The organism is Flavobacterium sp. HJSW_4, assembly GCF_042436695.1.
Lineage (GTDB): Bacteria > Bacteroidota > Bacteroidia > Flavobacteriales > Flavobacteriaceae > Flavobacterium.
In genome coordinates this window covers 1-115,343 of the sequence record NZ_JBHNPP010000013.1, presented here as the reverse complement: position 1 = coordinate 115,343, position 115,343 = coordinate 1, and the positions used below count along the sequence as shown (strand labels likewise).

At 34.5% G+C, this 115,343-nt stretch carries 67 protein-coding genes (1 of these 67 running past the window's edge); 18 read left to right on the top strand and 49 right to left on the bottom strand.

The features are described 5' to 3' along the window. Both ACE01P_RS13910 and ACE01P_RS13905 read right to left on the bottom strand, forming a co-directional pair. A protein-coding gene (locus ACE01P_RS13910) for a LamG-like jellyroll fold domain-containing protein (RefSeq protein ID WP_379698816.1) crosses the window boundary here: on the bottom strand, positions 1-4,304 show its 5' portion. 4,240 nt of this gene lie to the left of the window's left edge; 4,304 of the gene's 8,544 nt are visible here — the first part of the coding sequence; it begins with the start codon at positions 4,302-4,304; the stop codon falls past the left edge of the window. 10 nt (positions 4,305-4,314) lie between these two features. Continuing rightward, the gene (locus ACE01P_RS13905) at positions 4,315-5,190 is read right to left on the bottom strand and encodes a tail fiber protein (protein WP_379698814.1); all 876 of its coding nucleotides are present in this window, start codon (positions 5,188-5,190) and stop codon (positions 4,315-4,317) included. 427 nt (positions 5,191-5,617) lie between these two features. Between ACE01P_RS13905 and ACE01P_RS13900 the strand changes: the two genes are divergently transcribed. Next, the gene (locus ACE01P_RS13900) at positions 5,618-7,324 is read left to right on the top strand and encodes a tetratricopeptide repeat protein (RefSeq protein ID WP_379698812.1); all 1,707 of its coding nucleotides are present in this window, start codon (positions 5,618-5,620) and stop codon (positions 7,322-7,324) included. A gap of 53 nt (positions 7,325-7,377) precedes the next feature. On the opposite strand, the gene ACE01P_RS13895 is transcribed toward ACE01P_RS13900, so the two are convergent. Next, on the bottom strand, positions 7,378-9,390 hold the full coding sequence (locus ACE01P_RS13895) for a BCCT family transporter (protein ID WP_379698810.1): 2,013 nt from the start codon (positions 9,388-9,390) through the stop codon (positions 7,378-7,380). Positions 9,391-9,689: 299 nt separating this feature from the next. On the opposite strand from ACE01P_RS13895, the gene ACE01P_RS13890 reads away from it, so the two are divergent. Continuing rightward, positions 9,690-12,020, top strand: a complete 2,331-nt coding sequence (locus tag ACE01P_RS13890) for a DUF2264 domain-containing protein (RefSeq protein ID WP_379698809.1) — start codon at positions 9,690-9,692, stop codon at positions 12,018-12,020. Positions 12,021-12,228: 208 nt separating this feature from the next. Here the strand turns inward: ACE01P_RS13890 and ACE01P_RS13885 are convergent, their stop codons facing one another. From ACE01P_RS13885 to ACE01P_RS13875, 3 genes are all read right to left on the bottom strand, one after another. After that, the gene (locus ACE01P_RS13885; protein ID WP_379698807.1) at positions 12,229-13,050 is read right to left on the bottom strand and encodes a T9SS sorting signal type C domain-containing protein; all 822 of its coding nucleotides are present in this window, start codon (positions 13,048-13,050) and stop codon (positions 12,229-12,231) included. 700 nt (positions 13,051-13,750) lie between these two features. Continuing rightward, a complete protein-coding gene (locus tag ACE01P_RS13880; protein ID WP_379698805.1) occupies positions 13,751-15,244 on the bottom strand; it encodes a RagB/SusD family nutrient uptake outer membrane protein in 1,494 nt (497 codons plus the stop codon). A 12-nt stretch (positions 15,245-15,256) separates the two neighbouring features. After that, the gene (locus ACE01P_RS13875) at positions 15,257-18,265 is read right to left on the bottom strand and encodes a SusC/RagA family TonB-linked outer membrane protein (protein WP_379698803.1); all 3,009 of its coding nucleotides are present in this window, start codon (positions 18,263-18,265) and stop codon (positions 15,257-15,259) included. Between the two features lie 685 nt (positions 18,266-18,950). On the opposite strand from ACE01P_RS13875, the gene ACE01P_RS13870 reads away from it, so the two are divergent. After that, positions 18,951-19,094 carry a hypothetical protein gene (locus ACE01P_RS13870; protein WP_379698801.1) on the top strand — a complete coding sequence of 48 codons (144 nt, stop codon included), beginning with the start codon at positions 18,951-18,953 and terminating at the stop codon, positions 19,092-19,094. An 11-nt stretch (positions 19,095-19,105) separates the two neighbouring features. Beyond that, on the top strand, positions 19,106-19,408 hold the full coding sequence (locus ACE01P_RS13865) for a hypothetical protein (protein ID WP_379698799.1): 303 nt from the start codon (positions 19,106-19,108) through the stop codon (positions 19,406-19,408). Here ACE01P_RS13865 and ACE01P_RS13860 read toward each other — a convergent pair. The 6 genes from ACE01P_RS13860 to mnmE form a co-directional block, all read right to left on the bottom strand. Beyond that, positions 19,356-20,831 (bottom strand): NAD(P)/FAD-dependent oxidoreductase, encoded by a 1,476-nt coding sequence (locus ACE01P_RS13860; protein ID WP_379698797.1) that lies wholly within the window; start codon positions 20,829-20,831, stop codon positions 19,356-19,358. The genes ACE01P_RS13865 and ACE01P_RS13860 overlap by 53 nt on opposite strands. 6 nt (positions 20,832-20,837) lie before the next feature. Next, positions 20,838-22,223, bottom strand: a complete 1,386-nt coding sequence (locus tag ACE01P_RS13855; RefSeq protein ID WP_379698795.1) for a radical SAM protein — start codon at positions 22,221-22,223, stop codon at positions 20,838-20,840. Next, positions 22,220-24,532 carry a hypothetical protein gene (locus tag ACE01P_RS13850; RefSeq protein WP_379698793.1) on the bottom strand — a complete coding sequence of 771 codons (2,313 nt, stop codon included), beginning with the start codon at positions 24,530-24,532 and terminating at the stop codon, positions 22,220-22,222. The genes ACE01P_RS13855 and ACE01P_RS13850 overlap by 4 nt, the downstream gene beginning before the upstream one ends. A 44-nt stretch (positions 24,533-24,576) precedes the next feature. Continuing rightward, positions 24,577-26,067 (bottom strand): ferritin-like protein, encoded by a 1,491-nt coding sequence (locus ACE01P_RS13845; protein WP_379698791.1) that lies wholly within the window; start codon positions 26,065-26,067, stop codon positions 24,577-24,579. An 83-nt stretch (positions 26,068-26,150) separates the two neighbouring features. Beyond that, a complete protein-coding gene (locus tag ACE01P_RS13840; RefSeq protein ID WP_379698789.1) occupies positions 26,151-27,686 on the bottom strand; it encodes a peroxidase, FMP-type in 1,536 nt (511 codons plus the stop codon). A 696-nt stretch (positions 27,687-28,382) separates the two neighbouring features. Next, complete coding sequence (gene mnmE / locus ACE01P_RS13835; RefSeq protein WP_379698787.1) at positions 28,383-29,783, bottom strand: tRNA uridine-5-carboxymethylaminomethyl(34) synthesis GTPase MnmE; 1,401 nt, start codon at positions 29,781-29,783, stop codon at positions 28,383-28,385. Positions 29,784-29,965: 182 nt separating this feature from the next. Between mnmE and ACE01P_RS13830 the strand changes: the two genes are divergently transcribed. Together ACE01P_RS13830 and ACE01P_RS13825 are read left to right on the top strand one after the other, a co-directional pair. Continuing rightward, positions 29,966-30,799, top strand: a complete 834-nt coding sequence (locus ACE01P_RS13830) for a universal stress protein (protein ID WP_379698785.1) — start codon at positions 29,966-29,968, stop codon at positions 30,797-30,799. Positions 30,800-30,861: 62 nt separating this feature from the next. Further along, positions 30,862-32,634, top strand: coding sequence for a DNA mismatch repair protein (locus ACE01P_RS13825; RefSeq protein WP_379698783.1), 1,773 nt, complete (start codon positions 30,862-30,864; stop codon positions 32,632-32,634). 140 nt (positions 32,635-32,774) lie between these two features. Here the strand turns inward: ACE01P_RS13825 and ACE01P_RS13820 are convergent, their stop codons facing one another. Next, positions 32,775-34,379 (bottom strand): Na+/H+ antiporter, encoded by a 1,605-nt coding sequence (locus tag ACE01P_RS13820; protein WP_379698781.1) that lies wholly within the window; start codon positions 34,377-34,379, stop codon positions 32,775-32,777. A gap of 177 nt (positions 34,380-34,556) precedes the next feature. Between ACE01P_RS13820 and ribB the strand changes: the two genes are divergently transcribed. The 3 genes from ribB (at position 34,557) to ACE01P_RS13805 (ending at position 36,831) form a co-directional block, all read left to right on the top strand. Continuing rightward, on the top strand, positions 34,557-35,219 hold the full coding sequence (gene ribB / locus ACE01P_RS13815; RefSeq protein WP_379698779.1) for a 3,4-dihydroxy-2-butanone-4-phosphate synthase: 663 nt from the start codon (positions 34,557-34,559) through the stop codon (positions 35,217-35,219). Continuing rightward, positions 35,220-35,792, top strand: coding sequence for a Crp/Fnr family transcriptional regulator (locus tag ACE01P_RS13810; protein ID WP_379698777.1), 573 nt, complete (start codon positions 35,220-35,222; stop codon positions 35,790-35,792). A 70-nt stretch (positions 35,793-35,862) separates the two neighbouring features. Further along, positions 35,863-36,831: an acyltransferase family protein gene (locus ACE01P_RS13805; RefSeq protein ID WP_379698775.1), complete on the top strand. Its 969-nt coding sequence runs from the start codon at positions 35,863-35,865 to the stop codon at positions 36,829-36,831. A gap of 58 nt (positions 36,832-36,889) precedes the next feature. Here the strand turns inward: ACE01P_RS13805 and ACE01P_RS13800 are convergent, their stop codons facing one another. Then, positions 36,890-38,587, bottom strand: coding sequence for a ribonucleoside-diphosphate reductase subunit alpha (locus ACE01P_RS13800; protein WP_198857323.1), 1,698 nt, complete (start codon positions 38,585-38,587; stop codon positions 36,890-36,892). Between the two features lie 18 nt (positions 38,588-38,605). After that, on the bottom strand, positions 38,606-39,580 hold the full coding sequence (locus ACE01P_RS13795; protein ID WP_198857324.1) for a ribonucleotide-diphosphate reductase subunit beta: 975 nt from the start codon (positions 39,578-39,580) through the stop codon (positions 38,606-38,608). A 790-nt stretch (positions 39,581-40,370) separates the two neighbouring features. On the opposite strand from ACE01P_RS13795, the gene ACE01P_RS13790 reads away from it, so the two are divergent. From ACE01P_RS13790 to ACE01P_RS13765, 6 genes are all read left to right on the top strand, one after another. Continuing rightward, complete coding sequence (locus tag ACE01P_RS13790) at positions 40,371-41,861, top strand: ankyrin repeat domain-containing protein (protein ID WP_379698772.1); 1,491 nt, start codon at positions 40,371-40,373, stop codon at positions 41,859-41,861. Between the two features lie 107 nt (positions 41,862-41,968). Next, a complete protein-coding gene (locus ACE01P_RS13785; protein ID WP_379698770.1) occupies positions 41,969-42,451 on the top strand; it encodes a DUF2271 domain-containing protein in 483 nt (160 codons plus the stop codon). Between the two features lie 27 nt (positions 42,452-42,478). Then, positions 42,479-44,662 carry a PepSY domain-containing protein gene (locus ACE01P_RS13780; RefSeq protein ID WP_379698768.1) on the top strand — a complete coding sequence of 728 codons (2,184 nt, stop codon included), beginning with the start codon at positions 42,479-42,481 and terminating at the stop codon, positions 44,660-44,662. 7 nt (positions 44,663-44,669) lie between these two features. After that, positions 44,670-45,665, top strand: a complete 996-nt coding sequence (locus ACE01P_RS13775) for an FAD:protein FMN transferase (RefSeq protein WP_379698766.1) — start codon at positions 44,670-44,672, stop codon at positions 45,663-45,665. A gap of 474 nt (positions 45,666-46,139) precedes the next feature. Then, positions 46,140-48,536 (top strand): TonB-dependent receptor, encoded by a 2,397-nt coding sequence (locus ACE01P_RS13770; protein ID WP_379698764.1) that lies wholly within the window; start codon positions 46,140-46,142, stop codon positions 48,534-48,536. A 37-nt stretch (positions 48,537-48,573) separates the two neighbouring features. Beyond that, positions 48,574-49,905: a hypothetical protein gene (locus ACE01P_RS13765; RefSeq protein WP_379698763.1), complete on the top strand. Its 1,332-nt coding sequence runs from the start codon at positions 48,574-48,576 to the stop codon at positions 49,903-49,905. 293 nt (positions 49,906-50,198) lie between these two features. Here ACE01P_RS13765 and ACE01P_RS13760 read toward each other — a convergent pair whose 3' ends face one another. Continuing rightward, positions 50,199-51,074 (bottom strand): NAD(P)H-binding protein, encoded by an 876-nt coding sequence (locus ACE01P_RS13760; protein ID WP_379698762.1) that lies wholly within the window; start codon positions 51,072-51,074, stop codon positions 50,199-50,201. Positions 51,075-51,155: 81 nt separating this feature from the next. On the opposite strand from ACE01P_RS13760, the gene ACE01P_RS13755 reads away from it, so the two are divergent. Next, on the top strand, positions 51,156-51,521 hold the full coding sequence (locus ACE01P_RS13755) for a winged helix-turn-helix transcriptional regulator (RefSeq protein WP_379698761.1): 366 nt from the start codon (positions 51,156-51,158) through the stop codon (positions 51,519-51,521). Positions 51,522-51,638: 117 nt separating this feature from the next. Here the strand turns inward: ACE01P_RS13755 and ACE01P_RS13750 are convergent, their stop codons facing one another. From ACE01P_RS13750 to ACE01P_RS13680, 15 genes are all read right to left on the bottom strand, one after another. Further along, positions 51,639-52,532: a M20/M25/M40 family metallo-hydrolase gene (locus ACE01P_RS13750; protein WP_379698760.1), complete on the bottom strand. Its 894-nt coding sequence runs from the start codon at positions 52,530-52,532 to the stop codon at positions 51,639-51,641. An 89-nt stretch (positions 52,533-52,621) separates the two neighbouring features. Next, on the bottom strand, positions 52,622-53,659 hold the full coding sequence (locus ACE01P_RS13745; RefSeq protein WP_379698758.1) for an exo-alpha-sialidase: 1,038 nt from the start codon (positions 53,657-53,659) through the stop codon (positions 52,622-52,624). A 264-nt stretch (positions 53,660-53,923) separates the two neighbouring features. Further along, a complete protein-coding gene (locus ACE01P_RS13740; protein ID WP_379698756.1) occupies positions 53,924-55,510 on the bottom strand; it encodes a SusD/RagB family nutrient-binding outer membrane lipoprotein in 1,587 nt (528 codons plus the stop codon). A 16-nt stretch (positions 55,511-55,526) separates the two neighbouring features. Next, a complete protein-coding gene (locus tag ACE01P_RS13735) occupies positions 55,527-58,613 on the bottom strand; it encodes a SusC/RagA family TonB-linked outer membrane protein (RefSeq protein ID WP_379698754.1) in 3,087 nt (1,028 codons plus the stop codon). A gap of 262 nt (positions 58,614-58,875) precedes the next feature. Continuing rightward, positions 58,876-61,536 (bottom strand): glycoside hydrolase family 3 N-terminal domain-containing protein, encoded by a 2,661-nt coding sequence (locus tag ACE01P_RS13730; protein WP_379698752.1) that lies wholly within the window; start codon positions 61,534-61,536, stop codon positions 58,876-58,878. 12 nt (positions 61,537-61,548) lie between these two features. Beyond that, the gene (locus ACE01P_RS13725; RefSeq protein WP_379698750.1) at positions 61,549-63,792 is read right to left on the bottom strand and encodes a GH92 family glycosyl hydrolase; all 2,244 of its coding nucleotides are present in this window, start codon (positions 63,790-63,792) and stop codon (positions 61,549-61,551) included. 11 nt (positions 63,793-63,803) lie between these two features. After that, positions 63,804-65,288 carry an alpha-L-fucosidase gene (locus tag ACE01P_RS13720; protein ID WP_379698748.1) on the bottom strand — a complete coding sequence of 495 codons (1,485 nt, stop codon included), beginning with the start codon at positions 65,286-65,288 and terminating at the stop codon, positions 63,804-63,806. Between the two features lie 57 nt (positions 65,289-65,345). Then, positions 65,346-67,196, bottom strand: coding sequence for a beta-galactosidase family protein (locus ACE01P_RS13715; RefSeq protein ID WP_379698746.1), 1,851 nt, complete (start codon positions 67,194-67,196; stop codon positions 65,346-65,348). A 12-nt stretch (positions 67,197-67,208) separates the two neighbouring features. Continuing rightward, positions 67,209-69,521 carry a beta-N-acetylhexosaminidase gene (locus tag ACE01P_RS13710; protein ID WP_379698744.1) on the bottom strand — a complete coding sequence of 771 codons (2,313 nt, stop codon included), beginning with the start codon at positions 69,519-69,521 and terminating at the stop codon, positions 67,209-67,211. 232 nt (positions 69,522-69,753) lie between these two features. Further along, positions 69,754-70,779, bottom strand: a complete 1,026-nt coding sequence (locus ACE01P_RS13705; RefSeq protein WP_379698742.1) for an isoaspartyl peptidase/L-asparaginase family protein — start codon at positions 70,777-70,779, stop codon at positions 69,754-69,756. An 88-nt stretch (positions 70,780-70,867) separates the two neighbouring features. Next, positions 70,868-71,986 carry a putative glycoside hydrolase gene (locus ACE01P_RS13700; RefSeq protein ID WP_379698740.1) on the bottom strand — a complete coding sequence of 373 codons (1,119 nt, stop codon included), beginning with the start codon at positions 71,984-71,986 and terminating at the stop codon, positions 70,868-70,870. Then, positions 71,961-73,034, bottom strand: a complete 1,074-nt coding sequence (locus ACE01P_RS13695; RefSeq protein ID WP_379698738.1) for a carbohydrate-binding family 9-like protein — start codon at positions 73,032-73,034, stop codon at positions 71,961-71,963. Before ACE01P_RS13695 ends, ACE01P_RS13700 begins: the two co-directional genes overlap by 26 nt. Positions 73,035-73,041: 7 nt before the next feature. Continuing rightward, the gene (locus ACE01P_RS13690; RefSeq protein WP_379698736.1) at positions 73,042-74,007 is read right to left on the bottom strand and encodes a glycosidase; all 966 of its coding nucleotides are present in this window, start codon (positions 74,005-74,007) and stop codon (positions 73,042-73,044) included. A 309-nt stretch (positions 74,008-74,316) separates the two neighbouring features. Beyond that, complete coding sequence (locus ACE01P_RS13685; protein WP_379698734.1) at positions 74,317-76,194, bottom strand: sodium:solute symporter family protein; 1,878 nt, start codon at positions 76,192-76,194, stop codon at positions 74,317-74,319. Positions 76,195-76,216: 22 nt separating this feature from the next. Then, entirely contained in the window at positions 76,217-78,457 is a 2,241-nt protein-coding gene (locus ACE01P_RS13680) for a GH92 family glycosyl hydrolase (RefSeq protein WP_379698732.1), read from the bottom strand. A gap of 130 nt (positions 78,458-78,587) precedes the next feature. On the opposite strand from ACE01P_RS13680, the gene ACE01P_RS13675 reads away from it, so the two are divergent. Both ACE01P_RS13675 and ACE01P_RS13670 read left to right on the top strand, forming a co-directional pair. Then, complete coding sequence (locus tag ACE01P_RS13675; protein WP_379698730.1) at positions 78,588-79,646, top strand: sensor histidine kinase; 1,059 nt, start codon at positions 78,588-78,590, stop codon at positions 79,644-79,646. A 70-nt stretch (positions 79,647-79,716) separates the two neighbouring features. Then, complete coding sequence (locus ACE01P_RS13670) at positions 79,717-80,430, top strand: LytR/AlgR family response regulator transcription factor (RefSeq protein ID WP_379698728.1); 714 nt, start codon at positions 79,717-79,719, stop codon at positions 80,428-80,430. Between the two features lie 251 nt (positions 80,431-80,681). On the opposite strand, the gene nagB is transcribed toward ACE01P_RS13670, so the two are convergent. From nagB to ACE01P_RS13580, 18 genes are all read right to left on the bottom strand, one after another. After that, positions 80,682-82,595, bottom strand: a complete 1,914-nt coding sequence (gene nagB, locus ACE01P_RS13665; protein ID WP_379698726.1) for a glucosamine-6-phosphate deaminase — start codon at positions 82,593-82,595, stop codon at positions 80,682-80,684. 138 nt (positions 82,596-82,733) lie between these two features. Further along, entirely contained in the window at positions 82,734-84,827 is a 2,094-nt protein-coding gene (locus tag ACE01P_RS13660) for an alpha-L-fucosidase (protein WP_379698724.1), read from the bottom strand. An 86-nt stretch (positions 84,828-84,913) separates the two neighbouring features. After that, complete coding sequence (locus ACE01P_RS13655) at positions 84,914-85,558, bottom strand: Pr6Pr family membrane protein (protein ID WP_379698722.1); 645 nt, start codon at positions 85,556-85,558, stop codon at positions 84,914-84,916. Positions 85,559-85,608: 50 nt separating this feature from the next. Beyond that, complete coding sequence (locus ACE01P_RS13650) at positions 85,609-86,166, bottom strand: YdeI family protein (RefSeq protein WP_379698720.1); 558 nt, start codon at positions 86,164-86,166, stop codon at positions 85,609-85,611. A gap of 356 nt (positions 86,167-86,522) precedes the next feature. Beyond that, positions 86,523-87,389, bottom strand: coding sequence for a hypothetical protein (locus tag ACE01P_RS13645; RefSeq protein WP_379698718.1), 867 nt, complete (start codon positions 87,387-87,389; stop codon positions 86,523-86,525). Between the two features lie 235 nt (positions 87,390-87,624). Then, positions 87,625-88,836 (bottom strand): DUF4272 domain-containing protein, encoded by a 1,212-nt coding sequence (locus ACE01P_RS13640; RefSeq protein ID WP_379698716.1) that lies wholly within the window; start codon positions 88,834-88,836, stop codon positions 87,625-87,627. Positions 88,837-89,035: 199 nt separating this feature from the next. Next, entirely contained in the window at positions 89,036-91,435 is a 2,400-nt protein-coding gene (locus ACE01P_RS13635) for a sugar-binding domain-containing protein (protein ID WP_379698714.1), read from the bottom strand. 262 nt (positions 91,436-91,697) lie between these two features. After that, positions 91,698-95,219 (bottom strand): malectin domain-containing carbohydrate-binding protein, encoded by a 3,522-nt coding sequence (locus ACE01P_RS13630; RefSeq protein WP_379698712.1) that lies wholly within the window; start codon positions 95,217-95,219, stop codon positions 91,698-91,700. Between the two features lie 338 nt (positions 95,220-95,557). After that, positions 95,558-98,287: a glycoside hydrolase family 20 zincin-like fold domain-containing protein gene (locus ACE01P_RS13625; RefSeq protein WP_379698710.1), complete on the bottom strand. Its 2,730-nt coding sequence runs from the start codon at positions 98,285-98,287 to the stop codon at positions 95,558-95,560. Positions 98,288-98,522: 235 nt separating this feature from the next. After that, a complete protein-coding gene (locus tag ACE01P_RS13620) occupies positions 98,523-99,404 on the bottom strand; it encodes a sugar phosphate isomerase/epimerase family protein (protein WP_379698708.1) in 882 nt (293 codons plus the stop codon). Positions 99,405-99,569: 165 nt separating this feature from the next. Next, positions 99,570-100,715, bottom strand: coding sequence for an exo-alpha-sialidase (locus ACE01P_RS13615; protein WP_379698706.1), 1,146 nt, complete (start codon positions 100,713-100,715; stop codon positions 99,570-99,572). 143 nt (positions 100,716-100,858) lie between these two features. After that, on the bottom strand, positions 100,859-103,609 hold the full coding sequence (locus ACE01P_RS13610) for a glycoside hydrolase family 78 protein (RefSeq protein WP_379698704.1): 2,751 nt from the start codon (positions 103,607-103,609) through the stop codon (positions 100,859-100,861). Between the two features lie 154 nt (positions 103,610-103,763). Continuing rightward, the gene (locus tag ACE01P_RS13605; protein WP_379698702.1) at positions 103,764-104,852 is read right to left on the bottom strand and encodes a hypothetical protein; all 1,089 of its coding nucleotides are present in this window, start codon (positions 104,850-104,852) and stop codon (positions 103,764-103,766) included. A 14-nt stretch (positions 104,853-104,866) separates the two neighbouring features. Then, positions 104,867-106,435, bottom strand: a complete 1,569-nt coding sequence (locus ACE01P_RS13600; protein WP_379698700.1) for a glycosyl hydrolase family 65 protein — start codon at positions 106,433-106,435, stop codon at positions 104,867-104,869. Between the two features lie 101 nt (positions 106,436-106,536). Next, positions 106,537-108,987, bottom strand: coding sequence for a glycoside hydrolase N-terminal domain-containing protein (locus tag ACE01P_RS13595; protein ID WP_379698698.1), 2,451 nt, complete (start codon positions 108,985-108,987; stop codon positions 106,537-106,539). A 196-nt stretch (positions 108,988-109,183) separates the two neighbouring features. Next, positions 109,184-110,602 (bottom strand): acetylxylan esterase, encoded by a 1,419-nt coding sequence (locus ACE01P_RS13590; protein ID WP_379698696.1) that lies wholly within the window; start codon positions 110,600-110,602, stop codon positions 109,184-109,186. Between the two features lie 89 nt (positions 110,603-110,691). Next, positions 110,692-113,472 (bottom strand): glycoside hydrolase family 78 protein, encoded by a 2,781-nt coding sequence (locus ACE01P_RS13585; RefSeq protein ID WP_379698694.1) that lies wholly within the window; start codon positions 113,470-113,472, stop codon positions 110,692-110,694. 150 nt (positions 113,473-113,622) lie between these two features. Continuing rightward, the coding region (locus ACE01P_RS13580) for a six-hairpin glycosidase (protein ID WP_379698692.1) at positions 113,623-115,343 on the bottom strand (1,721 nt) is incomplete at its 5' end.

Sequence of the window (115,343 nt, the reverse complement as noted above, 5' to 3'; positions counted from 1 at the left end):
TCGTTAATTGCTGTCGCTGTATCGCTGTACAAACTTTTATTGTAGAAATGAGTCTGTTCTGCGTCTTCATACGGGCAAGAAGTTCTTCCTCCTTGTGTGATGAAAATTGGTCCGTTACCATCAAAAGAGTTTACAACGTCAACACTTAAAAAGTTCGCTTTATCATTGTCTTTAAAAGTATAACTTATGTTGGTTGTTGATGCTTCTTCTTCAGATAAAGATGAATTGATGTCTTGTTGGAAAAATGCTTTTGTGTTAGACTCCATACCCACTTTGTTTATTGAAAAACCAATTATTGCAGCTACTGACTCATCAATAACTAAATTGTATGAAGTTGTTGTAGCAGAAACTATGCTTGTTTCTACACTACGCGAATACGATCCTAAACCTGCATCAAAAGATACATTTTTCTCAAATTCAGATCCAATCAAACTTTTAAGCTTATCTGAATCATTAAGCTTATTGGTTAATCTTGCTTTAGCCGCAGGATCACTGTATTCATTAAGTGCTTTCTTAACTTCATTATTGAAGTTTGTCACCACTCCAGATAAACCATTTTTGTAAGCGGCACGATCATTTTTAGCTGCATATTTTACTTTTTCGTTATCCAAAATGACTTTTCTCCACAATCTGATCTTCTCTTGATATTCTTCTCGTTTTTGCACATTAGCAGCAGAGTTTGGATCTGGTCCATTTAAATTGTTTGAAATGAACGATTCATACTCTGGAATCAAAGTTGTCAAAATATGTTTTTGCGAATAAATAAAGAAGGTTTCAGTTGGTTTATCTACAAAACTCAATGCCTTTTGCTTGCTTATATATACCGGAGCACTTGATGTACCTAAGTTTATATATTCGCTTGCAGCTAAAGGTACAGATTGACCATTTACAAATTTTTGAGGTATTGTTTTAGACGTTTCAACATTATCGTACGAACCATAAAATATGTTTTTCGAATTTCCGATATATAAATCTCCGTCTGAACCTACATAATCTGTAGCATCACTTGTTGAAATTGTTTTATTAAAGGTATAAGTAGTCGTTACCGTTTTACCATCTTGAGAAGTATTAGAAAGATTAACACCTGTAACGGCTGAATTTTCTTGTTCTATTGATACTTTCGGCGTTGGAACTAAACCTCCTTGAAGCTCAAAATACATTCCGCCTGCGATTGTAAGTTCTTGTTCTACACCTTCCTGATGTGCCAAAGAAGATTCTGCAGTAAACGAAATGCTCTGACCCGCTTCAAGCGAAGCAGAACTATTAGAACCAGGAGGGTCTCTTAAAATAATTGCAGGAACATCTGGTGCTGCAGTTACAAAAGTCTGGCTTCCATCAGCCTTTCCTCCTAAGACAATTCCAGTATCGTTGAAATTTTCAACTGGATAATCCACTTCGTTCAATCGGTATTTTAAAGTACTTTTTATTTCAAATGGAGGCGTAATCGAAGGAATTCCTCCTTTAAAAGAATACGTTAAAGTGCTTCCATCCGCTGTAATTGTTTCTGAACCTGGTAAAGCTAAATTGTTTGTTTTTACCAATTCACCATCTGTTACAGGTACTTTTACTTCTACAGGAGTCCCAGAATCATTATTGGTATAACGTTCGAAACGATCCATTACAATTTTGTATGGAAAAAACTGCGTGTAAACTGGCTTTGCAAAGTTTACTGTAGAAACCTGTGTTCCTCCAACAGAAATAGCCGCATCAGAAGTTTGCTGCGTCACTTGCAATACAGGAGTAGATCTGTACGTAAAACTCTTCTCGTAATGATACGGAGTGCCTGATAAGGTTTTCTCTACATTGTTTTCTTTATACTTAAATTCGGGTGTTTTAGTAACCTGAATTTCAGAAAAATCAAATGTTTCAGTAGTTCCTACTTTTAGTAATTTAATGTTGGTATTGGATTTAATTTCCAAATCACTTGCTTCTAAATTATATTTTAAAGGCATTACTGTAACTCTATATTCTCCAGAAGCTGGATTGGTTTTATAGGTATACTTAGTGTAATTAGTAACACTCGCTCCAACTGGTGCATAACCTAAAGTAAAATTAGCTTGTCCAATATTATTTTTGGCGCTGACTTCAAGGTTTTTAGTAACTCCAGCATCGATAATAGTTTTTGTTACTACATCTGAACCTCCAAAACCAATAACCTTTTCAGCTTCTACAGCACCTCCAACTACTTTACCTACAACGGTAACTCTAGTTGTATCTATAAAATAAACTGGATCATTAGAATCTTCAAAAAATTCTTTAAACTCACTTGTAGCGGCTGGAAAACGTCCATTATAAACAAATTGATGTCCGTCTTTTTTTATTGTAATGTAATGTTTTCCAATAGGCACACTTATATCAAAGTAACCATTATCATCAGTAACTACAGGAATATTATTCGCGTCAAGCACAATATTTCCATCAATATACACATTGGCTCCTACTGTAAATATTTTGGCATAAATATCTAAATAATCATCTGATTTATCTAAAGGAGTTCCTGCATCATTTTTCCAATATTCCCCTTTTGAATATTTTGTACCATTAATTTCATAATAATTATATCCTTCATCTAGAATATTTGCACCTCCCGCAATCCATGTACCGGCCTTATCGTTATCTGCTTTTTTGTAAGATGGAAAAACTTCGCGAGTATCATACGCAACTACACCTTTAAAACTAAACGAAGACTGATCGACAAAGTCAATTTTATTAACTACTTCAGAACCTAGCCCTAAATAAACTAACTGCTGGTTTGGTTCAAATTTATGCTGACCATACATTGGAGTAATGTTATAAGATTCTCCTGTACCAGAATACTGAATCGCACTGATTTGGTAATTTCCATTGCTGTCTGTTACTCCTAAAATACCCAATTGAGAGGTTGTAGGATAATTATTAGCTTCTGAAGCCCATAAAACTTTATTGCTTTCCGCTGTATTCGCGTCCCAAAGTTTACCGTGGTTTTCGTTATAATTAAAACCGTTGCGAGATAAATCGTAAGCATAACTTCCTGCTTTTTCATTAGCTCTCAGGTACGTTACCATTCTCGAATCATTTCCGCTGATAAATCTTGAATAATCTGTTCTAATTACAGACGATTCTAATGCTGCTTTCCAGATTCTTATTTCATCAACATAACTTGATTTTGATCCTCCAACTTTAGCGTTATCCCAAGTTATACCTGAAAGTCTTGTTTTACCAGTAGGGATTACTGCACTAAAATCAATATCCTTATAAGAGGCATCAACCGTTTTTAGCTTGTTTATTTCTTTAATGTAATCTTCTGAAATCTGTCTTCCGTTAACATATAATAATGGAATCTGATTGTCATTTACAACCACTGTAAAATGCACAAAAGAGTTGTTGAACTCCGAAACAGGCACAAGCACGTCATTTCCTCTCGAATTTAAATTACCTGACGGGAAATAATTGTTCAATGAATATTTGCTTCCGCCAATATTAACATCTAGTGATTTAGCCACTGGATTTAATTTTACCGTAACATCAAGATTATCTGCGCTTGTTGAACTCGAAAGATTAAACAATCGAATAGCCGCTTCTGAATCGTTTGCATAAGCACCATTTGGTTTTACCCAAGCTTGCAAAGTTGCTGCATTTGAAATAGTCGTGCTTAACTCTTTAAGATCAACAAACCCCGAAGCAGGAATATTCAACGCACTTCCTTTAGCCACAGCACTTCCACTTGGAGTTGCTGTAACTACAACATCTTTAACTGGGTTTCCACCTTTATAACTAATATTACCCGTTACAACTGCCGTAGGATTTCTGTAACCAATACCAGTAATATAAGTACTGTACAATATCGGAGTTGTACTAATTCCTTGGGCTTCTAACATATATTCGTATAAAACTCCCCCTTCTACATATTTATCTTCATAGGTAGTTTCTGTTGGAGAAAGTCCAACTACTAAGTTATAAGGCAGATTTCCTGCCTCGGTATAAACCCTTCTATAGATTTTAATACTTTTTACTAAGTTTTCATTGGCTCTTAAATTCCAAGTAATTAAAACTTTATCTCCATAAAATCCTTTTGAAACAGCAAAAGATTCCTCTGCAAATGTGTTATATAAATACAACGTATTCCATGGAAAACGAATATCTGCAGGATTTGTACGTCTTGGTCCGGTTTTATTCTGTCCTAAAAATGGAAGTCCAACCTGTATGTTGAAACCATTTTTTTGAATGGCCTGCGAAACGGGTGTAATTTTAGCTCCATTATTATTTTGAGCATAAAGTCCCGCTCCCAGAACAAACATTCCGAGAACTGCAATTATTTTCTTCATAATTACAGCTTTATAATTTGATGATGTAGTTTACACCATAGTTAACGGGACGAGTCTCATTTCCGCCTGTAGCAGCCGTATCTCCAGTAATTGTGTGCGTGTGATCTCCAGCATCAAGCATATCTTTTCCTCCAGTCACATCAATCTCATTAGAAGAATTATCTAATGCATCAGGAGTTCCAGTTCCAGAAATAGACATCAGTTTCGTATTATTACCATTGTTATGGTTATGATTACCAGCATTTGCTGTAGCTAAAGTACCTTTAGCGTGTGTGTGGCTTTTTAAACTTTCATCTTGTGTTGCTTTCAAAGCTGGACCTGCCTGATTGTTTACAGTATTATTTCCTGTACCTCTTAAAAACATACCTTGCAAGTTAGGCGCATTATTTCCAACCATAGCAATTAATGCTTTAGCCGTTGTTGGTAGCGCTGCCCCGTTACAAAGTGCCCAACCTTCTGGAGCTACAGTTCCAATAAAAGGCATAATAGAACCAGTTGGAACTCCGTTATTAGCAGAAATAGCATATGGCACATGGCGAAGTTTCTCATCTGAAATTACTTCTGAACCTTTTTCAATTCTAAGGTAAGCAGCATTATTTGCAAACAAACTGTTGTTTACTGCTGTTGGATCGATTACATCTGAAAATACTCCAAACGCATCAGTGGTTACATTTCTAGTAACTCTATTAATAGTCTGTTCGATACTAGAAGCATCCAAATAATATAGCGTAAACGTAAGATTAATAGATTGATTTGTCAAAGCAGTGTTGTTAGCATCTCTTGCGATACCCTGCACCGCTATTCCCGATTGAGAAGCTGAACTTTGGGCATAATTTGAAATCGCTGCGCAAAAAAAGCAAAGCATTAAAAGTAATTTTGTTTTCATAGACATCATTTAAAAAATTAATTGTTTACAGTAATTAAAGGCCATTTTCTAGGACCTTAAAATAAGCGCGAAAATTACTTTAAAATAAATAGTTAGCGAAAGAACAAGTAGAGACAAAACAGGGACAAATCAACACTAACAAAAACACAAAATATTGAATTACAATAAATTAAATCTTAAAATTTATAATTACACTAATTAAGACCGTACTAAATCAGAAAAATCAAGGCTTTTGAGGCAGTTTGGTAAAATCTATTTTATTCTGGATTTTTTAATTTCCAAATCAATTTTATTAGCTATCAGAATTTTTTTATAATTACGATTTTTAACGTTTTTTGAGGAAATAATTTGCTTATATCTTCGAGTTTTTTTTAGTAAAACATTTTAATTCTTTAGTTTAGCACTTTCTAAAAGCCCATCTTCCAAAATGATTTTCTCTACAAAAAAAATTAGATTATTTTTTGTGTTAACTGCCTTTGTTTTTTTTAAACAATCGTACTCCCAAGAAGCATCTTTTGATGATTCGGTAAGCAGTATTGAAGCTATAATTACGAGAGAAAATAAATTTGAAAAAGATACTGTAGAACTAAAAAAACGTCTCTTTTTTTTAAAAAAATCTTCGAATAAAAAATCACAAATCTTATATGATGCCTTACTGGCAAACGGCTATTCTGCTTATTTCGATAAGATAAATAACCGAAGTGAGTTTTATTATTTAAAGTCAATTGAGGAATCCAAAAAACTAAATGATAAAAGTTTTGCTATTTGGGTTCAATTGAATTACGCTAAGTATTTATATTTCTATTGTCAGATTGATAAACTGATTCCGATTGCGCTCAAAACAATGGAAGAAAGCAATCAGATTGATCCTTCAGAAATGATTTTACCCGAAGAAACCTTTAAATTCTTTGGTTGGATAATGTCAACTGTAGAAGATGACTCTGCCATTGGCTATTATAAAAAATCAATGCAGTATATGGACAAAAAATCTTCTGAAACTGCAGGCGTTTTAAATGCTATCGGGAATTGTTATTTAAGAACTAATGATTTGTCGAATGCAATGCGTTATTTTAATAAATCAGAAACCATAGCATTAACAGCTGGCGACAGCATTAGATATGCAAAAATATTAGGCGATAAAGCAATTGTTTACGAGAAAAAAGGAAATTTAAAAGAAGCCATAAGTCTTTTAAAAAAGGATATTTTTTATTCTCAGAAATTTAAAATTGATAAGAATGAAATGTATGCTTCAATATTATTGGCAAAAATTCTTTTAAAGCTAAATAATACAACAGAAGCCGAAAAAATTTTACAAAAAGCGGGACAAATTGCAAGTTCAAAATCCTATTATAGAAGTTCATTAAAAGAAGTAATTGAATTAAAAATCAGTATTTTAAACGGAAAAGATCCTGAAAAAGAACTCTTGTTAAGACGTCAGCTGAAACAAATTGAGGAATATCTTCTTAACACAAACGGCAATACCGTATTGCAGAAATCTCATTGGCTTATTCAGAAAAAGAAATACGAAAATGATACTAATAAAATTCGACAGCAATTAGAAGAAGGCGAAAAAACAAAAAAGGTCTATATGCTGATTTTAGTTTTAACCATTTCATTAAGTTTAATTCTTTATCGTTCTTTAAATAAAAAATTAAAAACAAAGAAAATAAAGCTGGAAAATGACAGATTGTTTTTTGAACAAAAACTCAATGATGCCAGTTCTAACATAAGTACTTACGCCGAATATCTTAAAAATAAAAACAAGCAAATATCTATTTTAGAAACTGAACTTGAAGAAATTAGAAACTCTGTTTCGGTACAATCTGAAGAAGAAAAAGCAAAGCTAGACGAAATATTAAACTCTCATTTGATGACAGATGAAAATTGGAATGCCTTCAAAAGAGAGTTTATCAAACAGCACGGTGAGTTTTACAACTATGTAGTGGAAAATTTTCCAGAATTGAAAGAATCTAATCTTAAGATAATAATGCTTCAAAAATTAGATTTTAATAACTACGAAATGTCTAATTTATTGGGCGTTACAATTGATGCCATCAAAAAAAGTAAACAACGATTAAAGAAAAAATTAGGAGAAAGATATGATTTGCTATTTGAAGTCATAGAATACAAATAGGCACAAAATTATTACACTTTTTAAAGTTGCTTATAAATAAATAAAAAGCTTACTTACTTTATCTTCTGATTTGCATCACTGCTGATAAATATTGCATTTTTATGCTCCGAAATAATTTCGATGAATCTTTCGTAATGTTTTAGCACATCACTTATAAGTTCGTTTTTAGTAAACAATCTCACATCATAGCCTTCACGGGCATCTCCAAAATAAGATTCTGGATAAAAGGTATTTTTATTTTCATAATCCGGAAGATTCTCCTCGGTTAATAAATAATCTGAAACTGACCTTGACTGCGTTTTAACTCCATATATAAAATTATTTACAACATCATATTGGATTTCGATTTCTATCCTTTTAGGATTTTCTAAATAATTGACTTTAACTTCAATACCGTTTGCTCCAAACTCTTCTTTAAGATCTTCAAAAGCAGATTTTACTGTATTATCAATAAAATGATCGACAGAAGTTTTATCATTAAAAGAAACAATTCTTCGCAACCTTTCTTTCCAAAATTCACCTGACCACGGCACTGTAGAGGCAGAAAATTCACGATCATAATAATCCATATCAATTACCAGAGCTTTTACCAGACTTACAATAAAGAGAAGAATAATTATTGAAAAAGGAAGCGCCGTAATCAAAGTCATACTTTGCAGAGCATTTAATCCGCCCGCATTTAAAACCAATAGCGCTAATGCAGCCAAAAGCACTCCCCATGCTACAGTTTGCCATTTTGGAGAATTCTTTGCGTTTCTTGTCGCTATGCCATTCATTACATAAATTCCTGAATCGGCAGAAGTGACGAAGAAAATGATAATAATTATGATAACCATCACAGATACAAAACCTGATAATGGAAGATTATCCAAAAAACGAAACATTAAAATATCAGGATTTCCTGCAAGCGCGCTCAAAGCACCTCCTACACTATTTTTATCAAACCATATTGCACTGCTGCCAAAAACAGACATCCATATAAAATTAAAGATTGTCGGCAGGATAAGAACTGCTGCAATAAATTCGCGAATTGTACGTCCTTTCGAAATTTTAGCAATAAAAAGTCCGACGTAAGGTGACCATGAAATCCACCAAGCCCAATACAATATCGTCCATTTATAAAACCACGGAAGAGTTTCTTCTTCGTAAACGTGGGTACTGAATGTCAAATTAAAAAAGTTATTAAAGTAGTTTCCTAGACCTTCTGTAAAACTTCCAATTATATAAACTGTAGGTCCTAAGAATAAAACGAAAAGCATTAATGCTATCGCCGTAAGGATATTAATATTGCTCAGAATACGAACTCCTTTGTCGACTCCGCTGACAGCAGAAAGAATAGAAATTGTAACCAAAACACATACAATTGCAATCTGATAACCAAAACTAGTTTCTGGGATTAAATGGAGTATTTTAAGACCTGAATTAATTTGTACAACGCCAAATCCCAATGTTGTGGTGATTCCAAAAAAGGTACTACAAAGTGCAAAAACATCAATAGCATTTCCCCACTTACCGTTAATTTTATTTTTTAATAAAGGATATAAACAGCTTCTGAGTGATAAAGGAAGTCTATATCGATAAGAAAAATAAGAAAGTGACAAACCAACGATTCCGTAAATTGCCCATGCATGTATACCCCAATGAAAAAAAGTATAAAGCTGTGCATTTTTTGCACGATTTATATGATGCCCACCTTGAAAAATTTCATTTGAATAATGTTGTATAGGTTCTGCAACACTAAAATACATCAGTCCAATCCCCATCCCTGCAGCAAAAAGCATTGAAATCCATGAAAAAAAAGAATACTCAGGTTTGCTATCATTTTTTCCCAATCTAATCTTACCGTATTTACTGAACATCAAGTAAATCAGAAAAATAACGAAGATTGTAACCGACCAAACATAAATCCAATTAAGATTAACAAAAATGAAGCCTTTAACAGAATCTAGCAAATTTTCAGTTAATTGAGGAAAAGCAGCGGAAAGCACGCAAACTCCAATTATAAAAATTAAACTTGGTATTGTAACTCCTGTGCTAAACGTGTGTTTTATATTTTTTTTGATCATACAGAATTGATTAAACTAACCTATAAATTCTTTAGTAGAAAAATGCCGAATATTGAGGAAAGGAAAGAACGCATGTATAAAATTGCATTACTTAATACCAGCAGGCGAAGGTTTTTCACAAAGATACAAACAATTTTTAATTCGCATTCCAAACATCATTTTACTCTAATATACAAGGTGTTACACATAACAAAGATAACTTAATGTCTTTTTGACTATATGTTGTGATATTTTACTAACTTACACTCTTTTTGTCTCTTACTTTAATAACTTTCTATACCACCACCAAAAACAAAACCATGACTCTAACCTCTCGTTTATTTAAATTCATATTTCAAATATTCTTTATTTTATTTTTCAGTAGCACTTTCGCACAATCCGAAAAACCCGAACAGGTAAGGAAAATTATCGATAAAGTTAATACCTATTGGCAGACAAGAAATACTGCTCAGACGAATTCTTTTTGGGATAATGCCGCCTATCATACCGGAAATATCGAAGCCTATCTTCTTACAGGAAATGAAAAATACCGTGAATATTCTGAAACTTGGGCCAACCATAACCAATGGATAGGCGCAAAAAATAAAGACAGCAAACAATGGAAATATTCTTATGGAGAAACGGATGAATATGTTCTTTTTGGTGATTACCAAATCTGCTTTCAGACTTATGCAGATCTTTACAATCTAATGCCTGAACCCCATAAAATTGCAAGAGCCAAGGAAGTAATGGAATATCAAATGTCTACTGCTCAAAATGATTATTGGTGGTGGAGTGATGGACTTTATATGGTAATGCCAGTAATGACCAAAATGTACAAAATAACCAATAACAGACAGTACTTGGACAAGCTGTACGAATATCTTTCCTACTCAGATAGTATTATGTTTGATACCGAAGAGAATCTGTATTATCGCGACGCAAAATATGTCTATCCAAATCATAAAAGTTTAAACAATAAAAAAGATTTTTGGTCCCGCGGCGATGGATGGGTTTTGGCGGGACTTGCCAAAGTACTGAAAGATCTGCCTGCCGATTATAAACATCGAGATTTTTTTGTACAAAAGTTTAAAAAAATGGCTTCAGCTGTAGCCAAAATACAACAACCAGAAGGATATTGGACAAGAAGCATGAAGGATCCTGAACATGCTCCAGGCCCAGAAACCAGCGGAACAGCATTTTTTACGTATGCCATTCTTTGGGGAATTAATAACAATTACTTGGACAGAAAAGAATTTGTTCCTGTAATTAATAAATCTTGGAATTATCTCAAAAATACTGCTTTGCAAAAAGATGGCAAAATAGGATATGTCCAGCCAATAGGAGAAAAAGCAATACCAGGACAAGTTGTAAATGCCGATTCTTCTTCAAACTTTGGTGTAGGAGCTTTTCTTTTGGCTGCTTGTGAGTATGTAAGATATCTTGAAGCTAATCAAGAAAGTAATAAAGACAGAATCTACTGGACAGAACTTGCCTATAAAATTGCTGCTCCAGTTTTAAGCAATATGGCAGAAGGCAAATTGCGTGAAAATATGTTAGTAGAGGTCAGCGCTTCATATGATGGTAGAGATAACAGAGTGATTTACATGGAGGCTTTTGGACGATTAATGGCAGGAATAGCACCATGGCTTACACTTCCAGACGATGATTCAAAGGAGGGAAAAATGCGCAGGCAATTACGTGAATGGGCTTTAAAAAGTTACGCCAACGCCGTTGACCCACAGAGTAAAGATTATCTTTTATGGCGAGGTCACGGGCAAGCACTTGTTGATGCCGCCTATATTGCTGAAAGTTTTCTCCGCGGATATGAAACTCTTTGGCTCCCCTTAAATGAAGAAACCAAAAAACGTTATATAGCAGAATTTCAGCAATTAAGACGTATTGATCCTCCATATACCAATTGGTTGCTCTTTTCTTCAACTATCGAATCTTTTTTGGCAAAGGCTGGTGCAGAATACGATCAATATCGCATTAATTCTGCCATACGTAAAATTGAAGAGTGGTATGTTGGGGATGGATGGTACTCTGACGGGCCTTCTTTTTCATTTGATTATTACAGCAGTTATGTTTTCCATCCCATGTATCTTGAAACCTGCCAAGCAATGAAAGATGCAGGTGCTACAGGTACGCGCATTGATTACGATAAATATTATGATCGTGAACTTAAGCGCGCGCAAAAATATGCTCTTATACTAGAACGCTTTATATCTCCTGAAGGTACTTTTCCAGTTTTCGGCAGATCAATTCCCTATCGTATGGCCGCTATGCAACCGCTTTCGCTTATGGCGCAATATCAGCAACTACCCGAAGGGCTTTCTAATGGTCAAGTAAGATCTGCTCTAACAGCAGTTATGAAAAGAATGTTTAACAGTGGTCAGGATAATTTTAATGCAAAAGGATTTCTCACAATTGGGTTTGTAGGAAGCCAGCGCAATATTGCCGATTGGTACACTAATAATGGAAGCTTGTACATGACCTCTCTTTCTTTCATGCCACTTGGGTTACCATCTTCACATCCGTTTTGGACAGATGCTCCAAAGGATTGGACCAGTAAAAATGCTTGGAGTGGAAAGCCGTTTCCAAAAGATCATCACTGGAAAGATGAAATAAAGACCACAGACAAGTATTAGAAGCAAAAGAAATATAACAGTGGAACTTTGGCGAAACACTACCAATATTTCAAAATAAAATGCAAAAAAAACAACTAAAACATTAATTATCAAAACCTTACACCTTGATTTATTGTCGTTTTATACCTGCTATTTTCCTTTAAAAATATTAAAAAAAGCGGCAGAATTTAAAAAACTGCCGCTGTATAGATATAATTATGATGCGAAATTAAAATATTATTTTTTTTGATGTCTTACTACCATCCTCAAAAAATACCTTGATTAGTAATACTTGACTTCCGGATTTGATGTCATCAATTTCTAAATCAAATGCATTTATCTCCGGAATATGGTAAATAAGCCTCCCTGCTGTATCATAAATTGAAACTTGCTCCACAGCGCTACTGTAAGATTTTAATAGGATAACTTTATTTTTTGAAACAACTATTAGATTTTCAGGATTATTATCAAATTGAGCGTTTCCTAAATTTATCTTTGGATTATAGCGAATTATAAAACGATCTAAGAAAGCCCCTTTTTCTGTTGAAAATGTATAATTGCTTTTTTTTAAATTATGTATGATACCTGTCTTTTTATCTTCTAAATAAATATCCTGATCAGCTAAATCACCATCTGCGTGATCAATTGAAATACTTAAATCTCCGACAATTTCAGACCTGTAACCAAGAGGAACTGTATCGGTAAGAAGAAAGGGAAGGCCGCGTGCTTGAATCACCAGTTTCTTTCCTTCATTAATGCTGTAAAAATCTGCATATCTATTGGCATCCAAGGATACAGCATCATAATTATAATCATATCCATTAGTTGCTCCTTCCATATAGCCAATTAAAAGTTGCTTAAAAAGCCCCTGATTATTAGTCAGATTAAGCCATACTCGGTGTCTTTCGGCTTCAGGAATATATTTGCGATACAATATTGAGTGATTACTGTTTTGAAATAAAGGCCTGACAAAAATGGCATGGGCATTTAGAGAACTTAATAACACAAAAGAAATTAAAAGTATAAAAATTAATGAGTATTTTTTTTTCATATCATAGAATTTAAATAAGTACTAGTAGCAAATAAATTTGATGATTGTCACTCTAAAATAATCTTAACCGATTGCTTAGATTTTTGCTAAAATTAGTAGCGTAAATTATACTAAACATCACCAAGGGAGACAAGTGATAAAAACATGATTTCAGAGGACGAGCTAAGCATCAGTAAATTATCTATAGTTTCAATCACTGGCATGCAAGCCAGTAATTGAATTTCTATATCTGTTAAAACCGTTAATTTTTATTATACTAACGGTTTTTAGATTACCGATATTTGATTCAATTTAATCTTAGAAGATTAAGTAAAAGAATCATAAACTTCCCCCCAAAAGCCTATCAACATCTTAAACAGAAGCGTTTTTATAACGATTGCAAATTTGATTGATTTACTTGTATAATTCCAAGACAGTAAAGGAGTAAAATATTCTTAAAGGTTATAATATTTAACTTTAAAGACCTTTTTATGGTACAATTGAAAATATATGACAGTAGTAACGATATGTATTGTATGATTGGCGGAAAGATGAATATATTTTCAGCCCGTATCCTAGAAAATATAATTATGCCATTAAAACTTCAATGAATTCTGTTTTTTCTGCTGTGTATTGCTATAAATAATAAACAGCGCAAAAATGCGCTGTTTACAAAAAACTAACTTAAATTAACCTAACTTAAACTAACCGAAATTTAGCCTTAATAACCAGGATTATTATCACTAGGCTTTATTTTAGGATTAGAAGATGTTTCTCTGTTTGGTATGGGCCATAAATCGCTTTTGCCAGCAGTAAAGCCTGTACCTTGCAATACAGTCCCTGCTATTCCCCATCTTATAAGATCATCAAAACGAGATTGTTCCCCGGCAAATTCTACTTGGCGTTCGTGAACAATTGCAGCAAAAACTGCTTCTTTTGTTGGTGCAATGGTAGTTGTCAAGTTTGCTCTGTCACGAACTTCTTTAATGTATGCTATTGCTGCTGTTTGCGAACCGCCATCTCTTTGGTTTTCACATTCGGCTTTCATAAGCAATACATCAGCATAACGCATTACTTTAAAGTTAATACTTGATCGCGTTGCCTCATCTTCTCTATTATAGTAGTTTTGATATTTTTTCCAGCCCGCTCTCCTAATTCCAGCAGACGTGGTAAAATTGGCTGCAACCATTACCTTAGCTCCTTTTAAGTAAGGAGAACCTGGTACATAAAAAGTATCTCCGAAACGATTATCGCCTAACTCATAAGAATCTAGAAGATCATCTGATGGATAAACATTATACCAGCTCAGATTTCCATACTCCTGCCCTCTGAGCGTTGACTCCTCAAAACCAGTTCCTTGACTATCACCAACAGCTCCCCATTGATCTCCTGTTCCATTTTTTTCGTCAAACTCTATTTCAAAAATCGACTCTTTACCATGTTCAGTTTCTTCCATGAAGTTGTTGTAAAAATTACCTTTATCCTCAAGGCTGTAGCTTGTCACATTATTAAAAGCAACTAAGGCTTCGTCGTATTTCTTTTGGTACAACAATACTTTCCCAAGTTGCGCATAAGCCGCTTCTTTATTTGCTCTTCCTGATGATTCTGATCCTTTAGACAAAAGATTTTGTGATGCAAATACAAGATCCTCTTCAATTAAGGCATAAACCTCCGCTTTAGGACTTCTTGCATTTCCGACTATAGTAGCTGTTTTATAAATTGGCAAATCGCCAAAACGTCTTACTAGCAAAAAATAATAGTAGGCTCTTAAAAAATGAGCTTCTCCTAAATATTTATTCTTTTTTTCCTGAGATAAAATATTATTAGGCAGAGCATTTATTTTAGGCTCGTTATTCAGGACAAAATTTGCTCTGGAAATTCCTATATAACAAGATTCCCAGTAATACTGAATAATATCATTTCCTGCATTAAAAGAAAAATCCTGAAAAGGTTTCTTATTCCCTTCTAACTGTGGATTACCTAATGCATCATGCCCCATAAGATCCATGGCAAAGAAAAGATTTCTACCATAGAGTCCTCTTGTCTGAAGATTTGCATATGAAGCGTTTACAGCAGACTGAACCTGTGTCTCCGTTTTAAAGAAAGTATCAGGGGATAAAGTATTAGGGTTAGTCAATTCTAATTCACTGCTGTCACATGAAGTTAGAGTTAAAACTCCCGACAGTACTATAAGTATATATTTAATTTTTTTCATCGTCTTTAAATATTAAAATGTAACATCAATTCCAAAAATAATCGATTTTGGCTGCGGGTATCTTCCTAAATCAATACCTGCTGAATTTGCATTAGCATCTGCACGTGCAATTTCAGGATCTAAACCAGAGTATTTTGTAATTGTAACAAGATTCTGTCCACTTAAGTAGAATCTTGCTTTTGAGAAATAACTCTTAAAAGCATCTCCAGTTAATGTATATCCTACTGCGATGTTTTTTAATCTTGTGAAAGAACCATCTTCAATATAGCGTTGGTTTGCAGAAGACCAGTTGATATCTGCGCCTTGAGCTCTTGGCAATGTAGCTGAAGGGTTTGTTACAACTCCATTTACAACATTTGCTCTGTCTAAAACATCTGTGCTGGCATTAAACAAACGGTTCATTCCTTTTAAGTCAAAAGTATTTGCATTATAAATATCATTACCTGCAACTCCTGTGATAAAACAGTTGAAATCAAAATTTTTATATGCTGCGCTTATATTTAAACCGTAAGTAAAATCAGGATACGGATTTCCTATGTTTGTTTTATCATCTGCATTTATTACTTTATTGCCATCGCGATCTAAAATTTTAATATCACCAGGTTTAATAGTAGTTTGACCTGGTCCAAAAACAGCATCAACTTCTGCCTGATTTTGATAAATTCCATTAGTCTGATATCCATAAAAATAGAATAACGGTTGACCTACTTCTAATCTAGAAAAATTTTCAAGACCTGCTCTTGGTGAAGGACCACCTAAAACACTGGTCACTCCAGGCGCTAAGCCAACTACCTCATTTTTGCTAGTTCCTAGATTTGCTACTGCAGACCAAGTAAAATCTCCTTTTCTGTCATTGTAACCAATAGAAACTTCAAAACCGCTTACTTTTACGTCTGCAATATTTTGAATCTGAGTTCCACCGCCTGCAGATCCAACAGAAGCAGCAAGAGGAACTGCAAAAAGAATGTCGCTACTTTTATTATTGAAATATTCAAACGAACCTGTTAGGGCATCATCAAATAGACCAAAATCAACACCTATATTTCTGTCTAGTTTTGACTCCCACTTTAAATCTGGATTAGCGGCAACACCAAGAGAAACACCTGGCGCATTTTCTCCTCCAATTGGATAGTTGTAATTTGCCAATAAAGTAGCACTATATTGGTAATTATCTATTCTATCGTTTCCTGTTGTTCCTGTACTGGCTCTAAGTTTTAAAGTGCTAAAAATAGAACTTTGCATAAAATTTTCTTTCGCAAGATTCCAACCTAGTGCAACAGAATAGAAATTTCCCCAACGGTTATTTGCTCCAAAACGAGAAGATGCATCTCTACGTCCTGAAACCGCTAAAAGATATTTTCCGTCATAATCATAGTTGATACGCGCAATATAGCCTAAGTTTTTTTCTTCATAATTAGAAGATCCCAAACTTCCCTCATTGTATCTTAACTGATCAATTTCGTTTGAAATATAATAACGGCTTCCAGCAGCTAAACTTTGTCCTTTACCATCAATTTTAGTTATAACTCCCAACACTTCAAGGTTGTGCTTTTGAGCAATAGTTGTTTTATAAGTTAAACTATTATCAAAAACGATGGTTTGTGCTTGCGAATTTGTCTCGTTTGTTGAAGAAAATGCTTGCTTATGATAAGAACCATCCTGATAGCTTGGAATAAAAGTATGGTCTTTACTTGTAAAGTAATCTAAAGAAACTTGTGATCTAAATTTCAATCCTTTGTAAATTTCTAGTTCAGCATAGATATTTCCGATAATAGATAGATTATTAATTTTTTGATACCCTAAATTAGCCACACGCACTGGGTTTTCAGCATCATTCCCATCAATTGCACTAGGCCCTTGATATCCTCCTAAGCTATTTTCATTATAGATTGGCAAATACGGAGCCATTTTTATTGCATGTTCTAATAACGTTCTTCCTCCCGAACTACGCTCCGGATTAATTGTACTAAAAGATACACCGATGTTACTTCCTACTTTCAGCTTTCCAATATCTTGTGTATTATTAGCTCTAAAAGAATAACGTTCGAAACCAGTATTTACAATAGCTCCATCCTGTTTCATGTATTCTGCAGAATAGCGTCCTGTTGACGTCTCTGTACCATTTGAAAAACTCAGGTTATAATCCTGCATAACCCCTGTTTGAAAAATCTGATCTTGCCAGTTAGTATTGATATTTCCAAACTCAGCGGCTCTAGCTGTTAAATCGCTTCCTAAATCTTTAGCATATTGAAGGTATTGCTGTGTGTTTAAAACACTGTATCTTTTTGTTACTTCCTGTCCGCCAACATAAGTACTAAAACTTAACTGACCTGGGCCTTTTTTACCTTTTTTCGTGGTAACCATAACAACACCGTTAAAAGCTTTAGAACCATATAAAGCTGTTGTAGAAGCGTCTTTCAAAACAGAGATACTCTCAATGTCATTAGGACTTAAACCAGAAAGATTACTAGTCAAAACTCCGTCAATTACATACAAAGGGGCACTGTTTCCCATTGTAGCCAATCCACGAATGCTAACTGTTGGATTTGAACCTGGCGCTCCATTTACCACTGTAACTCCTGCAGCTCGTCCTTGTAAAGCAGATTCAGCATTGGTAATAGGTACTGCAGCAATATCTTTTGAGCTTACGGTTGAAACTGCTCCTGTAATTTTGGTTCTCTTTTGCGTACCATAGGCGACTACAACTTCATTTAAATTTTGTGTGTTTTGTACAAGCATTACATTAATTGAACTTCTTTCACCTACAGTAATAGTCTGTGAAACTAATCCAACATAAGAATATGTTATTTTATCAGTAGGATTTACCCCTTTTAAAGAGTATTTACCGTCAAAATCTGTAGATGCGCTATTCTGCGTACCTTCTACATTAATACTGGCACCTGGCAACGGAAATCCTGAAGGATCTGTAATTACGCCATGAATGGTCTTCGATTGTGCCATTATACTGTGACTGCTAATTATCAGCAGTCCAATTAGTGCAATTTTAAGTTTTAAGTTCATAGTGGTTTTTTGTTTGGTTTAATAGTTAATGTGGTTTGTTTCTAATTTTTAAAGTGGTTCATAAGTGGCATTCTTTTATGTGTTAATATTGAAATTTGATGAAGTAAGAGTCTAAACGAAGGGTAGTTATCGTAATCAGATTCCGAGCAAATATATAAAAACAACAAATAAAACAATCGGTTGCTTAATAATTTCATTAAAAAATAACCAATAATTAAACAAAATAAAAACATATAAAATAATTTTATAAGCAAAAAAGTAACAATAAAACATTATTGAAAATAATTTTAAAACAAAAATTAATCATTATATAGGAAAATAGCTATTTTTATAAAAAAAATATAATTTTAAAAAATAGCATAAAATTCTTAAAAATCTACATTTTTTATAAGTTAAATATTATTAAATAATACAAACAAGCTTGAAAACAACTTCATTTATCAGAAAAATAATACCTTATAAATTCTAAAAAAAGCATAAATAACAATCGGTTGCTAAAATTATTATGAAATACCCGATGTTGATCATAAACCGTTTCAAACGGAAAAATAAGTTGTAAAAGTGAACTACATAATAGTATACGACGAACCATTAGGATAAAAAAAGTAGATTTAATTTTTCCTGATATCCAGATGCTGGGGTGAATGGGATTGAATTTGCCAAAACTATTGCTAAAGAAACTCTAGTGGTATTAACAACCGCTTTTCATGAATTTGCTTCTGATAGCTATGAAGTGGATGCTATCGATTATTTGATCAAACCTGTAAAATTAGAACGTTTCCAGAAAGCAGTCGAAAAGGCGCAAACCTATCACAAACTGCAATATTGAAAACGTTCAAGATGACTACATTTTTTGTACGAGCTGATCGAAAAATGTTTAAAGTATATTTTAGTAATATTCTTTATATTGAAGATTTAAAAGACGATGTAGTGATCTATGTAGAAAATAAAAAAGTGATTAATTTGATGAATATCAAAATAATTCATAATTGTGAGGGGCAACAAATCATCAAAATGGCAACATCAAAAATTCAAACTCAAATTATGGATGAATGGTGCCTGCCGAATTTTAAAGTAAAGTTTGTAAACTCTAAGCAAAAGCAATTAATTGATTTGAAAAAAGAAAAACCACTATTTTCTTAGATTTTTCGATTGTCATAAATTTATTCAGATAAGCAACAATATCCGAAATGACTTTACCATTTATGCTTTTAAGAATTGGAAATAATTCTACCTGATCCAAATAAACTAGAGGCCGTTCCAAATTAGGGTGAATTAAAGCCTGCTTTATAACTACGCAATCATTATCGATAGCGTAAACAGATTTAAATGTAATATTTGAAGAAACTACTATTTCTTCATTCCAAAGTCGTTGTAAGATATAATCAACGGGAATTGGTGCTGTCTGTTTATGCTCAAATATTGATTGTTCAGCATTAAATTCTTTTTCTAGTTTGGTTGTAAATGCTGTTTTATGGTTCCAGATATCCAATTGGAAATTGATTCTTTTTATCCAAAATTCAGTTTTATCATTGCAAGCCCATGAATTCTGATAATAATCAGCAGTCCAATGCGCATGATTTACAACCGATTCTATTAATTTTTCTTCATAAAAATTCTTTGGATCCTCCGAATCCTGGTCTTTCAGATATGTATTTATTGCAATTGCAACCTGCAAAGAAAAACGCATTGCTTTTTCAACTCCAGTAGATGAAAGCGGATCTAATGTAAAAGCCGCTTCACCGATTTTTATAAACTGGTTATTCCATGGAGTCTGACTGACAAAAGACGTTACCGAACATGTCTCGATGAGACTATCTTTTAGCTGGTTTGTCAATGGAGCAAAAAGTTTTGTTTTATGCATTAAATCCAAAAGATGCAATTCGCTATTTTTTTTGAATTTAACCGTATCCGTGAAAGCCATAATGCGATAGCGATTTCCGCAAACCGGAGATCCCCATAACCAGCCATCGTCTACAGCTTCAACAAATGCTTCATTAAATACTGCCTTGTTATCTATATGTGTCCAGACTGCAATAGCGGGAGGAGCAACAGGAACTCTTTCATTCAAAAGTGTTCCTTTACGTCCTCTTCCATCTAAAACTATTTTTGAGTTAATTTTAATTTCAGATGAATTGTGTGTTATCTCTAAATTCCATCCATTTCCAGAATTAATGGCTTTTTTTAATTTTCCCGGCTGTATTAAATACAATCCTTTTGAAACAGTGAACTTTATTAATTCTTGATCAAGTTTACTTCTGTCAACAATTATTCCTCCATTATTTTGTCCTGAACGTTCGTATATATGCTCTTTATTTTCCCAAATAACCTTGGCAGAAATCTTATTCAAATACATGGAATCATCTAATAAATTACCTGCATTTAAATATTCAAAAATGTTTCGAATTCCAGGCGAAAGCGACTCTCCTATTTGTGCTCTGGGAAATTCTTCCTGTTCAAGCAATCCAACAGTATAGCCCAGATCCAATAAACGTATCGCGGCACACAATCCTGCGGGACCTGCACCAAGAATGAAAACGTCAAAAGTTTCAGGAAATATTTTCATTAGCAATTAATTGTTCCAATTGGGTTTTAATCTCGATAATCGTTCATTTGCTTGAATGGTATAGAACAGCCATGATCTGATGTAATCGCAGGCTGGTCTTCCTTTATCGATTACTTCATGATGGCAGCCTCCTCCGCATAAATAACGAGCCCAGCATTGCGTGCATGGATCTTGTGTATTCACATGCCGGCTTGCAAGCCAATTGTTTTGCAAATCAGCACTTACACCTTCCGTTAAATCTCCCATTTTGCCCGCATCTTCATTTACAAAACGATGGCAGGCAAATAGTTCTTCATCAGCAGATACGCCCATATAACCAGCACCGGCACCGCAAGGATAAGGTCTGTGCGTCCCTTTTGAAATTTCTTTTAATGCATTTACCATATTCAAAAAAGGATACCTTTTTCCTGCTAATACATTTTTTTCAAAATTAAGTCCGCAGGCAATCATATTTTCCAACATAACAGATAACTGCTCTTTGTTCATTTCATTCTGTCCGTTACTGGATTTTAGCAAGGGAGAAAAACCCACACCATGAAATCCCATACGAACAAATTCATCTAAGACCTCCGGAAGATTAGTATTTTCAGGTGTTACAGTTACTCTTGCCGAGACTTGCATTTTTTTCTGCATGGCTAATAAAGGCTGAATGTTTTTTATGATTCTATCATAACTTCCACTTCCTCCCTTCATTGGTCGGTTTAAATCGTGATCTTTGCCGATTCCGTCTAAACTAATAGTTACCGAAAAACCGTATTCTTCAAAAAATTCCGCATCGCTTTCTGTTACCAAAGTACCATTTGTAGTAATCGAGTAACTCATCTGAATATGTTTTTTCTTTGCAACTGCTTCCGCATAGAGTGTTGCTTCTCTAATCGCTTTTCTGTTAATCAGAGGTTCACCGCCCAAAAAGGTAAGCTGCGCTTTTCCTCCTTCTGAACAATCTTTTAACAACAGATCTATAGCTTTAAAAGCAGTTTCTAAAGACATATTTTTTGTAGGTCCTCCAAAATCCCCCTGATCTGCATAACAATAGGTACATCCCATATTACACTTTTGCGCTATTGCCAATGACAAAGCGTGCAAAGGCGGACTTTGCAATGGCTCATCTGTAATATATTCAGGAGCATCAATACCTAAAAGTGCCAGCTCATTTTGCAGGGCATTTTCATCTTTTTCATTCATTAAAAAAGCTATTTTTTGCTCTATTTCAGGAGAAATAGTATAAAGTCTGCTTCCGTTTGGAATAAAAATCTGAGTTACTTGCCCACCTTTTACCAAATGTGCTTTGGCGGAACGCGGTCTGGATTGCGGAACAATTATCTCTGCAAGCTTTGTTGCAATGGAGCTATTTTGCTTCTCTTCGGAAAATCTTTCCTTAGCCGCTATCATTTTTTGCCTTTCGGTTTAGGTTTTACTATGCTGCTTTCTATAGCGTCTTTCCCTTCAATTATAAAATTAAGTTCGCCCTGCCAGTTTACAAAAAGATCCTGATAGGAGATTAATCTCGAATTTTTCCAATCATCTGGAATATAAGATCCAGTTCGTTTTTTTGACATCCATAAATCACCTGTGCTCAAACCATTTTCATCTGGAACGATATTTACAAAATCTGGTCTGCTTGCTGCCCAATAATAACAAGAACATTCACGATAGTCATTTTGCCATGGAGCACAAAGACCTTGCGTTAATTCTCCAGGTTTTAAGATTGTATCTGAAAATGCTGCACTGTTACCATCAAATATTTTATTCACAACTAATTTTACGGCAATATATTTTTTAGGATCATTTAGCTGACTTAAATCTACAACTACTTCTTCTACTGAAGGTTCTGCTGTAAAGTGACAAGTAACTTCTTCACCTTGCTTTTGTAAAACTTCCACCATAGAATTTGACCATTCCATAAACGAAACCCCATTTGGATTAGCATTTGTTTTTAAAGGGACAGAATCGCCATCTGGAAATACAGGGCCAAAAGTTTGTACCATTGTTGGTTTTCCTTCTATGGCTACCAAACGATGACCAACTAAATTTGAGTCGGTTGCTTCAAGTACATAATTGTTATTTTCAATTAGAACAATTCCAACAAAAGCTCTTCTCCATAAGTTTCTAAAATCGAATTCAAGTCCCGGAAAACAATTTGAAATTGCTGTTCTTGGTAAAACTGCAATAGGATTTCCTGTTCCTCTGTAATGCAATTGTGCGGTTAAATTTGAAGCTTTTAATGGATCGCCATAAACTACAGGCAAAGTGTCGGGATTACTGTCCTTAAACATCGATTTTGTTGCAGCTTTTATAATCGTGTTAATCTGACGATAGGTAAAAGTAAGCGATCTTCCGTCGGCACCACGCATTAAGGCTGGCATTTTTCGAAGTGCTTTACTAGATAAATCTCCAATTTCTGTAGGTTTACGCAATAAATCTCCAAACCACGGAGACGCACCAGAACTTAATCCGTTAAACACTCTTTCGTGCAAAAGTTGTAAAGCAAGATTGTCCACAAGTGACGTTGCCATAATAGGTTCAAAAAGACGTCCAAAATCATTTGTATTCTGGCGAACCATTGTACTGGCAACATTTTGTTTCCCCTCGTAACTATTACCATTCATAATCGCTGTGTTCATCAAACGAATGGTTTCAAAAGCTCTTCGAATAATTTCTTCTGCTTCTTCTATGCTAACTTCTCCTTCAATATCAGTTCCTTCGATAATTTGTTCCAACTCGTCTGAAACTACTCGAATTGGCAAAGTATCTGGAGCAAAAGCAGGAGGTCCAGCACTAATATGCGCTTTGGCTTTAAGAAACTTTTCTTCTGAAACTTTTAGCTTAACCGTCACAAAACCATCACATTCGTCATCGATATATCCCCAGCTTACCTGCCAAGTTTCATTTTGATCATCGGTATATGAATATCCGGCAAAAATTTGTGCAGGATTCGTATAATGAACATTAGTGTTACTTCCTTCTTTGTAACCACGCCACTTACCTTTTCCTTTACTGATATCATACAATATTCTATCTTTGTCTCCTTCCCCATTTTCCTTTTTAAAAGTAGGGTCTATTTTTGTATCATCAACACCAGACGCTGTGTTTTTATATAAACTAGAACCGTAAACTTTTCCTCCGGCTGGCGTATAACGCAGTCTTAACCCAGGAAAATCTTTTGTTGGTTTCACATACTGAACAGATCCTAATGGCAGTTTTTTGTTTGGTAGAAAGTTGTTACAATCTGCTAATAATGGTTTTAATTCGTGCGAATTAATATCACTTAATTTTGCAGTCATCTTATCATCTACATCACCTGTTCTTCTGAATATTTTGATATTTGCGACATTTACGTCCCAGCTAATATCTTTCAGACTTAATCCTGCCTGTTTAAGCAACTCTTCGGTAAGAGGCACTAACTCATCTGGTTTTTGATCGGTTATGGCAAAAACTTCCAGAAAAGGAGATACTGGATGTATTTTTCCATCTCTGTCTTCCAGATTTGCTACTTCTTTAAACTTTATATTCTGAGGTTTGTGAGCCGTAATTTCTCCTGAAACAGGATCTACAGTTAATGTTGTTTTTGGAATAATTTCTCTATAATCAAGTGGTTTTTCTTTTGATAATTCAAGATCATAAGCCGCCATTGGTTTCTTTGATTCTCCTAATCTGCCAATTGCAATGGGCGGAAGAATTCTTAGTTCAATAATTTTCATATCGTGGTATTTTAATAGTTAAATGAAGTCAAAATGCTCTGGAATTATACCAGATTTTCTTCGGTTAAACTTGCCATTGCTTGCAACAGTTTTTGATCTGCCTCCTGCAATCCGTTCAAATATTGAATATGCGGCTGATTTTCAAAATTTTTCAACTGTACAATGATGTTATTTGAAGCTTCAAGAAGATCTCTGTGCAATCTCCATCGATTGTGTTCTCCAAATGGCAAATCAAATGTATAAGGCAATGTAAATGGAGGTCCTGCTACTTTTGTACTATTTTTTGAAATAGGCGTCTGAACCAAAATTGTAGCCAGACTACGTAAATTATACATTTCTCCAAATGCCGAATTGATAATCATTCCGCGCGGAGCAGTACTTCCCGAATTATTAAATCCATTATCCAATAAAAAACTATGGTTTAAGAAATTAAGCAGTAATCTATATCGAATATCGCATAAGTTGGCCCAAAGTATTGCTTCTGGACTTTTAATTTCATCACTTTCTTTTTCCTCTTTTGAAGTGTTTGCATCTAAGGCTTCTTTTAAATTAGATCCTGAACCTACATAAGGATTTGTAGCTACATTTCTAGAAGGATCAAAAGTATTATTGGTTTCTTCCAATATTGCTTTGTATTCTTTATAGATATGCAAAAAACGTTCAAAATGGGATGGTAAACTTTCATCTGTCTCTAAACCTTCTCCTTGTTCTGCTATTTCAGACAATGCATTGTAAGCATCATCGCGGGATAACAGCGGAGCCACCAATACATCAGGACTTTTGGTATAAATACTTTGTCCGTCACCTCCTCTACTTCCACCTTTATATCCACGTCCCCATTCATCAAATTTTGCCTGATAATTGTAAGTCGCAGCTTGGAAGGTCTCATCTGAGATTACTTTAGGATCTTTAATTAACTGAAGTAATACAATAAATAAAGCTCCAACTGTATGAGGATCTGAGACAGTTGAATCTACAGATTCTCTGATTTCGATTGCTAAAGGGTCATTTCCTGCAAGCCACTCGCAAGGAGCTTCGGCATAAACGTATTTAGCAAGCGATTTAAGAGAAAATTTTTCTAAAGTAAAAGGAAAAGGGTAAAAAGGGCTGTCCCAAGGATAACTTTCTCTTCCAAAATTTAAGGGCGCTCCTATTACTTTTAATACATTTTGAACTGAAATGAAATGTCCCATTTCTTCCTTGGCTATGCCCAGAATAATATTTTGCCAGGTATGTACTTTTTCCTGATATTTTTCTGGAACTTTTGCTCCTCCCATACTATACGCAGAGTACAAATATTGCAACATAAGTCCCTGTTCTATTTCAGCATCAATCTGAAGCAGCATTGTAATATAATCTTTTCCGTTAAACTGAGATGGCACTTCAAAAGGTTTTGCACCTTTTAAACGCTCGCAATTGCTTATGGCATCACCAACCATCAACATTCCTTTTGCAGTATTTTGCTGAGGGGCATTGGATTTTGCCCATTCTAATATTGGTGAGATAAAATGGTCTCTTTTTTCGTTGTAATTCATGATGTCTTTAGTTTGTTTATCTTTGTTTTTGATAAAAAAACCACGGTATTTCAATACAAAAAATACAGTGATTTTCTCTGATTTTATGATTTATGATACGGACATTCTGAAGCTGAAGCAGTAGAAGTAATAATATGTGAACTTGGAAATTGTTCTTCGATTAATTTTCTTTGCTCTGGCGAAACATCATCGATTTTACGAAGTGTATTTACTTGTATATGAGGCCAGCTGGTAGTTCCTCCGTTATCTCCAAAATCAAATTCAAAAAAGATAATCTGTTCGTATTGCAACTGAAGAATTTCTTTTCCGTTTTCTACAACAGTTTCAATCCACATTCTCATATTCATTTCAACGGTTGGAACAAAACGATCAACAAATGGAACATTTAATATACCACCTTGTGCCCCAGTTTTATTTTTGGATGACATTTCGATACGCACATGATTTTTAATTTCTTTTCCTTTGTTATTATCACGTAAGCGCAAATCTGGTCGTACAGAGTAAGGATATAAATGATGCGCAAGTATACGCTGAGTATATATTTTGTTTTCTTCAGGATCATTTATATTATTAAGTGTTTCAAATACCCAAGCAGGTGCAGGTTTGTCCAGATTTATAGGATCGGTTTCGCTTGCTCCAGCACCTCCCATTGTTTTAGAAATAGAAAGATGATCATACTTCCATGCTGCATCACCACTCGGAAATGCAGGAGCGCCTGGCATTAAATAACCATCCTTGTTTGGTTTTAAATCTCCTAATAAAGTTATTGTACTTCCGTGCGGAATAACACCGCTTCTAGAAATAGAGTAATCTGGTATAAAATAAGTTCCTGTCTGGCCAGCACCTGGTTTAAGTTCTTTCGCTGCTATAATGGCAAAATATTCACGGCCGTTTAGATTTTCCAGTGTAACGTATTCTTCTTCCCCTTTATCATTTTTAATCAGAAAAAGTGTTTCGTCCTGATAGCCGCTTTTATATAAATGTTTATTAGGATCAGTTGGCGCTACAGCATGAATACCTCTGTCTTCTTTGATCGTTTCTGCAGTGGCGGCATAATTAAATATATCGCTAAGCCATAGATACATACCATTTTCCTCATGAATTGGGGTATATTGTAAAGACTGCTGGCCAGGTATTCTATTTACACTTTTGATACTTTGATCGTATTTAACGGCTCCACAAAATTGCTCATTTGCACCACCACGATTACGAACTCCACCGGGAACTAAATTAAATGTTAGTTTTTCGATATATTCCTCACAATCAAAACTAAATTTTCCCGGAATTGTACCTGCATTTGTACCGGGCGACGGCATAATTGTAGTATGTACACCGCTTCCTGTAAGATTATTTTGATTATCAACATAGCTCACCCACGTGCCCTCTAACACGCTTAAAATTCCATAATCTACCTGACTTAAAATTTTATTCAGATTCTTTTCATGAAAAGGCCTGATAGGAGTTTCAATTTGGACTGGTGCATATTTTGACATCAATTTATGCAATATTCCCTTATCTTCCTGAGCTGCTTTCAATGAGAATCCATTTCCCTTTTCATTTAGGTCTGCAGCAAACTGAGATTCATTTAATTCATCTGCGAGGTTTTTACGTTGTAACATAACATTTGTTTTTTTAAGGTTAATAATTTATGTGTTTAATATGGTTTCATGATTATAATGTCAATCGAAATCTGAACTTCATTAACGAACAAATTATTCTTACAATAGGTTTAGGGCTGTGATAGTTTTTATAACTGTTTTAAATTCTTTTCATTCTTTTTTATTTATTTAAAATGAGCCTCTTCATCTTGATACGCTTTTTCTTAACAAAAACATAAAAGTCTAAAAAACAAACAATAACAAATAAAAATTAATGCTAAAAAACAAAACTCATTACTTTTAAAAAAGGCATGTTTATTTTTTGTCGGCTTAAATCCATATATGAAAGCATCAGGAGCTTTCAAAATTTATTCTTACAATATTAAAGCAAAATTCCAAAAACAAACCAAGTGTTTTTACTTGTTTTTTCTTACAATATAAATTGATTTGTCGGTTCTTATTTTTAATGTTATTTACAATCTTTACTATTTAAACTTTGAGTACTATAAATAAAAAATGCCTTATAAATTAAATAAGGCATTTTTGTTTAAATTTTAGCAAAGCGGATATGTCCCATCATTTTCGAAATCATAAAAATATCTGGACAAAAAAACGCTCAAATATTGCCAAACAGGACGCAATAAAAAAAAGAGCCAAAATGTTATTTACTAACATTTTAGCTCTTTTATATTTTTATTTTGTTTCTCTTTTTGCCTTTTACTTCCCGATGCAGAAGTTAGCAAAGATATTCCCTAGTAATTCGTCGTTTGAGACCTGACCTGTAATCAACCCGAATTGATATAAAGCTTCGCGTATGTCAAGTGCCATTAAATCACTTGAAAGTCCTGACTCTAAACCGAATTTCACTTTCTGAATTTCATCAAGCGCTTTAAGTAAAGAATCATAATGTCTTGTATTGGTTACAATTGTTTCATTGTTACGAAGTGCTCCCGTATTTACAAATGATAGTAATTCATTTTTTAAATCCTCGACTCCTATTTTTTCTTTCGCAGAAATCAATAAAAGTTTTGCATTTAAATTTTCTAACTGATTGGTAATATTTGCTACTTCATCAGCAGATAAAATATCTTTTTTATTAACCACAATCAGTAAAGGTTTCAACGGATATTTATTCTTAATCTGCTCAATTTCATTTACAAATTCAGAACTTGAAGTTTGAAATTTCAATCCGTCAAATAAATAAATCACCACTTGCGCTTGATCGATTTTTTCGAAAGTTTTCTTAATTCCGATGCTTTCTACAACATCTTTTGTATCACGAATTCCAGCAGTATCAATAAATCTAAATCCAATGCCGCCAATGACCAATTCGTCTTCAATGGTATCACGAGTCGTTCCAGCAATGTCAGAAACAATCGCACGTTCTTCATTTAATAAAGCATTCAATAAAGTCGATTTTCCAACATTTGGTTCACCGACAATTGCAACCGGAATTCCGTTTTTAATTACATTTCCAACCGCAAAAGAATCAATTAAACGTTTTAAAACAAATTCAATTCTATTTAATAATTCATGAAATTGCGTTCTATCGGCAAACTCCACATCTTCTTCTGCAAAATCCAATTCTAATTCAATTAATGAAGCAAAATTTAGAAGTTCTTCACGAAGTTTTGCAATTTCATTACTGAAACCACCGCGCATTTGCTGCATCGCAATTTGATGAGAAGCTTCGTTATCAGACGAAATCAAATCGGCAACTGCTTCTGCTTGCGATAAATCTAATTTTCCATTTAAGAAAGCTCTCAATGTAAATTCACCCGCATCTGCCATTCTACAACCATTTCTAAGCAATAACTGAATAATTTGCTGCTGAATATAAGTAGATCCGTGACACGAAATTTCAATAGTATCTTCACCCGTATAAGAGTTTGGACCTTTAAAAACCGAAACTAAAACTTCGTCTAAGGTTTTACTTCCATCTACAATATGTCCTAAATGCAGTGTATGCGTTTTCTGTTTCGTTAAATCTTTATTCCTAATAGATTTAAAAACCGAGTTGCCAATTGTAATGGCTTCAGCTCCAGAAATACGAATTATGGCGATAGCTCCAGCTCCCGAAGGTGTAGCCAAAGCAACTATAGAATCTTGATTTATCATGCTGCAAAGGTATAAAAAAAGGCTCAATTTATCTCGAGCACTAACTTGTCTTAGATTCTGATGCGAAATCTTCAAATTATTAGAGATTAACAAATCTTTAAGTGTTAAAATACTGATAATTATCAGGTTGTTTTCTTCGCAGAATGAGTAAATTTGAGAGACAAACCTTAATTCTAAATACGATGAAAAAGATATTATTCCCTACCGATTTCTCTGATGCAGCTACCAATGCATTTGTCCATGCTTTAGAATTTGCTAAAGTTGTAAAAGCCGAATTGATCTTGCTTCATACTTTTGAGATTCCGGTTTACGACAGCCAATTCTTTCCAGAGAATTATGCTTCTATATACAGTTCGATTGAGTTAGCAAAATTTGAAATGTTTAAGGATGAAATTCCTAAACTAAGAACCATTGCTATGGAACGCAATTTAGAAGATATTGTGATCAAACACCGTTTAATGGATGGTGATCTTATTTACAACCTTAAAAACGCAGTCGAAGAAGACAATGTCGATTTTGTTATTATGGGTACAAATAGCGTTTCTGACTGGACGAAGTTCTTTACAGGTTCTAACACTGAATCCGTGATTTCGGGAGTTGAAGTTCCCGTTTTATGCGTTCCTGTAGATGCCAAATACAAAAAAGTTAAAACAATTGGATTTACAACGCGCTATCGCGAAAAAGATAAAAAAGAACTGAAAAAAATCCTGAAAATCGCCAAAAAAACCGATGCTAAGGTGAAAAGTTTGTATGTAAAAACATCTAATTCTGATGTTACAGATGAAATCAGAAAAGAATTTGAAAAGGAATTTGCTTCAGAAAATGTCGAGTTTTTGGTTCTGCCAAGTGACAATGTAAAAGAAACTATCCTAGATTTTGTGCTTTACAAAGACATTGATATTCTAACGACGATTACGCACAAACGTTCATTCTTCGAAAGCCTTTTTGATTCAAGTTTTACTAAAAAAATATCAAAAGAGGTTCCGATTCCGATTTTGGTTATGCATGAAGATTAGACTTAATACATGATGTTTTTGTAACTTAAAAGCTATATTTGTATTTCAAGCAAATTAATAGAATGAAAGCATATCCAGACAACGTTACAAAATACTCAGAACTCTATAATAAAACCAACAAAAAATACAACAGCATAAGCCTTTTGAGGTTGTTAAGTATTTTTCTTTTCTTGTTTTTTATGTTTTATTACATCAAAACAAACGAAATACTTTATGTCACTCTAGCTGTTTTATCTTTTGCTGGTTTTATTTTTTTAATGAAAATACATTCTCGCGTTTCGTTTCAAAGGTTGCTTGCTGAGACACTCTTAAAAATCAATCTGAATGAAATTGCGTTTCTAAAAAGAGAAAAAACTCCTTTTGAAAATGGAGCTGAATTTATCGATTTCCATCATCCGTATGCATACGATTTGGATATTTTTGGAGAACATTCTTTATTCCAAAATCTAAACAGAACCGCTTCTTTTATCGGAAAAAAAACACTTGCAGAACTATTGCTTCATACACTTCCTAAATCTGAAATTTTAGAAAATCAGGAAGCTGTAAACGAATTAAAAAGTAAAAGCGATTGGCGACAAGAATTTCAAGCTCTTGCTATTATCAGCAAAGATTCAAAAGAATCATACGAAGCTATAAAGCATTGGACTTCATTTAAAAACAACTCATTATCTAAAGTTTTAGTTGTACTTTCAATTATTCTCCCAGTCACATTTTTTGGGTTTTTAGCCGCTTATTTTATTACTTCAAAAGCTATTATACTTTCTTATCTGACTTACATTTTCATTGCCAATTTAATTGTTTTAGGAAGGGCTGTAAAGAGAATTCAATCGGAAATAGCAAAAGCAGATAATGTCGACAACATTATAAAACAATACAGTTTATTGATTGAAAAAATTGAAAAAGAGTCTTTCCAATCTAAAAAACTAATTCGTTTACAAGAACAGCTTAATTTTAAGAATGCAAAAGCAAGTCAGCATTTAAAACAACTTTCTGAGCTGTTCTCACGAATGGATACGATAAATAATTTTGTAACAGCAACTTTATTCAACGGAACATTCTTATTTAATCTCCATGTTTTAAGAGCGCTTTTAAAATGGAAAGAAGATTATGCTTCTGAAATGAATCATTGGATTTCTATAATTGGAGAAATTGAAGCTTTAAATAGTTTGGCAAATTTAGCCTACAATAATGAAGATTTTGTCTTCCCTGAAATCAATTCTGAATATAAAATTGAGTTTAAAAATCTAAGTCACCCATTACTGAATCCTGCAACAAGAATTGGAAATGATACTCAATTTCACCCACAATCTTTCGTGATTTTGACTGGATCGAACATGTCAGGAAAAAGTACGTTTTTAAGAAGTTTAGGAATCAATATGGCACTTAGTGGAGTTGGTTCAGTTATTTGTGCATCAGAAGCTAAAGTTCATCCACTTCCAGTATTAGTTTCAATGAGATTATCTGATTCTCTATCCGATTCTGAATCTTACTTTTTTGCTGAAATTAAACGTTTAAAACAGATCATGGATACACTTGATAATCAGCCTGCTTTCGTTTTATTAGATGAGATTTTAAGAGGTACAAATTCAGATGATAAAAGAAATGGAACAATTGAAGTCGTAAAGAAAATAATTTCTAAAAAAGCAATCGGAGCAATTGCCACGCACGACATTGAAGTTTGTCTGACAACAAACGAATATCCAGAAATTTTAACCAATCAATGTTTCGAAGTTGAGATTCAAAATAACGATTTACACTTCGATTACAAACTCCGAAATGGAATCTGTAAAAACAAAAGCGCAACGTTTTTAATGCAGAAAATGGGAGTTATTTGATAGTTGATCGTTGATAGTTTTTTGTTGATGGTTGATTATGAAAAGTGAAATATGAAATGTAAAAAAAAAGCTTTGTCAAAGTTTAAAACTTTGACAAAGCAGAATAACTTCTGGTTTTTGGAATTTGGATTTTAGAAAAATTAATTCTCCTCGTACATTTCCATCCATAAACGAGTTTCTTCCAAGTCTAACTCTTTTTCGATTTTACGAAAGATTTCTTCATTTACAGAACCTAATTTATGCATCGATTCTAATTTTGCTCTTTCTACATTCAATAAATCGATTTGAATTTTAGTAAAATCATTAAAAATTTCACCTCCAAGAAGTTTCCCGTTTCCGAAGAAATTAGCTGGAAGTTCAGTCTTTTGCAGACGGTTAAATTTTACTTCGTATTTGCTTTTTATATTGTGAAGCAATTCATCATTCAGTAATGAAAAATTATCTTCTATGTGTGCGATAGTTTCTGAAACAATTACATTTCTAACATCATATTCCTCTGCAAGTATCGAATAACGCTCGATTTTCAGCTTTTTGATAAGCCATGGAAGCGTAAGGCCTTGGATAACTAAAGTGGAAAGAATAACGCAGAAAACTAAGTAGATAATTAAATTTCGAAGCGGAAATTCTTCTGTTTTATTCAACATTAGCGGAAGCGCCAAAGCTGCAGCCATAGAAACCACACCACGCATTCCAGACCATCCGAAAATGATCATATTTCGATAATCAAAATCTTCTTTTTCACGAATCTTTTTACTGATCATTCTCGGGAGCATTGTAGCTGGAATAACCCATAAAAAACGAACTAAAATAACCACAACACTTATGACGGCTCCCCAAATAAATAAAGAATTTCCAGAGTAATTACTGATTCCTTCTATAATCTGTCTCAACTGTAATCCGATTAAAATAAAGATCAATCCGTTTAGAATGTTATTTAAAACGTCCCAAATCGTATTGGTCATGATTCGGCTTTCATGAGAAAAAATCGTTCCTGATCTTGCTGCTAGAAAAAGACCAGTCGTTACTACAGCCAAAACTCCCGAACCTTCAAAATGTTCGGCAAGAAGATAAGAAGCAAATGGCGTTAATAATGTAAGTGTCACTTCGATAATATCATCGCAAACAAATCTTTTATGGATATAAAACATGATATAACCAACAGCTAAACCTATTGCGATACCTAAAACAGACATTAAAACAAAATTTAATCCAGCTTGCCACAAAACAAAATTTCCTGCTGTAATCGCCGTAAGAGCATATTTGTACGCCACAAGACCACTTGCATCATTTACTAAACTTTCTCCTTCTAGAATCGCAATTAAACGCGGATTAAGCCCTAAACCTTTTGTAATCGCTGTTGCAGAAACTGCATCTGGAGGCGAAACAATTGCACCGAGTAAAAAAGCTAACGGCCAAGACATATCATCTATCAGCCAATGTGCAAAAACGGCAACCAATCCAGTCGTGAAAAAGACCAGACCAACAGCAGCAAAAGTTATCGGTCGAATAGATTGCTTAAAATCTGACCAGCTGGTGTGCCACGCAGCATGATACAAAAGTGGCGGCAGGAATATAATGAACACGATTTCTGGACTCAAAGCAATTACAGGAAGTCCCGGAACAACACTAATCACAACACCACATAAAACCAAAACAATTGGAATTGGGAAATTATATCTTTTACTAACAAGGCTAAGAAACGCAACGCCAAAAAGCAGCATTATAATTACGGTAATATTCTCCATTTGAATGGTGGTATTTATTGGTTTTGGATTATAATTTCTGGGTACTAAATTAAGATTTTATGACAACTAAATTAGATTAACATTAAAAAAATAGAATTCTGATTTATTGACTTATGTCAAACTTTTTGGTTTCAAACAATTTTAGATTTGCTACTTATTATTTTAAAAAAAGCTTTTATGATAAGTACAGAATTAAGTCCGTTGGTTCAATTTGGAGTTTCGAGTAAAGAACGTGTTGAAAATGCTTTAGAACAGCTTAAAAATGGAAAAGGTGTTTTAGTTACTGATGACGAAAACCGAGAAAACGAAGGTGATCTTATATTTTCTGCTCATCATATGAACGTTCAGGATATGGCTTTAATGATTCGCGAATGCAGCGGAATTGTCTGCCTTTGTTTGACTAATGAAAAAGCTGACGAATTGAAACTTCCATACATGGTAAAAGAAAATACAAGTAGTTTTCAAACACCGTTTACCATTACAATTGAAGCTAAAAACGGAGTTACAACTGGCGTTTCTGCAAAAGACAGAATTACAACTATAAAAACAGCGATTACAACAAATGCAAAACCAGAAGATTTAGCAAAACCTGGACATATTTTTCCACTTAGAGCGAATGATAATGGTGTTTTAGGAAGAAATGGCCACACAGAAGGAAGTGTAGATTTAATGAAATTGGCTGGTTTACAACCTGAAGCCGTTCTTTGCGAATTGATGAACGAAGACGGAAGCATGGCAAAACTAGACAAAATTATTAGCTTTGCACAAGAACACGATTTGGTAGTTTTATCTATTGAGGATATTATATACTACCGCAAATTCGTTAGAGATTATAATTAAATGATATACGAACAACTCGGCAATTCCATTCGAAAAAGCATCGACGTTTCTGATGAAGATTTAGAAACCATTCTTTCCTATTTTAAACTTGTAAAAAAGGAAAAAAATGAGATTTTGTTAGCGCAAGGGCAAATTAGTCAAGAGACTTTTTTTGTTGCGAAAGGTTGTTTGAGAATCTTTTTTATTAATGAAGAAGGAAAAGATGCAACTCGATATATTGCTTTTGAAAATCAGTTTGCAACGGCTTTAGTTAGTTTTATTACTAAAATGCCAGCCGCTGAAAACATTCAAGTTGTCGAAAAATCGGAATTACTGACTATTTCTCACGAAGATTTTAATCATTTAATGAAAATTATTCCGGAATGGAGAACGTTTTACAGCAATTATTTAGAGAAAGCTTATGTGAATAATGCCAACAGATTAATGTCTTTTACAACGATGGATGCTTTGGAAAGATACAATCAGCTTTTGAAAATAAATCCAGCGATTGTTAAAAGATTGCCTAATAAAATTGTGGCTTCTTATATTAATATTTCTCAGGAAACTTTGAGTAGGTTGAAGTCGAAAGTTTAGATAAAATACTCTTTATTTGCAGTACAAATTTGATTTATCTTATCTAAAGTTTTAGGACCTACTACAAAATATGAACAGAAAAAACGGAATTGATTTCTTCAGACTAATTGGAGCACTAGCTGTTATGTGTATTCATGCTTCTTATGGAAGCTTAAATCAAGAATATGTTGTTAATTTAAAATTATTTTCACGATGGGCCGTTCCATTTTTTTTCCTAACCTCTGGTTTTTTCCTGGGACCTAAAATTGAAGAAAACACCCTTGATTTTAAACGCATACAAAAAAATATAAGCCAGCTAATTTCTATTATACTGGTTTCTTCAATAGTTTACCTGCCTATATGCTTTAAAACTAAAAGCATGCCTAAAAATATTGTTGATTTTATTGTCGGCATTCAGCCTCATCTTTGGTTTGTGGGATCATTATTAACGGGCTATATTGTAATTTGGTATTTATACTTTATCAAAAAGAAATTTATACTTCCTTACATTTCCATTTGTATAATAATCGTTGCATTGTTCCTCGATTCTTATGACCAGTTCCTTCATAAAAATTTGGGCTTTTTTTCAGCTAGATTTCTAATATCCATTCCGTTCATGTATGTGGGAATTATTGCTTCAAAAAAAGACAATTATGTAGTAAGTAAAAAAACATTAATCGCCCTAGCTTTAATTGGTTTTGCCATCCAATATTTTGAAACAGAACTCTTTTTAAAGCTTTTTAATTATCCAAAAATCAAGCACCAATTTTTAATTGGAACAATAATTAGTTCAATTCCTTTGTTTCTTTTTGCTTCTAAAATAAATCTACCCGAAAATAGATTTTCAGAATGGGGAAGAAAATATTCGCTTTTTATCTATTTATATCATCCAGCAATCTACTTCCTTATGTCACAAAACCTAAATAAAGTAGTTCCTCTCTATTCTGATTGTATAATGATGTTTTCTCCAATTATTGGCTTTATCATTCTAATAGCTCTTGCAATATTTTTAGAAAAATATTTACCTAAACTTTCTAACATCTTAAACGGAAATCTATAAATCGATAGATTTTTAACTATAAAAAAAGCCGAATCTCAATTGATTCGGCTTTTGATTTTTATGATTCACAGCTGCTGCAAGAAACAAGGCTTGTTACTAATTCTTTAGAAACACTTTGGCTTCTTTGGTAGTATAAACTTTTCACTCCTTGTTGCCAAGCTTCGATCATTAGGCGGTTTACATCTTTAATTGCCAATTCTGCTGGAATATTAAGATTTAAACTTTGTCCTTGATCTACAAATTTCTGACGAATTCCCGCTTGCTGTACAATTTCTAACTGACTGATTTCTTTAAATGTTTTGAAAACATCTTTTTCTTGCTGAGTCAACTGTTCCATATGCTGAACGCTTCCTCCGTTTAACATAATTCCTCTCCAAACTTCTTCGTTATCCAGACCTTTTTCTTCAAGTAATTTTTTAAGGTATTTGTTTTTACGCATGAAATTACCTTTGCTCAATCCAGCTTTGTAATAATTACTGCTGAAAGGCTCAATTCCTGGCGAAGTTTGTCCTAAAATTGCAGAAGAAGATGTTGTTGGAGCAATTGCCATTGTTGTCGTATTACGTCTTCCGTAACCTTTCAACAATTCTGGTTCACCATAAATTCTCGCCAATTCCTGACTTGCTTTATCAGCTTTATCGCTAATATGTTTGAAAATTTCTGTCGTTTTCATTTTAGCCTCCATTCCTTCAAACGGAATCATGTTTTTCTGCAAATAAGAATGCCATCCTAAAACACCTAAACCAAGCGCACGGTGTCTTTTAGCAAATTTATTCGCTGCAGAAAGATAATAGTTACCTTCTGTTTTTTCGATGAATTCTTGCAAAACAGCGTCTAAGAAAAAGATAGCCAATTTAACCGCTTCAGTATCTTTCCATTCTTCGTATAATTCTAAATTCATAGAAGACAAACAGCAGATAAATGATTCATCATGAGTTGACGGAAGCATAATCTCACTGCACAAATTACTTGCATTGATTCTTAAATTCTGATCTTTATAAACTTGCGGTTTATTTTTATTTACGTTATCACTAAAGAAAATATAAGGCAAACCTTTTTGCTGACGGCTTTCTAAAACTTTAGCCCAAACTTGTCTTTTTTCTGCATCACCATCAATCATTTCCTGCATCCAATAATCTGGCACACAAATTCCGGTAAACAAATTCTGAATTGGGTTTCCAATGCTTTTAATTTTCAAGAACTCTTCAATATCTGGGTGATCCACATCCAAATAAGCTGCAAATGCACCACGACGAACTCCACCTTGAGAAATCGTATCCATAGCAGTATCAAAAAGTTTCATAAAACTTACCGCTCCACTACTCTTTCCGTTGTCTGTCACAGCACTTCCGCGCTCGCGCAATTCACCAAAATAACCAGAAGTTCCACCACCGATTTTAGTTTGCATGATTACCTCTCCAAGCTTATGTGTAATTCCTTCAATTTTATCTGGAACGTGCACATTAAAACAAGAAATTGGCAATCCTCTTTCTGTTCCCATATTTGCCCAAACTGGCGAACTGATACTCATCCAGCCTCTTTCGATCATTTCCATGAAAGATTCTTTCAATTCTGGTTTGTACAACCTTTTCGCTGCGGCAGTACAAATTCTATCGATTGCTCCTTCTACAGTTTCTCCTTTTAAAAGATAACCGCGGTTTAAAATCTGTTCACTTTCAGAATTTTTCCACCACATTTTGCTGTCGTTTTGTGGCTCAAAATTATTATTTGCTGGGTTTGTGTCTATCGTATTCATATGTATTATGGGCTTGTATTAGAAAAGATCGTTTGCTGTGATACTCTTATCGTGTTTTGTATATTCTACAGGACGTTTCGCAAAGAAATCATCTAAACTGTTTGCAAAAACTTCTTCTTCAAACCAAGTCATTTTTGAATACTCTTCTGGAGAAACATTAAAAATCGTTTCGATATTGATTTGTTTCAAACTTTCATCAATTCTAAATTTCATGAAGTTGACCAAATCTTCTTTGTTTATCGTTTCAATCGCTCCGTTTTCAAAAATCCAATCTAAAATATCTGCTTCAACAGTGATTGATTCTCTAACCGTTTCTCTAATTAATTCTAAAGTTTCTGCATCGAAATACTCAGGAAACTCTTCACGGATTTTATTGATGATATAAATTCCGCCATTTGCGTGAATCTGCTCATCGATTGAAGTCCAAGCAATAATATTGCTCACATTCTTCATATATCCTTTAAATCTTGTGAATGACAATAAAATGGCAAATTGACTGAAAAGAGAAACGTTTTCAATCAAAATACTGAACAAAATCAGCGAAACCATGTATTTTCTATTGTCCTGAGATTTTGTGTCTTTCAATACATTCGAAAGATAATCTACACGTCTGCGAATTACAGGAACGTCTAATAATCTTTCAAATTCATCATTATATCCTAAAACTTCCAACAAACGAGAATACGCTTCAGAATGTCTAAATTCACATTCTGCAAAAGTAGTTCCCAATCCGTTGAATTCTGGTTTTGGAAAATGCTCATATATATTACCCCAAAAACTTTTTACAGCTACCTCAATCTGCGCAATTGCCAATAAACTATTTTTAATTGCTGTCTTTTCTGCCAAGTCCAAATGCGCATGAAAATCTTGCGTATCGGCAGTAAAATCTACTTCAGTGTGTACCCAATAAGCTTTATTAATAGCTTCGGTAAATTGCAGAACCTCAGGATATTCAAAAGGTTTATAATTGATTCTTTTATCAAAAATTGACATATATATAGAGTTTTAAGTGACTATTTTGAAATAAAAATCCGAGCGCTTGTTTTGGGGAGGTGTTAGCGTGATTTCTATTAATACAAATTTAACCCACAGTTCTTCTTTTGTCGACTTTTTGATGTTAAAAATCTGCCCAATTATCAACAGTTTTCAAACCTCAAAAAAACGTGATTTGGCAAATTTTATCAACATGAAAATAATACGATGTAATTTACAATGAACTAGCAGTTTCACTAAAATTAATCTCAAGTTATCAACATGAAAAAAAGGGTCTTTTTGGGTCGAAAACGAAAACAGTTATCAACAGTCATTTTCAAGAAAGAGAAATTTTAAAACGAATTTCAAAGCAAAAAAACGTTAGTTATTTTTAATAATTCTAAATAATTAACATTTGTTTAAAATTCATAACCAATTACACTTCAAATATTTACATTTTAAAAATTACTAAAAAATCAAGGAATCTTAGTAAAATCAGCACTTCAGAAACGAAGCGTTGCAACATTTTCTAGCTTTTACTCTTATTAGATCTATAAAAGAGAAAAAACATTCTAAAATCATTTTTTTGCTTTGAAAAAGAGATCGAATTAAAACAAAATTAAAATTGGCTTAAGGGATTCTTAATTTTTAGCAAAATACCGTCAAAATCCCTTTTTACAGCAAATTATTCTTGGTTTAAGAATATTAATTTTTACATTTGTCTTTATTTTTATTTATTCTAAATAGAATAAAATATTCCCAAAAAATAAATTTAATCTTGTACAATTCAATAACCATAAATTATCGAAATATGAAAAAGAATCTTTTTGTTTCTTTTGCATTTGCTGCGACTTTATTTGTAAATGCTCAGCAAAAAAACGCATTGCTAGATGCTGCTTTCTGGAAAACTTCTCCAACTGTTGAAACGGTTCAGGCTGAAATCTCGAAAGGAAATAATCCAGCTGAAGCTAATGCAAACGCATTTGATGTTACAACTTTAGCTATTAATAATGACGCTCCTTTTGCAACAATCAAATTTTTAGTTGAGCAACCTGGAAATTCAATCACAAAATTAACTCACGATAATCGTATTTATTTGCACTGGGCTGCCTATAGAGGAAATACAGAATTAGTACAATATTTAATTGGTAAAGGTTCTGATGTAAATTTTGAAGACAGCCACGGAACAGCTCCTGCTGATTTCGCTGCTTCAAACGGTCAATCAGCTCCAGCGATGTATGATGCTTTTTTCAAAGCTGGACTTAATCCGACAAAAAAATATGCGAATGGTGCTAACCTTTTACTTTTAGCAATTGCTTCTGATAAAGATTTAAAAGCTGCAGAATATTTTTCTACTAAAGGAATGTCTTTAAAAGATATGGACAATGATGGAAACACTGCTTTTACTTACGCAGCAAGATCTGGAAATATTGCTCTTTTGAAAAAACTTTTAGAAAAAGGGATTAAGCCTACAGATAATGCACTTTTATTTGCTGCACAAGGAAGCCGTAGAGAAACGAACACTTTAGAAACTTATAAATATTTGGTTGAAGAAGTGAAAATTAAAGCTACTGCTCAAAACAAAGCGGGACAAAATGTATTTCACTTTTTGGCTAATAAACCAAATCAGACAGAAATCATTAAATATTTCTTAGGAAAAGGTGTTGATGCCAACAAAGCTGATAAAGAAGGAAATACGCCAGTTATGGTAGCGGCCGGAGCTAGAGAAACTGCTGTTTTAGAATTGTTTCTTCCTTCTGTAAAAAACATAAATGCTCAAAATTTAAAAGGAGAATCTGCTTTGACTTTTGCTGTTAGAAACGGAACGCCAGATGCTGTAAATTTACTTTTAGCTAAAGGAGCAGATGTAAACGTAAAAGATAAAGACGGAAATAATTTAGGTGTTTATTTAGTTCAATCGTATCGTCCTGCAGGAAGAGAAAAAGCGGCAATAGATCCTTTTGATGCTAAAGCAAAATCACTTCAAGATAAAGGATTAAACCTTGCAACTCCTCAAAAAGATGGAAACACTTTGTATCATTTAGCGATTACTAAAAATGACGTTTCTCTTCTTAAAAAAATCACTGATTTGAAAGTAGACATCAACGTTAAAAATAAAGATGGTTTAACGGCTTTGCACAGAGCAGCAATGACTTCTAAAGATGATGCTATTTTAAAATATTTAGTTTCTGCTGGAGCTAAAAAAGACATCAGTACAGAATTTGACGAAACGGCTTACGCTTTAGCGAAAGAAAATGAACTTCTAACGAAAAACAACGTTTCTGTTGAATTTTTAAAATAAACAATTAATTAATAATCAATATTTGAAATTCCAAATTCCAAACTCTATTTTTGGGATTTGGAATTTGAATTTTAGCATTCAAATTACCAATCAATACAAATAAATTTATGAAATCAATATTAAAAATTGCTCTTACAAGCGCTTTTATCTTCTTAGTTTCTTTCCAATCTCAAGCGCAATCAAGCAAATACAAGATTATGCTTCAAATGAATAACTATATGGGAGAAGGTGCTTACATCGTTGTTTCTTTAGTGAATTCCGCTAACGAATACGAAAAAACGCTTTACGTAATGGGCGATGACAAAAAATGGTACAAGTCTTTAAAAGAATGGAATAAATTTCACACTGCAAAATCAGAAGATATTAGTGCAAAAACTGGAGCTTCTGTAACGGGCGGTGATCGTAGTGTAACTACTATCGAAATCGAAAATTCTAAAATTAATAAAGGTTACAAATTGCGTTTTGAGTCTGCTGTAGAAGATCAGAAATACTATGTAAGCGATCTTGAAATTCCGCTTACAACTGAAGGTCTTGCAGATAAAACTGATGGTAAAGGTTACATCAAATACGTAAGATTAAGCAAAATATAATCCGATTACATTTCTAGAATACACTCAATGACTCTTTCTTTTTGGCGTTACGTACACTTGGCTTTGGCCTTATTTTCTTCTATTTTTTTGCTTTTGGCTTCGGTAACAGGAATCATTCTGGCGGTCGATGCAGTTCAGGAAAAAACACTTCCGTACAAAGCAGAAGATTTTAATAAAATAACTTTAGGCGAAACCCTGCCAATTTTAAAGAAAGAGTATTCTGAAATTACAGAATTGAGTGTAGATTACAATCAGTTTGTAACGCTTCAAGCTATTGATGCTGATGGAAATGACGTTAAAGCATATATTAATCCAAAAACTGGAAAAGCATTAGGAACTCCTGCAAAAAAAAACGAATTCATCAATTGGGTTACGAGTTTGCACCGTTCGCTGTTTCTTCATGAAGCAGGACGTTTTTTTGTGGGTGTTATTTCTTTTTGCTTGTTATTAATATCAATTTCGGGTTTCGTGCTGGTTTTAAAAAGACAGCGCGGCATCCGAAATTTCTTTTCTAAAATAATCAAAGAATACTTTGCACAATATTACCATGTGCTTTTAGGAAGATTGGCTTTAATTCCAATTTTGATTATTTCGCTTACAGGAACTTATTTATCGCTAGAAAGATTCAACTTTTTTATGGGCGAAGAAAAAGTAAAACCTGTAAAAACAGAACTTTCAGAGAAAGCGCAATCAACTTCAATTTTCAATACTACTTTATTATCTGATGTAAAGAAAATCGAATTTCCTTTTACGGATGATCCAGAGGAATATTACATCATCGAATTGAAAGACCGTGAAGTTGAAGTCAATCAGGTTACAGGAGCTGTAATTTCTGAAAAGCTTTCGCCAATGAGAACTCAATTTGCGGCATTAAGCTTGGATCTTCATACAGGAAGAATCAACGGAATCTGGGCGGTTATTTTAGCGATTGCCTGCATCAATATTTTATTCTTCGTTTATTCTGGTTTTGCGATTACTTTAAAAAGAAGATCGAGCAGAATTAAAAATAAATTTAAAGCTAGCGAAAGTACTTTTATTCTTTTAGTTGGTTCAGAAAACGGAAGTTCGTTCCGTTTTGCTAATTCGATTCAGAAACAATTAATTAATCACGGACAAAAAATTTTTGTTAGCGAATTAAATAAATATGCTGCTTATCCGAAAGCAGAGCATATTATTGTTTTTACGTCAACTCATGGTTTGGGAGATGCGCCTTCTAACGGAACACAATTCAAAACTTTATTAGAAAGACAAAATCAAAATCAGAATATTAAATTCTCTGTGGTTGGTTTTGGTTCTAAATCGTATCCTGATTTCTGCCAATTTGCTATTGAAATTGATCAGCTTTTAGAAAAACAAAAATGGGCAGATCGTTATTTAGATTTACAGACTGTAAATGATAAATCGGCTGTTGAGTTTGTAGAATGGGCAAAATTATGGAGTGAAAAAACGGGAATTCCGTTGGCAACAACTCCATCATTATACAATCATGTTCCGAAAGGTTTGCAAAAATTAATGGTTTTGGATAAAACGCCAATTTCTGAAACTGAACATACTTTTATTCTGACTTTAAGAGCCAATTCAAGAGCTAAATTTAGTTCTGGAGATTTATTAGCAATTTATCCTGCTAACGATCCTAGAGAGCGCCTCTACTCGATCGGAAATCATTCTGGAAATATTCAGTTAGTTGTAAAACTTCATCCAAACGGATTGGGTTCTGGCTTTTTGAATGCTTTAGAACCTGGAAATGTCATAAAAGCTCAAATTGTAAAAAATCCTGCTTTCCACCTTCCAAAAAAAGCAGAAAAAGTAGCTTTTATTTCTAACGGAACAGGAATTGCTCCTTTCTTAGGAATGATCGAACAAAACAAAGCAAAACAAGAACTTCATCTCTATAGTGGATTTAGAATGGAAACGCCAACTTTGATGGCTTATAAAAAGTTTGCTGCCATAATGATGCAAAAAGAATATCTCGATAATTTTCATGTAGCGCTTTCGCGTGAAGCAGAACATATTTATGTGATGGATTTGATTAAAAGAGATTCTTCTTTCTTTACAAATTTATTTAAAAAAGGCGGTGTTGTTATGATTTGCGGTTCGCTTGCGATGCAGAAAGATGTCGAAGCTATTTTAAGTGAATTATGTCTTTCAAAAGGATTAAAAACACTCGAAGAATACAAAGCCAATAAACAATTTTTAACGGACTGTTATTAAAAAAAATATGTCAATCAGGTCTTGCTATTATAAAATTTTATTCCTTTTTGCAATTACTTGCTGTTTATCAGCGCATTCGCAAGTATTACGAAAAAGAACGACTTTGCTTATGGGTGGACGTTTTGATATTAGCATTGTCGGTAAAGATTCGCTTTCGGCAGAACAAAATATTGATATCGTAATTGGAGAAATTACTCGAATTGAAAACTTAATCTCCGATTGGAAATCAGATTCTCAAGTTTCTGAAGTCAATCAGAATGCTGGAATAAAACCCATAAAAGTAGATCGAGAAGTTTTCGAATTGGCACAAAGAGCGATTAAACTTTCTGAAATTACGAATGGTGGATTTGACGTTAGTTTCGCAGCTTTAGATCGTATTTGGAAATTTGACGGCTCGATGACCGTAATGCCTTCGGCGGAAGCCATAAAAAAATCGGTGGAGAAAGTTGGTTATAAAAACATTATTCTAGACAGCACAGCATCGACTATTTTCTTGAAATTAAAAGGAATGAAAATTGGTTTTGGCGCTTTAGGCGAAGGTTATGCAACCGATAAATGCCGCGCCATGATGATTGCAAAAGGTGTTCAAGCCGGAATTATAAATGGTTCTGGAGACATGAGCACTTGGGGAAAACAACCCACCGGAAAAGATTGGAAAATCGGAATTACAAATCCGTTTATGCCTGAAAAGATTTTGGCTGCCGTTCCGCTAAAAGAAGGTGCTGTTACTACTTCTGGCAGTTATGAAAAGTTTGTTGTTTTTAACGGAAAACGTTATTCGCATATTATAAATCCTGCAACTGGCTATCCTGCAACTGGTTTATGCAGTGTAACCGTTTTTGGTCCGAACGCTGAAACCGCCAACGGATTAAGTACTTCTATGATGGTTTTAGGTCAGAAAGAAGGCTTGCTTTTACTTCAAAAATTCCCTGATTACAGTTGTGTAATGATTACTGATAAAGGAAAAATTGTTAAGTCTCAGAACTTTGCTTATAAATTATGAGTTATAAGTTATGAGCTATGAGTTTTACTTTTTGTCTTTTTGAATGAAGCTACTAATACGTAGAGCTTTTATCTAAAAAAACTTCAATTTTCAACACATAGCCCAATATTTAAACCTTGGGAGACATTTTTTGGACAACACAGCAATAATTCCTTTGCGTTCCCAAGGTTGAAACCTTGGGCTATGTTTAATATTGTAAATGCTTCAGCTAAAGCTGGAGACAACTCATAAATAAACTTTGCGACCTTGCGTCTTTGCGAGATTATTCCATATTCATTGGCAATAAAATGCTTTGTGCATAACCTTCTCCCGTCCCGAAGCTTCGGGACACTCAGGAAGAAAACACTAATTCATAATTTACATTAAAATAACATTAGAACCCTCATTGCAATTCTAATAATCTTCTAATTGCTTTATTTAGATTAAATTTAAATTATCATATAAGTTTGCAGCACTTTTACACGCAGACTCAATATGAGAACAACTTTACTACTATTTTTATTTACCATTTCAGCTTGGTCACAGACTGGAAAAATTACAGGAAAAGTCTATTTTACAAATAACGAAACTGCTTTTGGAGCATCTGTTCAAATTTCAGGAACAAAGAAATATGTTGTAGTCGATAATGACGGCCAATTTGAAATAAAAGGTTTGGCTTACGGAAGCTACAACTTGGAAATTTCTTCTATGGAGGCTAAACCAAAAACAATAAATATTTCTGTTAATCGTCCGTTGCATCAGATCAATATTGCATTAGAAAAAATAACAGATCCGAAGGCGCTTAAAGAAGTGAAAATCGAGAAAAGAACCTTCAAAAAAGACATTATAGAAAAAGGTTTTGCAGTTAATGTGATTGAAACGCAAGAAGCTGCAAAAAGAAACTTGCAAACCAATGATTTATTAGACCGTTCTGGCGGTGTTAGAATTAGGCAAAATGGAGGTTTGGGTTCTGCTGTAACTTACAACATCAATGGAATGTCTGGAAATGCGATTCGAATTTTTATCGATGGTGTTCCAATTCAAACTTATGGTGCTTCTTTTAGTTTGAATAGCATTCCGCCAGCTTTAATTGAAAGAATTGAAGTTTTTAAAGGAGTGGTTCCTGCTTACTTAGCTGATGATTCACTTGGTGGTGCCATTAATGTCGTTTTGAAAAAAGGTGCTAAAAACAGTTTAAATGCTTCTGTTTCTTATGGTTCATTCAATACTGTACAATCGAATGTTAATGCTTCTTTTAGAGATAAAAATGGATTTACAGTAAAGGCAAATGCCTTTCAGAATTACTCAGATAATGATTATGAAGTTTGGGGAAAATGGGTTTACAATATCGCACCAAACGGACGTTACGAATACATTCGCGCTAAGCGATTTGAAAGCATGTACCGATCTTTCGGAGGAAGATTAGAAGCTGGTTTTACCAACGTAGATTGGGCTGACAATCTTCTTATCAGTTACAATGGTTCGCAAGATTACAATCAGATTCAGCACGGGCAATACATGACTAAACCTTATAAAGGACGTTTTAGCGAATCTGCTGCGAATGTTTTTAGTGTGACTTACAACAAAAAGGACTTTTTAATTAAGAACCTTGATTTCTCTCTTATCTCTGTTTACAGCCATAGAAATGACGTAATTAACGATACTGTAAAATGGAATTACAATTGGAATGGCGAAAAAGCGCTTGGCCTTTACGGTCAGCCTATTTTAACGAATACTGGAGCACAACAGGGCGCACCAACTATCAATCATATGAAATCGAATATTTTTAATACTCGAGCGGGTTTAAGTTATTCGATTACCGAAAATCATAAAGTGCTTGTCAATGTTATGACTTACATTCTTGACAGAAATGATCTTGATGAAATGCAACCAGAAATTACACGAAATTTTATCGTTACTAGAGATTTAGCCAAAACGGTTTCTTCATTCGCATACGAAATGACAGCATTTGAATCTCGACTGAGAGCGAATCTTTTTTTCAAAAATTATAACTTGAAAAATGAACAGAGAGATCCACAAGTTGTAACTGAAAATGGCCAAAGTGTGGTAAGAGAAGTTGTTACTTCTAAAAGAACAAATTATAATGGTTACGGAATTGCCGCTTCTTACTCTATTCTACCAAAAGTAATGGCTATGGCTTCTGCTGAAAAAGCAATTAGACTTCCTTCAGAAAATGAAATATTTGGTAATCCTGGAGAAAATATCATTAGTAATTCTGGATTGAAACCAGAACAGAGCAATAACTTCAATGCAGGTTTGCGTTTTGGTCCGTATGAAATGAATAATCACAAACTTACGGTTTCAGGAAATGCTTTTTGGAGAAATACGGAAGATAAAATTGTTCGCCAAATTAGTGATCGTGTAAATGAGGCTATTCAAGCTTCTCCGTTTGTGAATTTAGGAAAAGCACAATCTGTTGGTTTTGAAACTTCTTTCCAATATTCTTATAATAATCGCTTTTTTGCAGGGATGAATCTTTCCAAATTCAATGCGCTGTTTAAAGATAAATACGATAAAAACGGAAATATTCTACCGAATTATAACAAACAACTTCCGAACGAACCTTTCTTTAATTTAAACGCCAATCTTCAGTACAACTTTAGAAATGTAGTTCAAAGCAAATCAGAATTGAATCTGTATTACTACTGTGGTTATGTAGCACCATTTTATACTTCGTGGTTAGAAACTGATAGAACTACAGCACAATTTCCTCAAGATTTAGGTTTAAGCTATGTTTTTCCAAACAAACAATTCACAGTAAGTTTTGATGCCCGAAATGTTTTTGATGAACAGGTTTATGACAATTTTGCGGCCCAAAAACCAGGAAGAGCCTTTTATCTAAAACTCAACTATACCTTAAATAAATTTTAATCATTCAATAAATAACTAATTTTTAAATGCTATAAAAATGAAAAAAAACACATTTAAATTATTTACATCTAGCCTACTTCTTGGTGCACTTGCATTGACTACGGCTTGCAGCAGCGACGATAATAAAAATTCAGAGCCTGTTAACCCAGTAACAGACGGTCGTTGGATTACAGTAGCAGGAGCAGTTATGCAGACAAATCCAGGTGATGGAAATGGCGGTACAAAAGTTTTCTCTATCAGTAAAGAAAATGCTATTGACCCTAACTTTTCTGTAAACGTTTACGATAATGGTTCTCCTGTACAATCTAGTAGAACAGCCCGTTTGCAATCTTCTGTAGACGGAAGCACTCTTTTCAATATCACTTATACAGGTGCTAATGGAGGTGAATTCATGACGTACAAAGTAAACGGTGGAAGTAATTTTGCAGAATCTCAGGCAAAAGTTAATATTTCGCAATATGCTGGTACTTCTCCAAGATGGGTAAAACTTTTTGATGGTGATAAAACCGGTGTTGCTGTAAATGTTGCTGCTCCAATTGTCAATACAAACGAAGACAAGACATACAAAAACACAAGAGGAAAAGCTACTGTATTGTCTTTAGATATGCAGAATACTTTAATTTCTGCTTACAAACAATACGATATTCCATTAACTGCTGAAGAAGAAGCACAAGGACACCATATTTACCGTTTAGATGCTCCAACATTAAACAAAGCAGGAAACAAGTTAATTATTGGAACATGGATGCGTAAAACAGATATAACTAACCCAAAAGAAAACGAAAGTTCATTTACACGTTTAGGTTCTAAATCTGTTGTTGTTGATTATCCTTCTTTAGAAAATCCAGTTGTAATTACTTCAAAAGTTGGTTTTGGAGATACTAGCGGATACAGAAGTTTTAACAGTTTTGTGGCTACTGATGGAAATATTTACCAAGCTACACAAAGAGATACTGAAAAAGGTTCTTACATTTTGAAAATTAATCAAAGTAACCAATATGACGATAATTATGTATTTAGTTTAGATACTGCTTTAGGAGTTAAAGGAAGTTATATTGATGCTTGGAGATATGCTGGAAACGGAATCGCTTATGCTGTTTACACTTTTGAAGGTACAGAACAAGGTTTCTTAGCAAGACTTGATTTAAACGCAAGAACAGCAACAAAAGTTGAAGGTATCGATTATGATGCGGACTTAGATTTCGGTCAATACCAAGGTTTTGTTGTTGATGGAAACAACTTCTACATTGCTGTTACTCCAGTTGGAAAAGATGGTAACATTTATGTAATTGATATTCCTTCTGGAAAAGTTACTAAAGGTGCTAAATTGGTAAACAAACCAGGAAACCACTACATTGGGGTATTCTAAAAAATACGGACTGTGAAAACAGTCTGTGAACAATTCTCATTTTGAGATTTTTTTTTAAAATTGGAACATTCCGCTTCTATTCGTAGTAAGCGGAATGTTTGTTTATATACTGTATCAAATCCTATCGGGTTCAATTTAAACACAAAGAAACATAGCTTTACAAACTTTAAAAAGGCGTTTCACTTGTTTAAAAGCACATAGGTAACTATGTGCTTTATTTTTTCCTTCAAGATATTTCTGACGTGCAAAAACTATGTTTCTATGTGTTTAAAATAATTATCAACACGTTAGAATTAGAATTTTGAAGCAAATTCTTTAGCAAAATCTTCCAATTTGATTTTACCATCAACTTTTCCATCATGGTTTAAGAAATCGGCAGCGATAGTTTCGTTTCTCAATCCTGTTCCCATTTCTGTGTATAAACCAGCCATTTCTTCTGGAACTCCTGCTTGAGTCATTCCTCCAAAATATTGCTCGTCTGTAAATTCAATCCAAGGAAGTTCTGGTTTGTCAATTGCAACTCCGAAAGCTTTTACAATTTCTGAAGGTGTTTTTACATCACTAATGATATAACGAATGTTTTTACCTTCCTGAGTTTTCTGCAATTCTTCAGCTGCAGCTTTTGCAATATCTTCTGGATGCACTAACGGAATACGGTTTGATGCTGGAAAATTAGCTCCCATTATCCCCGCTCCTTTTATCATCGGAATATCATTGAAGAAATTAAAATAGAAATATCCTGCTCTTAAAAACGTGATAGAAGTATCCAATTTCTCGTAAATCTTCTCAATATTATACAAACCTGCAATTGGCCCGTTTCCTGTTGGCAAATCGGCTCCAATACTGCTTAGCATTACTACTCTTTTAATGTTAGTCGTTTGAATTGCTTTCGCGAAAGCGTCACCAGCATCGGTAGTGTTTTTAATGATATTTACTCCACCCATATTTGGAGGTGTCATCGCAAAAAGAGCATCTGCATTTGCAAAAGTTTTAGAAAGAAAATCAGCATCGCTAACTGATCCGATTGCGGCTTTTGCTCCTAAATTTTCGATTGCGTTTTTACGATCCGCATTACTGCTGACAACTGTTACATCGTGACCTGATTGTACTAATTGTGCCGTTAATGGCTTTCCTATGTTTCCTAATGAACCTGTAATTATAATTTTCATCTTAAAATGTTTTTTTATTTAACAAGACAAAGGTATCTTTGCACTTACTTTTATACAAGTACTTACCCTAAAGTATGTATTATGACAGCAATTAAAGAATCATCTACTATTCAGGAAAACAAGCAGTATGCGTTGGAAAAATGTCCTGTAACTTTTGTTATGGAGAAAATTGGAGGCTACTGGAAACCTATTATTTTATATCATTTATCGACTGGAGATAAACGTTACAGCGAATTGAAAAGAGCAATTCCGGCTGTGACAGAAAAAATGCTTATTCAGCATTTAAAACAATTAGAAGCAGACGGATTGGTTATTCGCGAAGCAAAACCTGTTGTACCGCCATTTGTAACTTACAAATTAAGTAATGCAGGAACTGGTTTAATGCCTGTTATTGATGCCATGGCTTCATGGGCTTTTAAAATGAAAGACGGCATCTACAACATCTAATAGACACCGCCTTTTCAAACAAAACAAAAACTAATTAACTTAACTTTTTTGGTGAAATTGAACAGGCATTAATTTCACTAGTCGACTTAATTTTATTTATATGGAATAACGCTTGGTTTAATTCTGTTTAATGAAAACCAAAGCTTCTTCATAATTGGCAATTTGTGTGAGGGCATTAAAAATATACTTCGCAACCAAAGCTCCTCCTTCTGAATTAATCAATTCAATGTCATCGTCTGGCGTGTGGTATTGCGGATGTCCGCCTGTATGAAAACCAACTGCAGAAATTGATTCTTTGTAAAAAGAAACATGATCAGAACCTCCTACATCTCCTGCAAATACAATCGGATTTAATCCGCTGTTTTCCTGGAGTTTTTTCATTAATTCTACTCCGTTTGGAAAAGTTCCTGCTCCGCCCATATATAGTTCTTTTTTATCATTTAATCTTCCGACCATATCCATATTCAGCATAACTTTTACAGCTTCTTTTGGAACTGGAAGATGATTAATGAAATACTTTGAACCCAGCAATCCTTCTTCTTCTCCGCTAAACGAAATAAAAATGATGCTTCTTTTGGGTTTAATTTTCATCTTTGAAACTTCTTCTAAAATACATAGCAAAGCTGATACGCCAGAAGCATTATCATCTGCACCATTATGAATGGCAAATGCATCTTTCTTTTTACTTCCAGAACCTTGTCCGCCCCAACCCCAGTGATCGTAATGCGCTCCGATTACAATGTATTCGTTCTTCAAATTAGGATCTGAACCTTCGATATAACCTACAACATTCTGCGTTGCAACAGAATCTGATTTCATTTTATTGATTCCTTCTTTCACAAAAAGTTTAAATGGCTGATAGTAAGATTTACCAAATCCTTTTAAACCATATTTTTTAAAATACTTCTGAATATATGCTGCGGCTTCATTATTTCCTTTGGTTCCAGGAAAACGACCTTCTAATTTATCTGACGAAAGATATTTATCGTGTTTGTAGAAAGTCTTAGACATATTGTTATTTTGAGCATTCAACTGAATGCTAAAGAATAAAATGCTTATAAAAAAGTGTTTTAGCGTTTGCATAGTATTGTTATCGAAAATTAAAGGCTAAGTTCAAAAGAGGTATGTTTGATATATTTTCGATCGTAAGTATACAATACGTGTATTTTCTTGTCTGTTGTTTGAATTATGGCTGGATAACTGAATTCTCCTTTTTCTTGTTTTTCTAAATCGAATAATTTAGTCCATTTTAGACCATCTTTTGAATATTCTACATCTAAAATATTTCTTCCATTGAACCAGTCTTTTCCGATTGGCAATGGATTATTTACTAATAAAAAAAGATTTTTATTTACAGTTAAAGCGTCAATACCAGAATTCGAATTGATGACATTTATAGTATTGGTTCTAATCCAGCTTTTTCCGTTGTCTCCTGACCAGCTCGAAACCACTTTATTGTGTTTGCTTCGAGACAACATCTGAATATCACTTTTGCTATGAATTAAAAATGTAGGCTGAATTACATCAAAATTCTGATTGTTTTCTACCGCTATTTTCTTCCAAGAATCTGTTGCTTCCGTATATTCTTCAACATGCACGCGCCATTCGTCTGTGCCTACACTTTCTGTACTGCTTCCGCATAAAATTACGCCAGGAGTAGTTTCGATTGGTTTGTTTCGAATTGGACCTAAAATTCCGTCTGGAAGATATTTCGGTTCTCCCCAGGTTGTTCCGTTATCTTTCGAAACAATCATAGCGCCAAACCATTCTCTCGGATTTTTTCCAATTTTATAAAACAAATACAAATTCTCGCTTTTGCTTTTAAACAAAACCGGATTCCAACAAGGAAGTGTGTCCCCATTTTTAATTAAGGGCTGAATTAATTCTTTAGGCGAAGACCATTTTTTGTCTTTATAAGCCGAAATATAAATTCCGACATCTTTTGCACCTTCATATTTTCCGCCAAACCAAGCTGCTAGAATCTCGTTTGGTTTGTATTCAACCAAAGTCGATGCGTGACTGTTTGTTGTAACAGGCGGATCTGCAATATAACTGCTTTCTATATTTACTGCTTTTTGGGCTTTTATTGTATTCGAAAAAAGAAAAACCACTAGTAATGCGGCTGTAGTATATTTCATTTTTAAAATCATTTTATTCTGATAAAAATTAATATTATTTCCCTTTGTTTGAAATTATTAAACACATAGAAACATAGTTTTAATAAATAGAACCATGCTCTATGTGTTATAATTAATTTGTACAATTTCACCCGAGGGATGTTATTTTGTAAATGAATTCAAGTTGGGGCAAAAATTCAGTGACAATTGTATAAAACAAAAGGAGAGTTACCTCTCCTTCCGCTCAAGTAACAAATCGATTGATCTTTTACTTTACCAAATTAATTATTTTGTGTCCCACCAAAGTCTTGTACCTCCTGAATCTGGACCTCCTAATTTAGAAACTCCATCTTCTACAGCAGCTTTGTTTGATGAGTACTCATTTGTAGTGTAAATAATTCTTTTCATTAAAGATTTACCAACTCCAGCATCTGGGTTATCAGTATTTAAAACTGGATAGATTACTTTAGCATCACTTCTACGTAAATCTGCCCAAGCTTCCCAAGATTCTGGGAAAATTGCTAAGTATTTTTGAACTGCAATTTGAGTTCTTTGATCAGCAGTAGATGCAGACCAAGCAACTGGCAATTTAACTGGAATATCTTGTAAATCTAAAGTTGGGAACAAAGTCAAAATGTTTGGCAATGTTGGCAATGTTGTTCCAGCTAGGTAAGCGTTAATTTCAGCTGGTTCAGTAACTCCCCATTGTGCAAGAGATAATCTAATACCTGTTTCATACAAAGTTTTAGCATCTGCACCCATGTTCCATCCATTTAAAGCTCCTTCTGCTCTACTCAAGTAGTTTTCAGAAGCCATAAAGATTTCAATGTTTTTAGTTTCACTAAGTGTGTTATTAGGACCATTTCCTAAAACATTATTGTTGAATTTCGAGAATTCTGTAGCTCCAAATTGATCTTCTAAACCTCCAACTGGATTTCCTCTGTATGCTCCTGTAGCAACTGGTGCAAACCATCTTTCCAAACGTGGATCGTTGTAACCAACTAAGATACTTTCCATAGAAGCCGACATTACATAACCCCAGCTGTTTACAATCATGTTTAAATTGTTTGGAGTAATGTTACTAGCTTTAAAGTAAGCGCTTTGAGCATTTGTCTCCATAACACCAGCAGCTACCGCAGCTTCTGCTTGAGTTTTTGCTGTTGCAGGTTCTTTATCAGAAATTCTTAATGCTAAACGTAATCTTAAACTGTTTCCAAAGACTCTCCATCTGTCAACATTTCCTGCATAAACTCTATCATTTGGGGCAAGAGAAGCAACCGAAGTTGCAGAAGTAGAAGTTAATGTTGCATTTGCTTCGTCTAATAATTTAAAGAAATCTGTGTAGATAGACTCAACACTGTCGTAAGGAACTTTTTCTTTTCCGTTACCAGCTTCAGTGTAAGGAATTGGTCCGTAAGCATCAACCATTTGGTTGTACATGTAAACTTTCCAGATTTTTAAAACTGCAGTAGCTTCTGCGTTTCCTTCAGATGCTTTTAAGGCATTTGTTAAAGCTGGAGCAGCAACTGTGTAAAATCTTGTCCATCCTCTACCTTCGTACCCATTAACGAAAGCATTTCTTTCAGTTCCATATCCACAGTTTAAGTAGTGGATAAAAGTTGAAGATAAAATACCTGTTGCAATACCCCAAGTACCTTGATCATCTACACCTGGAGATGAATAAGAACCATTGTGGATACCTGCATATAGTGCAGATGCAAATGCAGGACCTGCTAAAGTAGCATCTAACTGATCTTCTGTCAATGAATTAGGATCTTTGTTTATTTCGTCGAAATCCTTTGTACAGCTAGAGAAAGTAGACAGCATTGCTATCGCCAGTCCTAGTGTTTTTATTTTAAAACTATATTTCATGATGTCTCTTTTTTAATTAAAATCCGAATTTAACATTAACTCCGTATTCTCTCGTTGAAGGAATGTTGAAAGATTCAATCCCTTGTAAGTTTCCTGTACCTGCACCAGCTTCTGGATCAAAGTATTTAGCTTCGTTTAAGAAGAAGAACAAGTTTCTACCTACTAATGAGAAATCGATGCTTGAAAATCCTGAGTTACCTAATAAACGTTTTGGCATTGAGTAACCAAAAACAAGTTCTCTTAATCTGATGTTTGTAGCATCATAAACAAATGGCTCTGCAATTGGAGTTCTTTGACCGATTGCTGTCCAGTATTGTTCAGCGTTGATGCTTGCTGTGTTTTGAGTGTAAGTTCCGTTTCCGTTATCTACAACACCATCAACAACTATTCCACCATTTCTTCCTGCTAAAGTAATATCACTTACCCCTAAACCTGCTTGTCTAGCTTGAGTGTATGAAATAACTTCACCACCGATTCTGAAATCAACTAAGAAGCTTAAAGAGAAATCTTTGTATTTGAAATTATTTTTGAAACCTGCAGTCCAATCTGGGTTAAAGTTACCAGCACGAACATCAAAACCATTTGTTGCTAATGGGATACCTGCACTATTTACTAAAATTTGTCCAGCTTCATTTCTTTGGAAACCTTTGATGTATAAATCACCATATTCTCCACCTTGAACAACTTTACTTCTAACTAAACGTCCTTCACCAATTACTAATTCATCACGTCCTTCAAAGATAGATTTTACTTTTGACTTATAAGAAGCGTAGTTCGCTGTAATATCCCAAGTAAAGTTTTCTGTTTGAATTGGAGTTGCAGTAAGCGTGAACTCAATACCTTTATTTTCAATATCTCCACCGTTTACGATTGCTCTAGAATATCCAGAAGGCTCAGGAGTGTTGATGTAGAAAATTTGGTTGTTAGTTAATGTTTTAAAGTATGTGAAATCTAAACCTAAACGGTTGTTGAAAAATCTAACATCAGCACCAAACTCATTAGAAGAAGAAATTTCAGGCTTCAAGTTTGGATTTGCTTTTGTGTTTTGTCCGTATAACATACCACCGTTACCTCCGATGTATGAAAATCTTTGTTGTGTTTGATAAGGATCTGTATCGTTACCAACTTGTGCGTAAGAAGCTCTTACTTTTGCAAAACTGATTACTTCTGGTAATGTAAACATATCAGAAAGAACAGCAGAAAGTCCGAAAGATGGGTAGAAATAATCTTGTGGTAAAGTAGAAGACCAGTCATTTCTAGCTGTTAAATCTAAGAATAAATAGTTTCTGAAACCAACTTGACCAAATCCGTAAACAGAGTTAATTCTTTTTTCTGAAGCTGTAGAAGTAGATTGAATTGTTTGCACGTTTGATAATGCAAAGAAGTTTCTTTTACTTAACACACCACCAGATCCTAAAGATGAACTGTTTTGTTGCAATGAACTCGTACCAGCGTTAAGACCGATAGAGAAATCACCGAATTTTTCATTGTAAGATAATAATGCATCAATGTTTAATTCGCTCACTGTTTCATAAGATTCGCTGTATGAACCCATGTTGCTATTGAAAGCTGCAGTTGCATATCTATTTCTTACGTTTCTGTTTGTCATTTGGTCTAAACCAGCTCTACCTTGTAAGCTTAAAGTTTTTGTAAGCTCATATTTAAGAGAAGCTAAACCAATAAATCTATTTCTTTTATCTGTACGAGCATCATCTCTTAAAGCAGACCAGTATGGGTTTCCACCTGGAGCTCCAGTTTCGTCAAGGAAATAGTTTACTTGTCTTTGTCCTGCAGCATCAAAATATTCGAAATCTTTGTAATCGTTGTAAGCAATACTACGAGGCAATAAGTAAGCAGATGTACCGATAGATTCTTCACCAGTTCTCAATAAGTTATCGATATCCTGAACGATGTAGTTTGTTTTTACATCTAATGATAATTTATCAGTGATTTTGCTTGTCAATCTTAAGTTAAGATTGTGTCTGTCCATTTGGTTTCCTCCAACAATACCTTCAGCACGTGTGTTAGTATAAGAGAAATAACCTTGCGCTTTTTCGTTACCAGCTGTAACTGTTAAAGTGTTTGCTAAGTTATAACCAGTTTTGTAGAAATCAATAACGTTATTTGGCTGTGGAGAATAGCTTTGTGTAGCTGGTCCAGCATAATTTGGATTACGAACCAACTGCCAAGCAGATACCTGACGTCCGTCTAAAGGTGCACCCCAGCTTGAGCTTGAGTTAGAAATATAATTTCCGTTTGTACCTTGTCCGTATTCGTTTTGTAAATTCATCAAGTTATAAGCAGAAGAAGCCATAAAGTTAGATGATAACGAAACTGAAGTTTTTCCAGATTTACCAGATTTAGTTGTAATTACGATTACACCATTTGATGCTCTAGATCCGTAAAGAGCTGCTGCAGATGGTCCTTTCAAAACAGTCATCGAAGCAATATCTTCTGGGTTAATGTTAGAGATACCATCTGGCTGTGTCGTTCCTCCAGTATCAATATCAGGGTTTGTATTCGTTGTACCATTACTAATTGGCACACCATCTACAACATAAAGAGGCTGGTTGTTTCCGTTAAGAGATCTGTTACCTCTTAAAGTAATTCTAGAAGAAGAACCAACACCATTAGAAGTTGTAGAGAAGTTAAGACCGGCAACTTTACCAGAAAGTGAGTTAGCAACGTTTAATGATCTAGCTTCAGACAATTCGTCTACTGAAACGTTTTGTGCAGAATACGTAATTGCTTTTTTCTCTCTTTTAATACCAAGAGCTGTAACAACTACTTCTCCTAACTGCTGCGTATCTGGGCCTAACGATACGTTAATTGTAGTTTGTGTTCCAACAGCAACTTCTTTAGTAGAAGATCCTACGTAAGTAAAAACTAAAACTGCTGATTGATTAGGAACATTAATACTGTACTTTCCATCAAAATCTGTAGAAGCACTTGTTTTAGTTCCTTTAACAATAATATTTGCTCCAGGAATTGGAATTCCGCTTTGAGCATCTGTTATCGTTCCTTTTACTGTAGTCTGCGCTTCTAGGTTTTGGAAACCAAAAAGGCATATGACCAACAGTAATTTTAGTACGCTTTTAATCATATTAGTTGTTTTTTTAGAGTTAATAACATGTTAAATTTAAGAATACCTTTTGTTAACAATACATAATTTCGACAAATAACAATTTTGCAAAGGTGTTGGTGAAAGTTTACCATAAAAATGAAAGAAAACGTTTTCATTTGTAATCCAACTCTTCCTTATTTTAAAGGCCAAAATCTATTAATCTAATAGATTTTGGCCTTTTTTAATTGTATTCACTTTTTTAACTAAAAATCGTTTAAAAATATTCGGTATTTAACACTTTTTAGTTCGAAACCTTGAATTTGGTTTTTAGGACATCTGTCGAGTTTCCACCAACCATTACTTCGAAATCACCTGGCTCCACAATAAACTGTAACTGTCTGTTATACAGACCTAATTCGTCTTTAGTAAGTGTAAATTCTACATTTTTAGTTTCTCCTTTTTTAACATTTAATCTCTTAAAACCTCTTAAAGTTTTCTCTGGAGTCGTCACAGAACTGTACACATCATTTACATATAATTGAACAACTTCATCTCCATCCAAATTTCCAACGTTTTTCACATCAACTGAAACTTTTACTTCGCCGTTTGGCTTAATTTCGTTTGAACTAATTTTTAAATTCGAATACTCAAACTTCGTATAACTTAATCCGTAACCGAAAGTATACAAAGGATTTTCGCTTTCGCTAACGTATTTATGAATCGCTGACGGTTTTTGGTTATAATATATAGGTAACTGTCCTACTGATTTCGGAACTGTAATTGGTAATCTTCCACCTGGGTTGTAATCTCCAAATAAAACATCGGCAACAGCTCTACCACCAAATTCTCCTGGGAACCATCCTTCTAAAACTGCTGGAATGTTATCTGCAATCCAATTTGTAGAAAGCGGACGGCCGTTTAACAACACACAAACTACTGGAGTTCCTGTTTTTTGAATAGCTTCGATCAATTCTTGCTGTATTCCGTGTAAATTCAAATCAGCAACGTCTCTGTTTTCTTCAACCAATTCGTTTGATTCTCCTAAAACTACAATCGCAACATCTGCTTTTTTAGCGGCTTCGATTGCTGGTTGCATGTCAACTTTTTCTAAATTCCAACGCAAGTGAGCTCTGGCTCCCCAGCCTCCTTCCCACATTTCAATGCGGACTTTATATTTTTTACCTGCTTCAATTTTTTTAGGAGTTGTAACAATACTTGTCGCTCCTTTTGTCCAGTTGTCGATAACCAATTGATCATCAACCCACATCCTGATTCCGTCATCTGAACTCAAACCTAACCAACCATCAAATGATTTGTCTGATTGGATATAACCTGTCCAACGGATAGAGAAATCATCAACATTTACTCCATCTCCAGGAGCCCAAGGCCAGTCAAATTCTAATTGGTTGTCAATACGAGTTAAAGCTGGAGTTCCCTCTAAATTTCTGTTATTGAAATATTCTCCTTTTAATCCGTTTTGAGATCCGTCAGAAGTGAATAAATATTTAGATGGAATAGCTTGACCTTTTACAATAAGCGGCACACCTTCTTCATAAACAACATTCGCTGTTTTTCCCATTACTTGCTGAACACCTTCAAAAACGGTTACTCCAACACTATTTTTAGGAGAGTAACCTCCAAGTCTTGAAGCATTTGCGTTTGGCCCGATAACAGCAATGTTTTTAATATTTTTGCTTAATGGCAAAATATTATTTTCATTTTTCAATAAAACCATTGATTTATGAGCCGCTTCTAAAGCAACTGCCTGGTTTTCTTTTGTATGAAAACGCTCTTTAATCAAGTTTTTATCTGTGTACGGATTTTCAAATAATCCTAATAAGAATTTCAAACGTAAAACTGCTCCCGCTGCACGGTCGATGTTTTCCATTGTCAATTTCTTTTCATTTACTAATTCAATGATTGTGTTTTGCCAAAATTCGTTAGAGAAATCGTAAAACTGCATATCAACACCCGCAGAAACCGCTTCTCTAATACTTTCTTTTGGAGAATCAGAAACTTTATGAGTTGTTTGAATGTATTTAATAGCTCCTAAATCTGAAACTACAAGTCCTTTGAAACCCCATTCTTTTCTCAAAACATCAGTCAATAACCAATGATTTGCAGCACAAGGAATTCCGTCTAACTCAGAATATGCACACATTGTTCCTAAAGCACCACCTTTTGTAAATGCTTTTTGGAAAGATGGCAAGTGATCTTCTCTAGCAGAACGCTCTCCAACCAAAATCGGCGAAGAGTTTCCTCCTGCTTGTGGAATACCGTGAACTGCAAAGTGTTTAGGCTCAGCAATAATAGAACGATCTGATTTTAAATCATCTCCTTGCAATCCTTTGATGAATGCTAAACCAATTTCACTATTTAAAAAAGCATCTTCTCCAAAAGTTTCAGCAACTCTCCCCCATCTTGGTTCGCGTCCTAAATCTAAGTTTGGCCCAAAGCCAAAATGAACTCCATGAGCTCTAGCTTCCATACCGATTACTTTTCCAACTTTATCTAAAACAGAAGTATCCCAAGTTGCACCAAGTCCGATATTCATTGGAAAAGTTGTACTTCCTTCGTCTAAATATCCGTGAAGCATTTCACACATAATTAAAGCTGGAATTCCCCAACGGTTTCCTTTAATTACGTTGGTTTGAAGATCGTTGATCATTTTCGCTGAACGCGGATAAAGGTCATGAATCGCTCCAATTCCTAATTTTCCAATTTTTTCAGCTGATTTTCCTTTAGCGAAATCTTCTTTATCTTTAAAAAAATCTCCTCTATACATATCCATCTGACGCACTTTTTCTTCAAGCGTCATCTGGCTTAACAAGTCTTTTACTCTGTCTTCAACAGGTGCTTTCGCATCTTGATACAGATACTTTTTCTGGGCGTGGGTCTGGTTTAAAAAACCAACAGCCATTACAAAAATAATGGCCGTTTTCCTCATTCTTAATTGTAACATAGTTGTGTGTGTTTAATTTTGGATCACTTTAAGCTTTGTTCCATTCACAAAATCATTATGCGAAATAAAAAAAGTATTAAGTGATTTTCCGTTTAGCTCAATCGAGTTGATTTTTCCATCATTATTGAGTTGTCTTTCAATTACAATGCTTTCTTTTTTATAATATGTTGGATCTAATTTGATCGTAATTCTATGAAACATTGGCGCTGTAATGGTGTAAATTGGGTCTCCCGGAGAAATTGGGTAAATTCCCATCATCGAATACACCAACCAAGCCGACATCGTTCCTGTATCATCATTTCCTGGCAATCCTTTTGGCTCATTTTTGAAATGCTCTCTAACCAATCGTTTCACATGATCTTGCGCTTTATATTCTTCGCCTTTCACATAATTGAACAAATACGGATTGGCGATATCTGGCTCATTTGCCATATCAAATTGTTTGGTATCGAAGATTTTCTGCAATTGTGCTGAAAAAACTTTTTCACCGCCCATTAATTTCATTAATCCCTTAATGTCATGCGGAACCATAAAATTATACTGATAAGCATTTCCTTCTATAAAACCAACATTTTCTTCAAAATTAGCACCAGAAGTAGGATCAAAAGGTTCGTACCAATCTCCGTTTGCAGTTCTTGGGCGAAGCAAATTCAGATTCTTATCAAATAATTTTCTGTAGGATAACGAACGATTATAAAAACGTTTTACATTGTCTTTATCCCCAAATTCGTTAGCCATAACCGAAATAGCATGATCTGAAATATTGTATTCCTGAGTCGTCGAAACTGGGCCTTTGTTATCGGTTGTCAAATATCCTTTTTTGATATAATCTTTCAATCCTGGACGAAGCGGATTATTTTCAATATTATCAGCACCTTTCAACATTGCATAATACGCTTTATTAACATCATAATCACGAACTCCTCTCATGTAAGTATCTGTAAGCACAATACTTGCAGGATCACCAACCATAGTAAACGTTTCAGTCGAATTCAATTCCCATTTTGGTAACCAGCCGTTTTCATCAAACATATCCAACATACTTTTTACCATATCAGATTGCTGTTTTGGATAAACCAAAGACATTAACGGATGTACATTTCTATACGTATCCCATAATGAAAATACGGTATAACGAGTCCCTTCGGTTTTACGAATTTTAGTTCTTTTGATTACTGAATAGTCTCCGTTAATATCATTTAAAGTGTTTGGATGAATCAGAGTGTGGTACAAAGCCGTGTAGAAAATCGTATTGTCGTCTTTTGAACCGCCTTCAACCAAAATTTTAGATAATTCTTCGTTCCATTCGTTGTAGGTTTCTTTATAAATTGCATCAAAAGATCTGTTACCCACTTCTTTTGCTAAGTTTTCACGGGCATTTTCGATACTTACGTACGAAATTCCGATCTTCACTTCAACCGTTTCTTGTTTGTCGAATTTATACGTAAAATAACTTCCAATACTATCACCTACAACTGTTTTAATGGTATTATCCATCATTCTCGCTTTTCCGTTGTAACCCATCCATTGCGCTTCAACACCGTTGTATTTCGTAGGCTTTTTCCAAACTCCGAATTTATCAGCTGGTTTAGAAAATTGAGCCACAAAATAAACTGGGTAAGCATCTTCTGGGCTGTTGTAACAAAACGAACCAACCGAACGCATTCCTTCAATTTCTGTCGGTGACACTACTTTTATCATTGCACCTTCTTCATTTGTTAAACCTAAACCAAGATTTAATAAAATATTAGACTGCCCTTTCGGGAAAGTGAATCTGCTAATCCCAACTCGTTTTGAAGTCGTGAATTCGCCTTTTACTTTGTACTTGTCGATGTTTACGCTGTAATAAGCAGCTTTTGCAACTTCATTAGAATAAGTCGAACCGTATTTTAAATGATCGATTTCTACTGCTCCAGTCGTTGGCATCAATAAAATAACACCTAATTCTGGACATCCAACGCCACTTAAATTCACTTGACTAAATCCAGTCAAAAAAGTATTTTCATTCACATACGGATTAGAAAGCCATTGACTGTCTTTTTCCATCGGAGTATTTTTTACTCCAGCCACATTAAACGGACTAATACTTGCCATTCCGCGCGGTGCAATTGGGCCAGGAAATGCCGCTCCATAATTAGAAGTTCCAATAAATGGATTGACAAAATCTGCAGGTTCTTGCGCAAAAATACTAATGCTAAAAAACAGCATGTATAAAATACATGCTGTCTTAAATTTATATTTATTATTTAAAACCATAGGTTTCTTTCTTATCTGTTAATCGCTTCAATTTTTAAAGCCCAAGCTTCTTTTGCAGGAAGGTTGTTTCTTAAACTTTCTGGAATAACTACTTTAAATCCGTTTCCTTCTTTTGTCCATTTTAAAGAAGTTTTAGAACCTAACATTGTAATTTTTGTTCCTTTTTTAGGGCTGATTGCTTTTACTGTAACTTCAGCAGGAATTTTATCTTCTCCTTCTTTAGCTAAATAAAATGCGAATACATTTCCAGCTTTATTTTGTGTGAAACAAATATTTTCTTCTTTGTAAGGCTCGATTGGTTTTGTGTTGTAAATCGCTGTGCTGTTTACTTTCATCCAATCTCCGTAAGCTTGTAATAAATCGTAAGCTCCTTTATCCCATTCTCCTTCTGGACTTGGTGCAACGTTTAACAATAAGTTCCCACCTTTTGCTACAATATCAATTAGCAAATGAATTCCTTGTCTTCCAGTCATATAAGTTGCTCCTGGAGAATAAGACCATCCTCCGCCAGCTGGAATACAAGATTCCCATGGGTAAGGCAAAGTTTTAGCAGGAACGCGTCCTTCTGGAGTTAAGTAGTTTTGGTTTTTACCGTGAACGGCTCTATCTACTACGATTAATCCTGGTTGTTTAGCACGAGCTTTTGTAACCAATTCGTCCATTTTCGGATCTTGATCTACTACTCTGTGTTTGATGAAACCGTTTTTAGATTCGTTTTCTGTAAACTTCTCGTCGTAGTTTTCTTTGATGTTAACTTGGTCTCTTTTTCTAACCCATCCTCCATCTAACCATAAGATGTCAACTTTACCATAATTAGATAAGATTTCTAAGATTTGGTTGTGAGTAAAATCAACATATTTCTGCCATTTTTCTGGATATAAAGACGGATCGTAGTTTACGTTTCTGTCGAATGGTGGAAAATATGGATCCCAATAGTTTTCGTTATGCCAGTCTGGTTTGGAGAAATAAGCTCCAGTTGAAATACCTTCTCCTCTAAAAGAGTTGAAAATTTCTTTTAAAACGTCTGCTTTTGGATTTGTATGAAAAGGAACGTCATTGCTCGTAATTTTATAATCAGAATATTTAGTATCATACATATTAAATCCGTCATGGTGTTTTGTCGTGAAAACCATGTACTTCATTCCAGCATATTTAGCTGCTTTTGCCCATTTTTCAGGATCAAATTTCACAGGATTAAATGTTTTTCTTAACCCTTCATAATCTTTTATGTAATCATTATAGTTAGATGGATTACTTCCTTTTTTACGCTCACACCATCCGTAATCTTCTGGACAAATAGACCAAGATTCTACAATACCCCACTGGCTGTAAGTTCCCCAGTGCATTAGCAAACCAAATTTTTTGCCTTGCCATTCGTCAAGGTTTTTTAATACTAACGGATCTGTTTCTGGTACGTATCTTTCATCTTCATAAATCGCTTGCGCGAAAATCTGAGCTGAAAATAAAAGGGCGATAATGAATATTCCTCTTTTCATCTTTAATCTATTTATTAGGTTTTATTTATTTTTTTGTTTTTAGTTTAATAGGTAATCTTAATTTAATTTTTCAAGTATCGGCTGATCTGTAAAAGTTAATTCTGTTTTGTTACTTTCATTAAGCTGCTCCAATACAACAAACTTATTCTCACCAGCTTTCAACCAACAGCCTGGCACATAAAGCGTTTGCTGTGGTCCTACTTTCCAGTAGCGTCCAAGATTGTGGCCATTTACAAATACAATTCCTTTTCCCCAATTTGTCATATCAAGAAAAGTATCTGCTGGCTTATCTATGTTTACAGTTGATTCGTACAAAACTGGTCGTCCCGATTTTACCGTTTCACTTTTAATAGCTGGAACTTCATTCATCGGCATTTTATACATTTCCCATCCTCCACTAATTTCAAATTCATTTAAATATACTGGAGAAATAATTCCTTTAGTATTATGAACTATTTCGGCACCATAATTAATACGCCCCATGTTTTCAACTAGAATTTCTAAAATACCGTTAAAAGGAATCGTAACATCCAACTCGTAGTTTTTGAAAACTCTATTCAACTCACCCGCTTTAACCCCGTTTACATAAACTGTAGCAAAGTCTCTTAATCCTTCAATTTTTAATTTACCAGAAATAGGCTGCGTAAATCTTTTTCTATACAAAATATACCCATTTCCTTGTCCCAATTTTTCAAATGTCAAAGGCTGGTCATTTACAACAGGTTTTTCTTTTTTTATCCAACTTAAAACATCCATATTAGATTTTATAAGCTGATTAGGGTATTTTGTAACGGTTATTTTCTCTGGAATTGGAGCCAATTTCGTTTTAGAATACTTTTGCATTATTTCACGGATAGCCATATATTTTGGCGTTGCCCAGCCTGCTTCGCTAATAGGAGCATCATAATCATAGCTTGTAATATCAGGCTGAATATCCATTTCTTCATTATAATTTGCTCCAGAAGTAAAACCGAAGTTAGTACCACCGTGTACCATATAATAATTGAAAGAAACGCCTGCATCAAGGTATTTTTTAGTTTGACTTGCAATCTCTTCAGATCCAATTTTAATGAATGGTTCTGCCCAATGATCTAACCAGCCAGAATAAAACTCTGCTACCATGTAAGGCCCTTGTCCTTTATGGAATTTATCTACCTGCTTCTTTAAATTATCGATATTAGATTCTCCATTTGCAGTTGGCAACACGCCTTCAACACTACCGCCTTCAAACAGCCAAGTACCATCAGAAGTAAAAAAAGGTTCTGGAAACCCAGTTTGTTTAAGCATATTGTAAATTGCTGTTTTGTATGCTTTATGATCATCAGCAGTGATATCTGTTCTTTGAGAAACATAAGAACCGAATTCATTTTCAGCCTGAACCATAATAATTGGCCCTCCTTGGTTAGCAAAAAGTCCTTTTACCTCTGCATACAAATGTTCCAGATACGTTTTACAAGCTTCTAAAAATGCTTTGTTATTGGTACGAATTACTAAATCTGGATTATTTTGCAACCACCAAGGATATCCTCCAAATTCCCATTCACCACATGCATACGGACCTGGTCTAAGAATTACATACAATCCTTCACTCTTAGCAAGACGAACAAACTCTGCTAAATTTTTATTTCCTGTTTTAAAATCCCATACGCCAGGCTCTATTTCGTGATAATTCCAAAATACATAAGTTGCCACGGTATTCAATCCCATGGCTTTAAGCATTTGCAATCTATGTTTCCAATACTCTTTAGGAATACGCTCATAGTGCATTTCTCCTGAATGTATTTTTATAACTTTCCCATCTTGACGAAATTCTCCATTAGATATGGAAAATCCTTTCGTTTGTGCTTTAGTAAAAAACGGCATCAAACAAATCAATAATATCCCGAGCTTAAATAATATCTTATTCATTTTTTTAAATAATTAATCAATTAAAATTTCATCGACAAATAACCAAGAGCTTTCTCCTTTTGGACTTTTCTTTAAGTTGCCTGCAATTACTTTTACAAAACGTGCATTTTGTTTTTGGAAATTGATTTTAAAATCTTTCAATTCTGGAACTGCATTTACAGCATAAGGACGCGTAATTTTCCCTACTTGAGTGTATTTAATTCCGTCTGTAGAAATCAACACTTTAACTTGAATTGGAAAATTAACTCCTGCTCCTTGACTTTCTAAAGCTCCAACTTTTACTTGTTCAATACTTTCTACTTTTTCTAAGTCAATAACCAATTCCATATCGTTAACCAACCAAGCTTGCCATTGACCGTCATGGAAATTTTTGCTTCCGCGAATGGTGTTCACCATAGTATTAGCGTCTCCTTTATAACTCTGATTGAAAGGAGTTAAGTATTTCACTTTTTTCGCAAATGCTTTATGGAAAACTATAGTATCTGTATATGTTTTTCCAACTGGTTTGTCATCTTGAAATAAAGAAGCTTTTAAAACAGTAGTTTCTTTGATTTCAATTGGAGCAACATATTTTGCAGCATGGTGATCGATGCTTTTATCTCCTAAAACGTAACGAATGTCTGGATTAGGAAATTCATTTTTCAATTCTACTTTAATTTGTTTATTAGTCAAATCTGCTGTTGAAGAAGCCGTTACCAAATAAGCACTTTTCGCATAATTGATTCCTAAATAATCGTAACGTTTGAATAATGAAAATAATCTTGTTGTAAAATCATTCCAATTGCGTTTTTCTTTCGGACTCCATAAAGTTTCTGATAATGCTGCCAATCTTGGGAAAATCATGTATTCAGAATCTTTTGGTAATGCTAAATGTTCTGCCCATAAATTTGCTTGTCCACCTAAAACGTGCGCAGCTTCTTGAGGCGTCATTGTAGAAACTACAGGGTCAAATTTGTACACTTCGCTTAACGGATTGTAAGCATCAAATGCTAAAGGCTCTTCGTTCTGAGGACCTTGGTAAAAGTTGAAATAACAAGGAGATTCTGGAGTCATAATTACGTCATGACCTTGATCTGCTGCTTCAATTCCGCCTTTCATTCCTCTCCAGCTCATTACCGTTGCATCTGGAGCTAAACCTCCTTCTAAAATCTCATCCCAACCGATAACTTTTTTACCTTTTGAGTTGATGTATTTTTCCATACGTTTTACAAAATAACTTTGCAATTCGTCAACACTTTTTAAATGTTCGTCTTTGATTCTTTTTTGACAATGCGGACATTTTGCCCAGTTGGTTTTAGTCGCTTCATCACCACCAATATGAATATATTTTGAAGGGAAAATTGTAATTACTTCATCAATTACATTTTGTAAAAATTCAAAAGTAGATTCTTTTCCTGCACAATAAATATCTGTCAAAGGCCAAACTCCACCCGACGGAACACCAATTTTCTGATCAAAACAAGCCAATTCAGGATAAGCTGCAATTGCACTGCTTACGTGCGCTGGCATTTCGATCTCAGGAATAATTTCGATTCCTTTTGTTGAAGCATATTTTACGATTTCTCTTAATTCATCTTGTGTAAAGAAACCTCCATAAGTTCCTTTTTGATCTGCTGTTACCGGAAGTCTTGCATTCCATGATAAAGTTTCCTGATCTACTCTCCACGCACCAACTTCTGTCAGTTTAGGGTATTTTTTAATTTCAATTCTCCAACCTTGATCATCAACTAAATGCATATGCAAAACGTTCATTTTGTGCATTGCCAAACGATCAATTGTAGCCAGAATATAATTTTTATCGAAGAAATGACGAGATAAATCCAACATTAAACCTCTCCATTTAAAACGAGGTTCATCGTTAATTGTTAAACTCGGAATCTCCCATTTTGCAGAAGTAATAGCAAATTTACTTTCAATAGCTTCAGGAAGTAATTGTCTAACACTTTCTAAACCATAAAGAAAACCTACATTTCCTTTCGCAGAAATCACAATATTGGTCGGATTTACATCTAAAACGTAAGCTTCATTTTTTAAGTTCGGATCTACTTTAAACTGAACATAATTACTTACTGGCGCTTTAGTTGTCGTTTCAGGTTTCCAACCTGCAGCAACTTCAAATTTAGAAGCCAAAGCATTTGCAGCATCTTTTTGGAAATCACCGTTTACGACAAACTTGGTGTCTTTTGTAAATTCAAAAACACCTGTTTTAATAAGAGTCTGACTCGGTTTCGGAATAATACGAATATCATTCTCCGTGTAAATTTTCTGCGCATTAGCAGAGAAAACTGAAGTGATTAGGGTTAATAGGAATAGTAATTTTTTCATTCTTTGTTTTTTGGTTTGTCTCTTTGTGGTTAATTTTTAAACACATAGAAACATAGTTTTTTAAGTTTAGTTTGTCATTTCGACGTTAGGAGAAATCTCCGCGAGTAGCTCCTCATAGTAATTCACCAATCTTTGTAGAGTTGCTTGCGGAGATTTCTCCTAACGTCGAAATGACAAATATTACGTCAACTTTGTCAAAGTTTAAAACTTTGACAAAGTTCTAACGTCATAATTATTTATTATCCCAAGACATTTTAAATTTCGCATCTTCCATTCTGTGACCTTTTGCATCATCAGAAACTGCGTAATTAAATCCTGATCTTAGGCTATAACCTGCGTATTCACCGTTTTTATTCAAAGCAATAAAACCAACTTGCAGGTATTCCATGTCTTTGTGGTTTTTATGTTTGTTGTAAATACGCTCTGTAATTTCTTTACAAGCATCGTAAGGAGATTTTCCCTGACGCATTAATTCAACAACCATTGCGCTTCCAGCAGTTCTAATAACAGCTTCACCCAAACCTGTTGCCGCTGCAGCTCCTACTTCGTTATCCAAGAAAAGACCCGCGCCGATTATTGGGGAGTCACCGACGCGTCCGTGCATTTTCCAAGCAGCACCGCTCGTGGTGCATCCGCCAGAAAGGTTGCCATCTTGGTCTAACATTAGCATACTTATGGTATCGTGATTTTCTATATTGATAACTGGTTTGTATTTAGAATCTTCCAGCCATTTTTTCCAGTCTTTTTCAGATTCTGGAGTTAACAGATTTTCTTCTTTAAATCCTTCTGATAAAGCAAACTGTAACGCACCTTGTCCCGCTAACATAACGTGAGGCGTGTTTTGCAATACTCTTTTTGCAACAGAAATTGGGTGTTTAATTCCTTGCAAGAAACAAACAGATCCGCAATTGCTATTGTGATCCATGATACAAGCATCTAGAGTTACTTTTCCTTCACGATCCGGATATCCTCCGTAACCAACGCTACGAACAGTCGGATCAGCTTCAGGAATTTTCATTCCGGCTTCGATAGCGTCTAAAGCAGATTTTCCTTCTTTTAGGTTTTTCCAAGATTCTTTATTCGCAGGCAAACCGTGATTCCATGTCGAGATGATAATCGGTTTCGTCTGTTTTTTTTCTTTAGATTCAACTTCTGGTTCGTTTTCGTGATTTGCTGCAAATCCGCTTACGCCCAAAACAGAACTAATGGCTAATGTGCCTAAAGTTGTTTTTTTGATAAAATCTCTTCTATTTGACATGTCTTTTGGTTTTAATTCAACTTTCAGAAACAGCTGTTCTTATGTTGCTAAATTAATCAGTAATAATTTTTAATCCCAGTAAAATCTACTACAACGTTGATTTTACCTCCTTAATCGTCTTTAAATTACTATCTGATAAAGCATTTCCGTCAAAAAATGAAACTCCAGTTGCGCCATTTTTCTTAGCTAATAAAATTGCTTCCTTCAATTCTGCATCCGATTTTAAACCTGGAATGTAAATTCCTGTATTTACTTTCGTTGGTTTTCCTTCTAAATCTGCTACGCCTTGTTTTGTTGCGTAACCCACCCAGTCAATTTCTTCATCATAAAAACTATGATAAATCATTGGATATACTTCGTCAATATTCCATTTGTCCCAACGCTGACGCACCATGTGATCTGCCATTTCTGGATAAGGAAACACTGCTGCCGTTAATTTTTTATTGTGTTTATGAGCAATTTTATACGCATCGTCAACCACCGCTTTTACTGCATTTAATCTGAAATTTTTCCATTCCATATCAATTGAAGTATTGTGGCTTTGTTTTGGATTTTTGTGATGTTCTTTTTCGAATTTGCTAACGCAAGCATCACAATAACAAAAATCAAATTGTGGCAATTCTACATCTTGAACTAAGTTGTATTTTGGCAACAAACTGATTGGCAAGAAAATATCTGGGAAACGAATGTAATCTAAATGTACACTTTCAATTCCTTCTACTTTTGCTAAACCTTCAACTAAACCTAAAACGTGATTTCTAGATTCTTCTTTAGTTGGACAAAGCCATTGGTAATAATCTACATACGGACGGTTATCAAAACAAGATTTTCCTTCTTTGCTTACTTGATACCAATCTGGATGCTGTAAAGCAACTGAATCATTTGGGCGGTTCATAGCCATAATCCAAGCATGAACTTTTAGTCCTTCTTTTTTTGCAAGCGGAACTAATCTTGCTAATAGTTTTGGATCGGTTTGCGTGTTAATTAAAACTTCGTCAATACCGCCGTCTTTGTATTTTTTGAATTCTTTCGAATAATCTGCATCCGATTTTTTTGCATCAGCAGTTGTCCAAACACCAAAAGTGAATTTTCCGTTTTCTTCTGCTTTAGCGTCTTTTTGTCCGCACGAGAATAAACTCAGCGAAAGCGCAAGAACTACAATCTTTGAAAAGTTCTGTAATTTACTCGTTCGTAATAATTTTACCATCTTCTTTAATTATTAAGGTTTTGTTTGAAAAAGGACTCTTTACCAAGATATTAAATCCTGATGAATGATTTTCTAAAACTGGTTTTAAAGTCTTTCCATCCACCACTATATTTTTTTTACTGATACTTTGCAATGATTTTGCCCAAGATTTATTTTTTTCGAAATATCTTTTTTGAGCGCGATATAAAGTATACAGTTCCCATTTTACCTTTTCTTCCTGCGGAATTGTAAAAGTATCCTGTCCTCCTATTTCTTTGGATGAGAAGTATACATAAGCCCATTTTTCGGGCTCATGCATATTTATCACTCCCATAGGCGACCAAACCCAATTGTATTCTGGGAGAAATTTTCCTTCTTTATCTTTTTTACGTTCATATTTTCCGTCAACAATATCATGCTGCCAATTCACTCTAGAGAAATTGACTTTCCAAAATTTATCTTTCGGAACAATATCATCGAAATATGATGTTTTATAAACCGACCACGGAATTGCAATTTCTAATGTCCAGCCTTTATCAATATCTGAAGCATTATTTAAAGTTCCGTCGATCTTTACAGCCGATTTTAAACCTGTGATATTCCAATCGTTTAAAACCGTATTTTTTTCTCTGTAAGGTTTATTGATGAATAAATCCCAAGCGGTGTTTAACGCATTTATTTCCAATTCATAATAATTGTGTGTATCATTATCTGGATCAATAAAAACCTCAAAATCATTATTATAAAAAATAATCGTATCACGTTGTCTTAGATTTGCCCAAACGTGAGGCTCTTCTATTTTTGCTAGGATATAGTAGTAATTATCGTCCCACAGCATTTTGACTTGAGTATTGTATTTTGGTCTTTCAACGCCTTCTATGTCGACAAAAGGTGTTGTCCAATCTGCTTTTTCCCAAGCTTTATCTGCTCCGTCTCCGTCAATAACAATTTCTTTTGAAGTTTTATACGCAATATAACTTTTAGGGCTGACCTCCTTTTCAGATTGCGCATAACCCATCAAACCAACAAAAAAAACGGCTAGGGACAATAATTTACTTCTACTATGCATCTTTATATTATAAACTATTTTCTTTTGTAAACTGAATTACTTCACTTAATTTCCCGAAAGCGATTGCTACGTGAGTATCAGCCGCACCGTAATAAACTGCTAATTTATCTTCTTCTGTATCGTGTAAAGCAGCACAAGGGAAAACTACGTTTGGAACGTCTCCAACCATTTCATAAGTCTCAGCAGGCCCTAATAAATAAGGTTGTGTTCTGTATTTTACTTGATCTGGCGAATCAACATCTAAAAGTGCAGATCCCATTGCGTAACGGAAACCGTTGCAAGTATTGATAACTCCGTGGTAAATCATTAACCATCCTTCGTTAGTTAAAATTGGGATTGGCCCTGCTCCAACTTTTGTACATTGCCAAGCACTTTGCTCAAACGGAGATGGTTTCATAACCAATCTGTGCTCTCCCCAATATTTCATGTCTGGGCTGTAGCTGATCCAGATATCTCCAAATGGCGTGTGTCCATTATCACTTGGACGGCTTAACATAGCGTATTTACCGTTAATTTTTTGCGGGAATAAAACTCCGTTTCTGTTGAATGGTAAAAAGGCATTTTCACATTGGAAAAATTCTTTAAAATCGAAAGTATAACCAATTCCGATAGTTGGTCCGTTGTAACCATTACACCAAGTGATCCAGTAACGGTCTTCGATCCAAACCACACGAGGGTCATATTTATAAGCAGATTCGATCATTTCTGTATTACCAGATTTCATCTCGATTGGTTCGTGGTTGATGTCCCAATTGATACCATCTTTACTGAAACCAGCAAAAATATTCATTTGAACCGCTTTGTTATCACATCTGAAAACCCCAGCATATCCGTCTCCAAAAGGTACAACTGCACTATTGAATATACTGTTTGAAGAAGGAATCGAATATCTGTCGATAATTGGATTCTCAGAATATCTCCACATTACATCTTTACTGTTTTCGGGTCTGTCTTGCCAAGGAATAGTACTCATTTTGTTTGTTTTTTATAATTAGTTTTTTTGTTTGTTTTTTTGTTTTTAAACACATAGAAACATAGTTTTTTGGAACGCGTAAAAGGTATTTCACTTTTAATAAATAACATAGCGTTATGGCCAATCTTGTGTTCCAATACGTTCCCATAGTTGAAACTATGGACTATGTTCAAGCTCTATGTGTTAGAAACTAGTTTCTTTCTTTTTCCTTTTTTAAGCAAAAGAAAATCTATGTTTCTATGTGTTTAATTTTATTCTCAATTCAAGAAATCTTTCTTCTTACTTCCTAAAATCTTTCTAGTCTAAAATCTACTCTTCAATCTTCCTAACTCTATCCAACCAAGTAAATTTCAACACTGTAGTTGTTACTAAGAAAACTACTAATGCCACTCCTGCTTTTGGATAATCTCTGATAATGAAGTAAATCGGAAGCAAAATCATACTTGACTGCCAAATAATTCCGATAACGCAATTCATCATATCTAAATAGAAATCATTATTTTTTTGGAAAGATTGATCTTCTGCTTTTAATTCTTTATAAACTGGATTCCAGAATCCCCAAGGTCTTACGTTTGAATAGAAAGATTTTAAAACTTCCATATCTGTTGGCTTGCTTAAGTAAGTTCCTAAAAGACACCCTAAAATTGACATTCCGAAAATTAATGGGAATAAGTAAATTGAAGGCACTTGAGAAAGATCATGCAAGAATGTTCCAGCCGTTAAATTTGCTTTATTTTGATCTAAAACAAATTGAAGAGAAGCTGCGATTAATCCGCCGACCATTCCCCAGAAATAACCCCATCCGTTGAAACGCCACCAAATCCATTTTAAGAAGTTGGCTGCAACGTAACCACCGTAAAGCGCACTTGTAATCCAAAGTGTTAATGAGTTGATAGAATCTGCGAAGAATCCCATGAAAACTCCAAGACCAACAACTAAGAAAGAAGAAATCTGACTTACTTTAATATAATGTTTGTTTGAAGCAACTGGTTTAAAATATTTTTTATAAATATCATTTACAATATACGCTGGACCTGCATTTACAAAAGCTGAAAATCCAGACATGAAAGCGGCTAATAAACCTGCTAGAAGAATACCTTTAATTCCAACTGGGATATAAAGATTCACCACTTTTGGCATCAATAATTCTAAATCTGCGCCTGTTAAATTTACGTTTGCATTTAATTCTGGAGCTAAGTTCACTAAAGCAATAACCACAATTCCTGTAATTAGTAAATATCTAGGGATGAATAAAATCAAGTTCGTGAAACCACTCATGTAAGCCGCTTCTTTAACCGATTTTGTAGAAAGAACTCTTTGTAAATCGTAACTTGGAGTTGGTCCAGCCACACTCGCAAAGAATCCTTTGAAAAGCGTCATTCCGATGAAAGCGCCAAACATTTTGTAACCTTCTGTATCAATTAATCTGTTGAATGTTTCGAATTTATCGCTCCATTGCGTTTCAAATTCCCATCCAAAGAAAACATTTTTCCATTCTGGCGTGATAACCGAATTGATTTGAATATCAGTATAATTAATGAATGCATAACCAGCGATTAAAACTCCGGCAACAATCATAATAATATATTGTACAACCTCTGTCGCAACAACAGAAAACATTCCTCCTTTAACGGTATAAATGGTAGTTAAGAAAATGATTAACAAAGCATAAGCCTGTTCTGAAGTTAAGAAAACTCCGCCATTCATATGAACTGTCAAATCCCAAGGAAGAATAATGGTTACAAATTTTCCAATTCCAACGAAGAAATATGCGATGAAACCAATAGTAGAAATGATTGCAAAAATCGCCACAATAATATGTGAAGCTTTCCCTGCTTTATCACTTCCAAAACGAGTCAGAATCCATTCAGAACCAGTCATTACTTTCGATCTTCTGATCCAGACTGCGAGGAACATCATGACGAAAATCTGATTCCAAATTGGCCAAAGCCACATAAACATGAAACTTTTTACACCATATAAAAATAAAACTCCAATCATCCAGGAAGTTCCTGAAACATCAAACATTCCTGAGCCATTGCTCAATCCTAAAAAATACCATTTGATTGATTTTCCGCCAAGGAAATAATCATCTAGTCCTTTTGATGCTTTTCTTGAAATCCAAATTCCTATACCAACCGAGAGTACGATATAGATTAAAATGATTGATACGTCTATTATATTCATTAAATTATTTATTTTGAGTTAGTTAGTTCAGTCCCCAGTTTTTGTTTGGTTGCGCTCCCATTACAAAATGTAATACGCCTCCTTTTAGCATTTCTTGGTGAGAAATAGCTGTTTTATTAAATGCTTTTCCGTTTAAAGTAACCGATTGGATATAGAAATTCTTCTCTGAAACATTCTCTGCTTCAATTACAAAGGTTTTTCCGTTTGGAAGATTTAATGTTGATTTTTCGAAAATCGGACTTCCAATTTCGTACTCTCCAGAAGCTGGATTCATTGGGTATAATCCCATTGAACTGAATACGTACCAAGCCGACATTTGTCCGCAATCTTCGTTTCCACTAAGACCGTTTGCTGTTGTATTGTATTGCGTGTCCAAAATATGACGAACCCAATATTGCGTTCTCCAAGGCTGACCTGCATGATTAAACATGTAAGCAATATGGTGACTTGGCTCGTTTCCGTGCGCATATTGTCCGATAAGACCAGAAATATCTGCCGAAACATTGTTTCCTGTAATCTCAGAACTCTCTGTAAATAATTGTTCTAAACGTTTTGTAAAAATGTTGTTTCCGCCGTGAAGCTTAATAAAATTGTCTACATTATGAGGTACAAACCAGCTGTGCTGCCAAGCATTTCCTTCTGTATAATCGGTATGTTCTCTGTGGTTAGAGTGTTTTGGATCGAAAGGCTCATTCCAAGATTTTCCATCTTCCGATTTTCCTCTCATGAAACCTGATTTCGCATCAAATAAATATTCGTAAGCTTTTGCGCGTTTAGAGAAAAACTCATAATCTGCTTGTTTTCCTAAAGCTTTCGCCATTTGCGCAACGCACCAATCATCATAAGCATATTCTAAAGTGATGGTAACTGACTCATCTAATAAATTATAAGGAATGTATCCGTATTTTTTGTAGAAATTCAATCCGCGTTCGTCTTGCATCATAGTTGCCTTCATCGCTTCAAAAGCTTTTTCAGCATCAAAACCTTTAATGCCTTTTAAATAAGCATCAACAATAACTGGAATCGAATGATATCCTGTCATTGTATTGGTTTCGTTAGCGTATAATGTCCAAACCGGAAGTATTTTTTTAGTTTCGTAATACGCTAACATTGAGTTAACCATATCAGAAACTCTATTCGGATCTAAAATAGTAAGTAACGGATTTTCAGCTCTAAAGGTATCCCAAAGAGATAAAGTAGAATAGGCTGTATAATTTTTTGAAGTAACAATTTTATCATCTTCCGTTCTAAATTGTCCGTTTTTATCGCTGTATGTTACAGGCGCAACTTGAGCGTGATATAAAGCGGTGTAGAAAATAGTTTTTAAAGAATCAACTGGAGTTTCAACTGTAATTTTGCTTAAAACTTTATTCCAATCTGAAGAAGCTGTTGTTTTTACTTTTTCAAATGTTGCATTTTCTCCATCCAGATTATCTTTCGCATTAGCGATACTAACAGAAGAAAGCGCCACTTTTACGCCTAATTCTTTAGAGTCTTTAGAATCGAAGAATAATTGAAGAGCAGTATTTTCACCTTCTGCACTCTTCGCTGCAACTACTTTTTTATCAGCCGTAATAATAGATTCTGTAATTGGTTTAGAAAACTTTGCTACAAAAAATACTTTTTGATTTTTTGCCCAACCTGTGCTAAAACGATAACCGCTAATCGTGTTTTCATCTTCAACTGTAATGGCTGTCTTTGTTGCTTTGTCCCAATTAATAGCAAAACCTAAATCGACAACAACAGATTGTTTGTCGTTATTATTATAGGTATACTTATGGTATGCGGTTCTTTGTGTAGAAGTTAATTCTACATTGATTTTAGGATCTTCAAGAAAAACTTGGTAATAACCCGGTATTGCTTTTTCGTTAACATGACTATATTTTGATTTATACGGTAGGAAATCGCGTGATGCGGCTTTGGCGGTTAAGTCTAACTTCTTGTTTGTCGGCATAAATAAAATATCTGCCAGATCACCGATTCCTGTCCCGCTTAAATGTAAATGACTAAATCCAGAAACTATGGAGTCAGAATAATGATAGCCTGAGCACCAGTCCCAGCTAGAAATTCCATTATCTGGACTCACTTGCAGCATCCCAAACGGAACGGTCGCACCCGGATATGTATGTCCGTGCCCGCCTGTACCTATAAAAGGATCTACATAATTTGTTGCAAAACTTTGTTTATGTTGATTTTTATCTACATTTATTTTGCAACTTGCAGTAAAAATTACCGTCAGAGAAAGCAGAGTAATTTTCCTCATATCAAAACAATATTAATTTAACTTTAAATTTAGATAAATTCAACTTTTACCAAAATATTTTTAGACGGACGACATTTAAACAGCTCTAAACATCAAAAAATAGTAACAAACGACATTTTAATTTAACAATATGATTTTTAACTCAAGCAAACCTTACAGCTTACCTGTACGCTACCATGTTTACTTTTGGCTAACGTATTTTGTATTCAATACATTCCGTTGGGGAAGCTATTTTAACGATTACGGTTATTCCCTGAAAACCACATTATTAGGATTCCCAATTCACATGGCTTTGTGCTATTTGAATATTTTGGTTTTAATGCCGCATTTGGTTTACCGTAAAAAATACGTCCTATATATAATAGCAGTATTGTCTGCAATTTTCGGTATGGTTGTTTTAAAATTCAATCTGACTTATTTACTGATCACACACGACGTTTGGCCGGAAGGTCCGCAAACTATTAACACGCTCACACTCAACTATACTATAGATATGATGATGGGCGAATTGTATGTAATGACTTTCGTTACGGCAATTAAAGTCACTTTAGACTTCTTGAAAGAACAAAGACGTGTTACCGACTTGGAAAAATCTCAATTAGAAACCGAATTGCTGTTTTTGAAGTCGCAGATTTCTCCGCATTTTTTCTTTAATACCTTAAATAATATTTATTCGCTTTCTGTAGAAAAATCAAGCAAAACGCCAAAAATTGTTTTAAAGCTTTCTGAATTGATGCGCTACATGCTTTATGAAACAAAAGGCAAAAAACAGACTCTCGAAAATGAAATTATGTGCATTCAGAATTATTTGGATTTGGAAAGAATTAGAAACGGAGAACGTCTAGAAGTAGACATGTCAATTTCTGGAGATATTCACGATAAAGAAATTTCTCCTGTTTTGCTTTTGACTTTCGTCGAAAATGCTTTTAAGCACGGAGTGAACAAAAACACTGGAAATGTTCTAATTGACATCCGATTTAAAGTAAAGGGAGATTATTTATATTTCACGATTTCAAACCCAATGCCCGAATTTACCGTACATAAAGATAATTTTAACAAGTCAAGTGGTATAGGTATTGAAAACGTAAAAAAAAGACTCGAATTAGGATATAATAAAAGTGACTATAAGCTTTCATTTAAAAATAAAAAGAATATTTTTGTCGTTAAACTAGTTATAAAAGTCACCTAGCCTCTACTTTTAAAGATAACTACAACTATACTTACAAGAAACCACACACTGGCCAAAAATAACAGTACAAATGAAAATAAAGTGTTTAATTATCGATGATGAGCCATTGGCAATAAACGTTATTAAAAATTATATTGAACAGATTGAAGATTTAGAATTAATAAATACCTTCAGTAATTCTATTGAAGGATTAAATTTCTTGAAAAACAATACTATTGATGTAATTTTTCTAGACATCAACATGCCTGTTTTGGACGGTATTAATTTTATTAAAAGTTTAGAAAATCCTCCTCTGCTTATTATCACAAGTGCATACGACCAGTTTGCGATTGAAACTTACGAGCTTGACGTTTTAGATTACTTGGTAAAACCAATTGAGTTTCCGAGATTAATGAAAGCGGTAAATAAAATCAACAAACGCCTTAATAACACCAGCAAAGTTCCGCAGGAAAACAGTAAAGAGAATCCTTTTATTTTCGTTAAAATCGACAAGAAAAAAATGAAAAAGATTTTCTTGAACGAAATTCTAGTTATTGAAAGCTTGAAAGATTATTTAAAAATCAGCACAACTTCTGGAAAGTTTATCATTCACAGCACTTTATCTGATTTTACGAGTTTATTGCCTGAAAGAGATTTTATCAGAATCCACAGATCATACACGATTGCGATTGACAAAATTGATGCAGTTGAAGGAAATAGCATTGAAATTGAAGGACTTCGCTACGTTATCGGAAGATCTTATATCGACGAAGTAAAACAGAAAATCTTAAATTCTTCTATTTAGTTTTTTTTAACCGCAAAGACGCAAGGTTTACGAAAAGTTCGCAAAGTTTATTTACAAAGCTTTGCGAACTTTTTTTATTCTCAATTCTCAGAGAAAAAAAATCTTTGCGAACTTTGCGTAACCTTAGCGCCTTTGCGGTTAAATAATAAAAACGAAAATGCGGCCAACCACGACCGCATTTTCTCTCAATTATAGGTAACTAACCAAAATAAACCATGAAATAGTCTATTATCTTTATTGCTGCAAAACCACTAAAAGTGATATCTTTTAAAAGCTTCGATAGCCGAATAATCTGCTAAACCTAAGCTGTGATATTTTTCTGCAGTCAATCTATTTCTGTCTTCAACTCGAACCCAAAACTCTCTGCTATCATCACCTTGAAACATAACTCCGTCTTTTTGAGACTGGTGATAAAAAATAGCATGTCGTTTCTTTAAAACTTGGTCAGGACTCATTGGAACTGCCATGTCAATTTGGTACGATTCCCATTCATGCCATGCACCTCGGTACAGCCAAACCCAACAATCGTTCATAAAATCTTTGTGTTTTAATCTTTTCAAAGCTTCAAACAAACTATCTAAACACACTTTATGAGTTCCGTGCGGATCTGCTAAATCTCCAGCGGCATAAATTTGATGCGGTTTTATTCTTTCAATAATGTCACACATAATGTCGACATCTGCATCCGAAAGATTATTCTTTTTAACCGTTCCTGTTTCATAAAACGGAAGATCTAAAAAGTTTACGTTAGAATCTGGCAAACCAATGTAACGAGTCGCTCCATAAGATTCGCTTCTTCTAATTAATCCTTTTAATTTTCTAACTTCTGGCGAATCTATTTCTGTTCCAGTTCTGTTTGTAAGGAAATCAATTATTTCCTGAGAAACCCTAGAATCTGGATTCACCGCTTTCGAAATTTCTGCAAACTTCAAAGCTTCTTCGTTAGAAACCGCGATATTTCCAGAAGTTTGATATGCCACATGAACCTCGTGTCCTTGCTCTACCAAACGATCAAAAGTCCCTCCCATCGAAATCACATCATCATCTGGATGCGGACTGAAAATAATTACTCTTTTCTTCTCTGGCGTAGAACGTTCTGGTCTGTACGTATCGTCAGCATTTGGTTTTCCACCCGGCCAACCCGTAATGGTTTGCTGCATTTTATTAAACATCTTAATATTCAAATCGTATGCAGTTCCTTCTTCTGTCAAAAGACTCGACATTCCGTTGTCGTTATAATCTTTATCCGTCAGTTTCAGGAAAGGTTTCTTCGTTAACTCACTTAACCAAGCCACCGCTTTTAATTTTAATTCATCTGACCAAACACAAGATTTTACTAGCCAAGGCGTTTTAACTCGTGTCAATTCAGACGAAGCTTCTGTATCTAGAACAAATGTTGTGTTGTTATGCTCTTGCAAATACGTAGCTGGAACGTGCGAAGAAACTTCTCCTTCGATTGTCTTTTTTATAATGCCTGCTTTACTGATTCCCCAGCCAAGCAAAACGATTCTTTTTGCATTTCTTACGGTTCCAATTCCCATTGTAATGGCTTTTCTCGGAACATTATCAATCCCTAAAAAAGAAGAAGCCGCATCGACACGCGTGATATGATCCAAAGTAATACTTCTGGTTCCCGAATTAACGTGAGAACCTGGCTCATTAAACCCGATGTGTCCTGTTCTACCAATTCCTAAAAGCTGAAAATCTAAACCTCCATAAGAGATAATTTTCATCTCGTAATCGATACAATATTGTTGTAATTCCTCGGCACTCACCTGCCCATCTGGAATATTGATATTTTTCGGAAGAATATTGACATGATTGAATAAATGCTCGTGCATAAAATGATAATAACTCTGAATATCATTTTTATCCATCGGATAATATTCATCTAAGTTGAAGGTCACAACGTTTTCAAAACTTAGACCTTCTTCTTTGTGCATTCTAACCAATTCTTCGTAAACCTTAATTGGCGAAGAACCTGTAGCTAAACCTAAAACGCAAGGTTCGTTTAACTCATTTTTTCTCTGAATTAAATTGGCAATTTCTCGCGCAACAAGTGAAGAAGCTTCTTGCGACGATTCGAAAATAACATTGTGGATTTTCTCAAAACGAGTTTCTTCAAATTTCCCTGCTTCTCTAAAACCTATATCTTCTTTTATCATTTGCCTTGTCATTTAATTTCTAAGATAAAAGTAGAATTAAATAATCCGTTCCTGTTAAAAATTCGACTAATAACGACTGCGCTTCGGCAAAAGACAAAATAAGAATGTTAAGCTATTTTTAAAGGTTCTAAAAAGCAATTATTCTACAACTCCAATTTCGGCAATCGAAACAGTTTGCCCTTTTCCTACAGCAGCTGTGGCAACAAATCTTAAAAATCTTGCTTTTACTGCAGTAAAACTCTTAATTTGTTCAATTGGGTTATGTTTGATATTTGAGAATTCTCCCTCCGATTGTTTCGTCCAAGTAATATTGTCTTCGCTAGTGTAGAATTCATAATTCGAAATCAAATTCAAATTATTTCCAACTTGCTGTGGCGTGTATGTAAAGCCTTTTACTTCTCTTTCTTCGCCCATATCAATAGTTACAGTTTGAGGCAATTTATTTTCATTATTTCCAAATCCCCAATCCGTATTAGCGTCTCCATCAATAATTCGCTCAACCGATTTATCATCTCCGCTTGAAACCGCAATCACTTTCCATTTTTCTTTAGAAACACCATATTTAGCCGTTTTTACAGCACTATTGATTTTCTCTTTCGTATTTCTCGAAATGGCTTTAATTTCTACCGCTTTATTATACACAAATGGAGCTTTGTACAAAATACTTTTCTCTGAAGGATTTTTTCCGTCAAGCGAATAATAAACAGCATTTCCATCTTCCGATTTAATCGAAACCAAACCATTTTTATCACGAAGAATTTGAGGTTCTTTAACGAAAGTTGGCGCATTATACGCTTCAATTGTACTGATTACAAATCCAGCTTTCGCATCTAAAATATTCACTCGAATTGCAGAAGCCGTAACGCGATCTAAACGTAGAATTCTTTTGTAACCAATTGTCGTTTCATTGGCAATCGTTTTCCATTGTCCATTTACGTTTGCTTCAACCGAAAAAGCTTTTACGCGTTGCCCGAGCTTAATATATTCCTGAAGCAAAATTCTATTGATTGCCGTTGGTTTTTTAAACGTAAATTCTATTGTAGCTTGTTTGACTTTATCGTCTGTTGCCCAATACGTATCTTTATTTCCGTCAATTACATTTTGTGGCCCAAAATTAGAATCTGTCGCTCTTATGTTTGAAGCCTGAACTTTTGTTCCTTTTAATAATTCTGTTTTAAAATCGGCTTTAATTGTAGCAACCAATTCTTTCAATCTTGCTTCATCATTCTCATGAACCAAACCACGTCTGTCAACCGGAAGATTTAATAACAAAGTAGCATTTCTTCCAATCGATTCGTAATAAATATCGACCATTTCGTCAAGCGAACGAACTTTATCATCTTCAACTGAATGATAAAACCATCCTGGTCTAATTGAAACATCGGCTTCGCCAGGAACCCATTTTTCTCCATCTTCATGTCCAGACATAAATTCGCTATAATGTACTTTTCCAGCCAATTCATCTTTCTGACGTAATAAAGACCAATTGGTTTTTCCGGCGCGTCCTTCTTCATTTCCAATCCATCTTGCTTCTGAAGGACCAACTCCCCAAACCAAAGTTTTTGGCGCGATATCGTAAATTAATTTATAAGTTTCGTCCCAATTGTAATATGTAAGTGTATTGATTTTTCTAGTTTCGTTTGCACCACCATAATAACCATCACCTCCGTTTGCACCATCAAACCACATTTCGAAAACATCTCCGTAATTCGTCAACAATTCTTTCAACTGATTTCTAAAATACGTTACATATTCAGGTTTTCCATATTGCGGATGATTTCTGTCCCAAGGCGAAAGATATAAACCTAACTTTAAATCGTATTCTTTACAAGCCGCAGCCAATTCTTTAACCAAATCGCCTTTTCCATTTTCCCAAGGAGAATTTTTCACAGAACGTTCTGTATACGCAGAAGGCCATAAACAGAAACCGTCATGATGTTTAGCAACCAAAATAATTCCTTTCATTCCAGCTTCTTTCACCACGCGCGCCCATTGACGAACGTCTAATTGAGACGGATTAAAAAGTTCTGGAGATTCGTCTCCGTAACCCCATTCTTTATTGGTAAAAGTATTTAATGAAAAGTGCACAAAAGCGTAGAATTCCATTTCCTGCCAATCGATTTGTTTCTGTGTCGGAAGCGGTCCAAAAGGCTTTGGCGCATTCGCGAATTCCTGACTCGAAGCATTAGAAATTACACCAAAAAGGCATAGGGAAAGTAATAGTTTTTTCATTGCTAATCTGCTTTAAAATGGCCTATAATGCATAAATGTACTATAAATTGAAATCCATCAGACAGAATTTCGACCAACAACAGGTTTTAAAGCGTTTTGGTTCTGATTTTAGAAATAGAAATTAAAATCACCGATAAAACCACAAAAGCGATTAAAACAAATACGCCATTTATGATAGCAGTTTCAAAACCTAATTTAGTTACATCAATAAAAGGATACGGATAAAAGTTGGTCAAAATTCCGTGAAATAAAGTATAAATGATATAAATAATCGGATAAACTAGCCAAAATAAAATTACCTTATAAGAGATTCTTTCGGGGCTAACAAAAAACAGCCAATAAAAGAAAAATAAAGTTGGAACAACGGTATGAAATATCTCGCTCACAATAAGATGATGTCCTTTCAAATCAATGAGCGAACGAAGAAGCAAATTGAAAACGATTCCAACAATCAGAATATAAACTGTTATGGCAGTGAGCGTTGTACATTTTCTGAAAAATGTATTTATTTTAGATTTTCTTCCGAAAAATAAGATCGCTCCACAAATGAAAACTATACTATTGGTTAAAATTGTAAAGAAGCTAAAAAAGCGTACTGCAGCACTGAAAAAAGTAAATTCAGAACCTTTTAGCAGTAAATAAAATTGTACAGGCAAAGCGTATAATTCGAGAGCAAAAATAATACCCAGCAAAATTTCCCCTTTTATTGTTGTGGTATTTTCTATTTTCATAGTGTACTAGTAAGTCAGTTCACTAAAATGCGCATTTTTATTCGATTTTGCTACATAACTCTCTTTTGCTTTTCGCTTTCCACGATTGTTTTTTCAAGTCTTGACAACTGTGTTTTTTCTTGTTTGGCACTCATAATCCAATGAATCATGACTTTTTTATAAGATGGCGCTTGTTTTTCAAAAAACTCCCAAGCTATTTTGTTGCTTTTAAATTCCTTTTCGTAAATTTCTAAAAGCGGAACAGGTTCTTTTTCATGCGAATAGATTTTCGATTTATTTTCTGTTCTAAAACTAAATGCTTTTAAACCAGCATCGGTCATTAAACCGGCTTTCGTTAAATCTTCCATTTTTTGGATATTGATCGCACTCCAAATACTAGAAGGTTTTCTAGGCGTAAAACGAATGGTATAACTCTCTTCATCAACTGATTTTCGAACACCATCAATCCAACCAAAACAAAGCGCTTGATCTACAGATTCTGGCCAGCTTATAGAAGTTTTTTTACTTGTAACTTTATAAAAGCCAACCAAAAGTTCTTTTTCTATTTGATGATTTTTCTCTAGCCATTTTCTAAAGTCAATAGGTTTTTCGAAAAAAGTTGGTGTCATTTTGTTTTTTTATAAATATAGAAAGAATCTCGCAAAGTCGCTAAGACGCAAAGTTTTTAAACCATATAAGTTATATAAGTTCAATTATTTTTTTTTAGATACAAACTTTGTCTTCATATTTCGCTCCGCTGGAGCTTACGCTGGGTGATATTTTTTTCTATAAATATATTGCTCTTCCAGAGCTGAAAATCTTTTTCTTTTATTCACTTTCTTCAAAAAAAGCTCCGTAGGAGCGTATATTTATAGAAAAATAAATTTATTAAAATTAAAGCCCCAGCGGGGCGACATACAAATATGTTTATGCGAGCTAAAGAAAACAAAAAATCCGCTTCTAAGTTGAAGCGGATTTTATTGTTTTATTTTATTCTTTTGTTTAATTCTTCAAGTATGTACAAATTTAACTCCATCGGTTTTTTGTTATTTGGCACTTCAAAATCTTCTGCCATTGCATTGTTTATCAATGCATATCCTTGATAGGCTTCATCATCATTAAAAAAGATGCTATTCCAATTATAACTCTTATCGAAATCTTTCATTTGCACTCCGTTTCCATAAAAATCTACAGGCAGGAAAACAGGGTTTAAAGACAGTACCTTTTTTTCCTCTTCTATTCCATTTTTTAAATACAAAATAGCATTTTCTAAAGCGTCTTTCGTTCTTTTCTTGATCTGGTCTTTATTTTCAGATGCCTGTGCTTTAGTTCTCCATAAATTACTTGATTTCTTGGTAAAATCATAATCAGAATCTAATGTAAAATCATCTTTAACAAACTTAAATCTATGATTCATGTTATCAGCAAGCTGTTTCAAATAAGAGTCTTCTTTATTTACTTTTTTAGGATTAGGATCTGATAAACTCAACTGATTATCTTTTAAATAATTTACTTTATAAGCAGGTTCTTGAGTTTTGTTTTTAGAATGAAATATTAATAAAGAGTCTTTTTCGCTATACTGCCATTTCCCTTCAATATAGCCGCCCTCGCCTTCTGTATGAAGCGAATAATAAGTATTATCGTCGTTTAAAACATAATAGCTGCCTTGAAAATTTTCATTCCCAAGATCATCAATCTCTTTGATTCCAATTTCTTGGTCATAATTTTCATTTTCATTATTTGGATTATAGACATTTCTAAAATCCCACTTTCCAACTAATTGAGATTTGATATCCGATTTTCCGCAAGAAATAAGCAACAAAGATGTAACAGCAAGTAGAGTTTTTTTCATGTAAAATTAGGGGTTAAAATAGATTAATTGTTTTTTGTAAGACTAGAATCGACTTCGTTTTCTTTTCTATGAAAGAGGTGCTAATATAAATTAATTTCAGAACAAAATCAGTTTCTTCTTAATAAGAAAAAATTAAACCATATAAGTCATTAAAGTTCAATTAAGGAAAACTTAAAATCACTTATATAACTTATATGGTTCAAAAAATTTTGCGAGCTATAAAACTATTTACTTATTAAGTATCGCAAGTAACATTATCCCAATCTTGATCCATGTAATGAATCAGCCAATTGAGCGCATATTGTCTTTCGTAAACAATTCCTGGATTAATATTTTCTATCTGTCTTCCATTAATTCTCTCGTCTACACAAGCCCAATTGTATCTGTAATACAAATCGGCTGCGTCTAAAATTTCTTTTTTAGAACGAACTTCATGAACTGCATTTATAAACTCAAACGGATCTTTGTCTTTTGCAACTGGATAATCTTCTGCACTGATGTTTCCAAGATCACAAAACTCGTTTGGAAAATCAAGCGTTTCTACTTTTTTCAAAGCCCACATCAGTACCCAGATTCCTTCGCATTTCCAAGTTTCATACATTTTTTTGTCTTCTGTCGGATTCGCTAAAAACTCTTTTTCGCCATCTGTTACAGATTCCCAAAGTTTATATTCCTGTAAATAATCAACTGCTTCTTCAGAAGAAATACTATTGAAGGCAACTAAATTCGTCACAGCCAAAACACTAACTCTTTCTGCAATTTCTCTTGCTGAACGAATCGTCGTTTCTCTTTCAGATTCAACACAAGGCAAATGTTTGTTGATTTTTATATTTTCTCTTTCAAGAATTGCTTCGTTTTTAGCTTTTCTTTCTATTTGATCTTCGTCTAATTCAGTCTGATTGTTATCAAAATATTCCGAATTGATATTGACTTTTAAATCGTCAATTTCACATTTTCCTTCTGTATCGATAATCAGATTTAAGTCTTTATCTAGAAAATGCTGTGATTCAGATTTACTAATAATAGTTTTCGGCTGCACAAATAAAACAGCATCAAATTCTTTGGCTAAATCAGCGATTATTGTATTTAATTCTTTTAATTCTCCTTTGTCTTCACGAATAGAAGATTCAGAATTCAACGTTTGTATTTTATGAAGAAATAATCCTTTTACCTTTTCATTTTCAGTCGGTAACGAATTAACAAATCCGTATAAACCTTTTAAATTGGCAGTTAATTCAGAATCATCTATTTCTGGAATTTGATAAGAAGGAACGGCTCTTTCTCTGTAGTATATAGTTACTTTTTTTGACGGACTTAAGATTCCGCCTTTCACTTCAAATTCGAGGTTTTCACCATTAGTAGAAAAAACGCCATTAGGAACATGAGAAAGAAATATTTGTTTGATTTTTTCCAGTCCTAAATGATGCGAATAAATTGTACAAATCATTTTTCGGCTTTTATATTATTTAAGGCTAATATAGGTTTAATTTTACAAAAGCCATAAAAACTTCAAAGCATAATATAAAAAATAAACCATATAAGCCATATAAGTTCAATTAAGTCAAAACTTAAAATTACTTACATCACTTATATGGTTCAAAAAACTTTGCGTCTTAGCTCGCGAAGTCATCGAGATTGCGAGCAATCTAATCTACTTTAACATCAATTATTGAAACTTGTAAGTTCCTAGCCGTCGCTTTCAGCTGAATCTTTTGTCTCTTCCCGTTTGATTGAATAATCACTACACATTTTCCATTAAAAAGTTTGCAAGAGTTCGCTTTAAACGACTTTAAATTGGCTTGATAACCATTATCAACCCCAACTAATTTTCCTCCGCCAGTAACTTCAAAATTAATTAAATCCATTGCGTCAGGAACTAAGTTTCCTTCTTTATCTGTCATAGAAACCGTTACGTAAACCAAATCGTAAGTGTCGTTTTTGATTTCGGTTTTATCTGCTTTCAAATCCAATTTAGAAGCTTCTCCAGCGGTGTGAATTTCTTTTTGCAGAACCACTTTTCCATTCTTTCTTGAAATCGCCTTTAACGTTCCAGGTTCGAACTTCACTTTCCAAGAAATATGCAAATCATCGTTTTGTTTTGATTTTTTTCCAAGAGATTTTCCGTTTAAGAATAATTCTACTTCATCAGCATTGTTGTAATATGCCCAAACGTTGATTTCTTGATCTTTTTTCCAGTTCCAATGCGGTAAAATATGTAGAACATTTTTATTCGACCATTCGCTTTGATACATATAGTACACATCTTTTGGAAGTCCCGCTAAATCTACAATTCCGAAATACGAACTTCTCGCAGGAAATGGATAAGGATCTGGTTCTCCGATATAATCGAATCCCGTCCAGATAAAAGTTCCCGCCATGAAATCCTGACTTTTGATGGTTTTCCAATTTTCCTCGTGCGTCGCGCCCCAATACGATTTCACCTGATCGTAAGCCGAAACCGTCCAATCTGCATTTCCATCAAATGGAGCTCCGTGTTTTACTGGCCAAGCTTTAATAACATCCGATTGATCGTAATGTCCGCGCGTTTCTAAAGCCGAAACACTTTCTGAAGCTAATATTTTTTGTCCTTTAAATTTAGTTGGAAAATCTTTATAATCTTCATGTTTGTAATTGAACCCTAAAAGATCTAAAGCTCCTGACTGATAAATGAAGTTTTTCTCTATTACATTTTCTGTCAAAGCAGAAGTTACTGGGCGAGTCACATCTAACGACTTTACAATTTTAGCTAATTCTTTTGTAATCGCAATTCCTGTACTGTCAAACTGTTCTCTGATTTCGTTACCAATACTCCACATCATAACCGATGGATGATTACGATCTCTTTTGATAAAATCTTCTAAATCCTGTTTGTGCCAAGCATCCCAATCTTTGTGGTAATCGTTGGTTACTTTTTTCTTCTTCCAAACATCAAAAGCTTCGTCCTGAACGATGAATCCCATTTCGTCGCACAATTGCATCATTTCTAAAGAATGAGGGTTGTGAGACATTCTAATAGCGTTTGCGCCCATTTCTTTCATCAAAGTCAGTTTTCTTCTAACAGCATGAATGTTTTCTACAGCTCCCAAAGCGCCATTATCGTGATGCAGACAAACTCCATAAATTTTGGTTGGAACACCATTTAACGAGAACCCTTTTTCTGAATCGAAATTGAAATATCTAAACCCAAGCGGTGTCTCGTAATTGTCAACTAGCACCGATTTCTCGTAAATTTTTGTAATTACTTTATACAAATACGGATTTTCTATATTCCATAATTGAGATTTTAGAACATCAAGATCATGCACCTTCGTTTCAAAAGTTTTAGCTCCAATTTTTTCTATAGAAATCTTATTCGCAACTTCCTTATTCTTAGCATCTAAAATTGAAGTGACCAATGTAAATTCTCTAGCGTTATCATTATCATTATCGATTGTAACTTCTAAATGTACTTTTGAATTCTTTGTCGAAACTTCTGGCGTAGTGACAAAAGTGCCCCACTTCCCAACATGTAATTTTTCAGTAGTCACCAATCTCACATTTCTGTAAATTCCAGAACCCGTATACCATCTTGAATTGGGCTGAGCATCATTATCAACTTTAACAGCAATAATATTGGCCTGTCCATAATTTAAATACGGAGACAAATCATAACCAAAAGAGATATAACCATTTGGGCGAACTCCCATTGATTTACCGTTTATGAAAACTTCGCTATTCTTAAAAACACCATCAAATTCAATTGAAACCGTTTTACTTTTCCAACTAGCAGGAATCGTAAAAACTTTGCGATACCATCCTATTCCCGCAGGCAGAAATCCTTGCGCTTGTTTGGTTTTAGCATCTTTATCGAAAGCTCCTTCAATACTCCAATCATGTGGCAATTGAAGCGTTCTCCAATCTGACACATTATAATTAGCATTTACTGCTTCAGGATAATCTCCTAATTTAAAGTTCCAGTTTTTGTTGAAATCTTCGACAATTCTGCCTTGTTTTTGTGCAAAAATTGATACTGAAAACAATAATGCAAGTGTAATTTTTTTAAACATATTTTTATTTTTTCTCTCGCAAAGTCGCAAAAACGCAAAGTTTTTTTTCTTAACCATATAAGTAAAATAAGTTCAATGAAGACAAAACTTAAATTATCTTATATTACTTATATGGTTTGATTACTTCGCGACTCTGCGTCTTTCCGAGATTATTTTTTTATTTTATTTCTTTAAAACATCTTTGTGTTAGATGCACTACAGTACGCCTCTACGATCAACCTTTGTCACTTTGTTACGTTGCACCTTTGTCCCTAACAAAAAACTATTGAAATTCGAAATTATCCAACAACAACCCTTTCAAATCATCTCCTTCTAAAGTAATTTTATAAGTTCCTGCGTTGATATAACCTCCTGATGTTGTGTTTAATATTTTCCATTTTTCTGGCGAAGGGAAAAATTCAATGGTATCATTTCGCATTAAAATTCCGTACGCATCTTCCATTTTGAATTTCACTTTCATCGGCGCTTCGTTTCGATTCATAAATCGGAAACGCATTAAATAAATTCCTGCAACACCTGGTTTTACTTCAAACTCAATACTGTTATTGGTCTTTTTAGTGAACTCGATATAATCGGCTTTTTTGAAATTTCCTTTTTCAATTCCTGTTCCAGTTGTTTTTGTTTTTTCAGCTTCGATAATTACGACAGGTCTTGAATCGTCTTTTTCGCCCATATCATATGTAGGAACAACGGCAATTGTCGAAATTGTTTCAGTATTATTAAAAAGAACCTTCTCGCCTTTCTTTACTTTTTTAGTGAAAACATCAAAAGAAATTCCGTTGTTGTTTTTCGCTTTTTCCTCGATTTTTTTATAATCTGAAAGCCAATTTAATGTTTTTATTTTATCATCAACCAAAACAAAAATAGTCGATTCTTCTTTTGCTGTAAACGAACCTGAAACTTTTGAATTAGCGGAAAACTGTAAATAATCTGCACCAAAAACTTCTGAAGGCAATTCGGTAAAAATAACTTCAGAATTTGAATATTGTTTCGAATTAATATCCAACCAAGAACCAATTTTAAAATCTTTAGAATCCAAGCTTACATTCTGAATATTTCTTGGCGATTGATCTGCTGGTTTTACATTTTTATCTTTTGTCGCAATGGCAATCGCAGAAATAATCGCTTGTCCTGCTTTTACATTTGGAAACGAAATCACAATTTTTCCATTTACACTTTTAGCAGTAAAAGTTTTCTTTAAAGCTTTATCGTGTCCAGCTTCTGACCAAATATCGAAATCTTTTAAAACTATATTATTGTTAATCGCAACATCAAACAAACGCCAGCCTTTGCAGTCTAAGCCTCCACCAGTTCCGTACCAAGGTTCTGTGAAATACAATTCTATTACATATTCTCCATCTGGCGCAGGAAACTCATAACGTAATTTATCTACTCCATATCTGAAATTTTGGAATAACTCTGGATCTTTTGTCCCATTTACAGGATCGAAACTGCTTCTTTGGCTTGCAAAAAAGTCTGGTAATTTTTCAAAATTATCTGTCCAAGATAAAGATCCCCAAGTATTTTGTCCGTTTTTGTGTGTATCGGTTAACCAAGTATTTCCGTTACTATCTGTATATTCTGAACCTCCACAATTAACTCTGTAGATATAATTTAAACCACTTTTTGCTTTTAAAATATCGCTTTTATCAGCAACTAAAGTTTCTAAATTTGGTGCTTTTGGAAGATTATTTAAAACAATATAATCTTTAGCAACCGCTTTTCCGTTTACATATCCAACAGCGTATAAAACATTGTATTGAATATTGACATTGTTAAACTGAAAATGTTTTCCAATTCCTGGATTTTTTAGTTTTTCAAGTGAAACTTTGTTTACATCATTAAACAATTCCACTTCGTCGCAATTCGAATAAATATCTATTCCGTTTTTGATTCCGGCTTTTTCCCAACGGCTTGGCCACGTGTGCGAAACAATATAAACCATCGGATTGGTTTTGTTTGAAGCGTAATTGGCGCGATACATATAAAACGCATCCAAAGGTTCGCCCCAAATCGTAAAAAGCCCTTTGTAATTTACAGGGCCGACTTTATCAATATCTCTAAATCCTTCCCCATTCTGAACACGTCCTGGGTTTTCGTGCGAAGCAAAAAGCCAGTTGAATTGTCCTGCAATTTTATCTCTTACCGATTCTGCTTCTCTCACTTTAATTTCCATTAACTGAGAAAAACGGTTTTCGCTTAAAATTCCTTTTTGATCGAATTCGCCTTCCGTATGTAAATCGGCAGAACGCCAAGCGCCATACTCTCCATTTAATAACTGAGTCGTCATTTCTAAATGGTATTTTAACGGATCTCCACCATACGTTCCTGACCAGTTTTGAACAACATTCCAATCTGTTCCTTCTCCTCCATTACAAGTCGTAACAATTCTCTGCGAAGCCGATAAAGGATCCATTTCGCGGATAATCTGTGTACATTCTTCAGCAAACTCTTTCGGAATTGTACTTTCATTCTGCAAGCCCCACATGACAACTGACGGACTGTTTCTTCGTTCTTTAACCCATTCGCGCAATAAGGTTTTGAAATTTTCTTTGAATTCTGGTGTGTCATACCAAATATGTGCTGAAAACTGACTCCAAAATAAAATTCCGTTTTCGTCTAATTCTTTTTGATATAATAAATTATGAGGCTGATGCGCTTCTCTAAAAGCGTTAAATCCACCAGCTTTTATCTGCTCGATTCTAGCGTGAATTTGTTCGTCTGAAAACGCATGACTGTTTCCAATTTGATGTTCGTATTCGCAAACACCGTTTATGAAAACAGGTTCATCATTAATGAAAAAACGATTGTCTTTTCCGTCACGACTGACTGGCCAGCTTACCCAACGAATTCCGTAGGACGTTGTTAACTGATCGATTACTTTTCCATTCTCCAAAACAGAAGTAACCAATTTATACAAATACGGATTTGAAGGTGACCACAATTTCGGATTTTGAATTTCGGGTAAAGTCTGAGCAACCGTTTTTATTTCTCCTGAAGTATTTTTAACTGTACTTTTTGAGCTCACAACCTTTTTTCCTGAAGCATCAAAAAGAATATTTTCTATAGTCAAATTTCGATCTGAAGTTCCGTAATTTTTGATTTCTGTAGTCGTAAGCAAAATCGCTTTTTGTTTCGAAACCGATTTGTCGTTCCAGATATGAACGCCAAAAGGTTCGATTCTAACATCATTTGTAACGACTAAAGAAACTGGTCTAAAAATCCCCATTGGCTGAGAACCTTCTGAAAATCCCCATTCGCCAGAACATCCTCCACAAACCCACGGAAGATCGGCAATAAAAGAAGGATGTGATGCTTTAACTAAAACCTGGTTTTCTTTTTCTAAAGAAACGGCTTTCGTAATATCAAGCGTAAAAGTGGTTCGTCCACCTTTGTGTTCGCCCACTTTTTTTCCGTTTACCCAAACTGTCGCGTAAGAACTAACGCCTTCAAAAAACAAAAAGAGCCTTTTTCCAGCCGTAGCTTTATCGAGTTTTAATGTTCTTTTGTACCATGCAGTACCGTGTAAATTTCCATGCTTTGTTCTTCTGAAACCATAATACTGATCCCAATTGTGAGGCACACTAACCTGCTGCCAATTGGAATCAGTTTTTGGATGGTCTACAAACCTCTCTTCCTGCACCGGAAGATTTTCCAATATTATAGTTTCCCAAGACGAATTCAGTGAAATCTCTTTACGAAACTTCCCTGAATCTTTGCTCTGACTCCAAACAAAGCAAAGACTTGAAAAAAAACAAAAAATAAAAAAAACTATTCTGTTCATATTTTTAAAAACCATATAAGTTATATAAGGTTGTTTAAGTTTTGTTGTACATCCTGCAAGGTTTTCAAAACCTTATAGGTTTAAATTTTTAATTTACGCCAATTTTGTCATTTCGACGAAGGAGAAATCTCCGCAAGTAACTCCGTATAGAAATGTCGCCAATCTTTGTCGAGCTTCTTGCGAAGATCCCTCGTTCCTCGGGATGACAAGATTGTGTTTATACTCTTGTTCGCGTGAGGGATGGCAGTGGAGCTCTTTTTTGAGGCGATTTTTCTTCGCCTCAAAAAAAGCGGGAACGTACAGCCCGATTCGCCGCGGCGAACACGCTATAATTATTCTTAATAAAACAACCAATCAACTGCTGCTTTTTCTCCAGCATCAATATATCCAACATCACGTGGTGTAATGTTTTGATCGGCGTCGATGAAACCTAAAATCAATACTTTTCCTTTTCCTAGATCTAATTTATTTTCTCCAGGTTGGAAAGTATACGTATGAATATTTACACGTGGTAAATCTTTCAAGTTCATGGCGCTTGCCAGAATCACTTCGGCTTGACCGTGAGCATTTCCTGCAGCATCGGTTTCTAAACTTGGAGGCAATAAAAATCTCTTTTGATCTGAATTGAAATACCCAACTACTAATTTAACCGCTTTTGTATTTCTAAACTTCAAATGAGTTCCTTTTTCGTTTTGGTCGTTTTCTACAAATGAAAATCCTCTTAGGTTTTGAAGTTCAGGAGCTATTTTTGTCAATTCAGAAATATCTGTTCCGTAGACTTTTGTTCCAGTTTTCACTAAATAAGTTCCCGGTTTTTCATCAATAAAAGTTACATCAGCAGTTTTCCAAGGTTTTCCTTCTTTGCTTTCTACTTTTCCATCTTTTGAAGATTTTAACTTATCTAGATTTCTTTTGAAATTAGCTAATTCGCGTTCGTAATGTGGTAACAATTCAGCCCAAGTTTTATTGTTTCCGTCGTCTCCTCCAATTGGAATTCTACGTTGTGCAGTCTGCATACTATTCGCATAGTAATACGTGTCTTTTGTCAACTTTACCAATAATTCGTAGTGCTCCAAACTTTTTTCTAAATGAGGCATTGCTTTGTCTAAATCGGCAATATCATTTGAATAACTGTATCTTAAAACCAACAACGCTGCTTTTACTTTTTCTGAAAAGAAATCTGCGAAAGCTTTATACGCATGCATATCATTTTTAAGACGTGCAAATTCTTCTTTGTCTTTTGTTACGCTTGCTTCGGCTTTGTCTATGGCTTCAACGGCTAATCTTCCGTGTTCTGTGATTTCAGCAATAATCTGCGTTGGAAGTTCGCCAGAATGCGGTTCTTTATTCCATTCTTTTTTAGCATATTCTAAAAGCAATTCGCCCGCTGGTCCGCAAGATTCGTGGAATCCTGGATATACTCTCCATTTTGACGGATTCACCAATTGGCTTTCGAACATTCCTAACAATAAAGTCTGTCTATTTCCTTCTGTGATTCCGAAACGTCTTAAAGTTTTTGGAGCAATTTCTCCTGTTTCTTCGTACGCTTTTAAAATATTATTTGCTGCTTCTTGAGTCGTTCCGAATTTCGCAGCTAAATCCTTATCCCAATATTTAACTTCTTCGTTTCTGTCTCTTTTGCTGTCCCAAGCATATCTTGCCCAAGCTTTGTACCAAATCCAATCGCGATCCATTTCTAGTAAACGCTCGCCCGATTTTGTTTTATCGGCAGAATATGGCCAATCCCAGTAAGAAGCTTGCGGATATAAGTGTAATGCATTTGCTCCGTGTACGCTATGCATTGCTTTAACTGTTTTTTGGATAAAATCTGGAGAACCGTATCTAAAAGGTTCTAAGTTTGCCAAAATATGGACATTCTCAATATGAATTGATTTCAAAGCGCTCAATTGTTTGTGCGTTTCTCCCCAAGGTCCGCCTGGTGTATAAGTCGTTAAAGACTCACCTGTATATTTACTTTCCGTATAAAGATTTTTGTATAACGGAAGTGATTTTTCCATAACCAAAGGTCCGTCTGTATCATGAGAACGCAAAATAATCGGCGGTTCTTCAGTTTTCCCTAAAGCTTGCAAACCATCACGAACACCTGGAATAATCGTTTTTGTAAACCATTCAACGTCATCATCAACCGTATTAATTGCTTCTCCCAAACAAACCATTAAACCAACGTTTGGATATTTTTCGATGAAAGCTGCAATTGATTTTCTAGTATAATCTGACAACAAAGGCGTGATTGGTCTTGAACGATCTTGCGTTTTTATGTTATAATGCTCTGCGAAAGGCTTAGAAACAATAATGTTATAAAACATCTGAATTACCCAAATTCCTCTTTTGTTAGCTTCAACCGTTAGGAATTTATAGATTTCTTCGTTCTTTTTGAAATCTTCATCGCTTACTTCAACTGCAAACGGATATTCTTTCAATTTTACCAAAGAAGCAAATGGGTGTCCGTTCCATAAATACAAAGAATTCATGCGGTTGTCTAACAACATATCTAAGTATTTAATCCAAAGCGTTTTATCGTAAAACCAAGGAAAAGTTTCGGGCGTATACGGATATTCGTAAACATCACGTCCTGGAAGATAAACAGGTTTCTGCATTCCGATACAAGCACCGCGCAAAACCATTTCTGGACTATCTTCAATATTAATTTCTGAAGGAAGCTGACCTGAAGTTTTAATTCTGTCTACCAATTCCATTGCACCGTACAAAGTTCCGCTTGCATCTGTTCCTTCAATGAAAATTATATTTTTTTGAGTACGAATTAAAAAACCTTCTTTCTTGGTTAATTTGCTATCATCGATTTTAGCACTTTTCGCATTCTTTTTCCAAAAATCAGTTCCTTTTTCTCCAATAACAATTACTTTATCTTTTGAACTTTTTAATTTATCGGCAGAAGCAACTGTAAAACCTTTAGCTGAAAGTGTTTCTGATAATTTCTCTGCTCCAAATTTTGCTCTTGGCGAACTCGCATCACTAACAATAGTAATGTTTTGCGCTGTCGCGAAAGAGACGAAAAGACATAAAAAAAGTAATTGTAAATATTTCATAGTATGCTGTTTTTTATTCATTAAAATTCCCATAATGTTTGTCATTTCGACGAAGGAGAAATCTCCACAAGTAGCTCCACACAGAAATCGCCAATCTTTATAGAGCTACTTGTGGAGATCCCTCGCTCCTCGGGATGACAAAAATGAGAGTAAAAAATCTGCGCAAAAAAATCACGCAGATCTGTAGTGAAAAATTGTGTTGTTTAACTTTTACATATTTTCACCTATTTTCTTTTTAATTCTGGAAGATTTTCTTCAAATAAGCTACGTTTGCTCCGTAATTGGCTTTTACATTATGAACTTGATTGACATCTCTCGAACGTTCTACAATTAACCATCCGCTCCATTTCATTTCGTCCAAAGTTTGTTTGATTTTCGGCATATCGATCGCTGGGTCGTTTTCTAACCAAAATTGATCGGTATTTGAAGCGTGAATCTGCGCTACATATTTTCCTAAAATCTTTAATTCTGAAGCAATATCTCTTTTATTGTCTAATGCATTAGCAAAGTTGAAAGAGCTTTTAATGTATTTTGAACCGACTTCATCTAAAAGTTTTTTCTCTTCTGTTGCGCTTAAAGAAGTTTCAATTGCAATTACACCGCCAATTTTCCCCACTTCTTTTCCTGCCCATTGCAATCTCTTAATTACTTCTGGACGCAGTTCTGGATTTTTAACTAAATCGGTTTGTGTTCCCAAAGGCAAATAAGCCACTTTTACTTTCATGTTTTTCATCGCTTGGACACAATCGTTAATCATTGGCGTGATTTCTCTTGTGGCAAATGATTGCGCATAAAATCCTGACATGGCAATGGAACTGATTCCAACTCCAGTTTCTTTCGATTTATCCAAGAATTTCTGTCTTTCTACAGGATCGCCCAATTTGCTGTCAAAAGTTGGTCTGTTTCCTAAACCTCCCATGTCTAGTTCGATTCCGTCAGCTTTTATTTCTGCTGCTAAAGCAAAAGAACCTAGTTTTTGTCTTTTTAAAATCATCCAATCACAAACCGCAACTTTATATTTTTGCTTTTTGTTTGAAGACTGAGCCGTTGCACAGCTATTGAATGTTGTTGATAGAACAACAAGCATGGCAATTAATAAATGTTTTTTAGATTTCATTCTTATATTTTTTTCTGCCACAGATTAAAGGATTATTTGGATTAAAAAATCTACGATATCTGCTAAATCTGCGGGAAAAAATTTTACTCTCGCAGATTGAGCAGATTTTGGAGATTAATTAGAATTAAAATCATTTTTAATCCTTTTAATCTGTGGCTAATATTTTTACTCTTCTTCCGCTTTTACAGCTGTCACCACTTTTCCTTCTTCACCTGGCCAAACACCATTTTTGATTGGAAGTGCCACTAATTTACTTGGATCAACTTTTACATATTTCAGTTTTTCTCTTCTCCAAGTGTATACAATATGCACCATTCCGTCTGAACCTTGAATCATGGAAGGATAAGAATATTGGCTGATTTTTGAATCTTCTAAAACCAAAGCTGCGTTCCAGTGAATTCCATCTTTAGAAACCGAGACATTCAAAGGCGTTCTTGGACCTTTTGCTTCTTTTCCAGGAGGAAGAACGTGATTGTAAACTAATAAATGTCTTCCATCTTTTAAGGTTACAGCATCAGTTCCTGAGTTGTTATTTGGTAGTCCTATTAACTCAATATCTGACCAAGTTTTTCCGTTGTCTTTTGAGAAAGTGCTGAAAATTGCTCTGTTTCGAGTTCTTCCAATGGCTTGAATGCTTCCGTCTTTATGGAATAAAATACTTGGCTGAATCGCATTGATTTTCTGTTTTCCTCTTGGAAGCGTATCGCCCATTACCCAAGTTTTTCCGAAGTCTGGAGTAGATTCCATACGAAGTCTCCATCCGTCGCCTTCGATACTTGACGGACATAATAAAGTTCCGTTGCTTAATAAAACAGGTTTATTTTTGATTGGTCCTAAGAAACCATCAGGCATTTTTTGAGCTTCAGACCAAGTTTTTCCTCCATCAGATGAAGTTCTGATTACACCCCACCATTCCGATGGTTTTGGTCCGATTTTGTAGAAAAGCATTAAATCACCACCTGGAATTTGATATAAAACTGGATTCCAAGTTGGTAATCTTGGCCCTTCTTTCATCACACCGTCAGCTACTTTTACGCCTTCATTCCAAGTATCGCTTCCTTTTGGTTTGATTGCAACGTAAATGCAAACATCTGGATGTCTTTCATGCGTTCCTCCAAACCAAGAAGCAACTAAATCACCATTTGTAGCTTCGACAATTGTAATCGCGTGGCAAGATGGATAAGGCGCTTTATCGTAAACAAATTGATCTACTAAAATACCTTCTTTCCAAGTCTTTTTTTCTAAAGCCGATTTACAACTTCCTAAAAGGAAAAGTCCAAACAAGACAAATGCTAATTTTATGATCTTCATTCTTAATTAAATTATGAATTATTTTTTTTGACTATAAATATATACCTAACATTTTTTTAGGTAAAAATATTTATTAAGTGTAAAAATAACACTAAAAAATTAACAATGTATCCTGTACTGTCCCGAAAAACTAAAAATGCAGCTTATTTAACGTTTACCGCATAATTTCCTGACGAAAGTGTAACGATAACCTGATTTTTGTCTTTAGAATAAGTGAAAGAAGTCTTATCTAGCTTCTGTTTGTTGATTGAAACAGCTGAAATATCATTTGCTGGAAGATATACAACTGCAGAAGTATTCGCAGGAATTGTAATATTCCAAACTAAAGCTTTTTTGTCTTTTTTCCAATCGCTTTTAATTGTTCCATAAACTGATTCGTAAGAAGCATTTACATAAGTCAATCCAGCATTGAAATCTGGTTTCATGATAATTTGCTTGAATCCCGGAGTTTCAGGATTGCTTTTGATTCCTGCCATGTTTTCGTAATACCAAATCAATAGATCACCTAAAAGCATGACGTGGTTTTGCGAATTCATCGCTGGATCTGCGGTGTTTCCGTTCCAAAGTTCCCAGATTGTAGTCGCACCGTTTTCGACCATATACCCCCAACTTGGATAGGTTTTATTTGAAGCTAATTTGAAAGCCAAATCGCCACGACCAAAATTGGTTAACGTTCGCATTAAAAACTGTGTTCCAATAACTCCTGTACTTACGTGACCGTTTTTCGTTACTTCAACTTCATGTGCCAAGTTTTCGAATATTTTGATTTGAAGTCCTTCTGGAACCATTCCGAAAGTTAAAGGCAATAAATTGGCTGTTACGGTATTATTGGCGTAGCTATTTTTTTCTGTATTCAAATATTTTGCATTGAATGCTTTTTTGATTCTTGAAGCCAAATCATCATAATGCTGAATATCATTTCCTTTTTTAGAAATCACAGCAAATTTCTTCATGATATTCAAAAGCTGATAATAAAACGCGCTTGAAATCAATTCACCATCCGTTAAACGAGCAGGATCTTTCGAACGGATTAATTCTAAAGATTCTGGCGGAACGCACCAATCGCCATATTTATCTTTGGTCATTAAATCATCAACTAAATAATTTTCTTCCATATAATCCATCCATTTTTTCATGTACGGATATTGTTTTTCTACGACTTTTGCATCTCCAAACTGCTGATACAGCATATCGGCAACCGTGATATACGTTCCTGGCCAAGTCACATTATCTCCGTAATAACGCCAAAAAGCAGGCGCAACATCTGGAAGTCCGCCATCTATGGTTTGTGAGTTTTTAATATCATCTAACCATTTTGCGTATAAAGTCTGATTATCGAACAAGAAACTTTCGCCATAAGCACCAGTTGTTCTGTCTCCTAACCAAGGCTGACGCTCGTTTCTTTGCGGACAATCGATTGGCATTCCTTTGTAATTCCCACTAATTCCCCACCAAGCATTCTTAAAAATCTGATTAATTATTGGATTCGAAGAATCAAAAGTTCCTGTAGTTTGAATATCATCATAAACTACTTTTCCAACAAAATTTTCTAGAGTTGGTTTTGTCGTAAACCCTGAAATTTCAACAAATCTAAATCCGTGGAAAATAAAACGAGGTTCCCAAACTTCTTCTCCTTCGCCTTTTAAAGTATAAATATCTGTAGTTTTCGCATCACGCAAATTAGCAATGTATAACGAACCATCCGGCTGAAGCGATTCGGCAAATTTCATCGTGATTTTATCGCCTTTATTACCTTTGACTTTCAACTGCAACCAGCCCACCATATTTTGTCCCATATCTAAGATATAAGTTCCTTTTGGTGTTTGTTTTATCGAAATAGGTTTTACTTCGCGCTTTACTTTCATATTAGCCGACATCTGTCCTTCGTAGAATCCGCCTGGTTCTTGAACATATTCAGCAGAAAGCCATTTTTTATCATCGAAATTAATGGTATTCCAGCCTTTCATTTCTTTGCGAGCATCGTATTCTTCTCCGTCGTATTCGTTGTTCGATAAAATTGGTCCATCAGTTGTGATTTTCCAAGTATCATCTGTTCTGATTAAGTCTTTGCTTCCATCGGTATATTCCACAAACAACTGCAAAGCCATTTTAGGATAACCAAAAGTTTTGATTTTATATGGTTTGTAATCCTGACGCATCGTAAAAAAACGTCCATTTCCTAAAATCGTTCCCAACATGTTTTTGCCTTCTTGCAACTGCGAAGTCACATCAAAAACATTGTATTTTACATTTTTCGTATAATCTGTTGGAACTGGAGCTAAAACCTGATCTCCAATTTTATTTCCATTAATGTAAAGTTCATATAATCCCATTCCGATAATATAAACCTTAGCATTTTTGACTTTCTTTTTCAGGTTAATTTCTTTACGAAGATAACGCGCTGATAATCTAGAATACTGTGAAATACTATCGCCAGGAGATGTTTTTTCGTAACCAATCCAACGAGTAGATTTCCAATCTGCATAAGTCAAAATCCCGATGCTGAAATGTGCATTTTCTTTCGATTGAGTTTCTCCTTTATTCGTAAAAACCGTTACTTTCCAGAAAATATCTTGACGGTCTTTCAACTTTTTTCCGTTGTAAATTACATTTACAGAAGCGTCACTTTGTACTTTTCCGCTATCCCATAAATCGCCATTTCCGGCATTTAGTTTTTCTAAACTTGAAGAAGCTATAATTTGATATGCCGTTTGTTTTACATCGTTTACATCTGCTTTTATTTTCCAACTCAATCTTGGCTGTAAAACGTCAATTCCTTCTGGATTGGTCAGCATTTCGCATTTTAAATCACTTACAACAATTTTGTTTTGGGCTTTCGCCGAAATTGTGAAAAGTGAAATGATTAAGGTAAGATGTAAAAAAAACTTTTTCATGGCATTGTGATTAAGCTTTTGAGGCTTTTTTTTGTTCTCTCGCAGATTTTACAGATTGAGCAGATTAATTTTTTATTTTAAAATCTCCTAAATCTGCAAAATCTGCGAGAGTAAATTTTATTTTCATTTTTTGATGACAAACTAATCCTAAAATTTAAGGATTAATAAACCTTTTTAATTTATCAAGCGTACTTAAACTTTCAAATTCGATTTTATTCTGTTCTAAAAATTTACTTGTTTTCCAACGCATTTTCCATTCAGGATCTTTCAGCTTTTGTCTCAACTTAGAAACCAAAGCCAAATTACTTTTCAAAACGCCCTCATCAGACCAGTCTTGAAGAAATTCCAAGACATTTAAACGAACATCTAATTGCCTATGATCTAAACCTTTCAATAATGTTTCTCTAACTTTTTCTGCACTATATGAAGTTATATTCTCGACCAAAATCTCATACAAGACAGGAGTTAGTTCTTTAATTTTATTCTGATTTAATGCTATCTGATAAACTCTAGTAAATTCATCACAAAGAAAATCTGCCCATTTATCAATATCTTCATCTTCACTCAGCGAATAATAAACAAAACTAACTTTATCAGGCTGTGCAAAAAGTTGCTTTTCGCAAAATCGCTTTACACCTTCAAGGTCTTTTACAGCTAATTTTTGGACGTCTTTTATCGCCTCTTCTGAATCATCATGTTCAAGATCATAATATTGCTCTAAAGTTATGATCTCGTCAAAATCATGTATTGGTAAGTAAACTGCTTTATTTTCATTCATAGGATTTGGAGTAAATTTTGGAGTATATTTTTTTATGAGTTCTTTTATTTCATTTTCAGTTACATCATAATCATCAATTTTTATTTCGATCGTTTCCTGTTTATAAACAAAAGTCAGGTAAAACTCTTTATAAGACATATTGAACTTGGCCGTATGTTCTGTCTTGAAAAAAACTCTTGGAAATACAATATCTTTCCATTCAAAAAAAGCCTCATTGAGTTCTATTCCTTCTTGTGAAAATATTATTTTTTTATGAAATTTAGAAAATGTCATTACCGCTTTTATACCATAAACAATGATAAATAGAATTGCAACAACAGGTAACGCCAGATGAGAAAACTTAAATGTAATCCTTTCAAAGTCTGTTCGAGAAAAAAGATAAATACCTAATACCACAAAAACCAGATTCCATAAAATCTGAAATATACCTCCCTTGATTGAATAATTTAATACTGTTTTCTCCAAATTTTATTCTTTAATTAATCTGTTATAACTTTTTCTAATCTTTCAGAAAATGCAATTTCTTTTCCGTTTTTGAAAACTCTAAAACCTTTTCCTTTTTTATATTTTTCTCCTGTTTTATCCCAAAGAATGGTAATTATATTGCCGTGATACAAAACATTATCGAGACAAAACCAATCCCATTTTTCTTGCGGAATCAACGGATTTACTTCAATCTTTTCATCAGCTCTCGGACGTAAACCGACCAAACCTGTAATCATTAAATCGTTGAAAGTCGAGTGATTGTAATAACGGCTTCTTTCTCTGTCGCCCATTAACCAATAACCAGTCGTTTCGTCCAAATATTCACCAAGATAAGGTTTTCCTCTGTAATACTGCGATTGCACATACAATTCCATTTGTTTGAAATAATCAGGTTTTCCAACAAAATTCTGATTGTAATCGTTTAGAACATTGGCCATAGCGGTCAAAGTCTGCGAACTTGCAAAAGGCCAGATTGCACCGTCCCACTCACAAGTTCCGGTTCCGTGAGTTCTAAAACGCGGACTTCTTCTTTCTGCCGTTGTTAAACCAAACGGGGCTGAAAATCCTTTTTCATCTTTCACTTGTTCCCAAGCTTTTTCAAATCCTTTTCCTTTTTCTGGAAGATTAAAATACCACGGAATAAATCCGATCGCCTCGCGGACTTGTGCCAGTGTATCTTTTTGCGTCAAAGTTTCAAAGAATTCACTTTTTGGATTCCATAATTTCGTTTCCACTAATTGCTTTAAATCATCAGCTTTAGCTTTGAATTTTACTTCAGCATCTTTGTCGCCTTTCATTTCAGCCATTTTAGAAATCGCTATAGCATTTCCGTACATGTAACTGTTAATCGTTGGTCTTGCATTTTGTACTTTTCGTCCGCCACTTAAAGATTCTTCCATTCCATCTTTTACATCATGTTGCCAAAATAAACCATCTTTTCGTTGACGGTCTTTTTCCCAAACGGCATAATCTGTAACCATGTCTGGGTATAGATCCAATAAGAATTTTTCATCTTTATTCACCAAATAACGATTGTATAAAGCATCGGCTGTCCAACTGCTAAATTTATACAATTTGTTCATCGGTTTTCCGTCATTGCCTCGGTACCAAAGCTTCACATCTTGTTCAATATATTTTGGATCATGAACCCATCTGAATTCATTGATATGATGCCCCAAAGCACAACTGATCATATTGTATTTATCAGCATACGAACGGTCTACCAAAAACTCCGTAATAGCAAATCCTTGCGGTGTATTTTTGATATGTTTTCGAACGCTCCACCATCTGAAATAATAGATTTCTTCAAAATTTTGCTGCGGACATTCAAACAACGGAATATTTTTTTCCATCCAAGTCCAAGCACTATCATTCGGAATGGCAAATTTTAAATTCTCATCTTCCATCGTGTTGAAATAATCAACATAATGTTTGAAGTCTTTTTCTTTTAAAATAGCCGATTTTCCTAATTGTGAAGATCCTGCGCCAGATTTGCAACCGCTGTTTAAGCAGGCGATTACAATGGAAAGGGCTATTATTTTATGTTTGAAATTTGTCAACATTTAAAATTCAATCTTTTAAAGTTAAACCATATAAGTAATATAAGTTCAATTAAGCATTACTTTATATTTTCTTATATCACTTATATGGTTTTAAAATATTTTTAATTCCCAGTAAAAGTATATGTCTGTCCTGCTTTCATATTCACATCGTAAATATTATAATTAGGCAGTTTTACTTTTTCCAGTTTTGCTTCACTTGAAATAATCGGTTTCTTCACTTCAACATCATAAAACAACGGATTTGTGTTTTTACCTTTTGCTTTTTTGATTGAAGAACCACTCAAAGTATTTTCTACTTTCAAACGACAGTTTCCTCCAATTTTTGAATAGATTTTTAAAGTCAAAACTTTATTGTTTTTCCAAGTCATATTGATTACGAAACCGCCTCTTGCTACTAAACCTTTTATACTTCCGTCTTTCCAAACCGTTGGTAAAGCAGGTAATAATTGAATCGCTCCTTCTTGACTCTGCATCAACATTTCGGCAAAACCAGCTGTGCAACCAAAATTTCCATCAATTTGAAAAGGCTGATGCGCATCTAACATATTCGGATACGTTCCTCCTCCTTTTCTTTGGTCAGCCGTTACTAAATGCAATTGATCCTGAATCAATTTATAAGCATGATTTCCGTCTAATAATCTCGCCCATAAATTCACTTTCCAGCCCATTGACCAACCTGTAGATTCGTCTGTTCTATAAATCAACGATTGTTTCGTAGCTTCAAATAATTCTGGTGTTTTAATTGGCGAAATCTGATTACTTGGATACAATCCGTACAAATGCGAAACGTGTCTGTGATTGTCTTTTGGATTATCCCAATCGTCTTGCCATTCCTGTAACTGATTGTGTTTTCCAATTTTCATTGGAGGCATTTTTGCCAAAGCATCGCTAACTTTTTTCATATAAGCAGCATCTGGAGAAACCAATACCGAAGCTTCGATAACATGCGTAAACAAATCAAAAATCAACTGATTGTCCATCGTTGTTCCTGATGCAATTGTTGCTTTTCCGGTTCCGCCAGCGTGTGTGTTTTCTGGAGAACTTGAAGGTACCACAACCAAATATCCTGTGTTTGGATCTACAATCATGAAGTCCAAAAAGAAGTCGGCAGCGCCTTTCATAATTGGATAAATTTCTGCTAAATACTTTTTATCTCCTGTATACAAATATCTTTCCCACAAATCCTGACAAACCCAAGCACCACCTGTCGGCCACATTCCCGAAGCAGCTGAATCAACTGGAGCTGTAACACGCCAAATATCAGTGTTATGATGCAAAACCCATCCGCTAGCATTGTACATCATTCTAGCCGTTTCTGCGCCTGTAACACTTAATTCTTTTGCCATTTGAACAAACGGTTCGTGCATTTCCTGAAGATTTGTTACTTGCGCTGGCCAGTAATTCATTTCAGCATTGATGTTTGTCGTGTATTTGCTGTCCCAAGGCGGTGTTACCATATCGTTCCAAATTCCCTGTAAATTGGCTGGCTGTCCGCCTGGCTGAGAACTTGAAATTAAAAGATAACGTCCAAACTGGAAATATAAAGCGGCCAATTGCGGATCGAATTGTTTCGAGAAATCTCTAATTCTTTCGTTTGTTGGTTTCTTAACTAAATCATTCGAACCTAAATCTAAAGAAACTCTGTTGAAGAATTTTTGGTAATAATCAACATGTGCTTTTTTGATTTCGTCGAAACTTTTTGGCAAAGCCTGATCTAAAAACGATTTGCTCTTCGCGATTTCGTCTCCAGAAATATCTTGGTAGTTTTTAAAATTAGTTGCAATTGAAATATATAAAGTTACTTCATCAGCTTTGTTGATGCTTAAAACGCCATTGCTTGCATCAATTTCTCCTCCTTTGTTTTTAGCCGTAAGTCTTCCTTGAAATTTTACTTTTCCTTTTACATTTTCAAAATTTGTTCCTGTTCCAGAAAGTATAATTTGGTTTCCTTCCGTCGAAGCCACAGTTTTATCAATCGGACTGTTCATGAAAACGTTACACGTAATCTGACCTGGTTTACTCGCAGAAAGTTTTACTACAATTACCTGATCTGAAAATGCGGTTAAAATTTCTCTTGTAAACTCAACGCCATTTACTTTGTATTTTACTTTTGCAGTAGCATTGCTGATATCTAAATCTCTGTAATAATCAGTATATTTTTGATGTCCGGCGAATGAAATATAAACGCTTCCAAAAGTCTGATACGGCATTCCGTCATTGGTTTGCGACATGATATCTTTCGTAGCCAGATCTTGGGCTTCGTCAAATTTTCCATCAAAAATAAGCTGTCTTACTTTCGGCAAAGCTTCAATTGATTTTGTATGCGCATTGCTGTTTGGAGATCCTGCCCAAATCGTTTCTTCGTTCAATTGCAAACGCTCAACTGCTGGATCACCAAAAACCATTGCGCCCAAACGTCCATTACCTAATGGTAAAGCTTCGTTCCAGATTGCTGCTGGTTTATCATACCATAATTTCAGGTCGTTTTGTGCCGTTGCAGTCAACGAAAAAATTCCAAAACAGATTGCTGTGATTTTAAATTTTAACTTCATAAATATGTTTTTCTTTTTGCCACGAATTACACGAATTGCACTAATTTCTTTTTTAATTTTTATTCAATTTCTCTAATTTATTTTGTCACAGATTAAAATGATTATTTGGATTTTTTTCTGCTAAATCTGTGAAAATCCTTTAATCTGTGGCAAAAAAATAATTCGTGCTAATTAGTGAAATTCGTGGCAAACCTAATTATTTCTTAACCTCATAAACCTTCAGATTTTTTTCTCCGAACATTTCATATAATTTGTTGATGTCTTTTAGAGCATTTGCTGGAAGTTTTTCTCCTTTATCTCCAAAAACAAAAAGCTTTTCTTTTGGTTCAATTACACAAGTCGATTCGTCGATTTCGCCTTTATCATTCTTTACTTTATTCAAATCTAAATTTAAATATTTCGCCATAAATGGATACAAAGCCATACGTTTCGAGATTCCGAAATCATGTCCTTCTTTTGCAAAATGAGCATTTTCTACTAAATCTTTCTTGCCATATAATTCATAAGTTCTTTGAATGAACGGAAACTCCAATTCTGGAACTGCTAACGTCCAATCTTTTCCATCAGAAACAATTAATTGTGGTTTTGGAGCCATCATAGCTGAGATTTCCGCATTGTTTGTTCCGTTTCCGCACAAGTGAATTCCGCGTCCGCTTTCGCATGGACATCCACCTGAAAAGTGAGACGAAACCATTACAACTGGAGCTGAAACTTTTACTCTGTCATCAATCGCTGCTAGAAACATTGTGTGCGATCCTCCGCCAGAACCTCCTGTAACACCAACTCTTGTCATATCAGCATTTTTTACGGTTGCTAAATAATCCAAGAAACGAATTCCCGTCAATACCTGAACTGTAGATGCAATGCTGTTTCTGTGCGTTTCTTCAGGAAATTGCAATAACGATTCTCCCCAAGCAAATAAGTCATAACCAACAACAATTGCTCCCATTTTTGCCATCATGGCACATCTGTACTGCTCGTCTTTTCTATATCTTCCGTCACCAAAATGTCCGTCGGGAGTTAGAATAACAGCAGCTTTTTTATTTAGCGGATACGGTTTATAAATCGAACCCGTCGCGTAAACCCCTGGTAATATTTCCAAAGCTATATTTTCAACACTGTAGTCTTTGTAGATTCTTTTTGGAGTTAAAAGTGGTTTAGACTTAGGTGTAGGGGGCGCCTTATCCAAACCAAATGATGCAATCATACAAGCTTTTAACTCCGTTTTGCGTTTTTCCCATTCTTCTTTAGTCGAATAAAGGCTTTCCAAGTAAAACAAACGTTCTTTTCCTTTATCGACGGAAACTTTATGGTTTTCATATTTACGAATGATATACGTTCCATCCGGCTGTTTGAAATACATCAATTCGAACGGAGCCAAAATATTAGTCAGCGAAAGCGGCAGATTTCCCGGTTCGATTCTCCAATCGGCATAATCCAGTTCTTTTCCTTTTAGTAAACCTCTGTCATCGTTGATTGTTACTTTAAAAAGCGTTTCAATTTTCTTTAAAGTTTCTGATACTGGTTTTCTAAAATTAGTATCAGAAGTACTTTGTGCATTCGCAAATGTCAAAGCAAAAATGGAAACTAAGATGATGTATTTTATTCTTTTCATTATTATATTTTTTGAATTACCTACAATTTTAACTAGAGGCAATTGTTTTTTTCTGAGCTTATTTACAATTCATAACTCATAACTCATAATTACAACTTACATTCTATAGTATAAGTTCCTGAACCAAGTTCTAGCATTGGCTTTTTATCTTTTTCATTAAAACCTGCCCTAACCTTTTTATCATCAATTTTTATTTCTGAATTCTTAGAAACAGGCAGTTTAATTGTCGCTGTTGTATTCACAGGAATTCTAACATTCAAGATAAACTTGCCGTCTTTTTTCTCCCAAGAAGAAGCAATTTTTCCGTAAACCGATTGATAATCCGCTTTCGCGAAAGTCATATCGCCAACTACTTCAGGTTGAATGAAGAAATGTTTGAAACCCGGTTTTTCAGGATCAGACACAATTCCAGCTAAACTTTGGTAAAACCATTCTTCAATTTGTCCTAACATAAAATGATTCCACGAATTTCCTTTTGTTGGATCCCATTGTTCCGTTAAAGTGGTCAAGCCAAATTTAATCTGAAAACCATAACCCGGCGCATCGTAATGATTGTGCATTTTGAACATGGTTTCATTTTCGCCGTTTCTCGCTAAAGTTTGGAATAAATAACGATTTCCAACATCTCCCGTTGTCAAACGATCTCCTTTTTCTTTGATATCAGCCAGTAAATTCTGCATAACCGCTTCTTTGTATTGCGGTTCTACGATATTCATAAAAATCGGAACTGAGTTACTAAACTGACTGTTCGTACCGTATTGTTTGGTTTCTGAATTGAAAAATTCCTTGTTGAAAGCCATTTTTATTTCAGAAGCTAATGCTTCATATTTCTCAAAATCTTCCGTTTTGCCTAATAACTTAGCAGCTTTAGCAGTCAAATACGCTCCGTAATAATAATGCGAAGTAGCTGAAAGCGCAATCGGACTGTTTTTTGAATATCCAGCCGCATGAGTTCCGTAATCGTACCAATCGCCCAATCCGTGAGACACAATATGGTTTGTAGATTTCGTTTCCAGATAGTCGACATACTTTTTCATGATAGGAAAATATTTCTCTAATAATGAAGTATCTCCGTAATATTCGTAATACATCCAAGGCAGAATTACACCTGTAACACCCCATTCTGGAGAATCGGTAAAATCGCCACCAAAAATCACATACTCTGGAACAATAGACGGAATTAAACCACTATCTCGTTGTGAATCAGAAATGTTCTGCATCGTAGCCGGAATATAATTTTCTAAATTATAATTGAACATTAAACCCGGGCCATTTAAATGAATTTCTTCTAACCATCCTAATTTTTCACGTTGCGGACAATCCGTAAAAACGCTTTGAAAATTACTTTTTATCGAGTTGTTTATCAGCTCATGTGTTCTATTGAAAATTTCATTTGAACAAGCAAAACTTCCCGCTTCACCAGCCGAATTGTAAATGAAATTTGATTTTAAATCTACTAAAGTTGGAAACTCCGCATTCTTAGCATCTTTGTAATTAATATTTTCAATTTGAACATATTGATAACCGTAGAAACTGAATTTCGGTGTCCATTCTTCAACTCCATCGCCTTTCAAAGTATAATCGTAATAATAAGGTTTTCCAGATCTTCCTTGAGCGATTGTCCCTTCTTCATTTAATCCTTCCGCAACCCAAACACGAATCGATTGTCCTCTTTTTCCTTTTACTTTGATCGTTGGAAATCCAGAAAGATTTTGTCCCATATCAAAAACGTAGAAATTCGGTTTCAGCTCTTTTACGGTTTTAACTTCGTATTGTTTTTGGATAGTAACTGGCGGTGCAGTCTGCGGTCTTAAAACTCCTTTTGGCGCTTCTTGAATGACTATTTTTTTCCAATCTCTATCTTTAAAACCTTTTTTATTCCAGTCCTTTTGCTCTAAGTTGGCATTGTAATCTTCACCTCCAAAAATACTGTTATACGTAATCGGACTTTTGCTGTATTTCCAAGTTCGATCTGACTTTATAATTTCCTCTGAACCATCGTTATATTTGATTTTCATTTTGAAAAACAAAGTCGGCGGACCAAAACTCACGAAGAACTTCGTATATCTTTCAGCCAGCGTGTTGTACATTCCGTTTCCTAAAAGAACGCCAATTACGTTATCACCTTTTTGAAATTCTTTGGCACTTAATTCGTAAACATTATAGTTAACCGTTTTATCATAATCCGTCCACAAAGGTGCAAATTGGCTATTCTCTACTTTTTTCCCGTTTATCGTTAATTCGTAATGTCCTAAACCTGAAATATAGACAACAGCTTCTTTAATTTCTTTTTCTACTTCGAAAGGTTTACGAAGCATGATACTTCTACGCGCCAAAGAATCGGAAGCATTGATAAACGAATTCTTCTTTTCTCTGTTGAAAGTCGCTGTATGATACGTTCTTCCCTCAGGCAAATGACTATCTGCTTTTGTAATCGCACCAATCCAAGTTGGATTTAAATCTGATTCTAACGGAGCAGTTCTGAAAGAAGCTGTCCTACTCCATTTTGAAACTTTTCCTGATTGATTCCAAACTTTAACTTTCCAGAAATATTTGGTTTCGCTTTTTAATGCTTTTCCACTATAAACAATATGCAGGTTTTTGTCTGTATTTACTCTTCCTGTGTTCCAGATATCTCCATCGTCATTATTTAGTTTTTCTTCCGAAGAAGCTAATAAAATCAAATAAGCTAATTGTGATGCATCAGATTCTTTTGAAACTAATTGCCAGCTTAATTTTGGTTGATTCTCTACAACTGCCAATGGATTTTCAGCCATTTCTGTTGTTAAGCGTACGGGCAGAATTTGTCCTTTAGAAACTAGAGTTACTAAAAGAGAAAATGCTAATACAATGTTTTTAAAATTCTTCATCTTTACTTGTTTGTCTGCTAATTTTGTTTCTCGCAGATTTTGCAGATTGAGCTGATTTATTTTTTTGCCACGAATTACACTAATTCCTTGAATTTCATTCTAAATCAAATAAAAAATTAGTGCAAATTTGTGTAATTCGAGGCAACCAAATTATAATTTTTTAGTTACCAAAGATTCGATATTGAATACCGCTTCTGGAATTTGTTTTCCCGTTTGAGGCAAGTCATCGTAATCGTCTGTGTCTGGCGCTGTGTCTGGATTTGGCGAATGTCTTTGTTCTCCTGTGCGGAACATAATTCGCTCAAAACCATCTGTTGGTGCATAAAATATCTTTGTTGATTCTTTTCCGTCGTTTACTTTTATAGTGTATTGACGGTTTTTAGCATCTAATTTAACTGTAATTTTATACGCTTTATTTGCTTCGTATTTCGCAACCGAACTCAAACGAGCGCCATTTTTCACTTTTAATTCTCCGTCAGAATCAAAAATTAATCTTACTGAAGGCAAACCTTGTTTATTTTGGAATTCAATCTGCAATAAACCATGATTATTCTGCTCTGGCATTACAGTGAAAACAGCTTCCATTTTTGATGCGAAAGGAATCACTCGTTCAGCACGAGAATAATCAAAATAATCCTGATCTCTTAACGTCAGCCATTTTTTACCATCGGCTTTCTTTTCGATTTTTGTGGATGCCCAAGAAAGATCGTAAGTATTCCAAAGCTTCAATTCTTCTCCGTTTGGAAGCGTATTGAAAACATCATTTACATTTTCTGTCACAACAGAAGTTACTGGAACTGGAATTGATGCTACCCAAATATCCTCTTTATTTACACTGTAACCTACCCAGATTTTTCCGTCTGGCGGAGTTCCGTCGCCTTCTGTGATTCCGCGTACGTATTGAGGTCCCGCAGATTTGTAGTTTCCGCCGTAACGCATCGGACTCACTTCGCCATGAACTAATAATAAATCTTTATAATTCAGTCCGTCATCACTTGTAGAAATTGCCAAAGGCCAACGGTATTCTGACGGATTGTAAAGCGTTGCATAACGGTTATCAAATGTTTTTTGTCCCCAGATTTTAGCATTGCTGTTTACAAAACCTGGCGCACGCAACGGCATATAATCCCAAGATTTTCCCCCATCTCTACTTATAGATGTTAAAGCGTGTTTCCATAAACCAACCACATTTCCGTTTGCTAAATGATAATAGCTAAAAGCTTTGTATGGTTTCTGTAACGGAATCAATTCGTCATCGCGATCAGCTTCTTCTACCCATTGCTGCAACATCAACGGGTTAGATAAAATTTCTTCGCAGGCTTTCTTTAATCCTTTGTCTTTTGAAGCGGTATAAAATGGGAATTTCGATTTCGATTTATCCCAAGTTTTATTGTATCTGATGAAATAGATTTCGCCAAAACTTCCATCTTTTTTGATTTCACGAATCACACGTCCAATTCCTTTTCCGTCGTTTGGATCGTCTTTTTCATCCATCGCGATTCCGTAATACGCCAAAGCGAAAAGTCGTTTGTCTTTTGAAGTATAAAAGCCCATTCTTTGGTGCATAATGGCATCCAAATCTTTGGCTACACCTTCTACGCCTTCTTTTTTCCATCCGTCAGGAATTCTGTAAATTGGGAAAATAACTTCTGGTTTTGTCCAAGTTACACCGTCTTTAGAGCTCATAATTAAAGTCTGACTCGGCGGAATATGTTCTCCTGAAGGATCACTTAAATAATGTAAATAAAAAGTATTATTCCAATAAGCCATCATTGGCTGGTGATTGTACGTCCATCCAAAACCATCTGCTTTTTCGGGATGTTCACGACTTGCACGCATGATTTGTGTGGCGTGAACTCCAACTGCAGGAC

Coding starts and splice junctions, on each gene's coding strand:
- ACE01P_RS13905 (WP_379698814.1), bottom strand. CDS start 5,190: ATGAAAACAAAATTACTTTTAATGCTTTGCTTTTTTTGCGCAGCGATT.
- ACE01P_RS13830 (WP_379698785.1), top strand. CDS start 29,966: ATGAAAAAGATATTATTCCCTACCGATTTCTCTGATGCAGCTACCAAT.
- ACE01P_RS13695 (WP_379698738.1), bottom strand. CDS start 73,034: ATGCATAGTAGAAGTAAATTATTGTCCCTAGCCGTTTTTTTTGTTGGT.
- ACE01P_RS13825 (WP_379698783.1), top strand. CDS start 30,862: ATGAAAGCATATCCAGACAACGTTACAAAATACTCAGAACTCTATAAT.
- ACE01P_RS13890 (WP_379698809.1), top strand. CDS start 9,690: ATGACTCTAACCTCTCGTTTATTTAAATTCATATTTCAAATATTCTTT.
- ACE01P_RS13775 (WP_379698766.1), top strand. CDS start 44,670: ATGTCAATCAGGTCTTGCTATTATAAAATTTTATTCCTTTTTGCAATT.
- ACE01P_RS13895 (WP_379698810.1), bottom strand. CDS start 9,390: ATGATCAAAAAAAATATAAAACACACGTTTAGCACAGGAGTTACAATA.
- mnmE (WP_379698787.1), bottom strand. CDS start 29,783: ATGATAAATCAAGATTCTATAGTTGCTTTGGCTACACCTTCGGGAGCT.
- ACE01P_RS13780 (WP_379698768.1), top strand. CDS start 42,479: ATGACTCTTTCTTTTTGGCGTTACGTACACTTGGCTTTGGCCTTATTT.
- ACE01P_RS13850 (WP_379698793.1), bottom strand. CDS start 24,532: ATGAAAATTATTGAACTAAGAATTCTTCCGCCCATTGCAATTGGCAGA.
- ACE01P_RS13820 (WP_379698781.1), bottom strand. CDS start 34,379: ATGGAGAATATTACCGTAATTATAATGCTGCTTTTTGGCGTTGCGTTT.
- ACE01P_RS13715 (WP_379698746.1), bottom strand. CDS start 67,196: ATGAATAAGATATTATTTAAGCTCGGGATATTATTGATTTGTTTGATG.
- ACE01P_RS13660 (WP_379698724.1), bottom strand. CDS start 84,827: ATGAAAAAACTATTACTTTCCCTATGCCTTTTTGGTGTAATTTCTAAT.
- ACE01P_RS13750 (WP_379698760.1), bottom strand. CDS start 52,532: ATGTCTAAGACTTTCTACAAACACGATAAATATCTTTCGTCAGATAAA.
- ACE01P_RS13800 (WP_198857323.1), bottom strand. CDS start 38,587: ATGAATACGATAGACACAAACCCAGCAAATAATAATTTTGAGCCACAA.
- ACE01P_RS13755 (WP_379698761.1), top strand. CDS start 51,156: ATGACAGCAATTAAAGAATCATCTACTATTCAGGAAAACAAGCAGTAT.
- ACE01P_RS13810 (WP_379698777.1), top strand. CDS start 35,220: ATGATATACGAACAACTCGGCAATTCCATTCGAAAAAGCATCGACGTT.
- ACE01P_RS13650 (WP_379698720.1), bottom strand. CDS start 86,166: ATGACACCAACTTTTTTCGAAAAACCTATTGACTTTAGAAAATGGCTA.
- ACE01P_RS13655 (WP_379698722.1), bottom strand. CDS start 85,558: ATGAAAATAGAAAATACCACAACAATAAAAGGGGAAATTTTGCTGGGT.
- ACE01P_RS13795 (WP_198857324.1), bottom strand. CDS start 39,580: ATGTCAATTTTTGATAAAAGAATCAATTATAAACCTTTTGAATATCCT.
- ACE01P_RS13705 (WP_379698742.1), bottom strand. CDS start 70,779: ATGTCAAATAGAAGAGATTTTATCAAAAAAACAACTTTAGGCACATTA.
- ACE01P_RS13620 (WP_379698708.1), bottom strand. CDS start 99,404: ATGAAATCTAAAAAACATTTATTAATTGCCATGCTTGTTGTTCTATCA.
- ACE01P_RS13765 (WP_379698763.1), top strand. CDS start 48,574: ATGAAAAAAAACACATTTAAATTATTTACATCTAGCCTACTTCTTGGT.
- ACE01P_RS13645 (WP_379698718.1), bottom strand. CDS start 87,389: ATGAAAAAAACTCTACTTGCTGTTACATCTTTGTTGCTTATTTCTTGC.
- ACE01P_RS13615 (WP_379698706.1), bottom strand. CDS start 100,715: ATGAAGATCATAAAATTAGCATTTGTCTTGTTTGGACTTTTCCTTTTA.
- ACE01P_RS13635 (WP_379698714.1), bottom strand. CDS start 91,435: ATGTTTAAAAAAATTACACTTGCATTATTGTTTTCAGTATCAATTTTT.
- ACE01P_RS13760 (WP_379698762.1), bottom strand. CDS start 51,074: ATGAAAATTATAATTACAGGTTCATTAGGAAACATAGGAAAGCCATTA.
- ACE01P_RS13630 (WP_379698712.1), bottom strand. CDS start 95,219: ATGAACAGAATAGTTTTTTTTATTTTTTGTTTTTTTTCAAGTCTTTGC.
- ACE01P_RS13730 (WP_379698752.1), bottom strand. CDS start 61,536: ATGTTACAATTAAGAATGAGGAAAACGGCCATTATTTTTGTAATGGCT.
- ACE01P_RS13805 (WP_379698775.1), top strand. CDS start 35,863: ATGAACAGAAAAAACGGAATTGATTTCTTCAGACTAATTGGAGCACTA.
- ACE01P_RS13625 (WP_379698710.1), bottom strand. CDS start 98,287: ATGAAATATTTACAATTACTTTTTTTATGTCTTTTCGTCTCTTTCGCG.
- ACE01P_RS13740 (WP_379698756.1), bottom strand. CDS start 55,510: ATGAAATATAGTTTTAAAATAAAAACACTAGGACTGGCGATAGCAATG.
- ACE01P_RS13585 (WP_379698694.1), bottom strand. CDS start 113,472: ATGAAGAATTTTAAAAACATTGTATTAGCATTTTCTCTTTTAGTAACT.
- ACE01P_RS13865 (WP_379698799.1), top strand. CDS start 19,106: ATGACTACATTTTTTGTACGAGCTGATCGAAAAATGTTTAAAGTATAT.
- ACE01P_RS13640 (WP_379698716.1), bottom strand. CDS start 88,836: ATGATTTGTACAATTTATTCGCATCATTTAGGACTGGAAAAAATCAAA.
- ACE01P_RS13790 (WP_379698772.1), top strand. CDS start 40,371: ATGAAAAAGAATCTTTTTGTTTCTTTTGCATTTGCTGCGACTTTATTT.
- ACE01P_RS13685 (WP_379698734.1), bottom strand. CDS start 76,194: ATGAATATAATAGACGTATCAATCATTTTAATCTATATCGTACTCTCG.
- ACE01P_RS13670 (WP_379698728.1), top strand. CDS start 79,717: ATGAAAATAAAGTGTTTAATTATCGATGATGAGCCATTGGCAATAAAC.
- ACE01P_RS13860 (WP_379698797.1), bottom strand. CDS start 20,831: ATGAAAATATTTCCTGAAACTTTTGACGTTTTCATTCTTGGTGCAGGT.
- ACE01P_RS13900 (WP_379698812.1), top strand. CDS start 5,618: ATGATTTTCTCTACAAAAAAAATTAGATTATTTTTTGTGTTAACTGCC.
- ACE01P_RS13675 (WP_379698730.1), top strand. CDS start 78,588: ATGATTTTTAACTCAAGCAAACCTTACAGCTTACCTGTACGCTACCAT.
- ACE01P_RS13735 (WP_379698754.1), bottom strand. CDS start 58,613: ATGATTAAAAGCGTACTAAAATTACTGTTGGTCATATGCCTTTTTGGT.
- nagB (WP_379698726.1), bottom strand. CDS start 82,595: ATGATAAAAGAAGATATAGGTTTTAGAGAAGCAGGGAAATTTGAAGAA.
- ACE01P_RS13855 (WP_379698795.1), bottom strand. CDS start 22,223: ATGATAGCGGCTAAGGAAAGATTTTCCGAAGAGAAGCAAAATAGCTCC.
- ACE01P_RS13885 (WP_379698807.1), bottom strand. CDS start 13,050: ATGAAAAAAAAATACTCATTAATTTTTATACTTTTAATTTCTTTTGTG.
- ACE01P_RS13770 (WP_379698764.1), top strand. CDS start 46,140: ATGAGAACAACTTTACTACTATTTTTATTTACCATTTCAGCTTGGTCA.
- ACE01P_RS13845 (WP_379698791.1), bottom strand. CDS start 26,067: ATGAATTACAACGAAAAAAGAGACCATTTTATCTCACCAATATTAGAA.
- ACE01P_RS13880 (WP_379698805.1), bottom strand. CDS start 15,244: ATGAAAAAAATTAAATATATACTTATAGTACTGTCGGGAGTTTTAACT.
- ribB (WP_379698779.1), top strand. CDS start 34,557: ATGATAAGTACAGAATTAAGTCCGTTGGTTCAATTTGGAGTTTCGAGT.
- ACE01P_RS13610 (WP_379698704.1), bottom strand. CDS start 103,609: ATGAAAAAGTTTTTTTTACATCTTACCTTAATCATTTCACTTTTCACA.
- ACE01P_RS13600 (WP_379698700.1), bottom strand. CDS start 106,435: ATGTTGACAAATTTCAAACATAAAATAATAGCCCTTTCCATTGTAATC.
- ACE01P_RS13710 (WP_379698744.1), bottom strand. CDS start 69,521: ATGAAAAAATTACTATTCCTATTAACCCTAATCACTTCAGTTTTCTCT.
- ACE01P_RS13745 (WP_379698758.1), bottom strand. CDS start 53,659: ATGAAATATACTACAGCCGCATTACTAGTGGTTTTTCTTTTTTCGAAT.
- ACE01P_RS13720 (WP_379698748.1), bottom strand. CDS start 65,288: ATGAAAAGAGGAATATTCATTATCGCCCTTTTATTTTCAGCTCAGATT.
- ACE01P_RS13680 (WP_379698732.1), bottom strand. CDS start 78,457: ATGAGGAAAATTACTCTGCTTTCTCTGACGGTAATTTTTACTGCAAGT.
- ACE01P_RS13840 (WP_379698789.1), bottom strand. CDS start 27,686: ATGTTACAACGTAAAAACCTCGCAGATGAATTAAATGAATCTCAGTTT.
- ACE01P_RS13875 (WP_379698803.1), bottom strand. CDS start 18,265: ATGAACTTAAAACTTAAAATTGCACTAATTGGACTGCTGATAATTAGC.
- ACE01P_RS13785 (WP_379698770.1), top strand. CDS start 41,969: ATGAAATCAATATTAAAAATTGCTCTTACAAGCGCTTTTATCTTCTTA.
- ACE01P_RS13700 (WP_379698740.1), bottom strand. CDS start 71,986: ATGGTAAAATTATTACGAACGAGTAAATTACAGAACTTTTCAAAGATT.
- ACE01P_RS13595 (WP_379698698.1), bottom strand. CDS start 108,987: ATGAAGTTAAAATTTAAAATCACAGCAATCTGTTTTGGAATTTTTTCG.
- ACE01P_RS13590 (WP_379698696.1), bottom strand. CDS start 110,602: ATGAAAAGAATAAAATACATCATCTTAGTTTCCATTTTTGCTTTGACA.
- ACE01P_RS13725 (WP_379698750.1), bottom strand. CDS start 63,792: ATGGTTTTAAATAATAAATATAAATTTAAGACAGCATGTATTTTATAC.
- ACE01P_RS13690 (WP_379698736.1), bottom strand. CDS start 74,007: ATGAGTACTATTCCTTGGCAAGACAGACCCGAAAACAGTAAAGATGTA.